Raw genomic sequence first — 111274 nt, forward strand, 5'->3', positions numbered from 1 at the left:
GCGACGTGGTGCTGCACCGCACCGACAGCCGGTTGCGGGTGCTGCGCGCCGACGCCGCCGGCGACCCGCCCGACGGCGAGGAGCCGGGCCCGGCGACCGGCTGGGTCGACCTCGGGCGCGTCAAGGTCCCGTTCGACCCGGCCGCCGAGTGGCGGCAGATGTTCCGCGAGGCGTGGCGGCTGCAACGCGAAGGCTATTGGGACGCGCAGATGTCCGGACTCGACTGGGACGCGGTGTACGACCGGTACGCGCCGCTCGCGGAGCTGGTGTCGTGCCGCGCCGAGCTGTCCGACCTGATCTGGGAACTGCACGGCGAGCTCGGCACCTCGCACGCGTTCGAGCGCGGCGGCGAATACCGCGCCGGGCCGGACGAAGCGCAGGGCTTCCTCGGCGTCGACTGGGACACCCCCGCCGACGGCTCTTCGTGGCGGATCGCCCGGATCCTGCGGGGCGACCCGTGGAACCCGAAGGCCGGTTCGCCGTGCGCCCGGCTCGGTGCCGACATCCGCGCGGGCGACGCCGTGGTCGCGGTCAACGGACGGCGGGTCGGCCCGGCGGGTCCCGGTGAGCTCCTGGTCGGGCAGGCCGACCGCGAGGTGGAGCTGACGGTGCGGCGGGCGGGCGTGGCCGAGCACCGCGTCGTCGTGCGGGCCTGCGCGAGCGAGGCGCGGGCGCGGTACCTGGACTGGACCGAGGGCAACCGCGCCTACGTGCGGGCGTTGTCCGGCGGGCGGCTGGGCTACCTGCACGTGCCCGACATGACGCGCGCCGGGTACGCCGACTTCGTCCGCGGCTTCCTCACCGAACTCGATCGCGACGGCCTGATCGTCGACGTCCGGTTCAACACCGGCGGGCACGTCTCGCCGCTGCTGCTCGACCGGCTGGCCCGGCGCCGCACCGGCACCGAGCACGGCCGCTGGAGCGGGATGGCGCCCTACCCCACGGAATCGCCACGCGGCCCGATGGCGACGTTGCTCAACGAGCACACCGGCTCCGACGGCGAGATCTTCGCCCACGTCTTCCGCGCGCTCGGGCTGGGCCCGCTCATCGGCAGGCGCAGCTGGGGCGGGGTGATCGCGACCTGGCCGCGGCACCGGCTGGTGGACGGCACGGTCACCACGCAGCCCGAGTTCCGCTACCGGTTCGGCGACGCGGGCGGCTCGCTGGAGAACCACGGCGTGGAACCGGATCTCGCGGTGGTGCCCGCCCCGGACCGGCTCCTGCCGGGCGAGGACGACCAGCTCGCCGCGGCCGTCGCGCACCTGCTGGCCGAACTGGGCGAGGACGCGGGCGAGCTGCCCGCGCCCCGGGCGGCGCTGCTGCTGCCGCAGGCGCCGTGACCGGCCACGTCGACGTCTGGCTGGTGCCGGTCCGTCCCCGGCCGGAGTGGCTCGGGCTGCTCGACGACGCCGAACGCGCCCGCGCCGCCCGGCTGGCCGCCACCCCCGCGGGCGACGTGTTCACGGCTTCCCGTGCGCTGCAACGTCTTTGGGGCGCTTCCGCGGTCGGCGTCCCGCCGTCGGAGGTGGTGATCGACCGGTCCTGCGAGCACTGCGGCGACCCCGGCCACGGCCGGCCGCGGCTGGCCGGCGCCCCCGCGTTCTCGGTGTCCCACACCGGGCACTGGCTGCTGCTGGCCGTGGCGGGCGCGGGGATCATCGGCGCGGACATCGAAGACCCGGCCGCGGCGGCCGACCCCGCCGGGCTGGCCGGGGTCGTCCTGTCGGCCGCCGAGCACCGTGAGTTCGCGGCCGCGGACCCGGCGCGGCGGCCGGCCCGGCTGCTGACCGCGTGGACCCGCAAGGAGGCGGCGATGAAGCTGGCCGGACTGGGCCTGGCCGCCGCCCCCGCGCGGGTGGACGTGCGAGGGCCGCAGGCCCGTTCGGACGTCCCGGGCTGGCCGCGCGAGCCCGTCCACCTGCGTTCCCTCGCCGTGCCCGGCGGCCACGTCGCGGCGCTGGCCACGACCGTGCCCGTCCGTGCCGTGCACCGGCGTGACCTGGCCGGACTCGACGCGCTGATGGCGGCGCCGCCGTGATCGCGACGGCAACGCCTCCCCGCGAAGCCGTCGTGGCGGGGCCCGCTCGCCCGTTCGGACGTACCCGGCCGGCCACGACGCGCGCGTGGCCGCAGCGCCGCCGTGATCGCAACGGCGAGGCCTGCCAGCGAGGCCGTCGTGGCCGGGCCCGCTCGCCCGGCCGGCCGCGGCGCCGCTCACGCGTACCGGGCCGGACGGCGAAGCCTCCCCACGAGACCGCCGTGGCGGGGCCCGCTCGCCCGTTCGGACGTACCCGGCCGGCCGCGCACCCGTGCACCCACACCCCCGCACCGTGCCCGGCGGCCATGTCGCGGCACCGGCCACGACCGCGCCCTGCACCGCCGTGACCTGGCCGAACTCAGCGCACGGACCGTCGTAGCCGGAGCGGCTCCAGGGGCACCCCTACCGCCGCGGAGCGGCAGGGGTTGCCAATCTGGGTAGCGAGTACCCATGTACGCGCATCTCCCCGAGTGCGAATCTCTTCGGCGTGAGCCAGACAGTAGAGCGCCCCGAGCAGGCCTCCCCCGAGGCACCGGCCTGGTGGACCGCCGCTCGCCTCCCCGGCGAGGCCGGCGGCGACCGGCCCGCCTGGGCGCTGCTCGCGGACGAGGTGCTGGCCGCCCTGCCCGCCGAAGGCGACTGGCCCGCCCCCGTCGACGCCGACGGCGACCGCGTCTTCCGCCACGCCGTGCTGCCCTTCGCCGCCGCCGCCCGCGAGCTGGTGGTGGCGCGGGTGCCCGCCGCGGAGCGCGTGTGGCCCGGCGTCGAGACCTGGCTCTGCGGGCAGCTCGCGGCGCTCGCGGCCCGCACCTTCGTGCTGGAACTGCACTCGGCGAAGAAGGCCGGCCTGCTGCGCGGCGCGACCGGACGGGACCGCTTCGTCGACTTCCTGCGCCTGCTCGGCAGCCGCGGCCACCTCGCCGGCGTGCTGGCCCGCCACCCCGTGCTGGGCCGGCTGCTCGCCCAGACCTGCCTGCGCACCGCGGACGCCGTCACGGAGCTGCTCACGCGGTTCGCCGCCGACCGCGCCGCCCTGCGCACCGGCCTGCTGGCCGGCAGCGCCGCAGAGCTGAGCGAGCTGACGCCGGGCGCGGGCGACGTGCACTCCGGTGGCCGCGCGGTGGCCGTGCTCGGCTTCGCCGACGGACGCCGGCTCGTCTACAAGCCGCGCCCGCTCGGCCTGCTCGCCCGCTGGGGCGACCTGCTGCGCTGGTTCGCGCAGGCGCGGCCCGGGCTCGCGCCGCGGCCGCCGGGCGTGCTGGCCCGCGACGGCTACGGCTGGGTCGAGTACGTGCCCGCGCGGCCGTGCGCCGACCAGGCCGGCGTCGAGCTGTTCTACCGCCGCCAGGGCGCGCTGCTGGCCCTCCTCTACGCGCTCGACGCCACGGACATGCACTGCGAGAACCTCATCGCGTCCGGCGACCAGCCGATGCTGGTGGACGTCGAAACCCTGTTCCACCCCGCGTTCGCCGCCCTGACCCGCAACGGCCCCGACCCGGCCGCCACCGCGCTGCACCGCTCGGTGGCCCGCACCGCCCTGCTGCCGACCCTGATGCTCGGCGAGCACGGTGCGCTCGACGTGTCGGCGTTCGGCGGCGGCAACGGCGAGCCGAGCCCGGGAGAAGTGCCGCACTGGAGCGGCGCCGGGACCGACGACATGCGCCTGGTCCGCGGGCCGCTGCCCTACGCCGGCGGCGCGAACCGCCCGGTGCTCGACGGGACCGAGGTCGACGCCGGGCTGTACCGGCAGAGCCTGCTGAGCGGCTTCCGCGCCGCCTACGAGTCCCTGGTCGACCGCCGCGCCGAGCTGCTCGCGCCCGGCGGTGCGCTGGCGGCGTTCGCGGGCGAGGAGATCCGTCTGGTGATGCGGCCGACGCAGGTCTACGCGACGCTGCTGACCGACTCGACGCACCCGGCGCACCTGGCCACGGGGGCCGCCCGGCCCGAGGCGTTCGCCTCACTCGCCGGCGAGCACGGGAAGGCCCACCTGCCCGTGCTCGTGCCCCACGAGATCACCGAGCTGTGCGCCGGGGACGTCCCCGTCTTCGCCGCCGACGCGGGCTCGGTCGACGTCACCACCGGCACCGGCGCGGTGCTGCCCGGCCTGCTGGCCGCGAGCGGCCTCGACCAGGCCCGCGCGAAGATCGCGCAGCTGTGCGCGGAGGACCTGCGCGAGCAGGAGTGGTTCGTGGAGGCCACGCTCGCCACCCGCCGCCCGGAGGTCCGCCACGCCGCGGGTGCGCCGCTGCCCGGCGCGGTCGCCGCCGTCGTGCCGGACAGCCAGCACCTGCTCGCGCTGGCCTCCGCGATCGGCGACGACCTCGTCGCCCGCGCCGCCCACGACGACGTGCGGGCCAACTGGGTCGGCTTGGAACTGCTCGACGGACGGCACTGGCTGGTGCTGCCGATGGGCGCCGGGCTCGCCGAGGGCTACTGCGGGACGGCGCTGTTCCTGGCCCAGCTGGGCCGGCTGACCGGCACCGCCCGGTACTCCGAGCTGGCCGCGAAGGCCGTGCGCACGCTGCCGGTGCTCGTCGAGGTCCTCGCTGACCACCCCGAGCTCGCGCGTGAAGTCGGCTCCGGCGGCTTCTTCGGGCTCGGCGGGATCTGCTATGCCTTGGCCCGCTTGGCATCCCTGCTCGGGGACCGTGCCCTCGCCGCCTGCCTGCCCGCCGCGATCTCCGCGACCGCAGCCGCCGACGCGGCCGCGCCCGCCGGCGTCGGCGAAGGCACCGCAGGCGCCCTCGCGGCGATGCACGCCGTGCACGCGGAAAGCGGGCTGCCCGAAGCGGCCGCGCTGGCCGCCACGCTCTCCCAGCGCCTCGCCGGGGCCCCGCGCCCCACCGCACCCGGCTTCCTCTGGGGCGCGGCGGGCGTCGACTGGGCCCTCGGCCGGGGCGGCCGGACCGCGGCGGACCCGGTGACCGACGACCTGGGCTGGTGCTCGGGCCTGGCCGGCCGGGTCCTCGCCGAGGCCGCCGGGCCGCGGCCCGGCGTCACCGCGCCGACGGCGGACGCGTTCTCGGCCGCGGTGGCCGCCCGGCCGCCGTCGGCCGACCAGTCGCTCTGCCACGGCGAGCTCGGCACCCTGGAAGCGCTCGTGGTGCTGGCCGGGCAGGGCCACGAACCGTCGGCCTCCGCGTTGCGGAGGGCGGCTTCGCGCCTAGTGGGCGCGGTGGAAGGACACGGGCTCCAATGCGGTACTCCGCACGGAGTAGCGAGCCCGGGCCTGCTGACCGGAACCGGGGGTATCGGTTTCGGGCTCTTGCGGGTCGGTTTTCCCGAACAAGTTCCGTCGGTTCTCCTGCTGGAGCCGTCGGGGCAATCCCGGTAATTGCCGCGAAACACACCTCATCACGGGAGTGAAGATGCGTAACGACACCAACTCCGGCGAATTCGACGCCACCCCGGCCGACGCCGAGGCCGACAGCCCGCTCGGCGCCGAGACGCCCGCCCAACCCAAGATCGGTGTCCGCGCGGGCATTCTCGCCGGGCTGACCCTCGGCGTCGCGAGCGCCGCGGTGGTCACGATGGACATCAGCACCGTGGTGAGCAACCACACGCACGCGTGACGTGCCCGGAACGGCACAAAGCGTGACAACATGCGAAATCTTGCCGTCCGAACAGTGGAATCTCCACCGGAAGACCACCGAATCCGTGACTCCGGTCTCTAAGGTGGCCGCATGCGCACCCGTGCCCCCGCTCTGGTCGGCCGAGAAACGGAAATCGACGAGATCGAGCGGGTGCTGGCCGACGCTCGCCGCTCGTCCGGATCGGCCGTTTTCGTCACGGGGGAACCCGGAATCGGCAAGACCCGGCTCGCCGCCGAAGCGGTGGGCCACGCCCTGGACGCGGGATTGGTGGTGCTGCGGGGACGCGGCAGCACCACCGGGCCCGCCGTGCCGTTCCGGGCGCTGACCGAGGCCCTGCTGTCCCTGGCCCGCACCGGCGGCCGCGAGCTGGTCGAACAGCTCGGGCCGTACCGGGCGGTGCTGGGCAGGCTGATCCCGGACTGGGCCGCCGGCACCGACACCGCGGGCGAGTCCTCGCTGGTGGTCCTCGCCGAGGCGACGCTGCGGCTCGCCGGGCTGGCCGGCGCGGGCCGCGGCTGCCTCTTCGTCGTCGACGACCTCCAGGACGCCGACGTGGAAACCCTCGCCGTGGTGGAGTACCTGACCGCCAACGTCCGCACGCAGCCGGTGGTCGTGCTGGCCACGCTGCGCGCCGAACCCTCGCCCGCGCTGGAGGCGGCCCACGCCGCCGCCCGGCGCGGCGAGGGCTTCCTCATGCCGCTGGACAGTCTCGGCCGCACCGAGGTGCGGGACGTGGTGGCGTCTTCGCTCGGCGCGGAGCCCGGCCAGGTGTCCGCCGACGTGGCCGAGCGCCTGTTCGCCGACAGCGCCGGCAACCCGCTGGTCGTCGAGGAACTGCTGCACAGCATGGTGGCGGCGGGCGAGCTGGTGAACGGCGCGGCGGGCTGGCGGTTCACCGGGCACGGCCGCAGCGCCGTGCCCTCGACGCTCGTCACGATCATCACCCGCCGCGCCGACCGCCTCGGCGAACGCGGCAAGCAGCTGCTCGCCATCGCCGCGGTGCTCGGCCGCCGGTTCCCGCTGTCGGTGGTGCAGCGGGTGAGCGAGCTGGACGACCACAGCCTGTTCGGCCACCTGCAGTCCGCCGTGGCCGCCCAGCTGCTCACCGCCGACGAGCGCGGCGAAGACTGGTACGCCTTCCGCCACCCGCTCACCGCCGAAGCACTGCTGACCCTGCTCAACCCGCCCGAACGCGTGGCGCTGTCGGCGAAGGCGGCCGACGCGGTGGTGGAGCTGCACCCGGATCTGCCGGGCGAGCTGTGCAGCCTGGCCGCGTCGCTGCGGCTGGGGGCCGGAGACCGCTGGGCCGCGGCCGACCTGTACCGCGAGGCCGCCCAGCGCGCGCTGGCCGAGGGGGCGCCGGGATCGGCGATCGCCGTGCTGGAGCACGCCGTCGACCTGCTCGGCGACGACGTCGATCGCGGCGGCGGACAGTCCGGCCGGTACCGGGACCTGTTGGAGCTGCTGCTGTTCGCGCTGGCGGAGGCGGGGCAGTTCGACCGGGCGGTGAAGGTCGCGCGCTCGCTGCGGCCCGCCGACGGCCGGGATTCCGCGCGCCAGATCCGCGTCCACGTCCGCCTGGCGTGGGCGGCGCAGGTCGCCGGGCGCTGGGCGGAGGGCTTCGAGCAGGTCGCCGCGGCCCGGGCGCTGCTGCCCGAGTCCGGGCTGGACGAGGAGTCCGTGGCGGTGGACGCCGTGGACGCGTACCTGTCGATCTCCGGTCCGGCCCCCGACCGGGTGCGCCGCAGCGAAGAGCTGGGCCGCCGCGCGGTCGCCGGTGCCGAGCGGATCGGCTCCCCGTCGACGGCGTGCCAGGCGCTCTACGCGGTCGGGTTCGTGGTGCGCGAGCGGGACATGGCCGAGTCCGACGAATGCTTCCGGCGCATGCTCGACAGCGCCGCGGAGCACCGGCTGACGAACTGGCGCAACTACGCACTGGTCGGCCTCGGCGGCAACGCCTGGTTGACGGCGGCGGACCCGTCCGGGCTGGAGACCGCGCGCGCCGAGGCGTTGCGCACCGGCGGGATCAGCCTGGCGTACAACGCGGAAGCCGTGCTGGGCCTGCATTCCGTGCTGTGCGGCCGGTTCGCCGAAGCCGAGCGACGGCTCGGCGCGTGCTACGCGGAGGCGTCGCGGATCAAGCTGCTCGCGGTCAGCCGGTACGTCCAGATGGCGCAGGCGGTGCTGGCCGGCCACCGCGGCGACCGCCGGGCGATGGAGAACGCGCTCGGCGACTTCCGGCGCGACGGCGGCGACACCGGACCCGAGGCACCGCTCGCACGCGGCCTGGCCCAGGTCTTCTGCTCGCTGCTGGAGGAGGACCGCGAGACCGCGCGCGCCGAGCTGGCCAAGCTCGCCGCCGACCAGACCCGTCAGCAGAGCACGTTCCACCTGGCGGGCACCCACGGCCTGAAGCTCCTGCTCGACGCCATCGCCGGCGACGCGACCTGGGACGACCACCGGCGCGTCGCCGCCGGAGCGGCCGCCGGGATGCGCTGGAACCGCCAGTTCGTCCTGCTGGCCGAGGCGGTGCTGCACGGCCGCGACAGCGCGCCCGACGCCGCCGCCGCGGCGATGCGCCGCGCGGACCAGGCGGCCACCCCGTTCGGCGTCGCCCGCCCGCTGGGCCTGCGCTTGACGGCGGAGCCCGCCGTCGACCACGGCTGGGGCGAGCCGGCGGAATGGCTCCGTGAAGCCGAAAGCCACTTCCACGGCGCGGACGTGATCCCGGTGGCCAGCGCCTGCCGCGCCCTGCTGCGCCGAGCCGGCGCCTCGGTGCAGCAACGCAGAACGGGAACCGAGCGGGTGCCCGAAAGCCTGCGCGCGATCGGCGTGACCCTGCGCGAGTACGAGGTGTTCGAGCTGCTCGCGTTTCGCCTCAGCAACAAGGCTTTGGCGGCGCGCCTGCACATCTCCCCGCGCACGGTGGAGAAGCACGTGGCGGCCCTGCTGATGAAGACCGCGGTCCGCGACCGCGCCGAACTGGCCCGGTTCGCGGCCGAGCGCTCGTCGGCCTCGGAGGTGTGACTCCGGGAACCGGCCCCCGCAGCAGCCGTTATTCAGGCTTCGTCGGCGGGGTGGTCCCGGTCCGTTCGTCGCCGTAGCTCAGCCAGGTCCCGATCGGGGCGCGCTGCCCGACGCCCGGACGGCTGTAGTCGCACACCCCGCCGGGGAACGCCGCGCGCAGCCGCTTGCGGTCCGCCGCGGTGAAGGTGACCGGGTAGTCGCGGAAGTCCAGCGGCCGGAGCCGGCACTTCAGCACATCGAGGGACAGCTTCTCCCCCGCGACCATCCGGGTGTCGGCCGCCACCGGGTACTGCGTGCCGCACCGGCCGCTCGCCGGGTACGTCAGCTTCTCGGTGATCCGCGACGCCGCGGACAGGTAGCACCCGTCGCCGAGATCGGCCGGCCGGTTCGCCAGCACCTTCTGCTGGAGACTCCGGTGTGACCCGTCGGCGTCGATCGCGGTCAGCCAGCGGTCCATCGCGTCGAGCTCGTAGCCACTGGCGGCGGCCGCTTCGGCCGCGGTGGCGTGGTTCTCGACGATGACCTGGTTGCCCGCGGTGCCGTTGGCGCGCAGAAGCCGTTGCCGCATCACGTAAGACCATTCGGTGGTGTGGATGTCGTTGCCGAACCCGGCGAGGTCGAGATCGGTCCGCTGGTCGATGATCGGCGTTTCCCGCAAGCCTTGCGACGCGGAGTTCACGATGTCGTCAGCGTACACCGCGTCGAGCGCCTTCGGATCGGCCTCCGTCCGCTGTGCCACGGGTGTTCCGGTGTGGTCGAGGCCGCCGATGGTGGCGTTGAGGTCAGCGAACTGCGCCGCGGTGATCGTCCCGGCCTTCAGCGCGGCCAGGCCGTACTGCACGCCGGTGGTGTCCAGCGTGCTGCGGACGAACCCGGTCCTCGGGTCCCGCCCGACCTGGTTGACCAGCTGCTCATTGGAATTGCACTTCACCCCGCGCGGGTTGGTGACCGGATCCCACCGCGCCGAAACCGGGATGGCCGCGTTGCAGCTGCCGGTGGCGGTGGCGCGGCTGGCGAAGGTCTGGTCCCAGGAGACGCAGGTGTCGTAGCTGGGGAAGCCCGCGACGGCCTGTTTCTGCGCCGCGGTGAACGACGCGCCCGGCCCGGCGAAGTACCGGTCCAGCAGGCGGCAGTCCGACACCGGGCCGCCCACGCTCAGCGGGTCCGGGAACGAGACGCCGGGGATGATGCCGTCGACGATGCCGGGGTAGTTCTCGGCGATGTCGTACTGCTGGATCGCGCCGCCCGAGCCACCCCAGCCGATGGTGTGGGCGACCGGGCCGTAGGTCTCGATGAAGTGCTCCTTGACCATCATCGCCGCTTCGGCAGAGATGATCGGGCTGCAGTTGTTGTCGAGCACGTTCAGGCTCGACGACGCAACCGCGTAGCCCTGGGCCAGGAACAGGTCGCTGACCACCCCGCCGGTCGAGGCGCCCTGGTGGTAGCCCGCGTTGCAGCCGCCGCCGAAGGTGTAGACCAGCTTCCCGTTCCAGCTGTGGCCGGGCGCGACGGGCGACGGCGCGCCGTCGTAGAGCGCCGCCATCTCGTAGACGGCGCGGTCGATCGTGCCGCGTTCGACGCGGACCACGTACGGCACCGCGTGCCCGCCGACCGCGGCCGTCGCGAGGTCCGCGGGCCGGGTCGCCGGGTCCGTCAGCGGCGCGAACGTCCCGGCGGTGGTCTTGTACTGGTAGCTCACCTGGGTCGGCGCGCTGCAGAACGGCTGCGACGCCGGGGGCAGGCCGAACGCCTGGGTCTCGCAGTAGAACGGGTGCTGCTGCGCGCCGGAGAAGACGGGCCCGGTGATCGGGTGGTTGGTGACGCGCAGGGTCGCGCCGCGCCCGTTCGCCCTGGCGCTCAGGTCGTTGGCGCCGGTGCGCAGGCCGGTCACCAGGCCGAGCAGGCTGCCGTCCGGCTGGACGTGGAAGCTCGAGGTGACGTCGTGGCCGTCGGCGCTGACGCGGACCCGCCCGGCTTGCGTTCGCTCCGGTGGGACGACCTTGACCAGGACTTGTCCCCCGCTGACGAGCGCGGGCCGCGGGTTCGACACCGTCTCGATCGTCAGCTGCCGCCCGGGCGGCGTGGCCACCGCGGTCGCGGTCCCCATCAGGAGGACGGGCGCGGTCAGGGCCGCCACCACGAGGGATGAGCGCAAAGTACGGGTCGCCACCAGCTACTCCGCTCGGTCGTGGCATCGCGTCCTCGCGACACCGGCCAGCTGCCTGGTATAGCACCTGCGGCCCGGCCGGAACAACGTCCGTGAGCCCGTCCTCGAGGCGGCCGGTGATCAGCGCCAGGTTCCGACACCGTCGACGAGCCGGGCGATCATGTCGTCGGAGGCGGCCTCACGCTGCATCGCCGTGCGGTAGACGATCGGGCCGACCAGCATCGCGGTCAGGTTCGCCGGATCCACCTCGATCGTCAGCTCGCCGCCGGCGACCGCGAACCGGATCGCGGCTTCGAGCCGTTCGCCGATCGCCTTGTTGGACTCGTCGCGCCGGCGGGCGATCTCCGGGTCCCAGATCGCCGACTGCATCAACGTCAGCGACAGGCCGGCCACGGCCGGGGCCATCAGCTCGTCGGCCAGCTGCCGGAGCTGCCGGTGCAGCCATCGCCGGACCGGCGCCTCGGGGTCCTTGAACAACGGCAGGTCGGCGCCGGCCATGACGTCGAGCAGCAGCTGGTCGGACCGCGGCCAATGCCGGTAGACGGTGGCCCGGCCCACGCCGGCCTCTTCGGCCAGGCGCTGGTGAGTGACGGCGACGGGCCCCGCGGAGGACCAGTTCGCCAACTACGCCGCGATGCACGCCTACATGGCCGAACTCGTCGCCGGGTTGCGCGCCGATCCCGGCACGGGCCTCCTCGGCGACGTGATCCGCCGGCACGACGACGAGATCACCGACGAGGAGCTGATCGGCTTCGGCAACCTGCTGCTCATCGCCGGCCACGAAACGACGTCGAACATGATCGCGCTCGGCACGCTGACGCTGCTGCGGCACCCGGACCAGCTGGCCGCCGTCCGCGACGACGAGGACGTGGCGACTCCGGCGATCGAAGAGCTGCTGCGCTCCCTGTCCATCGTCACCTACCTCGACCGGCGCGCGACGACGGGCCTGGAGATCGCCGGCCACCGGATCGCGGAGGGTTCCTGGCTGTCGCTGTCGGTACTGGCCGCGAACCACGACCCCGCCCTCGTCGGACCGGACGCCGGCCTCGACGTGCGCCGCAAACCGGTTCCCCACCTCGCTTTCGGGTTCGGCGCCCAGTGCCTCGGGCAGCAGCTGGCCCGGATCGAGCTGAAAGCGGCGCTGCCGGCTTTGCTGCGCCGCTTCCCGGCCCTGCGCCTGGCCGTGCCGTTCGAGCAGCTCGAATTCCGGACCGTCTCCCCCATCCACGGCGTCGCGTCCCTGCCGGTGACCTGGTGACCGGCGAGGCCTGAAGTCGCCGGCGGTCCGGTGCCCGGCCGAAACTCGATCGAAAGTCTTTGCGGGCCGGCGATGCACCGTGTTCTTCTGCTTGCGGTAAGTGACTACGTCGACTCGTCCAGGTCATCGGCGACCCTGCGGTGGGCAGCTCCTGGGCGCACGCCTGGTAAAGGAGACCCCATGGCACGAAGTTCGCCGGCCCCGCGCAGAGGGTGGCGATCGCCCGGCACCCGGGCACTGGCCGCGGCGGCCACCGTCGCCGCGACGGCCGCGGTCCTGGTGACCGCGCCGGGCGCCGACGCCGCGGCCAGTACCCTGGGGGCCGCGGCCGCGCAGTCCGGCCGGTACTTCGGCACCGCGATCGCCGCGGGCAGACTCGGCGACTCCGCCTACACCACCATCGCCGCACGCGAGTTCACCATGGTCACGCCCGAAAACGAGATGAAGCCCGACGCGACCGAACCCAGCCAGAACCAGTTCTCCTTCTCCGCCGGCGACCAGGTCTACAACTGGGCGATCAGCCACGGCGCCCAGGTCCGCGGCCACACCCTGGCCTGGCACTCCCAGCAGCCGGGCTGGATGCAGAGCATGGGCGGCAGCGCGCTGCGCAGCGCGATGATCAACCACATCCAGAAGGTGATGGCCCACTACCAAGGCAAGCTCGCCTACTGGGACGTGGTCAACGAAGCCTTCAACGAGGACGGCAGCCGCCGCTCGTCGAACCTGCAGAGCACCGGCAACGACTGGATCGAGGTCGCGTTCAAGACCGCCCGCGCGGCCGACCCCTCGACGAAGCTCTGCTACAACGACTACAACATCGACAACTGGAACTACGCCAAGACCCAGGGCGTCTACAACATGGTGCGGGACTTCAAGTCCCGCGGCGTGCCGATCGACTGCGTCGGCCTGCAAGGCCACTTCACCGGCGGCAGCTCGGTCCCGAGCAGCCTCCAGACCACGATCTCCGGCTTCGCCGCGCTCGGCGTCGACGTCGCGCTCACCGAGGTCGACGTCACGAACGCGTCCACGTCACAGTACGCGGCGCTGACGCAGGCGTGCATGAACGTCGCGCGCTGCGTCGGGATCACCGTGTGGGGCGTGCGGGACAGCGACTCGTGGCGGTCCAGCGAGAGCCCGCTGCTGTTCGACGGCAACGGAAACAAGAAGGCCGCCTACAACTCGGTGCTGAACGTCCTCAACTCCGGCAGCGGGACACCCACGACCACGCCGACTAACCCGACGACAACCCCGACGACACCGACGACCCCGACCACGCCGGGCGGTGGGAGCTGCACCGCGGCACTGTCGGCCGGGCAGTCCTGGAGCGACCGGTACAACCTCACCGTCTCGGTCAGCGGGGCCAGTTCGTGGACGGTCACCATGACCGTGCCGAGTCCCGCGCGGATCAGCGCCACCTGGAACATCAACGCGACCTGGCCCAGCAGCCAGGTCCTCCTCGCGACGCCCAACGGAAACGGCAACAACTGGGGCGTCACCATCCAGCACAACGGGAACTGGAACTGGCCCACCGTCCGCTGCAGCACTTCCTGAAGGGGCGCACGGGTGGCTCGTCCGCGGCGGCTGCGCCGACGAATGAGCCACCCGTGCGATCACGCCAAATGTTAGCGCTAACAGTGCTCCTCGACGACGAGGACACCGATCCGGAGAGGTCGTCATGAACAGAGGAAGTACCCGCCACCGCCGCCTGTCGCTGATCGCGCTGCTCATCGCCGCGATGACGATCGCGGTGACGGTGGTGTTGGGGACCGAAGCGGCCCAGGCCGACGTCACCGGTGCGCTGCGCGGTGTCGGATCCGGCCGATGTCTGGATGTGTCGAACGCCAGCCAGAACGACGGTTCGTCCGTGCAGGTCTACGACTGCTCGGGCGGCGCGAACCAGCAGTGGACGTCCACGGACAGCGGCGAATTGAGGGTCTACGGCGGCAAGTGCCTGGACGTACCCGCCGGCGCCACCACCGCCGGCACCCGGCTGCAGATCTGGACCTGCCACGGCGGAGCCAACCAGCAATGGCGGGTCAACGCCGACGGCACGGTGGTCGGCGTGCAGTCCGGGCTCTGCCTGGACGTCACCGGCGCCGGCACCGCCAACGGCACCGCGGTCGAGCTCTGGACCTGCACCGGCGGCAGCAACCAGAAATGGACCGGCCTGTCCACCACACCTCCCACCACCACGACCGGGGGAGGCAGCAGCTGCACGCTGCCCGCGACCTACCGCTGGTCCTCGACGGGCGTTTTGGCGACGCCGAAGAACGGGTGGGTCTCGCTCAAGGACTTCACCAATGTCGTCTACAACGGCAAGCACCTCGTCTACGCGTCGAACGTCTCAGGATCCTCCTACGGCTCCATGGCCTTCACCCCGTTCACGAACTGGTCCGACATGGCCTCGGCCGGCCAGACCGGCATGAACCAGGCCGCGGTGGCGCCCACGCTGTTCTACTTCGCACCGAAGAACATCTGGGTACTGGCCTACCAATGGGGCGCCTCACCCTTCAGCTACCGCACGTCGAGCGACCCCACCAACCCCAACGGCTGGTCCTCGCCGCAGCCGCTGTTCACCGGCAGCATCTCCGGCTCCGGCACCGGCCCGATCGACCAGACCCTGATCGCCGACGGCTCGACCATGTACCTGTTCTTCGCCGGTGACAACGGCAAGATCTACCGGGCGAGCATGCCCATCGGGAACTTCCCGAGCAGCTTCGGCTCGTCCTACACCACCGTCATGAGCGACTCCACCAACAACCTGTTCGAAGCGGTCCAGGTCTACAAGGTCCAGGGCCAGAGCCAGTACCTCATGATCGTCGAGGCGATCGGCGCGAACGGCCGCTACTTCCGTTCGTTCACCGCGAGCAGCCTGAGCGGCTCGTGGACCCCGCAGGCCGCCAGCGAAAGCAACCCCTTCGCGGGCAAGGCCAACAGCGGCGCCGGCTGGACCAACGACATCAGCCACGGTGACCTGGTCCGCACCAACCCGGACCAGACCATGACCGTCGACCCCTGCAACCTGCAACTGCTCTACCAAGGCAAATCCCCCTCCGCCGGCGGCCCCTACGACCAGCTGCCGTGGCGACCGGGCGTCCTGACCCTGCAGCGCTAACCGACACCCTTCTCCGCGAAGGACCCCAGCCGGCCACCGGCTGGGGTCCTTCAGCGGCGCCGATCGACGCTCAGCCCGGGCCCTGCGGTCGAAGGGTGCGACTACGTGCTGCACGTCGCCTCGCCGACCCAGGCCGCCTCGGCGAACGCGCCTCGAAGCAGCCCGATCACCGGGGCGGCCGAGCAGACCGGGCAACCACGGGCGAATTCAGGCGAGACCGCGAGAACCCCTTTCCCGATCCGTCTTCCCCGGCTACAGTCCAGAGCCATTGGGAGCGCTCCCAGCCTTTTCGGTCCGGCGATGTTCCGGGGCGAGAACAGTGCTGTGCCCGGCACCTTCGTGCGCCGGGACGGCCGTTTTCGCGCCGGCGCCACCCCGTCGCTCGAAGGAGAAGGTGCATGCGAAGCAGGACAGTGGCAGCCGGTGTGCTCGCCGCGGTGGCCGCGACCGGTGTCGTCGCCGCGACCACGTGGGCGGGTGCGCAGGCTGCCGGATCGGCGTACTACGTCGATCCGGGCACCAATGCGGCCCAGTGGGTCGCGGCGAACCCCGGCGACTCGCGCGCGGCGGTCATCCGCGACCGCATCGCCGCGGTGCCGCAGGCGAGGTGGTTCACCACCACGAACACCGCCACGGTGCGCGGCGAGGTGGACGCCTACACCGCGGCCGCGGCCGCCGCGGGGAAGATCCCGATCATGGTCGTCTACGACATCCCCAACCGCGACTGCGGCGGCGCGAGCAGCGGTGGCGCGCCGTCCCACGACGCCTACCGGGCGTGGATCGACCAGGTGGCGGCCGGCCTGGCGGGCCGTCCCGCGGCCATCGTGCTCGAGCCCGACGTGCTGGCGCTCATGACCAGCTGCCAGAGCGGTGACCAGCAGAGCCAGACCACCGCGTCGATCGCGTACGCGGGCAAGCGGCTCAAAGCGGGCTCCGCCCAGGCGAAGGTGTATTTCGACATCGGCCATTCCGCGTGGCTTTCGCCCGGCGACGCCGCGACGCGGCTGCGGGCCGCCGACGTCTCCACCAGCGCCGACGGCATCTCCACCAACGTGTCCAACTACCGCGCGACCGGCGACGAAGTCGCCTACGACAAGGCGGTCCTCGACCAGGTCGGCGACTCGCGGCTGAAAGCGGTGATCGACACGAGCCGCAACGGCAACGGGCCGCAGGGCAGCGAATGGTGCGACCCCGCCGGGCGCGCGATCGGCACCCCGAGCACCGACCAGACCGGTGACAGCCGGATCGACGCCTTCCTCTGGATCAAGCCGCCGGGTGAGGCGGACGGTTGCCTCGCCACGGCCGGCCAGTTCGTGCCGCAGCGGGCCTACGACCTCGCCGTCGCGGCCGGTCCGGTCCCGACCACCACGACCCCCACCACTCCCACTCCCCCGACCAGCACGACCCCGCAGCCCTCCGGCGGGTGCAAGGTCACGCAGCGGGTGGTCAGCACCTGGTCGTCCGGGTACACCGGCGAAATCGTCATCGAGAACCGAGGCGCGCCCGTCGACCACTGGACCCTGACCTTCTCCGCCCCCGGGGTGACCGTCAGCCAGGGCTGGAACGGAACCTGGGCCGACACCGGCGACGTCGTCAAGGTCGACAACGCGGCGTGGAACGGCACCCTCGGCACCGGCGCCACCACCACGATCGGCTACAACGCGAGCTACCCCGGCAGCGCACCGCCGTTCCGGTCGGCGACCCTGAACGGGACCTCCTGCGCCTGATCACCGGCGTCCATCCCACGAAGCCTCCGCGGAGGATCCTTCCGCGGAGGCTTCGCCCGCCTCAAGGGCGGCCGGGGAGAGCCGGGTTGTCGAGCACCCGACGCGCAAGGAGGTCCGTGCGGCCGAACAGCTGCTGGGCGAGCACCTTGGCCCGCCACTGCGGACCGAGTCCGGGACCACGCGCCACGCACTGGCCGAGCAGGGTCGCGTCGGTCGCGGACATCGTGGTCTGGGACCACCGGTTCGGGTGGATTCGCGTGCCCCAGCGAGCTCCGGCGGCGCGATCTCGACCAGGAACCCGACGTTGCCGTAGTTCACCCCGAGCACCGGCACCGGCCGGTCCACGGCCAGCCGCAGCGCGCCCAGCATCGTCCCGTCCCCGCCGAGACTGACGATGGCGTCCACCCCGCCCGCGAACGCGGTGTCGGACACCACCGCCACGCCGGTCCCGGCCTGCGCGGCGTCCGTTTCCCGCACCACGAGCTCGATCCCGTGGCGCGCGGCGTGGGAGACGAGCACCTCGACCGACTCGCGCACCGGCTTCCGCGGGTGCGCCACCACTCCGACGCGGGTGATCTCGGAATCCGGCACAGCCACTCCTCGTCGCGGGACTCGACCCGGCTCAGTCTTCCGCCCGGCGCGGGTCGGCACGATCGTGCTCACCCCATCGCGTCGTGGGCCGATGGGCCGGCGATGACGTCGAGGCAGGCGTCGACGCGGCGGCGCAGGGATTCGGCGGTGACCGCGCCGCCGGGCGCTTCGGCCGGCAGCCGGCTCACTTCGATGATCCCGCCCAGGACGAAGTCGGCCAGCGTCGCCGGATCCGGCAGGTGCTCGACGAGCCGGACGCACGCCGGGTGCAGCAGGTCGCGGTAGGCGTTCGCCGTCTGCTGGGACGCCGCGCTCGGGTAGAGGTTGCGGTAGAGATCCGCGTGCCGGGCCGCGAAGTCGCACAACCGGTGGATGACGGCACGAGGATCCTCCGCACCGGCATCCGGAGTCAGCTCCCGGAACGACGCGGCCACCGCCTGGGCGACAGCGTCGTCGCGGTCGCGGAAGTGCTGGTAGAAGACCTGCCGGCTGACCCCGGCGCGCTGGGTGATGTCACTGACCGAGATCCGCTCCACCCGGCGCTCCTCGATCAGCTCGAACGCGGCCCGGCGCAACCGGTCGCGTACCCGCGCGGCCCGGGGATCGGCGCTGTCGATCCGGGCGGGCGCCCGCACAGCCTCGTTCGTTGACACGTGTCGACGATAGCAGTAGCGTCGATTTCGACGACAGGTGTCAATGAAGATGAGGGGGCCGGCATGGCATGTCCCGTCCGGATCGCGAACTTCTCCGGTGCGATGGGTGACCGGTTCTCCGCCTTCGAGGAAGCCGTGCAGGGCGATCCGGTGGACGTGGTGATCGGCGACTCGATGGCCGAGATCACCATGTCGATGGTCGTCGCCGGCTTCCACGGCAACCCCGAGGGCCGCCGCCGGTTCTTCTCGGAGTTCTTCCTCCGCCAGCTGACCCCGCAGCTCGAAGCGATCGCCGAGAAGGGCATCAAGGTCGTCACCAACGCCGGGATCTACCACCCGGCCGGGCTGGCCGAGGCGATCCGCGCCGAAGTGACCGCAAAAGGCCTCGGCCTGAAAGTCGCGTACGTGACCGGCGACGACCTCACCGACACCGCGAAGGACCTGGTCGCCGACGGCCAGCTGAACCACCTCGAAACCCGGGCCCCGCTGGAGATCGACGAAGTGCTGGCCGTCAACGCCTACCTCGGCGGCTGGGGCATCAAGACCGCGCTCGACGAAGGCGCCGACATCGTCATCACCGGCCGCGTCGCCGACGCCTCCCTCGTCACCGGCCCCGCCGCGTGGTGGCACGGCTGGGATCGCGGCGAGCTGGACAAGATCGCCGGGGCGACCGCCGCCGCGCACATCATCGAGTGCGGGCCGCAGGCCACCGGCGGCAACTTCGCCGGCTTCACCGGCATCGCAGACAACACCCTGCCCGGCTTCCCGATCGCCGAAGTGGCCGAGGACGGCAGCTTCGTCATCACCAAGCGCACCGGCGACGGCGGCGCGGTCACCGTCGACACCGTCACCGCGCAGTTGATGTACGAGATCCAGGGCCCGCGCTACCTCAACCCGGACGTCACCTGGCACACCGACTCCATCGCGCTGGCCCAGGACGGCCCCGACCGCGTGCGCGTCACCGGCGCCCGCGGCAGCGCCGCATCGGAAACGACCAAGGTCGGCGTCAACTTCCAGCACGGCTACCGCGGCGCGACCTGGCTCTTCCCCACCGGCCTCGACGTCGAGGCCAAGATCGACGTCCTCAAGGCCCAGGCCGAGTGGGCGCGGCAGGACCACCCGGTCGACGAGCTGCACTTCTTCGTCTGCGGGCAACCGGTCCCCGACCCGGAGGACCAGTGGCAGGCCACCGTCGCCGTCCAGGTCGCCGCGGCCGCGCCGGACCAGAAGACCGTTTCCGGGTTCCTGAACCAGTTCTGCTCCTACGGCCTGGGCAGCATCCCCGGCTTCTACATCGACATGACCCAGATGTACTCGATGGGCGGCCAACCGCGCATCGACTACTGGCCCGGGCTCGTCCGCCAGGCCGACCTGCGCCATCAGGTCCACCTGCACGACGGCCGGGTGCTGGACATCGCTCCCCCACCGGACACGGTGGCTTTCGGCGGCCAGCCCGAAACCCCGTCGAGCGAGCCGGCATCGTCCGGTCCCACCGCGACCGTCCCGTTCGGACAGATCGTCTACGCGCGCACCGGCGACAAGGGCGCCAACGCCAACCTGGGCGTGTGGGCCCGCGACGAAGCCGCGTGGCCGTGGCTCGCCGGGTTCCTCACCGCCGAGCGCCTCCGCGAGCTGCTGAACTGCCCGAAGGACGTGGCCGTCGAACGCTACGAACAGGCGAACCTGCACGGCATTTCGTTCGTGCTGCGCGGCTACTTCCCGCCCAGCGGCTCGGCCAACCTCGCCCTCGACCAGATCGGCAAGTCCCTCGGCGAGTTCCTGCGCGCCCGCCACGTCGACGTCCCGACCGCCCTGCTGCCCTGACCGGAGAGTCCACAGTGGAAACCACCGACCCGCGGGCCCTGCGCGCCGCCATGCTCGAGGCCGTCCGGAACCGCGCCACCGACGACGAGTTCGACCCGCACGCGGAGCTCCGTGACGTCCTCGCCCCGCTCGGCCTGACGCCGGAGGACAGCGGCGGCACCGTCACGTTCCGCAAGCGCGACCCGCTGATGCCCAGCAGCCTGCGCATCGGCGGCGCGGCCGCGGTCGCGCTGGCCCAGCAGTCGGTGATCGCGGCGAAGCTGTGGCGGATGCGCACCGGCCTCGGCCAGGACATCACCGTCGACCTCGGCCAGGCCATCCGCCGGCTCGCCCCGGCGTCGGAAATGAAGTGGGAGACGCTCAACGGCTACCCCGCCGCCATGTCCGACCGCTCGATCGGCGCCTACTTCGGCTTCTACCCCACGCGGGACGGCCGCCGCGTCATCCCGGCCAACATCTACCCCGGGCTGAAGTCGAAGATGCTCGCCGTCCTCGACTGCGCCGACAACCCCGAAGCACTCGGCCGCGCCATCGCCCGCCACAGCGCCGACGAGCTGGAAGCGCTCGGCGAGGAGCACGGAATCGTCTTCGCGAAGGTCCGCAGCGTCGAGGAGTTCGTCGAGGAGCCGGTGTTCGAGCACCTCGCGGCCCGGCCGCTGATCGAGATCGAGAAGGTCGCCGACACCGCACCGGAACCGTTGCCGGAGTGGGGCACCCATCCGCTGTCCGGCATCCGCGCGCTCGGCATGGGCCACGTGATCGCCGGCGCGGGCATCGGCCGCTCGCTGGCCTCCCTCGGCGCGGACGCGCTCAACGTCTGGCGCGTCCTGGAGTTCGAAGAGGACCCGCTGATCGCCACGGCCAACGTCGGCGTCCGCTCGACCCGCCTCGACGTCCGCAACCCCGACGGGCAAGCGACCCTTCGCGCGCTGCTGCGTGACGCGGACATCTTCTACGCCAACCGCCGCCCGGGCCTGCTCACCGAACTCGGCGTCGACGCGGACCAGGCGTTCGCCGTCCGGCCCGGCCTGATCCACGTCACCGCCAGCTGCCACGGCGAAACCGGTCCCTGGGCCCGCCGCGTCGGGTTCGACCAGGTCGCCGGGACGGTGACCGGCATGGTCGCCGCCGAGGGCAGCCTCGAGGAGCCGAAGCTGCCGCCGACGTCGATCATCAACGACTACCTGGTCGCCTGGCTCGGCGCGACCGGCGCCATGGCGGCGCTGGCCCGCCGCGCCACCGAAGGCGGCAGCTACCGCGTGCACGTCTCCCTGACCCGGGCGGCGATGTGGGCGGTGACGCTCGGCTTCTTCGACTGGGACTACGTCCGTAAGGCCGTCGGCAGCGGCGGCGAGCACGAACTGCTCGACCCGCAGCTGTTCACCTCGCTCACGCCGCTCGGGATCTACCAGGGCGTCACGGAGAACGTCACGCTGTCGCGGACCCCGCACCACTACCTGAACGTGCTGTCCCCGCGCGGCGCCGACCAGCCGGTGTGGCTGCCCAAGCCCCGGCAGGTCGACGTGGCCGCACTGGCCAAGGCCCTGCGACGGCCGTGAAGTGGCGGGACGGACGGACGGCCTTGCGTCGAACGCCGTGTCAGCGACGAAGCCCGCCACTCCGTGGTCAATACAGCTAGAGGTCGATGACGACCTTGCCGTGGACGTGCCGGCCGGCCTGGAGCTCGGCTGCGCGCCGGATCTGCTCGATCGGGAAGCTCGCCGCGATCGGTACCCGGAGCCGGCCGGCCGCGACCAGGCGGGCGATCTCTTCCAGGGCGCCGACAGCGGCGTTCGCGCCGTTGGCCGCCGGCACTCCGTCGACTTGCGCGGCGACGGTGCAGATGCGGCCGTCCGGAACGCCGAGTTCCCGTGCGGTGTGCACGGTCTCCGTCCCGTGCAGGTCGATGGCGGCAGTGACGCCGCCGGGAGCGAGGGCGCGGACCCGGTCGGCCAGGCCGGCCCCGTAGGCGACCGGCTCGGCTCCGAGATCGCGCAGGAAGCCGGCCGATCCCGCCGACCCCGTCCCGAGCACGCGGGCTCCCGCGATCCGGGCCAGCTGGACAGCGAACACCCCGACCCCGCCCGCCGCGCCGCCGATCAGCACGGTGTCGTCCGGGCCCGGGTCGACCACGGCGAGGGCGGCGGATGCCGTGCGGCCGGCGATCGCGAGGGTGGCGGCGGTGCGGTCGTCGACGCCGTCGGGGGTGTGCCGGGCCTCGTTCGCCGCGATCCCCCCGGCCGGGTCGACCACCACGAAGTCGGCGACCGCGCGGGACAGGGCGCCCCCGAACACCCGGTCACCCGGTGCGAAGCCGGTCACTTCGGCACCGACCTGGTCGACCACGCCCGCGTAGTCGGTCCCGAACCCGGCCGGGAGGCTCAAGCCGAACCGGGCGGCGGTGCCCGCGTCGGCGGTCATGATCCAGTCCATCGGGTTCAGGCCGGCCGCGGTGACCCGCACCCGGACCTGTCCCGGACCGGCCTGCGGCGCGGGGATCTCGCGGAGGTGCAGGACTTCGGGACCGCCGAACGAATCGAGCTGGACCGCCCTGCTCCTGCCCGCCGACGGGTGCTCGCTCTGGTGCTGCATGGGCGCCTGTCTCCTTGAACCGAGCGAAACGGACTATGCTCCGTTTACCTGGACGACCTTAACACAACCGGAGCGTGATCCGTTTTGACTGAGGCGGAGATCCGTGGACCACGGGCGGACGCCACCCGTAACCGCGACCAGTTGCTCGCCGTGGCGACCCGCATGTTCGTGTCGGCTGACGCCGAGCCGTCGATGCGGGCGATCGCCCGGCAAGCCGGGGTCGGCATCGCCACGCTGTACCGGCACTTCCCGACCCGCGAGTCGCTGGTCGACGCGGTCTACCGGGACCAGGTGGTGCGACTGACGACCGGCGCCCGCGAACTGCTCGGCCGGCTGCCGCCGGCTACGGCGATGCGGCGCTGGATGGACTTGTTCGGAGACTGGATCGCGACCAAGAACGGCATGCTCGACACGCTGCTCGCGATGATCGAGGCGGGCGAGATCGCCCACGCCCGGACCCGGACCGAGCTGCTGGCCGCCATCACCACGATCCTGGACGCCGGCCGCGCAGCGGGCGACCTCCGCTCCGACGTCACCGCCGACGACATCGCCGCCGCCCTCATCGGCATCTTCACCGTGGCCCCGCGGCCCGAGCAGGCAGCCAAGGGCGACCGCCTGCTGAACCTCCTGATGGACGGCCTCCGCCCGCCGCCCGGCTGAGCCGCCTCCCACCGGCGGGCCGCACCCTGCTCGCGTTCGACGAACCGCAGCGGCAAGCGACGGGCATTTCGCGATCGAGCAACTCGACGTGCTCGAACGCGCTCAGGGCCGTCCGTCCACCCCGGGGTCGGTGAACACGTCCTGGTTCCGCCGCCGGCCCAGCATCGTCACCGCGATGAGGGCGGCCGCCGCGGCGGCGATGCCGCACACCAGGTAGCCGATGGCGTAGGCGTGGGAGAGTGCGTGGAACGCGACGTCCTTGAGGGGGTTGAACGGGATCGGCGTGCCGTCGGGCCCCGGTACCTGCGCCGGGACGCCGTTCTGCCCGAGCGGGCCGGACTTCACCGCGTGGACCGCGGCTTCCACCGCCGGGCGTTGCGCCGCGGGGACGTGCTGCGGTGCGGCGTAGAACGCGTCCAGTGCGGACTTGAGGGACGGGGACGAGGCGATTTCGGCGTTGATCGCGTTCGCGGCGTTCGTCAGCGCGATCGCGCCCACGATGGCGGGCCCGAGCGTCAGGCCGCCGTCGCGCAACATGCTCGTCGCCCCGCTGGCCATGCCGGCCTTGGACGTCGGGACGCTGTTCACGGCGACGACGGTGATCGAGGTGACGGCCAGCTTGAATCCGGCGCCGACGACCAGCAGCGGCGCCGCGACCGCCCCGATGGAGAGGTTCGTGGCCGGGATGGCGGCGAGCACGAAGTCGCCGATCCCGATCAGCGCCATCCCGGTCCCGAGCACGACGCCGGGGCTGAAGCGCTCGACCACCCGGGTACTGACCGGGAACAGCACCACGCCCATCACGTTCAGGCAGAAGAAGCCGAGGGACGTCGCGAGCGGGGTGTACTCCTGGATGGCCGACAGCCGGATGCTCGTCGCATACGCGGTGCCCAGGTAGGCGAACATGCCGACCACGGTCACCACCGCGGAGACCGTGAACACCCGGTTGCCGAACAGGTCCAGGCGGATCAACGGCCGGTCCACCCGGCGCTCGATCGCCACGAACAGCACCATGAACACGACGGCCACGACGAACCCGCCGATCACCGGAACGCTGCCCCAGCCGTCGTCGGCGCCCTGGATCACCGCGTACAGCAACGCGAACAGGGACACCGCGATGGTGATCTGGCCGGGCCAGTCCAGGGACCGGCCCAGCGGTGCGGCGGAGTTCTGCGCACCGGACAGGGTGATCACGCAGCTGACCACGGCCAGGACCGCCATGGCGAGGAAGGCGTAGCGCCAGCTCGCGTACTCACCGCCCGAGTGGTGGATGCGGGCCAGCAAGCCGGCCAGCACCGGGGAGATGAACCCGGCGCCGGTGAGGGCGGCGGCCCAGATCGAGATGGAGTGCGCGCGCTGCCGGACGCTCTGCGTACCCGCGGCGAGCATCGCGATCGACGTCGGGAAGATCGCCGCGGCGCCGATGCCGGACACCACCTGACCGGTGAGGAGCACCCCGGTACCGCCGCTGGGCGTGAAGAAGCCGAGCAGTCCGCCGACGGCCATCAGCGCGGCGCCGGCGGCCAGCAGCCGCTTGCGTCCGAAGAGGTCGCCGACCACGCCGAAGGACAGCTCGAGCAGCGTCACTGGCACCAGGAAGGCGTCGGAGATCCAGGTCAGCGTCGTCGACGAGGTGTGCAGGTCCTGGTTGATGAAGCCGTTGATGACGGCCGGGATGGACAGGCCGATCTGGGCGACGGCGACGGCCGCTGCCGCTGCCACCAGGGTGCCCCGTCGGAGCTCCACTGGTGCAGCCGGGCCGGAAGGGGCGACGGTCTCACTCACGGTTGTGAAGCAAACCACACCGAAAACCAGATGTACAGGTTTCCTGACTATTGCGTGGAGGTGGGCTTCTTCCGGGGTTTTTCGTCCGCCGGGCGGGGTGGTGGGTCACTTTCGACCCGGCGCTCGAGCAAGGCGCGACGGCACAGTTCCAGCGAGTGTTGCAGTTCGCCGGCCTGGCCGTCGGAAAGCAGCGAGAGCATGTGGTCCTGCAACGCGGCCACCTGCGGCCGCAGCCGATCGAGCAGCCGGTGGCCGGCGGGCGTCAGGGCGATGACGAGGCGGCGGCGGTCGGCGGGGTCGCGGTGGCGCTCGATCAGCCCGCGGTTCAGCAGCGTCGTGACCATGTCGGCCATGCTCTGGTCGGTGACGAAAGAGTGCCGGGCCAGGCGCGCGGCGGTGAGGTCGGGGTGACGTTCGAGGACGGTCAGGGCGGTGTACTGCAGCGTCGTGATGTCCGCCGGCCGGACGAGGGCGTCGAGTCCGGCGCGCACGGACAGCTCGACCTGCTTCACCAGGTACAGCAAAGTCGACGGCGGCGTCGCCGGATCGCCCGAACCGGCCCGGTGCGCCTGAGTGTCACCAGTCTTCATGGTCAGCCAGGACCTCCCTGGATGACCATCGTAGGCGTCGGCCCCCGCCGAGCCGGACGTCGATGATCAACGCGGGTGGCCCCGTTCACTGACCGAGAGCGGCCTTCTGCCAGTCCCGGCGGTGCTAACGAGGTGGCCTGCCCGCGGGCCACCAGCGCGCGTCGGTGGGCATGGCGTAGCCGCGGACGGATGCGACCGGCTTGCGCCGCGCGGTGCGGGCCAGGGCGGCGAGCCAGAGCACACCGACGAGGGCGACCAGGACGAGGCCCGACCAGGTGAACACGGTGAACAGGTTCACCTGCTCCTCGGTGGGCTGGGGCAGATAGCCCGCCTCCAGGGTGCCCGGCCGGCCGGTGAGCAGAAGGGTGATCAGGACGGCGATGCTGTTCATCGAGTCCCATAGCGCGTGCAGCAGCGAGACGCCGAGGTAGGCGGCCACCAGCCGCGCGGTCAGCAGGAAGTGGTCGCGGGTGCTGCGGGAAAACAGCACGCCGCCCAGGATCGCCGTCCACAGGCCGTGCCCGAACGGTGCGAGCAGGCCGCGCAGCAGCTCGGTGGACACCAGATCCATCAGCGACAGACCGTGCGCGGTGATCATCGCGGTCAGGGCGTACCCGGCGGACTCGAAGGCGGCGAACCCGAACCCGACGCTCGCGCCCAGCACCAGGCCGTCGCGGACCGACTTGTGCACCAGGTGACGGGTCAGCAGCGCCAGCGCCGCCAGCTTGACCGCTTCCTCGATCAGGCCGACGCCGAAGAACAGCCACGGCGAGGGATGCAGCAGGTAGCTCTCCAGCAGCGAGGCGCCCAGCACGCCGAGCACGCCGCCGACCGCGAAGACCCGGAACACCAGCTCCCCGGTGACCTCGCCGGAGTGGCGGTGCTGGAACGCCCACGCGACGAACGTGGCCGGGACGAGGAAGCTGCCCAGCAGGACGACCGTGGGGATCAGGTTGGCGTTCTGAGTGGCGTAGGTGATGACCACCGCGGCCACCCACAGCACCAGCCCGCCGAAGAGCATCCGCAACCACGGCCGGCGGCTGCGGCGCGCGGTCGGTTCGTTCACGACCATGGGAATCACTGCCTCCTTCGGCCAGAACGGCTCAACCGGGCGCAGCACCGGCGATACGCGGGCCCGCCGGCGACTTCCCGTGCCCCGAGTCCGGCTCTACCCCTTCCCCGCCGTCCTAACCGACCGGGTGCCTGGCGGCCGGCATCCCGTTCGGCTGAGCCCCGCGTCGCGGCCGGTGCGTCTACACCCCTGCGGGGGTACAGTCAAGGGCGCGTGAGGTTGAGCCCGAGCCCTGCGTGAGCCCTCCGCTCGCTTTCGGATCCAGGATCGATGCGGTGGCGAGTTCACCTCCGCGTCCACTGCGCGCGCTTGTCGCCCGCTTCCCCCGGGAGGCCATCGCCATGTCGCAACCACCGTCCGTCCACGTTCAGCCGCTCGCACCGCTCCTGCGGGTGCTGCGGACCTGCCGGCGAAACGACCTGCTGGTCATCAGCGCCGACGGTGAAGTCGACCTGTCCAGCGCCGGGCTGCTGCGCCGCGCGCTGTGGCAGGACTTGCCTCAGCACACCGTCCTGGACCTCAGCGGCGTGTCCTTCATGGCCGCGGCCGGGCTGCGGGTGCTCGAAGAAGCGGCCGAGCGAGCGCACCTGGAGCGCCGGCGGATCGCCGTGGTCGCCACGACGCGCCCGGTGACGCGCCTTCTGCGGCTGGCCGGCTTCGACCGGATACCCGTCTACTCACGGCTGGCCGACGCGGTCCGCGAACTGCCGTCCTGGCCGGTCGCGGAACCGCTCCTCTGGCATTCCATCGAGGAACGTGGAAGGTTGGCTCCACGAGGGCTGGATCAAGGTTCCGCGGAGGTGTCGAGGAAGGCGCGACGATGGACCACCGGACGCACGACGTTTCCGCGGCCCTGCTCGAGCTGACGGAGTCGTTGCGAGCCGGCGAGTCCCGCGACGAGACCCTGGCGCGGCTGGCCGCCCGGGTGGTGACGGTGCTGCCCGGTGCCGACGCCGCGAGCGTGACGTTGTTCGACGGCGGCGTGCCCCGCACCATCGCCACCACCGAGGAAAGCGTGCTCGTCCTCGACAAGGCGCAGTACTCCCTCGATGACGGCCCCTGCCTCGAGGCGACGCGCACCGAGACGGTCGTCCGCACCGACACGGCACTGGCCCGCCGGAGATGGCCCGCGTTCGGCGAGGCCGCGGCCGCGGCCGGTGTCGAAACGATGCTGTCCTGTCCCTTGTTCGTCGGCGTCGACGACGCGGTGACCGGGGAAACGGCCCGTCACCACGACCTGTCGGGCGCGCTGAACGTGTGGAGCCGGCAGGAACACGCCTTCGACCCGATGGACGCGGCCCTGGTCGCGTTGTTCACCAGCGCCATGTCCGGGATCATCCTGACCGCGGCCCGGTGGGCCCACGCCCAGCTCCAAGCCCGGCAGCTGGTCACCGCACTGGAGACCCGCGACACGATCGCCACCGCCAAGGGCATCGTGATGGCCCGCCGCGGGCTGACCGCCGACGAGGCCTTCGCCTGGCTCACCGAGCTCTCCCAGCGGACGAACCGCAAGATCCGCGACATCGCCGCGATCATCCTGGCCCAGCCGGCGATCGTCGAACCCGACTAGCGCGGAGACGCAGCGAGCCGGGCCTGATCCGGGGCCGTCCGCCATGCCCGCCGGACCAGATCCGAGCTGGCGTTCGACGTCGCCGTTCCCGCGGGCTGACCGGGGTGCGCTCATCATGGCTCCGGGTCGGCGACCTCGGCCGGGTGGAGCTGCCTGGTCACGATGTCGGCGGCGACGTCGAGCAGTGACCGGCCGCAGGCGAACGCATAGGCCCGGATCCGGGCCCGGGCCGCCGTGGGCGACAGGTGGAGCACGGCCATCACCATGCCAGTGGCCTGGGACACCTGCCGGTACCGCATGCCGGCCCCGGACATCGTGGCACCGGGTCCGTCGAGCCAGCGGCCGGAGTTCGCTGCCAGACCGGACAACGCGAGCGCGTCGATGCCTGCCAGCTGGCGGACGATGACCAGATCACCGGTGCTCAGCGGACCAGGGGTCCCGCGATGGGTGTCGAGGGTCGCGACGGGCATCGCTTCCATCAGTACCGGGAAGGTGAACAACGCTTCCACTGGCTGGGTTGCCGCCTCGACGGCGAAGACCGGCCAGGCCGGTGCGAGGTCGGCGCCGAGGTCGGGCACGAGCACCGGGTCGCCGCCGCGTACGCCTCGAAACTCGGTCCTTCGCCCAGCGCGAACTGCAGGTCCGCCAGGGCGGTGCTCACCGCGTCAGTGGCATACACCAGCTCACGCTGCCCGGTACGGGCCACGACGGTGATCGCGGCACCGTCCACCGGCACCAGCCGCACGCACTCCCGGCACACCCGGCCGAGCAGGTCGATCCCGCCGTCGGCGGCGTCCGCGCGCAACGCGGACAGGACGCTCGCGGGCAGCCTCGGAGCTCAGTCATCGCTCATGGTTCCGGAGTCGGCGTCGGGTGATTGGTCGAGCGACGAGCTGTCCGTCGGATGTGTGGCGATCGGGAGGTCCCTTCGAGAATGATCGGCCGCTGCCTTGGTCGAAGCACAGCGGACGGACCGCCGTCCGGATCCCGGCTCGGTGTTCGGGATCGTGGCGGTGGCGCGCAGGATCCGGACGTTCGCCGCGGCAGTCCGCCGCGTGCGGAAACTTGCCGCCGACGCCGTCGGCATGCCGTGGGCGAGGTGGATCGCGCTGACGCGCTCCGGCGGCGGTGGTCGTGTGCGGGCCCGACGTCATGTCGGTGCTCCCGTCCTCGACCGCTGACACCGGCCGAACTGGGTCGTCCGGGAACGACGGCGTTTGACCACCCACGTACGAGATGCCCACGGACTACACCCGACCATACCCCCCGGCATCGCGGAGCCAGGCCGGCGGACCTTCTCAGCGGCCCGTCCCGCGCATCCAGTGCAGCGTCCGGCATGAAGCGGGTGACCCGCTGTGGCGTTCGGCCACCGTGGAGAGGACCGTGGGGGGCATGACGCGACCGGATCCTGATGCCGACTCGCTCGCCGCGGAGGGCCGTCGCCTGCTGGATTCACTGGCCAGGCGGGCCGCGGTCGACGAAGCGGTCGGCGTCCTGCGGGGCTGGCAGGGCTGCGATGCCGCGCAAGCCCGCGACGACCTGACCGGGGACACCGGTGCGGCCGGGCTCGGCGTCGAGGCGGCCCGGGTCGCGGCGGCCGTCGACGCCCGGGCCGACGGCACGGCCGACCCGGACTACGGGGGCTGGACCTGAGCCTGGTCAGGCGGTCAGGTCGGCCGGGGCGAGGGTGCCGTCGGTGATCGCGCGGGTGACTTCCCGCAGCACGAGGTGGTGCCTGGTGGCGTGGCCGATCACCGGCGCGCGGGCTTCCGCGGGCGTGATGGCGAGGGTGCCGGCGACCAGGCCGACGGCGTGGTCGAGCTGGACCCGGTCGTTGAGGGCGGTGACGGTGGCCTCGAGCAGCCGGTCCGCGCGGCGGTCGCCGCGCTCCTGGACCAGGGCGAGCACCGCCAGGTCCGACACCACCTGCGCCAGGTCGAGCTGCCACCGCGGCAGGGTCGTCGCGGTGTCGTAGAGCAGGTTGAACCCGCCGACAGCGGCTCCGTCCAGCCGCAGCGGGACCGCGACCACCGAGCGGTACCCCGCCTCCAGTGCGGCCGGCACGAAATCGGGCCACCGGTCCCGCTCGGCCGCCAGGTCGGCCGCGGTGATCAGCTCGACCGCCGCGATGCAGTCCACGCACGGCCCCTGGTCGATGGAGGTCTGCAGCAACTCCACGAACCGGGCCGGCTCGTCCGAGGCCGCCACCACCTCCAGAGCCCCACCGGCACCAGTCAGCATCACGCCGGTCGCGGTCGCCCCGAGCAACCCGGTGCCGACCTCGGTGACCAGGCGCAGCACCGTCGCGTTGTCCGGACTGCCCACCAGGCGCGAAGTGATCGAGACCAGCGCACTGGCCAGGTCGGGTGGGGCCGTGCCGGACTCCCAGTCAAGGCGGTTGTTCATGGTGCCTCCTGCTGAGGGGATCATTCGGCCAGCTCGTCCAGAGAGATGCGCCGCTCCAGGATGTCCCGGGCGACGTCCAGCACCGACCGGTCCCGGCCGAAGGCGTGGGCGCGCAGCCGGGCGAACGCGTCGTCGAGGGTGACCTGCAGCTGCGCGGCGAGCATGCCGGTGGCGACGTTGACGTCCTGGAACGAAGCAACGGGACGGGGCGCGAAGTCGTGGCCGGCCCGCTCGGCCTCGCGGGTGTGCCGCAGCAGGGCCGCCGTGGCCAGGTCCGCCGCCAGCGCGGCGTCCCGCCGTTCGGCGCTGGGCAGCCCCCCGGGACGGCGGCGGACCAGCTCCAGGGTGCCGAACCTGATCGCCCCGAACCGGAGCGGGAACGCGAACACCGCCGCCGCGCCCACCGCCAGCGCCGCGTCGGCGAAGCCCGGCCAGCGCACCTGCTCGACGCTCAGGTCGGAGACCAGCACCGGGCTACCGCTGCCGAACGCCTCCACCCCCGGTCCCTCGCCGACGGTGTACTGGAGCTCCGCCAGTTTCGCGGCCCACTGGTCGCTGGCACCGAGCACCTCCTCGGCGCGGGCGCGGCCCCGCAACGCCAGAATGGCCGCGTCGACCTGCTCCAGGGTGTCCACGCAGGCCAGGCACACCGTTTGCGCCCAGCTGTCGCGGCGCCCCGGTACCTCGGCGGCCGCGGCGATCGCGCGCCACAACCGCTCCCGAGGCTGTCCATCCACCGTCGCGCCCTCTCCACGCTGCGGGCCACCGGGCCGACACCCGGAACCGCCAGCCTACGAGAGACCGCCGCAGCGGGCACGCGCGGCGCGGCCGTGGGCCGGGTGACAACGCGCGGCACGGCCCGCCGGGCCGGCACGGTGGGCCGGCCGTGCTGCTCGACCTCCACACCGGCGCGGCCACCGACTCAGGCGGTCAGCACGTCGGCCACGAACCGCTCGGCGACCTCGCGCAGCCGCAGCAAACGCCGCAACGAAGCCGATTGGCGCGAAGGTGGCCACTGCCATCACGCCGGAAGCGACCGCCCGCGGACCGCGAAGACCGCCGTTGCCCGGGGGAACTCGAAACGACCGGGCGACTTGGTGCCGGGCGGTGGCACCGAGGTCTTCGTCACGGGCGCAACAGCACCTTGGTCCAGCCGTCGTCGCGGTGGTCGAACTTCTCGTAGCCCTCCGCGGCCTGCTCCAGCGGCAGCTCGTGCGAGACCAGGAACGACGGGTTCGCCTTCCCGGTGATGATGAGGTCGCGCAGCTGCCGGTTGTAGCGCTTGACCGGGGCCTGGCCGGTGCCCATCTGCTGTCCCTTCATGAAGAAGCTGCCGTAGTCGAAGGCGATCCGGCCGTGCTTGGCCAGTTCGTTCGCCGCGCCCGGGTCGTCCGGCAGGTACACCCCGACCACGCCGATGCCGCCGGTCGAGCGCACCGTCTTGACCAGGTTGTCCAGCACCAGCTCCGGGTGCTCTTCGCCGGTGTGGTCGTGCGCCTGGTAGCCGACCGCCTCGACGCCGCAGTCGGCGCCCGCACCGCCGGTCGCGGCCATGATCTGCTCGACGGGGTCGGCCTCGGCCAGGTCGATCGGGAGCGCCCCGATCTTCTCGGCCATGGCCAGTCGGTCACGTTCCTTGTCCACGACGTAGACCTCGGCCGCGCCGCGGATCACCGCGCTGTGCGCGGCCATCAGCCCGACCGGCCCGGCGCCGAACACCACGACCCGGTCGCCGGGGCGCAGCCCGGCCAGCTCGGTGCCGTGCCAGCCGGTCGGGAAGATGTCCGACAACATGGTGAAGTCGTTCTCGTGCTCGGTACCCCCGGGCAGCTCCAGCAGGTTGAAGTCCGCCCACGGCACCCGCAGGTACTCCGCCTGGCCACCGTCGTACGGCCCCATGTTGGCGTAGCCGTAGGCGGCACCGTCGACTCCCTCGGTCGGGTTGGCGCGCAGGCAGAACGACGTCCAGCCCTCGAGGCAGTTGCGGCAGGTCCCGCAGGCGATGTTGAACGGCACCGACACCCGGTCGCCGACCTTGATCCGGGTGACGCCGGACCCGATTTCGGCGACGAAGCCCATGTTCTCGTGGCCGAGGATCTTGCCTTCTTCGACGTTCGTGCGGCCTTCGTACATGTGCAGGTCCGACCCGCAGATGTTCGTCGTGGTGATCTTGACGATCGCGTCGGCCGGCTGCTCGATCTTCGGTTCGGGGACGTCGCGCACCTCGACGCTGCGCGGTCCCTGGTACACCACTGCCTTCATTTCGGCTCCTCGCTCATCAGTCGGGTCCAAGTCCGCGACTACCCGCCGCCGGGGGCGGTAATCCCCGGGCAACCGCTCGTCAAGCGAAGGCAGCTCGAGACGGCACCCGCGACCCGCGCTAGGCTCGGGTGGCCGGGGTTCCTCGTGCGTGCCGATCCGGTGGTCCGTACCTCCGCAGCACAACCGCTTTGCGCGACCGCCGAAGGATCTCGCCCTCCTCGTCCAGCAGTGGGCCCGTCACGGGGCACCTTTTGCTCCGACGTACTGAGGCAGGAGAGCCACATCATGCGATCGGCCCACGACCGGCGATGGCCCGCGGTGCTCGACGAGGTCACCGGCGCACTCGATGCCCTGACCAGCACCCTGGCGACCGAGGACGACTTCGCGGTGCTGCTGCACCGGATGTGCGAGCAGGTCGTCACCGCCGTGCCCGGGGTCGACGAAGCCACCATCACCCTGCTGACCGACCACCAGCCCGCGACCGGGATCTTTCCCTTCGCCGACGGCAATCCCACCGTGCTGCTGAACTACAAGACCGACGACGTCGACGCCGAATTCACCGGGACACCCGTCGACCGGGTGCGCGCGGCGTTCGGACCGGAACCGACCGGCCGCACGCTGGGCGAAGTGCTCGACGCGATGGAGACGGCCGACAACCTGCTGTTCGACTCGGTGGAGCAGGCGCGGATGGACCGCTGGCACCGCGGCCGGGTCGTGCTCGTCGGAGACTCGGCCTGGTGCGTCACCCTCTACGCGGGAATGGGCGTGTCGATGGGGATGTCCGGTGCGGACCTGCTCGGCACCATGCTGGAACGCCACCCCGGGAACGTGGCGGGTGCCCTGGCCGCATGAGACCGCACATTGCGTCCCCCTGTGGAGGTCTTCCAGCGCAACGGGATCCAGCAACGCCAGTTCTTCGTCCAGAACGGCGCCGTCGAGTTCGCGCTCCGCAGGGTCATGACCCGGGCGTTGCGGCTCCCGGCGGCTTCCTCCGTGCTGCGGCAGCTGCAGCTGCAGAACAAGGCCGGCCGGCTGAAGGACGCCGACATCGCCCTGGCCTGAGGACCGGGTCGCGGCCCCGGTCGGCTGAACCGCGACGGCGGTCAACGTCGGCGTGCCCGTCTGGCCATCCGCAGGCCCGCGCAGGGTCCGCGGTGTCGTCTGCCATGGTAGAGACGACCGACGCGGCATGGCGAGGGCCTTGGTCCCGCGGCCGCGGGACCAAGGGCTTGCGGAAGGAGGCACAGGACGGTGCACCATCGGACGCCAGGCCGTGCGGCCTGGATCGCGGTGCTGCTGATCGCCGGATGTGCCGGGCCTCCCCACCCGGCGACGCCCGCGGAATCGAGCCGGCCCGCGGCCACCACGTCATCGGCCGCGGTGCCGTCGGCGAGCCAGGATCCGGCGCGGTTCGCCGGCCAGGTGCGGACCCGGGCCGCCGAGGCGGGCGTGGCGCCGCAGCTGGTGATGGCGATCTTGTACAACGAGTCGTACAAGCCGCACGACCCCGACCTGGAACGAGAGTGGCAGAAGCTCAAGCCGGACGCGGCGTTCGGGGTGGCGAACATGCACCGGGCCACCTACGACCAGACCAAACGCGGCCGGCCCTTCGCCGGACGGGACTGGACGGAGCTGCCCGACGATCCGGATCTGGCGATCCGGGCCGAGGCCTGGTATCTGCACGACCTCGCAGCCCAGCTCCCCGCGAAGCACTCCGGTGCCTACACCGCCGACGAGTTGCTCGCGCTCGGCTACAACACCGGCCCAGCCACCATGAAAGCCTTCGCCCGCGGCACCCGGCCCGGCTCGCAGGCACAGTCCTATCTGGACACCCTCCGCGGCAACTGGGCCAAAGCGGCAGCCGCCCTCGGCCATCCCTGACAACGACAGCCGCGGAGTGTGCGGTTGCGCACCGCGACCGTGTCGCCGCCGGCCGGTAGTTACCCCTCGGCGTCCGCGGCGAGCTTCCCGGCCAGCCGCTCGAGCAGCCGGGTGAGCGTCTCCCGCTCCGGCTCGGAAAGCTGGTCGAAGAAGTACCGGCGGACGGTGGCCACGTGCTCCGGAGCGGCCGCCTCGATCGCCGTGCGGCCGCTCGGCGTCAGCCGCACCATCCACCCCCGGGCGTCGTCGGCGCAGTCTTCGCGGGTGAGCAGGCCGCGTTTCTCCATCCGCCGGACCTGGTGGGAAACCCGGCTGCGATCCCACCCCACGACGCGGCCCAGCTCCCGCATCCGGACGACGCCATCCGGAGCCTCCGCCAGGGGCACCAGGAGGGCGTAGTCGGCGCCGGAGAGGCCGGCGTCCCGCTCGAGCTGCCGGTCGAACGCGCGCTGCAGGTCCCGGGTGAGGTCGCGATACGCCTGCCACAACCGGGCTTCCCGCTCGTCCAGCCAGCGCGCGTCAGCCATGCCCGCCACGATAGCTCGGGCTTTGTTGACACGTCTACAGACGGCGAGCATAGTTTGTCGACGCGTCACCAAACTCGGACGGCAGTGCGGCGAGCGAGGGCAAGCGGGTGCTCGCCGTGCGTTCGTCCACCGAAGGGAACCCCCGATGAAAGCCCTGCTCGCCCGCACCTACGGCCCGCTGGAGCACCTGGAGATCGGCGACCTGCCGCGACCGGCGCCCGGCCCGGGACAGCTGCTGGTCCGCGTCGAAGCCGCGGCCGTGAACCCGATCGACGTCGCACTGGTGACCGGCCGGCTGCGGGCGGAACTGCCGGTGCGCCATCCGTTCGTGCCCGGCGTCGACGTCAGCGGCGTGGTGGCGGCCGTCGGCGCCGGGACCGGGCCGTTCGCGATCGGTGACGCGGTCATCGCGTGGAAGGGCGTGCCCTCCGGCGCGTTCGCCGAATACACGATCGTCCGGGCCGACGACTCGGCCGCGGTGCGCCCCGCGGGCCTCGATGCGCGACGCGGCGCCGCGCTGCCCACCGGGGCACTGACCGCCGCCGCCCTGCTCGACGAAGCCGGGCTCGGGCCGGGGTCGACGCTGCTGGTCGTCGGCGCCACCGGGGGCCTCGGCAGCTACACCGTCCAGCTCGCCAAACGAGCCGGGGCGACCGTGTTCGCCACCGGACGCACCGGCGACGGCGGCTATCTCCGAAACCTCGGCGCCGACGATGTGATCGACTACAGCACGGAGAACGTCGCCGAGCGCATCCGCGATCGGGCACCCGACGGCGTCGACGCCGTCATCGACGTCGCCCAGGCCGGGCCCGCGCTGGCCTCCTCCGCGGCCGCCGTGAAGCCCGGCGGCCTGGTGGTCTCCCCGCTCGGCGGACCACCGTCCTTCGACCGAAACGTCACCGCCCGCTACACCGGCACCACCACCCCCACGGGGCGGCTCGCCGAGCTGGCCGGGCTGGCCGCGACCGGCGACCTGCGCGTCGAGATCGACCGTGAGTACCCCTTCACCGAAGCCCGACAGGCGTTGACCGACTTCGCCGGCCGCCACGTCCGCGGCAAGCTCGTCATCACCTTTTGAGCCGCAGCAGGGAAGGACCGTTGACGCAACCCTGACGACCGGCCCCGTCGTCTCTACGGTTTCCCTACGCGCACGCCGGAATCTTGACGGTTTCCATATGCCGCTCCCCCGGCCCGTCAGGCACGCTGCGGTACGTGCCGGCATCCACCTCATGGCTCAAACGGCTGGTACTCGGACGGCCGTTCCGCAGCGACACCCTCGGCGAGACGCTCCTTCCCAAGTGGCTCGCCCTGCCGATCTTCGCCAGCGACCCGCTGTCCTCGGTGGCCTACGCGACGCAGGAGATCCTGCTGATCTTGAGCATCGGCGGCCTGGCGTACCTGACGCTGGCGCCGTGGATCGGGCTTGCCGTCGCGGTCCTGTTGACCGTGGTCGTGCTGTCCTACCGGCAAGTCGTGCGGGCCTACCCCAGCGGCGGCGGCTCCTATGAAGTCGCTTCGCGCAACCTCGGCAGTTCGGCGGGACTCGTCGTGGCCGGCGCGCTGATGGTCGACTACATCATGACCGTCGCGGTGTCGGTCGCGTCCGGCGTGGACAACATCATCTCCGCGGTGCCCGAGCTCAACGACTACCGCATCGCCTTGAACCTCGGCTTCGTCCTGCTGCTGATGGCGATGAACCTGCGCGGCATCCGGGAGTCCGGCCGCGCCTTCGCCATCCCGACCTACCTGTTCATCGGCGGGGTCGTGCTGATGATCGCACTCGGCCTCGGCCAGGCCGTCGCCGGCCACGCGCCGGTCGCCGAAAGCGCCGGCTACGACGTCCGCCCCGAACAGGCCGGCTTGACCGGCCTGGCGCTCGTGTTCCTGCTGCTGCGGTCCTTCTCCTCCGGCTGCACCGCGCTCACCGGCGTCGAGGCGATCTCCAACGGCGTGCCCGCGTTCCGCAAGCCCAAGAGCGCCAACGCGGCCAAGACGATGACCGCGATGGGCGCGACCGCGGTCGTCATGTTCGGCGGCATCACCGCGCTCGCCATGATCAGCCACGTCCGGATCGCCGAAGACACGTGCGACCTCACCGGGTTCCGCGGCGACTGCACCACCGACCCGCAGCGCACCGTGATCAGCCAGGTCGCCGCGGCGGTGTTCGGCGGCGACCATTCGGTGCTGTTCTACTTCCTGCAGGCCGCGACGGCACTGATCCTGATCCTCGCCGCGAACACCGCGTTCAACGGGTTCCCGCTGCTGGCCTCGATCCTCGCCCAGGACCGCTACCTGCCACGCCAGCTGCACACCCGCGGCGACCGGCTCGCCTTCTCCAACGGGATCGTCGCGCTCGCCCTCGTCGCCGGGGCCCTGATCTTCGCCTTCGACGGCTCGACGACCCGCCTGATCCAGCTCTACATCCTCGGCGTCTTCACGTCGTTCACCCTGTGCCAGGCCGGCATGGTCCGGCACTGGAACCGCGCGCTCGCCGGCAGCACCGACGCCCGTGAGCGCCGGTCGATCCACCGCTCCCGGCTGATCAACGCCGTCGGCGCGGTCCTGACCGCGATCGTCCTGATCGTCGTGCTGGTCACGAAGTTCACCCACGGCGCCTACCTGGTCGTGATCGCGATCCCAGCCTTGTTCGTCCTGATGCGGACGATCCACCGGCACTACACCCACGTCCGCGAGGAACTCCTGCCGGACGAGGAAAGCGAGCTGCTGCCCAGCCGCGTCCACGCCGTCGTCCTGGTGTCGACGCTGCACAAGCCGAGCCAGCGCGCCGTCGCGTTCGCCCGCGCGACCCGCCCCGACACCCTCACCGCGATCACGGTCAACGTCGACGACACCGACACCCGCGCACTCCAGCGGCAGTGGGAGCAACGCGGGATGAAGATCCCGCTCAAGGTTCTCGAGTCGCCGTACCGGGAAATCAGCCGGCCGGTGGTGCAGTACGTGAAGAACCTGCGGCGCGCCAGCCCCCGCGACGTCGTCAGCGTCTACATCCCCGAGTACGTCGTGGGGCGCTGGTGGGAGAACATCCTGCACAACCAGAGTTCACTGCGGCTGAAGGGGCGGCTGCTGTTCGAGCCGGGCGTCATGGTCACCAGCGTCCCGTGGCAGCTGAGTTCCACCAGCCGCCGCGACCTCCAGCGCGTCCGGCCAGTGCCCGGCGACCTCCGCCGCGGCGTCGCCACGCAGCGGCGTCCGGGCTGACGGACTCCGTTCGACGATTTCGATTTTGCACTGCGACAGCGTCATCTCGTATTCAAGATCTTCAGCTAACGCAAGGTAAACGACTAGGGCGATCAGCTCAGCCCACCTAGCCCAGAAGCCAGAAAAGTGATATTTACCACTCTCTTCGGTCTTGATCGAACCCGTTGTGAGCGACCCGTCACCGCCTCTACAGTGGCCCGCGTGACTCCGGAGAGAGCCACCCAATCCCATTGAGCGGTCCACTGGACCGTTACATTCGTCAACAAGGAGCAGGCCTTGCTTCCACATGCCATGCAGCGGCCGGGTTCGCACTCGCCGTGCCGCGCTCGGGCTCGCCCTCACCGTCGCAGTCGCCACCGCCCTCACCGGCTGCAGCGCGCTCGGCTCGGACAGCTCGAACGCCGCACCGACCGGAGGCGCCCTGGAGAAGCCGAAGATCAAGGTCGCGATCTTGCCCACGGTCGACACCGCACCGCTTTGGCTCGCCCAGGACGCCGGCTACTTCAAGGACGAAGGCCTCGAAGTGGACGCCGTCGTGGCTGCGAGCGGCCAAGCGGCGATGACGAAGGCCATCTCCGGCGAAACCGACATCGCGATTTCGAGCTATATGCCGTTCTTCGTCGCGAAGAGCACCGGAACAGCCGACATGCAACTCGTCGCGGACGCGACCTCGATCAGCCCGAAGTCCGTCGCGATCGTCACCGTGCCCAACTCGCCGGTGAAGACGATCAACGACCTCCAGGGCAAGCGCATCGCGATGACCGCGAAGAACACGGCGAGCGACCTGCTGGCCAAGTCGCTGATGAAGGACCACGGCGTCGACTACAACAGCGTGCACTGGGTCCAGATCCCGTTTCCGAATGTCGCGGCGGCGCTGCAGCAGGGTCAGGTCGACGCGGCCTTGTTGCCCGAGCCGTTCATCTCGCAGGCCGCCAAAACCGCGGGCGCGATCCCGGTGATCGACGTCAACACCGGCGCCAGCCAGGACTTCCCGCTTTCGGGCTACGGCGCGACCAGGAAGTGGGTGCAGGCGAACCCGAAGACCCTCGCCGCCTTCCAGCGCGCGATGCAGCGGGCCACCAGCGAAACGAACAAGGACCGGTCCAAGATCGAACCGCTGCTGGTCAAATACGCCAAGATCGACGAAGACACCGCGAAGCTGCTCAGCTTGCCGAGCTTCGGTACCAAGCTGGACGCCCGGCGTCTGCAGCGGGTACCGGACCTGATGGCCCAGATGGGGGCGATCACGTCCTCTGTGGACGCTGCTTCGATGATCGCGCCGCAAGCAACCAACTGACGCGGCTACCGGCCGGACCTCCGGCCTGAGCGATGCCGAATCGCACGTTCAGGCCGGAGGCCGCTCACCACCACGCTCAAGTCGTCGACAAGTCGGTCAGTACGGCGAGTCGGCCGACCCGGCGACGCAGACGCGGACCAGGGTCGGGCGGTGGTCCGCGAGAGCCGTGTCGAGGCTCCGGACCAGCTCCGACGGCTGCGTGATCGTCACGCCCTGGCAGCCCATGCTCACCGCCAGCGCCGCGAAGTCGATGCCGCCCAGCTCGGTGCCCGGCAGCTTGCCGCCGCCGATCGAGTCACCGAAGAGGCGGACCGCCGCGTACTCGGAGTTGTCGAGAATCAGGATCGTCACCGGCACTTCCTGCCGCGCGGCCGTCCACAGTGCCTGGATGCCGTACATACTCGCCCCATCACCGATCACGCCGACGACCTTGCGGTCCGGCCGGGCGAGCGCCGCCCCGACCGCGGCCGGCACGCCGTAGCCGAGCGAGCCGCTGCCCGTCGTCAGGAAGCCGGTGTCGGTGGCCTTGATCGGCAGGTGGTCGTGCAGGTAGCCACGGTGACTGGGCGCCTCCTCGACGACGATCGCGTTGTCCGGCAACAGGTCCGTGAGCGTCGAGTAGACGAACTCGGCGGTCAGCTTCTCGTCGCCGGGCTTCGCCGGACGCTCCAGCGGGGCCGGCGCGGGCCGGCTGCTCCGGTCGACGACGTTCAGCAGCGCGCGGACGCCCAGCTTCGGCGTCGCCCGGATGCCGGTGCCTTCGAAGGCACGCGCGAGGATCTGCTCGTCGTCGCTGACGATGAACAGCGGCGGCAGCGGAGCTTCCCCGCGCCCGCGGTCGACGTGGTAGGTGAAGGCGGGCGCCCCGAGCACGACGACGAGGTCGTGCGCGGCGAGCTTGTCCGAGATGGCACCGCGTTCGGGATCGAGGAAGCCCTGGAACAGCGGGTGGTCCTCGGGGAACGAGCAGCGGTAGGACATCGGCGCGACGTACACGCCCGCCTGGAGGCGTTCGGCGAGGGCGACGGTCTCGACGACGGCACCGTCGTGGTCGACGGCTCCCCCGACGACGATCGCCGGCCGTTCGGCGGCCTCGAGTGCCGCGGCGAGTTCGTCGATCGACTCGGGATCCGGTGCGAAGCCGCGGATGCGGGGCCGGGCGATGATCGGGCGTTCGGTGGTGGCGGTCCAGTCGTCGGCGGGCACGGACACGAAGACCGGCCCGGACGGCGCCTGCGTCGCGACGTGGTAGGCCCGGGCGAGCGCGGCCGGGACGTCCTCGGCGGTGGCGGGCTCGACGGACCACTTGACGTACGGCTTGGGGAACTCCGGCGCGTCGATGGCGCCGAGGAAAGGATCGTGCGGCACGAGGGACCGGGTCTGCTGCCCGGCGACGATGATGAGGGGCGTGCGGTTGCGGTAGGCGTTGAAGAGGTTGCCGAGCCCGTGCCCGACGCCGCCCGCGGAGTGCAGGTTGACGAGGACGGCCTGGCGCGTGGCCTGGGCGTAGGCGTCGGCCATCGCCACGACGGCGGACTCCTGCAGGCCGAGGACGTAGTCGAAGTCGTCCGGCCAGTCGGTGAGGAACGGGACCTCGGTGGTGCCGGGGTTGCCGAACACCGTGGTGAGGCCGAGTTCGCGGAGGAGTTCGCGGGTGGCATCCAGGACCGTGCGCTTGTTCATGGGCACAGACTAATGCTTAGTCTTGCGAAGGAAAGCCCTCCAAGTGGACGCACTGATGATCAGGCCGGCTCGCCACGGCGTTCGGAAAAGCGCCGGAAATGCGCTTACACCGCCAGGGTCGGAACGGGAGATTCACGCCGGCAGCGAACGCGGCAACCCGAACGCCGGGAGGACGCTGTTCTCGAACCGGGTCATGGCGCAGATCCGGTCCCCGGCCAGCCCGAGGACGTACAAGCCCGTCCCGTGCCGGATGCCCGACGCACCGCGCAGGTAGGCGCCGAACGCCGGCTGGCCGTTGGCGCGCGTCGGGACGAGGTCGAACCGGCGGCCCGCGCCGAACAGGCGCGCGCAGAACCGCGCCGTGACGTCGCGGCCCTCGTATTCGAACGGCAGCGGCGGCATCGCCAAGAAGACGTCGTCGGTCAGCAGGGTCACCAGCGCGTCGATGTCGGCCGTTTCCCACGCCCGCACGAAGTCCGCCACGATCGCGTTCTCCGCGGGTGAGCCGGGCGCGGGCGGCGGCTCGGCCGGCTCCCGGCGCCGCAGGCCGGCGCGGGCCCGCTTCAGGGCGCTCTTGACCGAGTCGACCGTCGTGTCCAGCATCCCGGCTACCTCGCTCGCCGGGAACGCCAGGACGTCACGCAGGACGAGCACGGCCAGCTGACGCGGCGGCAGGGCCTGCAGAGCCGTCACGAAGGCCAGCGAGACGGATTCGCGCTGCTCGTAGCGCGCCTCCGGACCGGCCGGCTCGGGCAGGAGCGCGTCCGGGAAGGGTTCGAGCCAGACGACTTCGCCGAGCCGCGTCGGCTCCGGTGGCTCGACGCCGGGGATGTCCCACGCCTTGGCCGGGCGCCGGGCCGCGGAGCGCAGCGCGCTCAGGCACCGGTTGGTGGCGATCCGGTAGAGCCAGGTGCGGATCGAGGCCCGGCCGTCGAAGCCGTCGAGCCCGCGCCACGCGGACAGCAGCGTGTCCTGCAGCGCGTCCTCGGCGTCCTGGACCGAGCCCAGCATCCGGTAGCAGTGCACCTGCAGCTCACGGCGGTGCGGCTCGGTCAGGGCCCGGAACGCCTCGCCGTCACCGGCCCGCGCCCGCACGATCAGTTCGGTGGCCATCCGCTCCCCTTCTCGCGTTTCCATCCTGTACGGACGCCGGGGAGAACGCGAAGGGGGCGGCGCCCCCTTCGCCGGTGCCACGGCGTCGGAACGGCATGGGAAAAATCATCATCAGCGAGAACGTCACGCTCGACGGAGTCGTCCAGGACCCGACCGGTGACGAGGGCACCGGCCGCGGCAGCTGGTTCACCTGGATCGGCGACCGGGACCGCGAGGCGTGGGCCAAGGTCGAATACGAAGAGGCGCTGGGCGCGGAAGCACTCCTCATGGGACGGCGGACCCACGCGTACTTCCTGAGGCGCGGCTGGGCGTCGCGCACCGGCGAGTGGGCGGACCGGTTGCGGAGCCTGCCCAAGTACGTCGTCTCGTCTTCCGCTCTCGAAGGCGACGGCTGGGGCGAGACGACCGTCCTCGCCGGGATCGAGGAGATCGCGAAGCTGAAGGAGGAGGTGAGCGGGGAGATCGTCGTCTACGGCAGCGCGCAGCTCGTGCACACGCTGATCGAGCGCGACCTCGCCGACGAGCTGCGGCTGATGACCTACCCGTTCGTGGCCGGCGCGGGCGAGCGGCTCTTCCCCGGGACGAGCGAGATCAAGCCCACGCGCCTGACGGGCACCCGGACCGTCGGCGACGGACTCGCGCTGCTGACCTACGAACTCGGCTGAGAAAGGGGCCGCGGACCGTCACTCTCGTCCGCGCGGCCGCGGGACGCCCACGCGCAGATCACCCATCGCCGAGCCCGGGGTGGCAGGCGCCGGGCACCCGCGGCCGGCCAAGGTGCCCGACAGCGTCCCCGACGGTGGGATGGATGGCGAACAGATCGTCGACCCGGGTGATCGCCAGCGGCATCAGCACACTGCGCTGGGTCGCCACCAGCCGCACCTCGATCCCCGCCACTGCCGCCGTCTGGTGCAGCCCGGCCAGCGCGGACAGGCCGACCGAGCCGAAGAACCGCACGTCGGTCAGGTCGACCACCAGCGCCCGGGGCCGCCGGGCGACAGCCGCGGCCATGGTCTCGCGCAGCATCGTGCGCACGACGTGGTCCACGTCCCCGGCCACGCCGACCACCGTGGTATCGCCGATGGACCTCACGGCGATGGCCAGCATCGGCGGAGATGCAGATTCCATGAGGGCGCTCCCGGGGAAACCGGTTCGCTGACCGGGAAGGACGACGGCGCGCTGCGAGGTCACGGCTGGCGGCTGAACCGTGACCGGAGAACGTCCCGGCGTGGCGGACACCGCCACGTCAGTTGTCGTATGACAACAATGACGCTACCGCCCCGCCGCGCGGTTGTCACCATCGACGAGGTCACGATTGGCTGCCGCGTGGAACGCACGTAGTCCGCTCGCGAGGACGTCTCGTTCGTCGGCGGTCAACGCGGCGAGGACGCTGTGCAGGCTTTCCCGGCGGCGGGCACGCAGGTCCTGCAGGTAGGCGCGGCCGCTGTCGCTGAGCCGCAGGACCAGCTCGCGGCGGTTCCGGGCATGCGGGAGCCGTTCGAGGAAGCCGACGGCCTCGAGCCGATCGCACAGCCGGCTCGCCAGCGGCGGAGTGGATCCGAGCAGCGCCGCCAGGCTTCGCAGGTTCAAGCCTTCGTGGCGGTCGAGCGCGACGACCGCGCGCACCTGTGACAGCGACAGCGGCCTCGGGGACGCGTCGCGGGCTCGCTCGAAGAGGATTTCGAGCAACTCGGCGGTGTCGGCCACGGCCGCGGCCACCTGGTCGGCGGCGCGCGTCCTGCGGAACTCGTTCACGGCGTTCACGGAGGCATCCCTAGGTCGAGCCGTCACCGCAGCCTACCGCGCGCCGTCGCCGGAGCAGGCCGACCATCGCCCGGGAACGAGGGATACGACGACTCTTACAGTTGTCATATGGCAACAGTTATCGTACGGTATCCGAGCGGTCAGGAATGCAGCGCTCGTTCGCGGCGGGCCGTGCTTGCTGTGATCGAGCACCACGCGCTCGGTGGGCAGCTCGAGCAGGCGCCCGGCGCGGTCGTGACGCCGGAGTCCAAGCCCAGTCAGCAACTTCGAAGGGACGTGGGCCGATGTCCGCACACGACAGGGACCGGACATCCCCGGCGGACGACAAGCACGTGGTTCGCCGGGTGGACGAGGTCACTGGTGCGCTGGAACAGCTCACCGGCGTCCTCGACCAGGAAGAGGAGCTGCACGTCGTCCTCCAGCGGCTCTGCCATCAGGTCGTCCCCGCCATCCCCGGCGCCGACCTGGCGAGTGTCGCAGTGGTGGAAGAGGGTGGCCCACGGACCGTCGCGGCCACCTCCGACCAGGCCATCGACATCGACCAGGCCCAATACGACGCCGACGCCGGCCCGGCGCTGGACGCCGCCCGGACCGGCCACGTCGTCCGGGTCACGGTGTCGGCCGACGCCGTGGCCCGCTGGCCGCAGTTCGCCGACGCCGCCGGCACCGCCTCCGTTCGCAGCTACCTGTCCGCGCCGCTGTACATCGACAAGGAGTTCTCCGGCTCGCTCAACCTCTACGGCGTCGACGATCACGGCTTCAGCGAACTGGACGCGGCGCTGCTGGAGCTCTACACCACCGCTGCCGAAGCCGCGCTCCGGCAGGCCCAGCGGCACCGCAGCGCCCGGGCGACCACCGAGCAGCTGCGCACCGCCCTGTCCTCGCGTGCCGTCATCGACCAGGCCAAAGGCATCCTCATGGCGGCCCGGCACATCACCGCCGACGAAGCGTTCACCCTGCTCGTCAAGAAATCCCAGCACGACAACGTCAAACTGAGTGCCGTCGCCGAGAAGGTGCTCGAACAGGCCACGCGGCCACGCCAGTGACCACGATCAGTGAACCGAGGCAAGCCGGCTGGGCGGCAGCTCGGCGCGTTCGTGCGGCCGGACCTCGACCGACGCCGTCACGGTTCCCGCGTGAACGAACGTGAAGCATCGCTACACCGTCGAGTGGATGCCGGTGAGCTGTTCGGAAGTCGCCCAGAGGCGGTGGGCGAGGTCGGGATCCTGTGCGGCGGCGGAGCGGTCGATGAGCTGCGGGGCGCCGCGTAGGTGGGCGAAGTGGCTGGGTCCGGTGAAGCTGTTGCCGGGGATGTCGGCCACGGCGGCGTAGAGGACCGGTAGTGCGCCGTGGTCGGCGTCTTGGGCCAGCAGCCGGATTGCCGGCGTCCACAACAGGTCCGCCGGGCGGCGGGGTCCTGCATGGTGGTAGATGTTCGTCGCGACCAGACCGGGGTGTGCCGCGTTCGCCAGGACGGCCGAGCCGGTGGCGGTCAGCCACCAGCGGCATCGGGCTGACCACGGCACACGCCCTGGCCGCGTCCGGTGCCCGCGTCGTCTTCGCCGTGCGCGACGCCGCAAGAGGCGCCGCGGCCGCGGCGGGCACGCCTGGCCACACCGAAGTCCGCGTCCTCGACCTCGACAGCCTGGACTCCGTGCGCGCCTTCGCCGACGGCTGGACCGGCCCGATCGACCTGCTGATCAACAACGCCGGTGTCTCGATGCCGGCGCTGAGCCGCACCGCCGACGGCTTCGAGGCGACGTTCGGCATCAACCACCTGGGCCACTTCGCGCTGACCACGCTGCTGCTGGAGCACATCACCGGCCGGATCGTGACGGTGGCCTCGCAAGCCGAACGCCTGGCCCGCCTCGACTTCGACGACCTCGACTGGCGCCGGCGGCCCTACCGGCAACGCCGTGCCTATAACGACTCGAAGCTCGCCAACCTGCTGTTCACCGCGGAACTCCGCCGACGACATCCGCCGGTGGCTGGTCGGCCTCGCGAAGGCCGTCGGGACCCCGCCGGACGAGGACCGCCTACAGCGCTACCTCGCCCTGTTCCTCGACGCCGTCCGGCCGCGAGCCCGCGGTGCCGAATAGGCTGACCACCACGTCGGAAGGCGAGACACTCAGTTCTTGGGTGTGCGCAGGCCGTCGAGCAGGACGCGGGTCAGGTGGTCGTCGGCGCGGGCGCCGCAGCGGCAGACCGCCACGTTGAGGACCTGAACCACCTCTGCCGGCGGGACGTCGGCACGCAGGTCGCCCTCGCGCTGGGCGGCCGCCGCGATGTCGGCGATCAGCGCGTTGACCTCGGCCTCCAGCTCGGCCAGCTCGCCGTGTTCCGGCTCGCCGGCGATCAACGACTTGGTCAGCGCCAGCGGCCGGGCCACGCAGTGGCCCACGATCCGGACCAGTGCCTCCCACGCCGGGGCCCGGCCGGCTTCCGCGCGTGGCCTCCAGCAGTTCCCGCAGCGTGTCGGCCGCGATGCCGGCCAGCAGGGCGCGCCGGTCCGGGAAGTGCCGGTACAGCGTGCCGACGCCCACCCCGGTGCTCATCGAGCAGCGTGGGGAAGCCGCGCTCGCCGGCACGTCACTCTCGCTCCCCTGAACCACCTGCTCGACGCGGTCGTGGCCGAGCCCGGAGTGACCGTGACCGAGATCGCCGGCCGGCTGGGCAAGAGCCAGCAGGCCATCAGCCAGGTCGCCAACCGGCTGGAGAACCTCGGTTACCTCGAACGGCGGGTCGGCTCGGGCCGCGCGGTCGCACTGCACGCCACCCAGGCCGGTCGCGACGCCTCAGCCGAGGGGGTCGCCCGCGAACTCGCCGCCGAGCAGCGGGTTCGCGAGCTGCTCAGACCCCAGCAGTTCGACACCCTCATGACCCTCCTCGCCGCGACCCGGGACACCCTGCGCAACGAGAGGTCCTGACTTCGAGGCCGATACCGCTGCCGGATGGCGGCTACCGCGACGTCCCGGCCACCGTCACCGATGCGCTGTTTCCCGGTCCCGGCAAGGGGGTCCGCCCGAACCAGTCCAGGCACACCACCATCGCGTCGTCCTCGGCCTGCCCGCCGTGCCGGCGGGTGGTGAGTTGCCGCAGCATCGCGCCGGGCACGTGCGCGGCGGGCAGGTCCGCGGTCACGGCGACGGCCTCGGCGAGCTCACGGTCACCGTAGAGATCGCCGTGCGGACCGGCCGCGTTGTAGACGCCGTCGCTGACGAAGACGAACCGGTCGCCGTCGAGGGCCTGGAACTGGTGGACGGTGTAGGCCGTTTCCTCGAAGGCGCCGAGTGGTAGCTGTTCGTCGAACAGGACCCGTTCGGCTTTGCCGTCGCGCAGCCGCCACAGCCGCGGGGAGCCGGCGTCGACCACGTCGACCAGGCCGGTGGCGAGGTCGAACTGGAGCAGCAGCGCGGCCACGTGCTGGGCCCCGCGGTAGTGGGCGTAGAGGGCTTGGTCGCCGAGTTCGGCTTGGGCGTCGAGTTCGACACCGGCGCGGCGGGCGTTGCGCAGGGCGTTCACCGCGAGGTTGGTCAGCAGGGCGGCTTCGCTGCCGTCGCCCATGCCGTTGATCAGGGTGACGGCGAGGCTGTGGGCGGAGGCGGACCAGTCGAAGCAGTCACCGTAGATGGCGTAGGCGGGTTCGAGCTGGCCACCGAGCGCGAACTCCGGACGCGTGCAGGCGCGTCCGGGCAGCAGCTGCCACTGCATCTCGGCGGCCAGGGTCAGCCGGGAGGAGCGGCGGGCCTGGATGTAGAGGTCGGTGTCGCGGTCGGCGACGAACAGTTCGTGGGCGACCGCTTCGGCGAACCGCTCGAGTTCCGCCCAGACGGGTGGTTCCGGTTCCGCCGGCAGGGTGACGGCCAGGATGCCGAGCCGGTCGCCGCGGACGCTGACCGGCAGGTACCCGGTCACGCTCGCGCCCTCGTACTCGAAGGTCGCCGCCTGGGCGATGAACGCCGCGCCGGGCGTGGTGCCCTCGACCGGGATGGGTTCGTTCGTGTACGGCAGGGTGCTCACCTGGCACAGCTCGGTGAGGGCGTAGTCGGCCATCAGGAGTTCGACGGCGTCGGCGCCGAAGTGCTCGGCCAGCGCCGAGCGCAGCGCGGCGGGCAGGTCGTGGGGTGGAACATCACGCAACCGGCGTTCCACCGCCAGGGATCTGTCCACGCCTTGCCTCCTGCTCACGGGACCGTGGGCGAAGTGGACCACGGTCGGTCTGTCGAGTGTGCGCCGCTCCGGCGTGCCGGGCTACGGCGATTCGCGTGAGCTGTGCTGCCGGTTCAGCATAGGGATGCGACAGTGGAGCCCGTGGATCGATCCCGCGAGCAGCCGGCCCCGGACGGGACGGCCGCCGTGGTGGAGCTGCCCGAGCTGCTCGAATTTCTCCTCGAGCGGCCGCGCGAGGTGTCTTCCCATCCGCTGTCGGCCGCCCAGCTGCGTGCGGTCGTCGCCTTGGCGCACCACGGCGGGATGAACCTGCGGACGTTGGCCGACGTGCTCGGCTCGACTCCACCGCTGGTCAGCCGGTTGTGCGACCGGTTGGAGGCCGTCGGGTTCCTCGAACGCCTGCCCAGCGCGCGCAGCCGCCGCGAGCTGACGTTGCGCCTGTCCGACCGCGGCCGCGCCTACCTGGAGGATCTGCGGCGGCGGCGCCGGGAAAGCGTCCAGCCGGTCCTGGCCAGGATGACCGCCGCCGGGCTGGGCGCACTGGCCGCCGGGCTGCGGGAGTACCACGCGATCGTCGCCGCGGAGCGGGATGCCGACGGGTCGGCGTGAAGTCCCGGCCTTGCACCGGTACGCTCCACTGTTGTTACATGACAACAGTCCACCGGCGTACAGCAGCGCGCGCCCCCGACCGCAGGAGGACCCGGTGCCGGGGACCGACGACGCCGCCGTTCGCGACCTGTTGCGGCAGACCCTCGAGGAAGACCACACCACCGTGGTCGAGGACTGGGTCCGGCAGCAGCTGGAGAACCCGGGCTCAGCCGACGGTGACCGCGAACTACGCCGCGAGGCCACCGAGCTGCTGCGGGCGCTGCGAGCGGCGCTGGGCACCACGGTGCCCGTCGGCCGGATCGTGGAGCAGGACGGGGCCGTGCGAGACGCGCTGACGTCGCTGTCGGAGCGCCGGGCCCGCGCGGGCGCCGAGCCGTCGGCCACCGCGATGGCGATCTTCGCGCTGAAGAGCGCGATGCTGACCGCAATCGAATGCCACAGCGGCGACCCGGCCGTGCGCTACCGGGCGGCGCTGCTGGTCAACGAGCTGCTCGACCGGGCAGGAGTCCTGTCGTTCGCCGTCTACGTCACCGGGCGCGAACAGATCATCCGCCAGCAGCACAGCCAGATGCTCGAGCTGTCCACCCCGGTCGTGCAGTTGTGGCGGCACATCCTGGCGGTGCCACTGATCGGCACCCTGGACAGCGCCCGCACCCAGGTCGTGATGACGAGCCTCCTGGAAGCCATCCAGGCCCACGAGGCACGCGTGGCGATCATCGACATCACCGGCGTTCCCACCGTCGACACCGCCGTGGCGCAGCACCTGCTGCAGACCGTCAGCGCCGTCCGGCTGATGGGTGCCGAATGCGTGATCAGCGGCATCCGGCCCTCCATCGCGCAGACCATCACCCAGCTCGGCATCGACCTCTCGCACATCGTCACCCGCGGCTCGCTCGCCGACGCACTGGCCGCCGCGCTGCAGCTGCTCGGCGATGGCAGCCGTCCCGGTGCGGTGACGGGGTGAGCGCCGGCCTGCCGATCCTGCGGCTCGGCGACATCCTGCTCAGCGGCCTGGTGAGCGATCTGGACGACAAGACCGCGCTCGCCGTCACCGACGAACTCACCACCCGGATCGCCGACGAGGGCATCCGCGGCGTGATCATCGACATCTCCCGGCTGGAGATCATCGACTCCTTCGTCGCCCGCGTGCTCATGCAACTGGCCGACTCGGGCCGCCTCCTGGGCGCGCGGATGATCGTGGCGGGCATGCGCCCGGCCGTCGCGCTGACCCTGACCGAGCTCGGGCTGCAGCTCACCGGCGTCCGGACCGCGCTCAACGCCGAACAGGCGATGGAGCTGCTGGGCTGGCGCCGTCCCGCCGAGGCCGCCGAAGAGGCGCCTCATGCGCCCTGACGAACTCACCGATCCCGAACACGACATCCCGCCCGGAGAACACCTCATCCGGGCCGAAGAAGACCTACTCACCGCCCGCCACGCCGTACGGGCCGCCGCGGTCGCCGCCGGGTTCACGATCGTCGACCAGACGAAGATCGTCACCGCGGCCAGCGAACTGGTCCGCAACGCCTACATCCACGGCGGCGGCGGCACGTTGACGATCTCGGTCCTGCGCGACGACCGCGGCCGGGTCGGGCTGCGGCTGCGAGTCCGCGACAACGGCCCCGGCATCCCCGACGTCGAACAGGCGATGACCGACGGGTTCAGCACCGGCGCCGGGCTGGGCCACGGCCTCGGCGGCACCCGCCGCCTGGTCGACGACTTCCACCTCGACATCGGCCCCGGCCGCGGCACCGCCGTCACGATCGCGCGCTGGAAGCCATGAGCGGCATCGTGGTCCCGACACCATCGCGGCACGTGCGCATCGACCACGCCAGCGCCGTCTACGCCGCCACCCGCGCCGCCCGCGAAACCGGCCGGGCAGCCGGGCTGCCGGACGTGCTCACCGAACGCGCCGCGGTGGTCACCTCGGAGCTGGCCGGCAATCTGGACAAGCACGCGGTCAACGGATCGGTGGTCGTGCAGCGGGCCACGACCGGGCTCGGCATCGACGTCCTGGCCGCCGACGACGGCCCCGGGATGACCGACCTCGAGCACTGGCTGCTCGACGGCAACACGACCACCGCCACCCTCGGCACCGGCCTCGGCGCGGTGAAGCGGATGGCGACCGTGTTCCGGATCCGCTCGGCGCCAGGCAGCGGAACCATCGCCGCCGCCCGCGTCCTGGCTCCGGGGACACCGGCCGGGCGCGCCGCCGCGATGGCGCATTTCTGCCTGCCCCGCGAAGGCGAGAGCGTGTGCGGCGACGCGGTCGCCATCGCGGAGACGTCCGGCAGCCAGACCGCCGTCGTCGCCGACGGGCTCGGCCACGGACCCGACGCCGCGGAAGCCGCCGACGTCGCGCTCAGCGTGTTCGCCCAGAATCCGGACCGGCCACTGGCCCACCAGATCGCGAGCATGCACCGCGCCCTGCGGGCCACCCGCGGCGCCGCGATCGCATTGGCGCGGATCACGCCGCGGCGGCTCGAGTTCTGCGGCATCGGCAACGTCATCGGGACGACGCTGAACGGGAGGAGCCGACCGGGGCTGCTGCTCAGCATCCCGGGAATCGTCGGGTTCACCTCGCCGGTCGCCCAGGTCCGGCAGGCGCCCCTCGCCGACGGCGACGTCGTCGTCCTGCACACCGACGGAATCGACCCCGGCTGGCGGACCGCCGGCGACCACGTTGCGGCGCGGCCCGGCGACGCGCTGCTGCTGGCGGCCGAACTGGCCCACCGCCACCGCAACCCGCGCGACGACGCCGCCGTGATCGCCCTGCACCCCGACCGGATCACCTGATGCATCCCGGACTCGCGCGGATCCGCCGGGACCTCCGCACCGCCTGCGGCGACGCCGGGGTGCCGGCCGGTGACCGCGCCCGCCTGGTCCTCGCCGCGACCGTGCTCGCCGAACCGGCCGTCGAGGCCGGTCAGGAGATCCTCGTCGAGACCACCACGGCGGAGCGCCGGCTGGCCGTCACCTTGCGTCTCGCGGCGCCGGTCGGGCAGGCCCGGCGCAACAGCCTGCCGTTGCTGCCCGACGCCGGGGACGACGCGACCCTCACCTGGCACCTCGCCACGGGTCCTGCCCCGCACCCCGCACCGGCCGACGACGACGCGGCCACCCGCGAGGAGATGCTCGCGCTGATCGCCCGCGCCGACGCCCTCACCCAGGAACAGCGGGAGCTCAAACACGAACTCGCCGAAACCAACAGCGGCGTCCTCGCGATGTACGTCGAGCTCGAAGAACGGGACGAACAGCTCCGCCGCGCGCACGCGATCATCTTCCGCGAGCTGGAAGACGCGCTGCGCCCGCCGCCGCCGGCGGTGCCGGGGTTGGAGCTGGCGGTGCAGTATTCCCCGACCGACCCGGATTCCCCGACCGGCGGCGACCTCTACGACTGGTTCGTCCTGCCCGACGGCCACCTGCACGTGACGCTGGTCGACGCGGTCGGCCACGGCGTCACCTCGACCCGGCACGCCCTCACCGTCACCCACGCCATCCGCACCCTCGCGCTGGAAGGCCACCCGTTCGCCGACCTCGTCGCCCGCGCCGCCGACACCCTCGCCGCGATCGAACCGGGCTTGATGGCCACCGTGCTGCTGGCCCGCATCGACCCCGTGACCGGAAACATGGCCCTGGCCAACGGAAGTCACCCGCCGCCGATGCTGGTCACCACGACCGGGGACACCCGGCTGCTGCATTCGCCGGTCATCGGCCGCGGCGTCGGTTTCCCCGACCCCGGCACTCCCCTGCTCGTCCACCACACGCTGGGCCCCGGCGACACCGTGGTGCTCTACACCGACGGCCTCGTCGAAAGCCGCCGCGACCTCGACGAAGGCCAAGCACGGCTCCTCGCCCACGCCGCCGCGCACGCCCGGCACCCGATCGCCGCGCTGCCGGCCGAGCTGGTGACCCGGATGCACGACGTCGTCCTGCACGCCGACGACACCGTCGTGCTCGCCCTCCGCCGAGCGTCCGCGAAGACCGACGGCACGGACCCGAGCTGACACATCTCGAACCCGAGCGAGAGCGAACACGGCGCGGTTACCGGCACCTGTTCGAGTCAGCTCGAAAAGCTTGTCCCTGTTGATCATGGTCCCTGACGTCGCCCCTGCAAGTGCTCCACGACCATGGAGCGGCGAAAGCACATTTGCGTCAATGGGCAGGAGATGCTTTCGCCGATGAACTCGCGAGAGGACTACCGAGGAAATGCGATTCACTGGAGCCAAGCTCGTTTCCGCAGGGTTCGCCTGCGCCGCGGTGCTGACCACGGTAGCGGCCGGCACCGCCGGGGGTCACATGTTCTTCGCGCCCGCCTTCACCGCCTCGCGGATCCGGGCGTACGTGCCGCAGCGGCAGATGTTGCGGATCTCGTCCAGGTCGGCGTCCGTGATCTCGCGGCCGGCCGCCGTGGCCTGGCGGACCTTGGCCACCGCGGCCATGATCTGGCCCGGCTGGCAGTAGCCGCACTGGGCGACGTCCATCTCCAGCCACGCCTCCTGCATCGGGTGCAGGTCCTTGCCCACCGTCGCGGGCAGGCCCTCGATCGTCGTGATCTCGTCGGACTCCTTGATGTCGGCCACCCGCACCGAGCACGGGTTGAACGCCTTGCCGTTGATGTGGCTGGTGCACGCCTTGCAGACGTCGAGCCCGCAGCCGTACTTCGGGCCGGTGATGCCCAGCAGGTCGCGCAGGACCCACAGCAGCCGGACGTCGTCGTCGGCGTCGACGGTGACCACGCGGCCGTTGACCTTCAGGGTGTGTTGCGGCACGGCGTGCTCCTAGTAGGCGTAGTCGAGGCCGTCGGTCGGCGACGGCGGCGTGGACGGCTGCACCGGCAGGGGCTCGAAGCTGAGCGTGCCGTGGTTGATCGGGAACGTCGTCGGCATCTTGCCGACGGCGCGGGCGTAGGCGCAGGCGACGGCGGCGAACGACGGCGCCACCGCCAGCTCGCCCGCGCCGCTGGGGCTGGCCGAGGTGTTCGGCATGACGACGACCTGCGTCTCGGGCGGGGTGTTCCACTCCCGCGTGTAGAAGTAGTTGTCCCAGCTGCCTTCCAGCGGGAGCCCGTCCTTGATGTGCAGGCTCGAGGTGAGGCACATCGCGATGCCGTCGTTGAGGCCGCCGATCATCTGCGCCTCGAGGCCGCGCGGGTTGATCGCGAAGCCGGGGTCGACGACGACGAGCGCCTTCGTCACCCGCGGGCCGGTGACGCCGTCGCGGACCTTGCGGTTGACCGTCTCCGGCCGGCAGTCGATCTCCACCAGCACCGCGACCGCGCCGCGGTACTCCGAGTGCAGCGCGATCCCCTGCGCCACCCCGGCGGGCAGCGAGCGGCCCCAGTTCCCGACCTGGACGGCCTTGTCGAGCACCGCGCGCAGCCGGTCGTCCTTGAGGAACTCGCGGCGGAACGCGACCGGGTCCTTGCCGAACTTCTTCGCCAGCTGGTCGACGACGAGCTCTTCGGCGGTGACCACGTTGGGCGAGTAGATGTTGCGCATGCTGCCGGTGTTGAACTTCAGCGGGATCTCGTTGAGCAGCTGGGTCGTGACGCCGAAGTTGTACGGCGAGGACTGGCTGAGCAGGAAGATCGACTCGGCGAAGCTGAGGTTGCCGCCGATCGGGAGCTGCGCGGCGTACGAGGTGATCATCTCGCCCAGCCCGTGGCTGAACTCCGTCTGCACGCTCGTGTGGCGCTGTTCGAAGCTGACGACGTTGCCCAGCAGGTAGGTCGCCCGCACCCGCGACACGCACATCGGGTGGGCCCGGCCCTGGCGGAAGTCGTCGGTGCGCGACCACATCAGCTTGACCGGCTTGCCCATCTTCTGCGACGCCTCGGCCGCTTCGGCGGCGGCGTCGTGGAAGAGGTGCCGCCCGAACGAGCCGCCGCCCTGGCTGACGTGCACGGTGACCGCGTCCTGCGGCAGCCCCAGCTGCTTGGCGATGTCCGCCTGGGCGACGATCGGCACCTTCACGCACGACCAGATCTCCGCGCGGTCGGCGCGGACGTCGGCGATCGCGGCGCCGGTCTCCAGGGGGCTGTTGCTGGCGAAGGCGAAGGTGAACTCGGCGTCGATGTACTGGTCGAGCAGGCCGGGGACGGCCATCGGCAGCTGCGCGGCCTTGAGCTTCTTGAGCACGGTCGCGTCGGATTCGCCGTCGACCGTGCCGGGTCCCCACGTCACCTTCAGCGCCCGGATCGCGTCGATGCACTGGCCGAACGTGCGGCCGCGCACCGCGACGCCGTGGGAGATCGCGGCGACGTCGGTGATCCCGGGCATCGCCTCGACCTCGGCGGCGTTGAGGACCGCGCGCGGGGTGCCGTTGATCGTGGGCGGCCGGGCGACCATGGTCGGCAGCGCGCCCGGGACGTCGAGGTCGAGGGTGAACTGCTTGCGGCCGGTGACCGCGGCGTGGGCGTCGAGGCGGTTCTGCGGCGTGCCGAGCACCGTGAACTGCGACTGCGGCTTGAGCGTCGCCGCGACGCTGATCGTCGTGGCGGAGGCGGCGGCCTTCGCCAGGGAGCCGTAGCTCGCCGTGCGGCCGCCGGAGCCGCGCACGACCCCGCCGGACGTCGTCAGCTGCGACGCCGGCACGCCCCACTGCGCGGCGGCCGCGGCGACCAGCCGCTGCCGGGCGATCGCCGAGGCGGTCCGGACCGGCGTGTAGATGCTGCGCATCGAGTTGGAGCCGCCGGTCAGCTGGTTCATCAGCAGCTCGGGCCGGGCGTCGGCGAGCGTGACGTCGATCTTGTCCAGCGGGAGGTCGAGCTCCTCGGCGATCATCATCGCCACGGCGGTGGTCATGCCCTGGCCGACCTCGGTGCGCGGCACGGCGAACGCGGCCCGGCCGTCGGCGCCGACCTGGACGGTGATCAGGCCGGACGTGGGCAGCGCGGCGAGGTTCTGCAGGTCGCCCAGGTCGAAGATGTCTTCGGGCTGCGGGAGCGACGGGATCGCCGCGGCGGCTTCACCTGGCGCCAGCTCCGCGGCGCCGACCTGCGCGGCGACGGCGAGAGTCGGGGCGGCGAGCACGAAGCCGAGGAAGCGGCGGCGGGCCATCGAGCGCGGCTCGGACCCGGGTGGGGGGACGGACGGGTCGTGTTCGGGCATGAGCGGCTGGGACCTCTCGAACGACGGTGTGGGAGAGCGCGGGCGGAGCACCGCCGGCCGGAGTGTTACACACATCACGCCGCCGAATGAAGGAGCTGAGTGCCTACATTTGGCCTAGTGTCGTTGTGCACTGTGCACAGCGGGTACCGGTCATGGCACGCGCGGTGGCGGCAGGAACGGCAGTGCCCGGACGACCAGGGCCAGCTCCAGGGCGACGTCGCCGCCGGTCAGCGACCGGCCGGTCAGCTCTTCGATCCGGTGGATCCGGTTGAGCACCGTGTTGCGGTGGCAGTGCAGCGCCTGCGCCGAGCGCGTCGCCGAGCCGCCGGTCCGCACCCACGTCGCGAGCGTCTCCAGCAGCGGGCCGCGCTCCACCGCCCGCAGGTCCAGCAGGCCACCGAGCCAGTTCAGCTGGAGGGACTCCGTCAGCTCGGGCGAGCTGAGCAGCAGTGCTTCGGGCAGCCGTTCGGCCAGGCACACCACGTCGGCCCGGCCCGGCGGCACGGTCCGCATCGCCAGCACCGCCTGGCGGTAGGCCGTGTGCACGGCCGCCAGCCCGTCGACGACCAGGGACACGCCGGCCGGCACGGTCAGCACGGACCCGATCGCGGCGACGACGTCCGTCACCTCCCGGCCCGGCAGGGAAACGAGCCCGACGAGCACGTCCGCGCGCGACTGCCAGGCCGACGCGGACCCGACGTCCTCCAGCGCGGAGCCGAGCGGCTCGGCGAACACGGCGTCCCCGGGACCCGCGGCCGCGACGACGACGTAGGGCCCCGAGATCGGCAGCCGCAGCGCCCGGGCCGCCTCGTAGGCGAACCCCGCGTCGGCCGCCCGGCCCTGCAGGAGCCCTTCCCAGAGCGATGCCCGCCGCTGCTCGTCCGCGCGGACGAAGCTGCGCTCGGCCACGTGGTAGGCCAGCGCCACCTGCGCCGAGGTGGCGTCGATGACCTCCCACACGCGGGTCGCCAGGTCCAGCATCGCCTCGTTGTTGACGTACCCGGTCGCCCGGGCCTTTTCGGTCAGGGCCTGCCAGACCAGGCGGCCGCCGATGCGGAACGAACGCAGGACGTCGTCGAGCGGCAGCTGCTGTTCGGCCCGGCGCCGCCCGGTCGCCTTCGCCGCGTCGTAGAGGTCCTCGGTGGTTTCGGTGCCGCGGCCGATCAGCTGCAGGACCCGGCGGAGGTTGTCGTGACACGAGCGCCACAGGTCGTCGTCGGGCACGACGTCGACCACCCGGTAGCCGGGGTTCTGCTCGACGATGACGGCGACCAGGGCGCCGGTCAGCTCGTCGAGCTCGTCCAGCACCCTGGCCGCCAGTGACCACGCGGTGTCCCGGGCGTCCGCCCGTGCCTCGCCCATCCGCACCCACCACCGTCGCGCTCTCGCCGGCGGGTCAGCCTACGTCGCCACCCGGGTTCCCGCCCACTTCGCGAGCGCGAAGCCCGAGTGCGGCGCGCGTGCGGTCCCGTGAGGACAGTCGCACGCCGGGCCCGTTGCTCCGGACGCAGCAATACCCGCCGGCCCGGTCGCCGGTTCGTGTGATCCGGGACGGCTTTGGGTATCTGGGCCACATGGTTGTCAGAGCACTGGAGCGCCCCACCGCCACCGCGGTCCTCGACGTGTCCACGCCGCGGCGGCCGAACCAGTTCGCCCACTGCGCTCCGCTGTTCGACGAGCACAGCAGGCTGGCACCCGAAGACCCACGGCGCGGCGACCTGCGTGACCGCATCATCACCGAGCACCTCTCCCTCGCCGAGAACATCGCCAAGCGCTTCGCCGGGCGCGGCGAGTCCTTCGACGACCTCGTGCAGGTCGCGCGGACCGGCCTGATCCACGCCGTCGACCGCTACGACCCGGCGCGCGGCCGCGACTTCCTGTCCTTCGCCGTGCCGACGATCATGGGCGAGGTCCGCCGCCACTTCCGGGACAGCGCCTGGTCGATGCGCGTGCCGCGCGCGCTGAAGGAGCTGCAGCAGAGCCTCGTCAAGGCGACCGGCGAGCTGGCCCACGACCTGGGCCGCTCCCCCACCCCGAGCGAGCTCGCGGCGCACCTCGGCATCGACGTCGAGACGGTCCGCGAAGGCCTGCTCGCCGCCGAGGCGTACAAGCCGGCTTCACTCGACGCCCCCGCCCGCGGCGGCGACGACACGATCACGGTCGCCGACCAGCTCCCCGACCGCGAATCCCCGTACACCAAGGCCGACGACCACCTGACGCTCGAAGCCGCGATGGCCGGTCTGCCGCCCCGCGAGCGCGCGATCATCGAGATGCGCTTCGTCGACGAGCTGACGCAGAGCCAGATCGCCGAGCGCATCGGCGTGTCCCAGATGCAGGTGTCCCGGCTGCTGGCCAAGACGCTGGAGCAGCTGCGCCACCGCATCGTCGCCGAGTAGCGCGTACCCCTTTCGAACGTCGTGGAAAGGCCTCGCCGGAAACGACGCGCGACCGTACGATCGCGCGGTGCCGAATCCCCCGCGCCGGGCGCGCATGCCATGGCCGGTGCAGCTGATCTTCTGGGTCCAGCTCGCCGGCCTCGTCCTCGACCTGGTGCAGCTGCTGGCGTCGACCCCGGGTTTCGCCGACGTGGCCGGCTACGTCGTGCAGGTGGCGGTCGTCGTCTTCCTGATGCTGAAGCTCCGGCAGGGCCGGCACTGGGTGCGCGTGCTCCTCACGGTCATCGCCGCCCTGGCGTTGCTGGTCGCCGTGCTGCGGCTGCTCGCCGGCCAGGTTCCGCCGGTGGGGATCGCCGTCAGCACCGCGGTCACCCTGGTGTTGCTGTACTGGCCCAGTTCCAACGCGTTCTTCGCGGCAGCGCGGCAGGCGAGAGCCACCGCCTGACCTACCCCTGCGGCCGGTCTCCGAGGTAGCGGGCCAGCTCGGCCACCGTGGGCCGGTCGAAGATCACCGTGGCCGGTAGATCGGTTCCCGACAGCTCGGCGAGCCGCGTGCGCAGCTCGATCACCGTGAGCGAATCGAAGCCGAGTTCCGGGAACGGCCGGTCGTCGGCGATCACCGCGGCGTCCGGGTGGCCCAGGACCGCCGCGACCTCCGCGCGCACCAGCTCGCGCAGTTCGGGCTCGGCCTGGTGCTCCGGCCGGCTCGCGGGCCGAGGACGTTTCCGCGACGCCCTGGTGACGCCCGGCTGCGACGCTGTCCGAGGTCCCCCGAGCGGGAGGAGAGCCGTCCCATGCCGCCGCCACCGAGGGCTCGCGCGAAGCTCCCCCGGCGGCTTCCGGCTCGTGGGCGCCGACGGCGGCAGCGACCGCACCGGCGGCCGGTTGCGCGAGGTGGGGTCCTCCGCGATCTCGTACAGGAAGACCGTGAGCGTGGCCCGGCTCGGCCGGTCCTCGAGGTCGCTCAGCACCGCCGTCGGCGGCTCGTTCGGATCCAGTCCGCGCAGCGCCTCGGTCAGCCGGTCCACGATGATCGTCGACACGTCGGCGACGACCCCGAAATCGCCCATCCCCATCCTCCCCTTGAGCACACCCGGAGGTGCGGTGTGCCGGGGCGCAGCATCGCAGGGGTGGCGTGGCCGGTCCGCGTTCCGCGCGTCGCCCCGGCGTCACGGCGGCGTCGCCCGGGCCCGCGTTGACGTGGCCGCGACGCGGCGGTGACACACCGGCGCGCATCCTGCGGGGGTGGAGCCCCCCGAGGTGCGTGCCGGCAGCATGGTTCTGCGTGCGTGGCTGGAAGGCGGCGATCCGGATGCCCTGAGGGTCCGGATTTTCTGCACGATCGGCACCGGCGACGCCAGGACAGTCGCGGTGACCTCGCCGGAAGCGGTGCACGAGGCCGTGCAAAGCTGGCTGGACGAGCTCGGATCAGGCCCGATGACGTTTTCGTGACGCCCTGTCGACGCCACCCGATCGATAATTCCCGTAACGTTTCCCCCGCGGGCCGCGAATTGCCCGACGGTGGGGTCGAATCGATCGGTGCTGGGCGTAGGTTGGGGAGCCGATGCGCGCTGAAGTGACACAGATCGTCACATTGCGGCTGCTGAAGGGTTTCGCGCTGCTCGTGGACGACGACCGGGTGCCCCTGTCGGCAGGCGCGCAGCGGCTGCTCGCGTTCCTCGCGCTGCAGGACCGGCCCCGGACCAGGACCTACGTGGCCAGAACGCTGTGGCCGGAAGCGACCACGCCCCGCGCCAACGCGAACCTGCGCTCGTCGCTGTGGCGCGCGTCGCGCACCGGGCACCAGGTCATCGACGCGTCGGTGCAGGAGATGGCGCTGGCGGGCAACATCACCGTCGACATCCACGACGCGGTCGCCCGCGCACACCGCCTGCTCGACCGGTCCTGCGGCTGCGACGACATCCTGGACCGGCGCACCCGCGACGACCTGTCCGCCGACCTGCTGCCCGAGTGGTCGGACAACGAATGGGTGCTCATCGAGCAGGAGCAGTACCACCAGCTGCGGCTGTATGCGTTGGAGGCCATGGCGAAGCGGCTCACCGCGGCCGGCCGGCACGGTGAGGCGGTGGCCGCTGGGCTGACCGCGGTCCGGGCCGAGCCGCTGCGGGAGAGCGCGCACCGCGTCCTCATCGACGCGCACCTCGCGGCCGGCAACCGGGCGGCGGCGCGGCACCAGTACGAGCAGTGCCGGCACACCCTGCTCGAGGAACTGGGCCTCGAACCGTCCGACACCCTGCGTCACCTCCTGCCGCACCCGAGCGCGCACTAGCCGCCGATTCTTCGTCCATTGTGCTCGCGGCGAAGAATGGCGCCGCGCGGATTTTCCGAGGCCGGGAGCCGCGTCGCGGCGAATTCGACGGGAATCGGCTGCGCGCGCCGACGAGATCCGCGAACGCCCTCCCGGCCGGTGACCGGCCGCGCGGTGGCCGGTCACCGTGGCGGCCCCTCGGAATCGTGACCGCCACCACCACGGGAACCACCTGGGCCCTCCGGCCGTTTATCCTACCTACGGCACCGTAAGTTACGGTCGCGTAGGCACGGAAGGACGTCCCATGCCGGTTTCCGAAAGCACGCGCTTGTTGTACGAGCTGGAGGGGACGGTCGAAGAGAACCTCAACCGGCACCTCGCCGCGGCCCAGGAGTGGATGCCGCACGAGTACGTCCCCTGGAGCCAGGGGCGCGACTTCGCCGAGCTCGGCGGGGAGGCGTGGGACCCCGAGCAGTCGCGGGTCAGCCCGATCGCGCGGACGGCGCTGGAGGTCAACCTCCTCACCGAGGACAACCTGCCGAGCTACCACCGCGAGATCGAGCGCGCGTTCGGCCGCGACGGCGCGTGGGGCACCTGGGTGCACCGGTGGACGGCCGAAGAGGGCCGCCACGGCATCTGCATCCGCGACTACCTGCTGGTCACCCGCGCCGTCGACCCCGTCGAGCTGGAGCGCATGCGGATGGAGACGATGCAGGCGGGCTACGACACCGGCGACAAGCCGCTGCTGCAGGTCTGCGCGTACGTCTCGTTCCAGGAGCTGGCGACCCGGATCTCACACCGCAACACCGGCCGCTACACCCAGGACCCGCTGGCCGAGCGGCTGCTGGCCCGGGTGTCCACCGACGAGAACCTCCACATGGTCTTCTACCGGAACCTGGTCAAGGCCTCGCTGGAGATCTCCCCCGACGCGATGATGCGCGCGATCACCGACGAGGTCGTGTCGTTCGCGATGCCGGGCGCGGTGATCCCGAGCTTCGCCCGCAAGGCGGCCCTGATCGCCAAGGCAGGCATCTACGACCTGCGCATCCACCACGACGACGTCGTCCTGCCGCTGCTGCGCTACTGGAAGGTGTTCGACCTGACCGGCCTCGGCCCGGAGGGCGAGGCGGCCCGCGACGAGCTGGCGGCGTTCCTCAAGACGCTGGAGACCCAGGCGTCCCGCTTCGAAGAACGCCGCGACGCGGCCGCCGCCCGCAAGCTCGCGCGCGGCTGACGTCCGGCCGGGGCACCGCCGCCGCTGCCCCGTCCGGTCACGCCGGGCCCGGCGCCGTCGCCGGGTGGTGCACCGGACTCGATCGGGGGCCGCCGGGTCGGCTCCGCCGTGGGGCCCGGGCTCAGCCGGCCGGGAGGATGCGGCCGCGGACCTCGCCGAAGCCGATGCGCTCGCCGTCCGGGCCCGGGGCCGTCGCCGTGATCACCACCTCGTCGCCGTCCAGCAGGAAGCTGCGCTCCTCGCCCTTGACCGTCAGCGGCTCCTTGCCGCCCCAGCTCAGTTCCAGGAACGCGCCGCGCTGGTGCTTCTCCGGGCCCGAAATCGTGCCCGACCCGTACAGGTCACCCGTGCGCGACGACGCGCCGTTGACCGTCAGGTGGGCCAGCATCTGGGCCGGCGACCAGTACATCTCGCGGTACGGCGGGCGGCTGACCTCCTCGCCGTTCCACTCGACGACCAGCTCGACGTCGAGCCCCCACGGACGGCTTTCCCGCAGGTACGGCAGCGGTTCCGGGTCCTGGCCGGGCAGCGGGACGCGCGCGGCCTCCAGCGCGAGGAGCGGGACGACCCACGCCGAGATCGACGTCGCGAAGCTCTTGCCCAGGTTCGGGCCCAGCGGCACGTACTCCCACGCCTGGATGTCGCGCGCGGACCAGTCGTTGAGCAGCACCGCGCCGAACACGTGCCGCGCGAAGTCGTCCGGGGCGATCGGGGTGTTCCGCGGCGTGCCCGTGCCGACGACGAACCCCAGCTCCGCCTCGATGTCCAGGCGGGTGCTCGGGCCGAACACCGGCGCCGGGTCACCCTTGCGCTGCCCGCTCGGGCGGACGATGTCCGTGCCCGAGACCAGCACCGTCCCGGCCCGGCCGTGGTAGCCGACCGGCAGGTGCTTCCAGTTGGGCAGCAGCGGTTCCGCGTCCGGCCGGAACAGCCGCCCGACGTTGGACGCGTGGTGCTCGGACGCGTAGAAGTCGACGTAGTCCGCGACCTCGATCGGCAGGTGCAGCGTGACGTCGTCGACCGCGTGCACGGCCTCGGCCGGCACCTCGCCGGTGACCAGCGCCGCGACCTGCGACCGGACCGCCACCCAGCGGTCGTGGCCCTGCGCCATGAACGGGTTGAGCGTCGGCGCGGCGAAGACGTCGTCGCCCAGCGCGAGCGCCAGGTCCAGCACGGAATCACCGACGCGGACACCGACGCGCGGGGCGTCGCCGCCGACCGAGAACACGCCGTAGGGCAGGTTCGCGACGCCGAACGGGGAACCGGCGGGGATGTCGATCGTGGTCATGCCTCTCCTCGGGGCAGCAGGCCGAGCGCGGCCAGCTCGGTCAGGGGATCGCTGATGCTGCAGGTGCCGAACGACGTGAACCGCTCGCGGGCGCCGGGATCCAGCGCCCGCACCCGCTCGGCCACCACGGATCCGTCGCGCTCGGCCAGCGCCGCTTCGGCCTGGCCGGGATCGGCCGCGGCCAGCAGCAGGTTGAGGAACCCGTGCTGCTCGAAGCCGGTTTCCGGGTCGGTGTTGCGCACCGCGTGGTGCAGCCCGGCGGTCGCCTTGAACGGCACCCCGGCCTCGACGGCGGCCCGGATCGCGTCGGCCAGCTCCGCATCGTCGGGGTACAGGTCCGCCCGGACGCCGCCGGTGCGGAACTTCGCGCGGTGGCCCGTCCCGGCGAGCGCCCGCAGCAGCGGCCCGCGCCGGTCGTCGCGCGGAATCTCGACGTACACCGGCGCGGTCGCGGCCGCCACGGCGTCGAGCAGCTCGTCCGGTCTCATGCCGTCCGGTACGGCGATCTCCAGCGCCCGCAGGTCCACCGGCAGCGTCTTGACGGCGTCGAGCACGCCGGGCACCTGCGCGGGCCCGCCGGGCAGCGTCACCGCGACCGGCAACGGCGTCTCACGCGGCCGGAGCAGGTCGCCCAGCGCGTCGAGCGCCGGGGCGGCGAGCACCAGCGGGCCGACGAGGTCCGCGTACCAGGCCTTCCCGTAGACGTCGTGCGCGGCGACGGCGTCCGGCAGCGGCGCGAGCCCGGGCGGGAACACCGCGGCGTCGTCGCACAGGCCGGCGAACAGCGCCGGGATCACGCGACCGGCCCTCGTCCGGCCCAGGTCCACGCGTAGCCGGGGTCTTCGCTCGCCAGCCCGCCCTCGCCGAGTTCCAGCGGGCGGAACGTGTCGACCATGACGGCCAGCTCGTCGAAGAACTCCGCGCCGAGCGACCGCTCGACCGCGCCGGGCTGCGGGCCGTGGCTGTGCCCGCCCGGGTGCAGGCTGATCGAGCCCTGGGCGATGCCGGAGCCCTTGCGGGCCTCGTAGTTGCCGCCGCAGTAGAACATCACCTCGTCGGAGTCCACATTGGAGTGGTAGTACGGCACCGGCACGGCCAGCGGGTGGTAGTCGACCTTGCGCGGCACGAAGTTGCAGATGACGAAGTTGTGCCCCTCGAACACCTGGTGCACCGGCGGCGGCTGGTGCACGCGGCCGGTGATCGGCTCGAAATCGGCGATGTTGAACGTGTACGGGTACAGGAACCCGTCCCAGCCGACGACGTCGAAGGGGTGCGTCGGGTACACGTACCGGGTGCCGGTGATACCGCGCGAGCCGCGGTGCTTGACCAGCACCTCGACGTCCTCGCCCGCGGCCAGGAACGGCTCCTCCGGGCCGTGCAGGTCGCGCTCGCAGTACGGCGCGTGCTCCAGCAGCTGCCCGAAGCGGGAGAGGTAGCGCTTCGGCGGCGTGATGTGCGAGTTCGCCTCGACGACGTACGCGCGCAGCGGCTCGTCCCCGGTCGGTACCCAGCGGTGCGTGGTCGCGCGCGGCAGGATCACGTAGTCGCCCGGACGCGCGTCCAGCACGCCGAACACCGTCTCGACCCGCGCCTCGCCGGACTCGACGTACACGCATTCGTCGCCGACGGCGTTGCGGTAGAGCGGCGAGGTCTCCCCCGCCGCGACGTAGGAGATCCGCACGTCGCCGTTGCCCAGCACCAGCCGCCGTCCGGTGACGACGTCGGCGCTCTTGTGGTCGTTGCCGGGGAACAGCTCGTGCAGCTTGAGGTGGCGCGGCACCAGCGGGCGGTTCTCGGTGAGCGTCTGGTCCGGCAGCTCCCACGGCGTGGCGTCGACGATCGCCGACGGCACCCCGCGGTGGTAGAGCAGCGACGAGTCCGACGAGAAGCCCTCTTCGCCCATCAGCTCCTCGGAGTACAGGCCGCCCTCGGGCGTTCGGTGCTGGGTGTGCCGCTTCGGCGGGACGGTCCCCGCTCGGCGGTAGTACGCCATGGTTCGCCTCCTGACCGATCGGCCAATGTAGTTCACGCTTTTACTATCTTCCAGGCAGCGTAGCCCCCGTCCCGCGCCACGGGTAGGGGCTAGCGGCGGCTGCGGGTGTCGGACCCCGCCCGCCCGGTGATCAGCTTGCCCAGCAGCATCACCAGGATCCGCTGCTCTTCCTCGGTGAGGGACTCCGTCCAGCCGAACTCGCGTTCGTTGTGCTCGCGGAACACCGAGACCATCTCGTCGTGCCCCGCCGCGGTCAGCGACAGCTGCACCGAACGGCCGTCGCGCTCGTCCGGGACGCGGTCGAGCAGGCCGTCCGCGACGAGCGGCTTCATCAGGTTCGACACGGCCGCCCGGCTCATCCCGGTGAGCCGGGCGGCGCGCTTCGGTTCCAGGGGGCCGGCCAGCCAGACGACGAACAGCAGCCGGAACGCCGACCACGACCGCCCCCGCGGCCGGTGCACGGCGGCCTCCAGGTCGTAGGTGACCAGGTCGGAGGCCCGGTTGAGGGTCAGCAGCACCTCGGTGGCCAGCTGGTGCCGGAAGCCGTACTCGCGCGCGAGCCGGCGGTTGGCCAGCTCGACGAACGACCAGAAGTCCAGCTCCTCGTCCATTCGAAGCACCCTAACAAATAGTCAAAGTCGAAACTGGTTGCGCTCGCACGAGCTGAGCCACCTGGTGATGGCGGCGGCGCAGAGGTCGAGCAACCTCCTCGGCCGAGCGCGGCCCCGCCGCAGCCCAGACCCCCCGCAACCCCGATCCGAAGCCAGAACACGGCCGGCCGTAGTCACAATCCGGCTTCGGGGTTGCGGAAGACAACCAGGCTCGGCCGAGACTCAGCCGCGCGTTTGCCCCCGCCCCAACGTCTCCGACAGCGCATGCGCCTCCCGCAGCAGCAACGCGCCCAGCTGCGGAAGCCGATCCGCGCCGAACCGATGCGCGACCCCGGTCAGCGTCAGCGCCCACCGGGGCGACCCCGCCTGGTCGAACACCGCCGCCGCCAAGCCCCAGCTGCCCTCCACCACCAGACCCGGGTTCAGCGAATACCCCTGCGTACGAGTCACCGCGATGTGCCGCCGGATCTCGCTCGCGTCGTGCTGAGGTCCGTACGTCGCGGCCAGGTCCACCCGGCCCAGGTAGTCCTCGACCTCCCGGTCCGGCAGGTGCGCGAGGATCACCATCCCCGCCGAAACCACCCCCAGCGGGAAGCGCGCGCCCTCGAACAGGACGTGGCTGCGGATCGGGAACGCGCCGTCCTCGCGGATCAGGCAGATCGTCTCCTCCCCACGCCGTGCCGAGAAGAACGCGCTCTCCCCCGTCGCCAGCGCGAGGCGCCGGACCACCGGCAACGCCGCCTCCGTCACGTCGTACCGCCGGGCCGCCGCCACGCCGAGGAAGTACAGCTCCGGGCCCAGCACCCAGTGGTCGGTCTCCCGCTCCACCAAGCCCACGCCCTGCAGCGACATCAGCAACCGGTGCACGGTCGGCCGGGGCAACCCCGCCTCCCGGGCCACCGCCGTCGTCGTCGCGCCGCCGGGCTCGTGCACCGCGACCGCGCGCAACGCCCGGTGCGTCCGGCCGACGAGATCTCCAGGAGCGTCCACTCAGTGGACACTACCTCACTGGATCCGACCATGAGGCGACCAATCACCTGCTCGAGGCCGTTCACTGGTTGACCACACCCCTCGCCGTCTCGTCTGATGTCGGCCATGGACAAGGTGATCGTGTCGGCCGCGGAGGCCGTCGCCGACATCCCCGACGGCGCCACCCTCGCGGTGGGCGGCTTCGGGATGTGCGGCGTGCCCGCCGTGCTCGTCCAAGCGCTCTTCGAGGCGGGGACCACGGACCTCGAAGTGGTCTCGAACAACGCCGGGGTGGACGGCTGGGGCCTGGGGATCCTGCTCGGCGCCGGGCGCCTGCGCCGGGTCGTCGCCTCCTACGTCGGGGAGAACAAGGAGTTCGCGCGCCAGTACCTCGGCGGCGAGCTGGAGGTCGAGCTGACCCCGCAGGGCACGCTCGCCGAACGGCTGCGCGCCGGCGGGTCCGGGATCCCCGCGTTCTTCACCGCGACCGGCGTCGGCACCCAGGTCGCCGACGGCGGCCTGCCGTGGAAGTACGACATCGCCGGCGCCGTCGAAAAGGCGAGCCCGCCCAAGCAGAAGCAGCGCTTCGACGGCCGGGAGTTCGTGCTCGAACGCGCGATCGTCGCCGACTACGGGCTGGTCCGCGCCTGGCGCGGCGACCGGCACGGGAACCTCGTCTTCAAGGACGCGGCCCGCAACTTCAACCCGCTGGCCGCCATGTCCGGCCGCGTCACCGTCGCCGAGGTCGAGGAGCTGGTCGAGCCCGGCGAGCTCGACCCCAACGACGTCCACCTGCCGGGCGCGTTCGTGCACCGCGTGGTGGCGCTGACGCCGGAGCAGGCCGCCGACAAGCCGATCGAGAAGCGCACCGTGCGCAGCGCCGAGGAGGTCGCCTGAGATGGCCTGGACCCGGAACCGGATGGCCGCCCGCGCCGCCGCCGAGCTGCGCGACGGCGACTACGTCAACCTCGGCATCGGCCTGCCGACCCTGGTGCCCAACCACGTGCCCGACGACGTCGAGCTGGTCCTGCAGTCGGAGAACGGCATCCTGGGCGTGGGGCCGTACCCGGAGGAGGACGCCGTCGACCCGGACCTGATCAACGCGGGCAAGGAAACGGTCACCGTCCGAAAAGGAGCGTCGTTCTTCGACTCGGCGTTGTCGTTCGGCATGATCCGCGGCGGCAAGATCGACGCCGCGATCCTCGGCGCGATGCAGGTCTCCGCGTCGGGCGACATCGCGAACTGGATGATCCCCGGCAAGATGGTCAAGGGCATGGGCGGCGCGATGGACCTGGTCCACGGCGCGAAGAAGGTCATCGTCCTGATGGAGCACGTCGCCCGCGACGGCTCGCCCAAGATCGTCGACGAGTGCACGCTGCCCTACACCGGCCGCGGCGTGGTCCAGCGGATCATCACCGACCTGTGCGTCCTCGACGTCACCCCGGACGGGCTGGAGCTGGTCGAGCTCGCGCCGGACGTCGACTTCGACGAGGTCCAGGCCAAGACCGGGCCGCGGCTCAATCACCGGGGCTCCGCTCGTTGCGGTGCGGTCGTTCGTCGGTCGTGAGTGAGAAGGTGAGCACGATCTTGCCGTGGACGTGGCGCCCCGCCTGGAGGATCACGGCTTCGCGCACCTTCTCGACCGGGAAGGTCGCGGCGATCGGCACGGTGAGCTCGCCGGCGAGGATCGCGCCGGTGATCCGCGCCAGCGCGCCGTGGTCCGCGTCGACGCCGCCGGTCGCGCGCACGCCGCCGGGCGGGTTGGGCCCCGCCGCGACCGTGGAGATCCGCTCGGGCGGGACGCCGAGCGCGAGCGCGGCCTCGGCCGTCTCGGTGCCGAACAGGTCGGCCGCCGCAGTCACGCCGCCGGGGGCCAGCGACCGGACGCGGTCCGCCAGCCCCGGCCCGTACGTCACGGGCTCGGCGCCGAGCCGACGCAGGAAGTCGAACGTCCCCTCCCCGGCGGTGCCGAGCACCCGGGCGCCGGCGAGCTTCGCGAGCTGGACGGCGAACACCCCGACCCCGCCCGCGGCGCCGCCGACCAGCAGGGTGTCCCCGGACCGCAGGCCGATCGCCGAGAGGGCGGCGGCCGCGGTCAGGCCGGCCACCGGCAGCGTCGCCGCCACCTCGTCGCCGATGCCTTCCGGCGTGGGCCAGAGTGTCTCGGCAGGCGTGGCGACGACGGTGAAGTCGGCGGCGGCCTTCGCCATCACGCCGCCGAAGACGCGCTGGCCCACGGAGAACCCGATGGCGCCGTCGCCGACCTCGTCGACCACGCCGGCGAGGTCGTAGCCGAAACCGGCGGGCACCGTGACGCCGAACTGCGCGGCGAGCGCGGGATGCGCGGCCAGGCCCCAGTCCATCGGGTTCAGCCCGGCGGCCGCCACCCGGATCCGGATCTCGCCCGGCCCGGCGTGGGGCTCCGGGACCTCCCGGACGTCCAGGACTTCGGGACCGCCGAACGTTTCGTACACGACAGCGCGGCTCATGGGCACCTCCGAGTGATGGGACTTGGTCTCATCACCGTACACGCAGTGACGGGACCGAGTCCCGTACACTTTCGGCCATGGCCCGCTGGCAGCCCCACGCACCGGAGCGACTCGTCGTCGCCGCGCTCGACCTGTTCGAGGAGCGGGGCTACGAGAACACGACGGTGATCGAAATCGCCGAGCGCGCGGGACTGACGAAGAGCACGTTCTTCCGCCATTTCCCGGACAAGCGCGAAGTGCTCTTCGGCGGCGACACGATGGCCGGACTGCTCGCCGACGGGATCGCCGGCGCACCGGCGGCGGCCGCCCCGCTCGAAGCCGTGGCCCACGCCCTGGACGTGCTCGGCCGCGAAGCCTTCACCGCCGAGCGCCGGGAGTTCACCACGCGGCGGCGGGCGGTGATCGCCGCCAACCCCGAGCTGCGAGAACGTGAGGCCCTGAAGGGACTCGGCCTCACCGCGGCGATGGCCGAGGGGCTCGAACGCCGCGGCGTGCCGGACCCGGCCTCCCGCGTCGCCGCCCAGCTGGGCGCGCTCGTCCTGACGATCGCCTACGAGCGCTGGAACGACCAGGCCACCGAGACCGGCTTCGGCGAGGTCGCCCGGCAGGCACTGCGCGAAGTCCGGAAGGCGATCGGCTCGGCGTCGGGATAGTCCCGAGTGGACGGCCGGCTCAGCGCGCCAGCAGCCCGAGGACCAGCGCGAGCGGCGGCCACACCGCCCGCCCCCGGCGGGTGCACGCGAAGGCGCGCTGCCGCACGTCCGGGCCGGCCAGCGGGAGCAGCGCGACCCCGGGTCGCAGGGCGCGGCCCGCCGGCAGCAGGCCGACGGCGGGCGCCGGGCCGGTCGCGATGAGGTCCTCGACCAGCTCCAGGCTGTCCGCGCGGTGGGTGACGCGCGGGGTGAACCCCGCCATCGACGCCAGCCGGCGGACCACGTCCTCGTCGGCGGTGTTACGGGAGTTGACGATCCAGCCGTGGTCGCGGAACGCCCCGAAGACCGCCGGGGTGCCCTCGCCGCGCACCGGTGCCGCGTCGGCGGCGGGAACGGCGAGGCCCCACGACGCCGTCCACAGTGGACTCACGGTGACCGCGGGATCCGTCACGGCCGGGGCGAGGTCGTAGTCGTAGGTGAGGGCGAGGTCGACGTCGTCGGCCAGCAGCGCGGCGAACGCCTCGTGCGGCTCGTACTCGCTGATCCGCAGCTCCACCCGGGGGTGGTGCGCGGCGAGCGCGGCGGCCGCCGGCAGCACGGAGCGCCGCACGGCCGTGGCGAACCCGGCCACGCGCACCGTGCCCGCCGGTTCGGCGTGGGGGTCGAGGTCGGCACGGGCGGCCTCCACGGCGGCGAGGATCGTCACGGCGTGCTCGGCCAGGCGCCGTCCCGCCGGGGTGAGCCGCACGCGGCGGCCGTCCGGTTCGACCAGCGGTGCGCCGCTTTCCTTCGCCAGCACGGCGATCTGCTGCGAGACCGTCGACGTCGTGGTGTCGAGCACATCCGCGACGGCGCGCATCGAGCCGTGGCGGGACAGCTCGAGGAGGAACTGCAGTCTGCGGGTGTCCATCCCCCGATTGTCCATGATTCACGAACGGTACGTCCACGATTGACACGTGGACACGGACGGTCCGGATCGGTTTTGCTGGACCTGTGCTCTCCTCCACCCGCTCGGGAGCGGCCCTCGCGGTCGCCGCCATGCTCTGCGTCCAGCTCGGCCTCGCCGTGTCCGTCGGCCTGTTCGACCGCGTCGGCCCCGAGGGCGCGGCGTGGCTGCGGCTGGCGTGGGCCGGGGTGCTGCTGCTGGTCGTGGTCCGGCCGCGGCCGTCGTCGTTCCGGCGCAGCACCTTCGCGGCCTGCTGCGGGCTCGGCGTCGTGACCGCGGGGATGACCATGCTGTTCATGGAGGCCGTCGCCCGCCTGCCGCTCGGCTCGGCGAGCGCGCTGGAGTTCCTCGGGCCGCTCACCGTCGCGGTCACGCGCGGCCGCGGCGGGAAGAAGCTGTGGCCGGCCCTCGCCGCGTTCGGCGTGGTGCTGCTGACCGAACCGTGGCGGGGTGGCGCCGACCTGGCGGGCGTCGGCTTCGCGCTCGCGTCCGCGGTGTGCTGGGCGTGCTACATCCTGCTGACCCAACGGGTCGGCGACGAGGTGGCGGGCGTGCGCGGGCTCGCCGTGTCCATGCCGGTGGCCGGAATCGTGGCGACGCTCGCCTACGGGCCGGGCGTGGTCCCGCACCTGACGTGGGAGCTGCTGCTCGTCGGTCTCGGGCTCGCGGTGCTGCTGCCGGTGATCCCGTTCAGCCTGGAGATGCTCGCGCTGCGGCGGCTGAACGCGTCCGCGTTCGGGACGCTGATGAGCCTGGAACCGGCCATCGCCCTGACGATCGGGCTCGTCGTGCTGCACCAGGTCCCGAACCCCGGGGCGGTGGCGGGCGTGCTGTTCGTCGTGGCGGCCGGGATCGGCGCGGAGCGGACCGGAGCGCGGGAACCGGTCAAGCAACTGGTCTAGGGCCGGCGGGTTCGGCCGGCCGGCAGGCCGACGCGATCGCGTTCCAGCACGGCGTACACCTGCGCGGCCCGCGCTGAGCGCGGCTACCGCGCGCGCCCCAGCCGCAGCGCGGACACGAGGAAGAAGATGCCGCCGAGCGTCGCGTAGCCGGCCAACGCCGACAGCGCCGCGCCGTCCATTGTGGACTGGACGATGAAGGACGTGCCGGCCAGGACGGAGATTCCGCCACTGAGGATCATCGGCCACTGACCGCCGAGGCCGCGGCGGACGACGCCGACGACGAGCTGGACGAGCCCGGCCACGATCGCCCAGCTCCCCCACACGCGCAGGACGTCCGGGATCCCGGACGAGGCCGCGACGGCCAGGCCGACCGCCGCGAGCGCGCTGATCGCGATGTTCACGTACAGCGCCGGGACCGGCTTGGCCGAACGCGCGTCGATCACCGCGGCGACCACGTCGAACACCGGGTAGAGCACCAGCAGCGCGACGCTGACCGGGCCGAGGCTGGACGCCGTCGCGAACAGCAGTCCCGCCCAGACGAGGGCGAACGCGAACCGGGTGAAGTAGAGCCGGCGCAGGGACCGGGCGAATCCGGCGGCCGGAACGGTGCTGGTGGTCATGAGTACTCCCGATCGATGTAGATAGAACGGTCTGTCTTGCGACAGCCGACTATGGCAGCGGCGACCCTCTTCCGTCAAGACAGACCGTTCTATCTGCTAGGCTCGGCAGGACGAACCAGGAGGTGGGAGCAGTGTCCGAAGCTCGAGCCAGGCTGCTCGCCTCGGCGACCCGGCTGTTCTACGCGGAGGGCCTCCACTCGGTCGGCATCGACCGGGTGATCGCCGACGCGGGCGTCACCCGCGCCACGCTGTACCGGCACTTCCCGAGCAAGGACGACTTGCTGGTCGCGTACCTGACCGACGCCGACGCGGCCATCCGGGCCCAGGTCGAGCAGGTCCGGACCGACGGCGGCGCCCCGGCCGACGTCGTCCGCGCGGTGGCCGCGTCGATCGCCGACGGCATCCGCTCCCCGGGCTTCCGGGGCTGTGCCTTCCTCAACGCCGCCGCGGAGTACCCCGACCCCGCCCACCCGGTGCACCAGGCCGTCCTCGCGCACCGGCAGTGGTTCCTGAGCACGGTGACCGAACTGCTGGCCCGCACCGGGGAAACCGCACCCGAGCCGGCCGCCCGGCACTTCGTCCTGCTCCGCGACGGCGCGATGGCCGCGGGCTGCCTGTCCGACCCGGCCCCGATCTGCGAAACGTTCCTCCGCGGCGTGGAAGGAATCCTGCGGTACCGGGACGTCCCCGTCACGAACTGAACTCGTCACGGGCGCAGTGGCCGCCGAGCCGGAAAATGCCCGACACCGCCGCTCCCGAGACCACCCGATCCGCCTACGCCGAATTCCGCTCCGGGCGTAACCCCCTTCGCCTCGCGACCGTCTCTGGGGGAGGCCAATCCCCGAGCGAAAAGGCGACGCGCCCATGTCAGGGAATCGGATCACCGGCGGATCCGCGCGAACGAAGCGGCTGCTTTCGTGACCGCGCAGGCGCCGGCGACGGGACAGCACACGAGGCCGGCCACACCACCGGAAGTCGACGACACCACGCGGTACCTCGCCGCCGCGGCCCACCTGGACCGGCACTACGCCGACGACGCCGTGCGGGAGTTCTTGACGGAACCGACCCGGCAGGTGCCCCCGGCGATGGGCCTCGACTCGCCCGCCGTGCTCACCGAAGCCGTCGCGGCGCGCTCACGCCGCAAGTACCGCGACGGCGTCCTCGCCGTGCTGGGCCTCGTCGTCCTGGCCACCGGGTTCCAGAGCCTGATCCTGTACGCCTGGTTCGGCTGGGCCGCGATCCTCAGCGTCCGCCCGATCTGGCGGAAGACGCGCTGGGACCGCCCCGGCGGCGTCGTCATGACCTGCCTGCGGCTGGCCGGCCTCTTCCTGCTCTACGTCGTCGCGTGGCTGATTCCGTTCGTGACGGTGCTGATCATCGTGCTGACCACGCAGGGCGGCTTGGCCGGCTCGGGATCGTCGGCGCACTGCACCGGCTATGACTGCGCCGAGCCGGCGACGCCGACCGACGGCGCGTTCAGCACGCTGTTCGGCGGCATGGCCGGCGCGATCGCCGCGGTCTGCGCCCTGCTCATGCTCGGGATCGTGGTCGCCGACCGCGTCGTCGTCTGGCGCACCGTGGTCCGGCACTTCGGGCGCTGGGCGCGGCAGCGGACCGACGTCGCCGCGCTCACCGACGACCGGCCGGTCCTCCAGGGCGCCCCGGTCCGGTTCCGCGAGGAGCTGCGCCGGCACCGGACGGGCCGCACCACCCGCTCCGGCGGCGGCTTCCCCCTGGTCGTCTACCGCGGCCGAAACCCCTTCGTCGGCGCGGGAACCAGCGTCGGCGCGTGGTCGACCGCCATCCCGCTCGAAAAGTCGCGCGAGGCGCGCGAACCGCGGCCCCTGACCACCGACCGGCTCTACCGCGCCGCCGCGGCCGAGATCACCGCGCTCACCAGGACCGGCGCTCTCAGCCCGGACCGGCGGCTGACGAAGCTGACCACCAGCGGGGTGGTGTTCGCCTCGGCCGAAGCGCTGCTGGACCACTCGGGCGACCCGGCCCGCTCCGAGTACCTGGCCGGCTACGACGTGCCCCCGGCCGAGTTCCTTTCCCCGGCGGAGTCGAACCGCGTCTACGCCGAGCCGCGGGAGTGGGCGCGCTACTTCCTCTGCTTCCAGGTGGAGACCTGGAACCGCGACCTGGTGTTCTCGGCGTTCCTGCACGTCGCGGTCGACGACAGCAACCCTGTACCTCGAGTGGACGCCGTGCGTGCTGCCGCCCATCCGCGACGAGTTCCGGGCGCCGGACCGGATGACGGACACCCTGCTCGTGCCGATCCGGCAGGGTCTGCTGCGGTGGGCCAAGCTCCCGGTGACGCTGCCGGGCCGGCTGTGGCACACCCTCGTCCTGATCCGGCCCCGGCCGCACGACCGCTACACCGTCGACCCCGGCCGCTACGGCATCGCGCGGACCCTCCGCGAACTGGGCGCCGCGGAGTCCGTCCGGGACTACTTCCAGGTCGTCGACGTCGAGCGGTACACCAAGCTCCTGGAAAGCCGCCTGGTCCCGGCGATCAGCGCCGTCCTGCGCGAGTGCGGCTACTCCCCCGCCTCCTTCGAGGAGCGCATGGCGGCGGTGATCACGAACAACACGACCATCACCACCAACAACATGGGGACCACAGTCCACGGCGGCACCATCCACGGCAACGTTTCCGGCGGCACCTTCACCGCACCCGCACCCGCCCGGGAGGGCTCATGACCAGGGACGAAGAGACCACCATCGGCATCCAGGCCGGGACCACGATCTCCGGCGGCACGATCCACGGCGACGTGCGCGGCGGAACGGTCACCGTGGGCTCGATCTCGGCCGGCTCCGGCTCGGTGCGCAAGGATCTACTGGATCTGCTGCTGCACCTGAAGGCCGAAGTCGCGGCGACCGACGTCCCGAAGCAGGAGGTCACCGCGGAACACCTCGACGACCTCATCGCGGAAACCCGGTCGCCGGAACCGGAGCCCGCCGTGAGCCGGTGGTGCTGGCAGAAGATCACGACCGCGCTGGCGGGCCTCAAGCAGTTCGACGACCTGATCGGCCGGATCGGGCAGCACTTCGCCGCGCTGTGGCCCAGCTGAGCACGGCCGTTCTCACGCTCCGGGTGCTTCCCCGGAAGCCTTGAGCAGCAACCGGTGCAGCGTCTCCTGCTCCCGCGCGCTCAACTTCGCCAGCAGCTCGCCGGTGACCTCGGCCGAGACCTCCTCGACCTTCGCGACCGTCGCCCGGCCGTCGGCGGTCAGGGTCAGGACGTGCCGGCGCCGGTCCTCCGTGTCGCGCTCGCGCCGCACCCAGCCCGCCGCCTCGAGGCGGTCGAGCACCTTCACCAGGTCGCTGCGGTCCAGGCCGAGACGGTCGGCGACGCGCTGCTGGGCCAGCGGGCCGAACTCGCCGACGCAGACCAGGACGTAGAAGTCGCGCAGGGCGACCCCGGAGCCGGCCAGCGCCTCGTCGATCCGGGCGACGCCGGCGCGGTGCAGCTGCCCCATCAGGTACGTGGGCCAGCGCAGCAGCGCTCGGGGGCGATCGGTCATGGTGGCGATCCTACGGGAGGAAAAGCGGGTTGGCACAATTGTAGGAAGTCCCTACAGTAGGAGACATGAACGAAAGCAAGGTCGCCCTCGTCACCGGCGCGAGCCGTCCGCAGGGCCTCGGGTTCGCCGTCGCGCGCGAGCTCGCCACCCGCGGCTACCACGCCGTGCTCGCCGGCCGGGACCTCGACCGGACCCGTGCGCTGGCCGAACTGCTCGCCGGCGAAGGACTGTCCGCGGACGCCGTGCGGCTCGACATCACCGACCCGGCGGACGCCGCGGCCTGCGCCGAGCAGATCCGCGCCACCGCCGGCCGGCTCGACGCGCTGGTCAACAACGCCGCCGCCATGCCCGACTTCGCGACGCGGTCCGTCCTGGACGCGGACCTGACCGAGGCGCGCACGGCCTTCACCGTCAACGTCCTCGGCACGTGGGCCGTCGTCCAGGCCTGCCTGCCGCTGCTGCGCGCGGCTCCCGCGGCCCGGATCGTCAACGTCTCCAGCGGCGGCGCCGCGCAGGTCGCGGCGGGCGCCAGTCTGGCCGAAGGCATGCGGTCCCCCGGCTATTCGCTGGCCAAGTACGCCCTCAACGCGCTCACCGCGTCTCTCGCCGCCGAGCTGCGCGGGAGCGGCGTCCTCGTGAACGCCGTCGACCCCGGCTCGGTCGCCACCCACCCCGAACGCGGCGATGACGCCGACGACCGTTCACCGGCGGAGGCCGCGCTCGGCGTCGTCTGGGCCGCGACCCTGCCCGCCGACGGCCCCACCGGCGGCCTCTTCCTCGACGGACGGCCCACCCTGGGGTGATTGCCCCACCGGGACAGGGATCGCCGGATTTACGGCTCGATCGAGAACCCGGCCATCGACACACCGGCGCACAACGCGGAAGGCGACGTCCACATCGCCCTGCCGAACACCCCCGGCAAGTCGAGCGGCTGGCCGCACCAGGGCGACGAGCTGGGCTCACGCCGACCCAACAACGTCTTCGACATGGACGAGTTCCCGTTCCTGCGGCACAACCCGAAGGTCGGCAAGGTCATCGCCCACGACACCACGCGGACGGTCAGCCCAGCCGGTTCCGGACGTTCGCCCGGGTTTCGTCGTCCATCGGGTGGAAGCACTCGATGCGCAGCTCCTGGAGCGTCACGTCCTGGGGCGTGCCCAGCGTCGTCACGGTCGAGAAGAAGCCGAACCGCACGCCGCCGCGGGCGTAGCGGATCGGGACGATCGGCAGGGACGGGGTGGTCGCGTCGAGGGTGCGCAGGGTGGCCGGAACCCCGGGATAGCGCAGCACCTCGTCGAGGATCCGCTGGGCGCGTTCGTCGGTGACGCCGCCGAGCGCTTCCCGGCGCACGCGCCCGGTCAGGGCCTCGGCGACCTCGGGCCAGTTCGTCACGTGCGGCCGCACGCCGTCCGGGTGGAACATCCGGCGAAGCACGTTCGGCGGCCCCGGTGGCTCCGCCATGCGTCCGTTGTGCAGGAAGGCGAAGAAGCGCCGAGCGGCGCCGTTGGTGTGCCGGACGTCCCAGCCGCGGTCCATCACCAGCGCCGGATACGGTTCCTGCTGCTCGAGAATCGCCTCCAGCGCGGCACGCACGGCCGCCAGTGCCGGAGCGTCCAATGCGGACTCCGCGTACTCGGGCGAGAACCCCGCGCTGAGCAACAGGGTGTTGCGGTCGCGCAGCGGCACGTCGAGCACGTCGGCGAGCTTCAGCACCATGGCGCGACTGGGTTTCGCGCGGCCGGTCTCGAGGAAGCTGAGGTGCCGGAGCGAGACGGCCGCCTCGGCGGCCAGCGCCACCTGGCTCAGCCGCCGGGCGCCGCGCCAGTGCTTCAGCAGGGAGCCGACGTCAGCCACCGGCGACTGGTCCGGCCGTCCACGCGTGCGGCTCGACCGCCGGCTCCAGCGGCGGGCGGGCAACGTTCGCGGTGTAGTTCGTCATCGCCGAGATGGCCACCCCGGTGACGACCTCGAACAGCCGGCCGTCACTGAACCCGGCCGCGGTGAACGCCTTGACGTCGGTTTCGTCGAGGTGCCCGCGCTTCTCGACGAAGGCGGTCGTCAGGCCGGACAACGCCGCCAGCCGCGGATCACCGGGCCGCTCCCGGCGCCGGATCGCCTCGACGACGTCGGGAGCGACGCCGTCGGCCAGCGCCTCCAGCGTGTGGAACGCGGTCGCCCACTCACTGGCGTTCGCGACGGCGTTGGACAGCAGCAGCACCTGGCGTTCGGCCGGGCTGAACGTGCCGCCCCCGCGGAAGTGGCCGAACGCCGAGAAGAAGGAGTTGAGCAGAGCGGGCGAATTGGCCATGAGGGCCGCACCGGCGGGGACGAACCCGAACGTGTCCCGCAGGACGGCGAGCGGCGTCTTCGCCTCGGCGGGCGCGGTGTTCACGGTGTGCATCGGGTAACTGGTCATGCCGGAAAGCTTCGCGCAGCCGGTGCGTGGAAACAATTCCCTCGGAGGTAAGTACCGGGATGACCGCGGCCGGCGCGGGGCCGTGGACCGTCACCGCCACCCGATTCTCTGCCGGTTCGGGAAGACAGCGCCGCTGAACCCGCCCGCCGGGCCCGAGTGCAGCACCGCCGCCGTGATCACCGCGTCGGCGACCGACGTCCACATCGCACCGTCCGGACCGGCCACCGCGATCGGATCCGGTTGCAGCGTAACGGGTTCCGCGAAAGTGAGCTCGACCTTGCGGGGCGCGGCCGCCAGGGTGGCGCCGTCCGTGGGCGAGCTCGACTTCAACGCCGCGTGGGCCGACGCCGCGCGAGCCCTACTTTTCGTGGAGTTCGATCGCGTTCCCGGACGGGTCGGCGAGGAACGACTGACGAGCCCCGCCGATCGGAACCGGGTCGCTGACGTCGACCCCGTCGGCGCGCAGCCGCCGGATCTCCGCGTCGAGGTCGTCGACCAGCACCGCGAAGTGCTGTCCTCGCGAGGATGGTGGCGTTCCCTCGATCAGGTGGAGTTGCTGGCCTCCGACGTCGAGCCAGGCGCCGGGCCCGAGGGTGCTCGGACGCTCGGCGGAGAGCCGGAAGCCCAGCGCGCGCGTGTAGAAGCCGACGGACTGCTCGAGGTCGTCGACGACGACCGCCACGTGGTGGATCGCTGCCATGACAGGGTTTCCGTTCTGCCCGCGCCGGTGCCGGAGCGTTCCGGCACCACCGACGTTGCCAGGACGCGGTCCTCAGATCAAGACGAAGTTCGAGGCAGCGACGCGGCGCGACGTCGCGTCAGCGGCAGGCCAGGGCGACCCGGTACGCGGCCAGTCTGATGCGCAGGCCGCGCAGGTGGACCAGCTCGATGGTGAACGTCGAGACCGGCCGGTAGCCCGGCGCGGGCGCACCGGTCCGGCAGGGGCCGGCGATGTAGACGAACTCGTCATCCGAGTCGTAGCGCGGCGGCGACCAGACCGACGCGTCCCCCGCGTCGGCGGCCCGGCACCGGGCCCTGGCCAGCCAGTAGACGGGCAGCTTCATCACCTCCCCCACCGACTTGTCGAACGCGGCGAGGTCGGACTCGGCCATGGCGAGCCCGCGCCCGTTCCACACCCGCGGCGCCCAGTAGTCGCCGGCGAAGGCATGGGTGAAGCATGCGGTGTCTCCGGACGCGGTGATCGTCCAGTCGGCCACGGTGGTGAGAGTCGGCATGACAGCTCCTGCGGTCGTGGCCCCCAGTTCCGGCACACCGTAGTGATTCATGCGCGCACAGTGGTACCCCCGGCGGCACGCGGGGTGTTGCGCCGTCCGGCCGGATGCGCGCCGAAGACCGAGGTCAGAGCCGCGCACCGAAGATCAGCGTAGGACATGTTCATCCGAGATTCACCTGCCGCTCACCGGATCGGGGTGTACGTGACAAGCTGACCTGCGTGCACGACGAACAAGCCGGACAACTGGCACCCGGATCGGTGACCGAGCTCGCCGCCGATCCCGAGTGGACGGTCACCACCACCGCCACCACCGGCCGGTGGCTCACCGCCGAGCGCGCCCTCGACCGCGACGGGCACCGCCTGCTCGTCGGGCTGACCCCGATCCGGCCCGGCACCGTCGCGCTCATCCGCTGGTCCGACGGCGAAGTCGTCGAGCACCTCCGGACCACCGAAGCCGAGGCCTGCGCGACCGCGCACCGGTGGGTCGCGGAGCTCCTCGCCGGGAGCTGAGCGGGCGCCGCCGCGGTCCGCCGGCGGAAGAGCGCGCCGGTAGCATCCCGGAAATGCCGGTGACCGAAGACCTCGTCCAGCGATTCCTCGCGGTGGACACCACAGCGATCTGCGATGCCGACAAGACCACCCGGGTGCTGCAGAGCGCGATCCGCGCCCGCTCCGCCCGCTCGCGGGTGTTCGGGCCCGCGTTCACCGTCCGCTGCCGCGACGACTTCCTCGGCGTGCTCCAAGCGGTCGAAGCCGCGGCACCCGGCGACGTGATCGTCGTCGACGGCGGCGCGCGCGAGATCGCGCTCGGCGGCGAGCTGTTCGCCCGGGGTGCCCTGGCGCGGTCCCTCGGCGGGATCGTCGTGGACGCGGGTTACCGTGACCTGGCCTACGTCGAGCAGTGCGAGCTTCCGGTCTACAGCCGCTTCGTCACGCCGCTCTCGGGCACGTCGGCGAAACTCGGTGAACTCCAGGTCCCGGTGACCTGCGGCGGCGTCACGGTCAACCCCGGCGACCTGGTCCTGGCCGACGGCGAAGGCGTCATCGTGGTCGCGCCGGACCGGATCAACGGCCTCCTCGACGCCGCGGTCGCGATCAAGGAGGCCGAGACCGCGGTCATCGAGCGGCTCGACGCGGGCGGAACCCTCGGCGACGCGTTCACCCTCGCCGAGCACGTCGAGGCCCTGCGGCGGGGCGAGCCGTCGGCGCTGCGGCCCCGCCGGGCCTAGCGTCACCGGTGCGTCAGCCCGCGAGCGTCGCCTGCAGCGTGATCTCCGGGACCCCCGCCAGCGCACGGCTGACCGGGCAGTTCGCCTTCGCCTGCTCGGCGTACTCGCGGAACTGCGCTTCGTCGACGCCGGCGACGCGGCCCTGGGTCGTCAGCTCGATCTTGAGGATGGTCGGCGCGCCGTCGACCGGCCGGAGGGTCACCGCGGCGTCGGTTTCGATCGACTCCGCCGGGAAGCCCGCTCCGGCCAGGGTGCTCGCGAGCGCCATCGAGAAGCAGGACGCGTGCGCCGCGGCGATGAGCTGCTCCGGGTTGGACCCGGGGCCGTCCTCGAAGCGGGACTTGTAGGTGACGCCGCCGCTGATGCTGCCGCCGCCCGCGGTGAACTGCCCCGATCCGGTCGGGATGTCGCCGTTCCAGTTCGCGTGCGCCTTCGAAACCGGCATGAGTCCTCCAGGATCGTGATTGACGGGTTCCCGGCAGAGTCAAGCAGGCTCGGGCCGCGTCCGCCAAAGCTGCCACGCCTGTCTCACGCGGGCGGCCGACCGGACTCCTGCCGTCGTTGGCGGAGCAGCTCGGCACCGATCGAGTACGGCGGTGCCGCCGCCTCGGAGCGGGCCGCGTGCTCGGCGATCGCGTCGGCGACCGAGGTGTCGCCGTCCGGCCGCGGGTACCGGGCGCGGATCGGGCGCAGCCGGGCGGCTTCGAGGACCGTGACGCGACCGACGTCGACGAAGACGCCTTGGTGCGTCAGGTAGGTCAGCAGCCCGCGCCGGTGGGCGATGCCGATCGAGGAATGCAGCGCGATCGCCTCCCAGACGCGATCGACGTCCGTGGCGGCGACGCCGTGGTCGGTCAGCAGCGACGCGGCCAGGTCGGCGCCCTCCACCTCGAACCGGGCCCGGCCGGCCGCGAGCGTGCCCAGCCCCAGGTCGTGCAGGACGCACGCGGCGAACAGCAGGTCTTCGTCGTAGGCGGCGTCGGCCACGCTGCCCTCCTGCTCGGCCAGCACCCGGGCGAACAGGAAGCTGCGGACGCTGTGGTCGGCGATCGGCGCCTTTTCCGTCTGCCGCACCAGGGAAAGACTCGCTTCGGCGAGCGGTCCGGCGGGCAGGGCGAGAACGTCGTTCATCCGTTCATGCTGTGGGAGGCACCCGGACGCGGAAAGTGGCAGCAACGCCGACATGCGCTAAATTCTGGCCATGACAGTCGTGGCCATCCTCGCGCTCGACGGCGTGCTCGGCTTCGAGGCGACCATCCCGGGGCAGGTGTTCGGCACCGCCAACACGGTCACCGGCAGGCCCACCTACGAGATCCGCGTCGTCGCGACGGCGGAGGAGATCGGCACCAGCCCGGAGTTCGGCTCGGTGCGCCTGCGCACGCCGTGGGACCTGGACAGCCTGGCCGGCGCCGACACCGTCCTCATCCCCGCGCGGGCCGGGTTCCGGACCCCGCCGCCCGAGCCGGTCCTGGTGGCACTGCGCGCCGCGGCGGCACGCGGTGCCCGGCTCGCGTCGATGTGCGTCGGTGCCTTCACCCTCGCCGCCACCGGCCTCCTCGACGGGCTGAGCGCCACCACGCACTGGGAGCACGCCGCCGAACTGGCGCGCCGGTACCCGAGCGTCGACGTGCGGCCCGAGGTCCTGTTCGTCGACCACGGTGCCCTGCTCACCTCGGCCGGGGTCGCCGCGGGCCTGGACCTCTGCCTCCACCTCGTCCGGCGCGACCTGGGCGCGGCCGTGGCCGCCGACACCGCCCGCCGGATCGTGATGCCGCCGCAGCGTGACGGCGGCCAGGCGCAGTTCATCGTCCACGCCGACCCCACCGACGCGCGGCAGGCCCCGCTGCAGGACACCCTGGCCTGGCTGGAGGCCAACCTGCACCGGCCGCTCACCCTCGCCGACATCGCCGGGCACGCCGGCACGAGCGTCCGCAGCCTGAACCGGCACTTCCGCGCCCAGGTCGGCACGACGCCTTTGCAGTGGCTGCTGAAGGTGCGGGTCACCCGGGCCCAGCACCTGCTCGAGACCACGGACCTGCCGATCGCCCGGATCGCCCACGAGGCGGGCCTGGGCGCGGAACCGACGTTGCGCCACCACTTCAGCCGGATCGCCGGGGTCTCGCCCCACGCCTACCGGACGGCTTTTCGCGCACCGGCCACGGACGGTGGCGAGCTACCGGAGATCAGGCCGACGTGACGGCCGCCAGGAAGGCACTCCAGCCGGCCTGGCCGACCGAAAGCTGCCCGTCCGACGGCGCTTTCGAGTCGCGCACCCCGACCTCGTCACCCAGGTGAACCTCGACGCAGTCTTGGGTTTCGGTGCTCCAGCTCGACTTGAACCAGCCGGTCGAGTTCGTCATTTCTTCGCTCCCAGCAGTTCGCTCTTGACTCTTGCGATGAGGTCGAGACTTACCTTCTCGTCCATCGCCTTGCTGCGCGCCGCCTCGGCCTTCTGCCGGTGCACCGCGACGTCTTCGTCGGCGTAGAGCATCAGGCCGCCGCGATGCAGTTCGAGGCTGATGATCGACGGCGCCTGATCGGAATCGAACAGGATGAACGGGCCGGCCAGAGCGGGCGTCCAGCCGACCCCGAACGGGATGACCTGCACGTTGACGTTGGGCAGCTCGATCATCTCGGCGAGATAGGCCAGCTGCTCCGCCCACACGTCGCGGCCGCCGATGACATGCCGGATCGCCGCCTCCCCCAGCAGCACATCAAGCTTCGCCGGTGACCTGCGGGTGATGAGGTCGCGTCGCCCGATCCGGATCGCCACGCGCTCGTCGATCTCGTCGGCCGGTACGTCGCCTTCGACCATCATGGCGCGGATGACCGCGCTGGTCTGCAGAACGCCCGGGATCAACAGCGGAGCCAAGTGCGTGACGGTCGTGGCCGTCCGCTCGGCGGCCAGCAACGCGTTCATCTGCTGACGGCGCTCGGCGATCGTCACGGCGTGCCAGCGGCCGCCCTGTCCCGCGTTGGTGGCCAGCGCCATCAGTTCGGCGGCCGCGTCGTCCCCGAGTTCGAGCGCTTCGCTGATCGAGGCGACGTCGTCCGGCTTCGGAGTGCGGTCGCCGCTTTCCCAGCGGGAGATCAATCCGGAGTCGGACTCCTTGCGGCCGATCAGCACCGCCAGCTTGCGCAAGGAGATGCCGCGCGACTCGCGCGCCTCTTTCAGCGCGTCGCCGAAGGTCATCGTGCCTCGCGCGTGCTACCAGCCATGCAGCACATGCTAGTGCAGGTGGAAGCCGCCGCAGACATCACCTGATCAGGTCATTGCGCGACGGCGCTACCAGCGCTGACACTTGCTACCAACATTCGGTAGCACTGTCAGCGCGCAGCTCAGCGCCCTGACAGCGTAGCGGGGAGGCGGCATGCGAGGACACCGCTGGCGTGGTGCGCTGCTGATCGTCCCGGCGCGCACTCCGGCCGGTTCGGCGACCCAGGTGACCTTGGGCCTGATCGACACGGCCGACGGGCCGGTGCGCGCCATTCGGCTGGGCGCCGACGGAACGCCGGCGATCCTGCCCCGGCAGGCGATGGCCGAACTGGTCAGCCACGCCCAGTCGCTGCTGGCGCGCGAACTCCCCGGAGACCGGGGATGACCGGCGCCCACCGGAAGTCCCGCTCCCTGATCAGCCCGGCCGGTGCGCCTGCCCCCGACGCGGCGCACCGGCCGGGTGTCCCACGTTCCTCCGGCCAGACACGACCGTGCAGAGCCTCGACGACCACCGCACCTTCGAAACGCTGGGTCTCCCGTCGCCTGTACTGGGTGGTCGAGGCGTCGGCCGGCACCAACCACCTCGTGACCGAGACGGCGTTCGCCGACGGGATGGCCGCCTGCGGGACGTACCGCGCGATCTGCGGAGCCTGGTTCCCGGCGGCCTCGATGATCGAGGCACCGCGCAGGACGTGTGCGGCATGCCGCGCGATCGGCCCGTCGCGGCACCAGGTCGACGGGACGCCGTCCTGAGCCGGATCACCTTCGAGCGGAGACCAGGGAACCAGCATGACCCGCGACACGCAGAAGCTCGTCGACGTTCTCGAAACCGTGCAGTGGCGCACCGGAGTGCTCGCCCTGCAGCTTCGCGACGGCACCGCGACGACGGGCGAGCAGCGCGACGTCGCCGACGCGATCGACGAGCTACTCGACCTGCTCCGGTCTCACGCGGCCGACGACGAAGCCGGGTTCTTCCCGGCGGTTCGGCGCGCGGCGGCCGGGTAATCGCGACGGCATGACTGAAGCGAAGCACATCGTGGTCACCGGCGCGACGGGCAACATCGGCACCGGCGTGGTGGCCGCCCTCAGCGCCGACCCGGACGTCCGCTCGATCACCGGGCTCGCCCGGCGGCCCGCCGCGGACCGACCCGCGCGCACGCGCCTCGTCGAGGCCGACATCGAACGGGACGACCTGGTGGCGCACTTCCGCGGCGCCGACGCGGTCGTCCACCTGGCGTGGTTGTTCCAGCCCACGCGGAAACCGGAACGCACCTGGCGGACGAACGTGCTCGGCTCCCTGCGCGTCTTCGAGGCGGCCGCCGCGGCCGGCGTGCCGAAGATCGTCTACACGTCGTCCGTCGGGGCCTACTCGCCTCGCGAAACCGAAGCGCCCGTGGCCGAAAGCTGGCCGACGCACGGCTGGCCGGGCGCCGCGTACACGCGGGAAAAGGCCTACGTCGAACGCTGGCTCGACGCCTTCGAGCTCCGGCACCCGGAGGTCGGGGTCGTCCGGATCCGGCCCGGCTTCGTCTTCCAGCGCGCCGCGGCGTCCGAGCAACGCCGCCTCTTCGGCGGCCCGTTCGTCCCCGGCAGCCTGATCCGGCCGGGCCTGCTGCCGGTCGTGCCGGACCTGCCGGGCCTGCGAGTGCAGGTCGTGCACACCGACGACCTGGCCGACGCGGTCCGCCGCGCCGTCCTGCTGCCGGTGACCGGGGCGTTCAACGTCGCCACCGGGCCGGTCGTCGGCACCCGCTTCGTCGCCGGCTTGCTGGGCGCGCGGCCGGTTCCGGTGCCGGCCCGGCTGGTCCGCGCGGCGCTCGACGTCGCGTGGCGCCTGCACGCCGTCCCCGCGACGCCCGGCCTGTTCGACGCCGTGGTGCGCCTTCCGGTGATGGACACGGCCCGGGCGGAACTCGAACTCGGCTGGCGGCCGCGCCACGACGCCGCCGAGACGCTGTCGGAGTTCCTGGCCGGCCTGCGCACCGGGGCCGGAACCGGCACCGCGCCCCTGGCCCCGGACGGGAACCGCGCCGGTGAGATCGCCACTGGCGTCGGACGGCGACCGTGACCACCGAAGGAGTCCGCCACGACCGCACCACCGCCTCCTGGCCGGTATCGCGGTGGGTCGACGGGGAGTAGCTTGAGGCGGTGGAAGCCCGACATCGATCCGGCGCTGTCAGCACGGGACCATGACCCGCAGCAGTGACCGAAGTGTCCTGCTGGAGCCCTCGGACCGGCTCGCCAGCACCCTGGTCACCGTCACCGGGAGGCTCGACCTCTCCGGGTACGGATTCCTGCGCGACGGCCTGCTGAAGGTCGCCGCCGACGGCCCACCCGGGTTGATCGCCGACGTCGACGGGCTGCTCATCGACGAACTGTCCCCGGCCGCCGTGTTCCCCCTGGTCGCCCGCCGGATCGGCGACTGGCCCGGCATTCCGTTCTCCGTGGTCACCCGCCAGCCGGCCCACCTGGACATCTTCCACCGCTACGGCCTCGACCGGTTCGTCGCCGTGCACGCCGACGTCGAGGCAGCCGAACACCAGCAGACGGTCCCGATCCGCCGGTGGGCCGAACGCGTGTTCCCGCGCGCCGACAGCGCGACGAAGCTCGCTCGCGCATTCCTTCGGGAACACGCCACCGACTGGGACGTACCCGACCTGGTCTACGACGGCACCCTGATCGTCGGAGAGCTCGTCGGCAACGCGCTTCAGCACACCGCGTCCGCACCCGGGGTGCGCCTCGACCTCCGCCGAAACCTGCTCACCATCGCGGTCGCCGACGACAGTCCCCGGCCCGCGACGCTCCTCGAGCGCATCGGCCCGCGCGATTCCGGACTCGGCCTGCAGATCATCGCCCAGACCGCACGGACCTGGGGCAGCAGCCGACGCTGGTCGGGCGGCAAGGTCGTCTGGGCGACCCTCGTCTCCGGCCGCCACGCCTGAACCGGCGTGCCGGCGATCGTCCACAATGGACGCTATCGCGCGAGGAATTCCAGGACCTTGCCGACGAACTGCCCGTGGAACTGGAAGATGCCGCCGTGGCCGGCGTCGGGGTAGATCACGAGTTCGCTGTCCGGCAGGCGCCGGGCCAGATCGTGCGTGTTCTCGGTCGGCACCATCCGGTCGTGGTCGCCGTTCGCGACCAGCACGGGCTGGCCGATGACGGAGAGGTCGGCCGCCTTTTCCCGTCCCCAACGGTGGATGGCCGTGAGCTGCGCGCCGTAGGACCTCAGCGAAATCGCCTTGTCCCGGTTGGTCTTGCGTTCCTTCAGCCGGGCGAGGAACTCTTTGCCCGCTCGCTTCCCGTTGGATGTGCGGGTGAAGAAGAGGAACTGCTTGGGGTCCTGCAAGGTGAGCAGCGCCCGGACCGTGTCGAGGTGGGAAATCCTGGTGACGTTCTTGATGCCTTCGCCTCCCGCGGGGCCCGTGCCGGCGATGACCAGCTTCCGGACGAGGTCCGGTTCTCGCTGGGCGATCACCTGCGCGATCATCCCGCCCATGGAGAAGCCGAGCAGGTCGACCTTCGTCAGGCCGAGCGCCCGGATGAAGGTGACGGCGTCGGCCGCCATCGCCTCGATCGTCTTCGGGGTGGTTCCGGTGGACGCGCCGACGCCGCGGTTGTCGAAGGCGATGACCCGGTGGTGGGCGGCGATGCCGTCGACGACGCGGGGGTCCCAGTTGTCCAGGACCGCGGCGAGGTGGGTCAGGAAGACCACCGGGACACCGGTCTGCGGGCCGAGTTCGCGGTAGGCGAAGTCGACGCCGCCGGCGGAGACGGTGCGGGTTGGCGCGTCCTGATAGGAGACGACCAGCTTGGGGTTCATGGCTGTGTCCTTGTCAGTCGTCGAGGAAGAGCGTGATCTGAGCGGTGAACTCGTCGATGTGCTGGAACAGGAAGGCGTGCCCGGCGTCGCTGTAGAGAACCAGCGTGGAATCCGGGACCTGCTCGACCGCCTTGGAGGAAGCGACGGCGGGGATCATCACGTCGTGGAGCCCGTTGGCGTACAGGACCGGCTGGGTGATCGCCTGAAGCTCGGACTTCAACTGCTCCCATTCGACGGCCAGGAGCCGGCCCACCGCGGCGAGCTGACCCTGGGCGGCGTCCTCGGTCACCGCGGGGCCGCCCGCCGCCAGGCGCTTGCCGACCTTCGCCAGATGCTCGAGTCCGGCGGCGCGGGCCCCTTCGGTCTCGGGGTAGAAGAGGTAGAGCAGGTCGTCGGCGTCCGCGTCCGGCTTGGCCATGATCGTGAGCACCCGCTCGCTCATCTCCGGGGTGCCCGGCGCGACACCCGGCCCGCTGCTGCCCGCCACGACGACCTTGCGCACGAGACCGGGCCGGCGGAGCGCGACCAGCTGCGCCACGATGCCCCCGAGCGACCAGCCGAGCAGGTCCACCTGGGACAGGCCCAAGGCTTCGATGAACTCGATCGCGCCGTCGGCGAAGCCCTCGGCGGTGTCACGTGGCTCGCCGCCGGTGTACCCGATGCCGATGTTGTCGAACAGGATGACGTCGCGGTCCGCGGCGAGCCGGTCGACGAACTCCGGGTCCCACCAGTCGATGGTGCCGCGAAACCGCATCAGCAGGACCAGCGGCACGCCACCCCGCGGGCCGGTGCGGCGGTAGGTGAACACCGCGGAGGGACCCGCGGCGGCGTGGTTCTCGAGGGTGTCAGCCAGGTACGTCGTCATGCTTCATATTATGACCATAATTCTATGAGTGATGCAAGCGACAGCCGTGTGACCGGCGGCCCTCAGCCCTCGGCCGCGGCGTCCAGCACGGTCAGCGCGTTGCGGATCCCCTGCTCCAGGATGTCGTCGGACAGCTGCCGGTCGGCCAGGGCTCGAGCGAGCTGGAGGGTCCCGACCATCGAGGCATAAATGCTCAGCGTCCTGGTGCGCGCCGACCGCGGATCCCGCGGCGCCAAGCGAGCGGCGATGTCGTCGATGACGGCCAGCACGCTGCCGGTGTAGGCCCCCTTCGTCGGATCGGCGCAGCGGCTGATCTCGTCCAGCAGCGCGGCGGACGGGCAGCCGTCTTCGGGGTTGTCGCGGTGTTCGGGCGAGAGGTACGTGCGTACCATCTGCTCGACGCCGTCACGGCCGGGCGGGAACGAGGTGAGCCACTCGCGCTGGCCGCGCAGCTGCTCGGAAACCGCGGTGGCGACCAGGTCTTCCTTGGATTCGAAGTGGGCGTAGAAGGCGCCGTTGGTCAAGCCCGCGTCCTTCATGAGCGTGGCGACCCCGGACCCGTCGATCCCGTCGCGCTTGAGCCGGCGCCCGGCCGTCTCGATGATCCGCTGCCGCGTCGCCTGCTTGTGCTCTTTCGCGTACCGCACCACGCGTGCCTCCACTCACCGGACCGATGCCCTCATGTTAGTACGGTCATAATCCAAGTTCGGCCACACCCTTGCACTCGGACTCACCCAGACCATATTGTAGTATGAACATAATCTAAAGGTTGGTGCTGACATGAAGGCGTTCATCGTCGATCGCTACGGAAAGAACGGCAACGAACTCCGGGCCGGCGACGCGCCGGAGCCCACCATCGGCGACCACGACGTGCTGGTCGAGATCCACGCCGCCGGCGTCAACGCCCTCGATGCGAAGATCCGGAACGGGGAGTTCAAGCTGTTCCTCCCCTACCGGCCGCCGTTCGTCCTGGGCAACGACGTCGCCGGCGTCGTGACCCGTGTCGGAGCCCGGGTGCGCGAGTTCAAGCCCGGCGACGAGGTCTACGCGCGCCCGGACAAGGACCGGATCGGCACCTTCGCGGAGTTCATCGCCGTCCACGAAAACGACCTGGCCCTGAAGCCGAAGCGGCTGACGATGGAGGAAGCCGCTTCCGTACCGCTCGTCGGCTTGACCGCCTGGCAGGCGCTGATCGAACTCGCGCACTTGCGAAAGGGGCAGAAGGTCTTCATCCAGGCGGGTTCCGGCGGGGTGGGGACGTTCGCGATCCAGCTGGCGAAGCACCTCGGCGCGACCGTCGCCACGACCACGAGCACCGCGAACGTGGCCCTGGTCGAGCGCCTCGGCGCAGACATCGTGCTCGACTACCGCACGGACGACTTCGAAGACGTCCTGCACGACTACGACGTGGTCCTGCACAGCCTGGACAACGAGGCGCTCAAGAAGTCCCTGCGGGTGCTGAAGCCCGGCGGCAAGCTGATCTCCCTCTCCGGCCCGCCCGACCCGGACTTCGCGCGGGCAATGGGAAAGCCGTGGATCCTGCGCCCGGCGACGCGCGTGCTGAGCCACGGAACACGCACCGCGGCCAAGCGCCGTCAGGTCGGCTATTCGTTCCTCTTCATGCGAGCCAGCGGGCCCCAGCTGCGCGAGATCACCTCCCTCGTCGACGCCGGCGTCATCGAGCCGGTCGTGGACCGCGTTTTCCCCTTCGACTCGACCAACGAAGCCCTGGCCTACGTCGACGAGGGACACGCCAAGGGCAAGGTCGTCGTCACGGTCCGGCCCACCGAGAAGGACATTTCCTGACCACCGGCCACCGAGACACCAAGGCCCCCCATGACCGAACTGAACGCGGACACGGCCCGGCGCGCGATCGTGGACCACACCCGGCGCCTGGCGGAAGCGGCCGCCGCCGGACCTGACGCCACCGTGCCGACCGCCCCGAAGTGGATCATCGCCGACCTCGTCGCGCACGTGGGCCAGACCCAGCACTGGGTCGCGGAGATCATCGAGCGGCGGGTCACCGACCCCACCCGGCTGCCCACGGAGATGGCCGTGCTCCCCACGGATTCCCGCGAGGGCTAAGTGCCGTGCTCTCCGGCGAGCGCCCGATACGCCGGGCGGAGCAACTCGGCGACGTCTTCGCTGCCCGCCGTGATCGCGAACGGCGGGGCCTGGTCCAGGACCGCGTCGAACGTCGTCCGAGGGCCGGGCAACGGCGCCGCGCCGTCCAGGCCCGGGGCCCGACCGCCGTCGAAGAAGGTGTCCATGACGTCGGTCAGGGCCGGAGACCGGTCGTCGGGATCGAGCGGCTCGGCGGAGACGAGCCGGTTCTTCAGCTCCTCGAGCAGCGTTTCGCGGTCCCGGCCGCGCAGGGCGAGGACGGTGAACGGATCGTCGGCGACCCGCGCCACGAGTGCGGAGAACACGGCGTTCAAGTGGCCGCACGGCACCTCGACGGCCGGGCAGGTGCAGTCCAGTGACACCTCCCGCGCCGACGACGGGAACACCGGCAGCCGGACCGCCTTGAAGATCTGCTCGACGTCACGGGGCAGCTCGCCGCTGAGCAGCAGGACCGTGGTCGACGCTTTCGCCGCGAGCGCGTGGGTGATCGCCGCCCAGTCCGATTTCCCGAACGCCGTCAAGCCGATTCGCACCTGGTAAGGGCGGCCGTCCCGCACCTCGGCGTCGACACGTCCGGCGCCGACCTCCAAGGACACGACGCGCCCCTGGCCCTTCGCGGGCAGGAGGACGCCGATCGCCGTCAACGCCCGGATGAACCGGGTTGCCCACCACGGGAGTGGCTCAGTCATCGATCGCCTCCTCCGCCAGGGTGAGCACCCCGCGCAGCGCGTCCGTGGACAGTTCGGTGAGCCAGCTTTCGCCCTCGCCGACGACCATTCCCGCGAGCGCGCGCTTCCTGGTGATCAGGGTGTCGATGCGGTCCTCGATGGTGCCCGGGCAGACGAACTTCCGGACCTGGACGGTGCGTCGCTGCCCGATCCGGAACGCCCGGTCGGTGGCCTGGTTCTCCACGGCCGGGTTCCACCAGCGGTCCAGGTGCAGGACCTGGCCGGCCGCGGTCAGCGTGAGCCCGGAGCCGCCGGCTTTGAGCGAGAGCAAGAGGATTCGCGGCCCGTCGCCGGCTTGGAAGCGTTCCACGATCGCGTCCCGCGCCCCTTTTGCCAAGCCGCCGTGCAAGAACGCGACTTCGGTGCCGAGCCGGTCGGACAGGTGGGGCACGAGCAGGTGGCCGAACTCGGTGTACTGGGTGAAGCACAGCACCCGATCGCCCGACGCCAGGATTTCCGCCAGGATCTCTTCGAGGCGGCTGACCTTGCCGGAGCGGTGCCCGATCGGGGAGCCGTCGTGCAGCAGGTGCGCGGGGTGGTTGCAGACCTGCTTGAGCTTCGTGATCGCGGCCAGGATGTTGCCGCGGCGCTTGATGCCCTGGCTGTTCTCGATCTTCTTCATCATCTCGTCGACGATCGCGCGGTAGAGCGTGCCCTGTTCGCGGGTGAGCCGGTACTCCTGCCGGATTTCGAGCTTTTCCGGCAGCTCGGGGACGATCGCGGGATCCGTCTTCACCCGGCGCAGCAGGTACGGCTGCGTGAGGCGGCGCAGAGCGGCGGCCGTGGCGGTGTCGCCGCTGCGCTCGATCGGGGCCGCGAACCGTTGCCGGAACTCGAACCTGCTGCCGAGCAGCCCAGGGTTGAGCACGTCCAGCACCGACCACAGGTCCGCCAGCCGGTTTTCCACCGGGGTGCCGGTCAGCGCGAGCCGGTGCCCGGCCGGGAACCGCCGCACCGCCTTGGCCGTCGCGGTGTCGGCGTTCTTGATCGCGTGCGCTTCGTCGAGCACCAGGCGTCGCCACGCGAACTTCTCGAGCTCGCCGGCGTCCCGGGCGGCGGTGGCGTAGGTCGTGACGACGAGGTCGGCCGCGGCGACCTGCTCGGCGAGCGCGTCTCCGTGCGCGCGGGCGCTGCCGTGGTGGGCGTGGACACGCAGGCCCGGGGCGAAGTTCGCCGCCTCGCGCTGCCACATGCCGACCAGCGACATCGGGCACAGCACCAACGTCGGCCGACGATCGCCGGCTGCCCGCTCGAGCACCTCGAGCGCCAGCGTCTGGACCGTCTTGCCGAGGCCCATGTCGTCGGCCAGGCACGCCCCGAGTCCCAGCGCCGACATGAACGCCAGCCAGGCGACGCCCCGCTGCTGGTAGGGGCGCAGCGTGGCCCGGAACGACGGCGGCAGCTCGACCGGCCGCAGTGCCTGGTGGACCCGCCCGGCCAGGACGTCCCCGACCCAGCCGTCGGCGCGGACGTCGGTGACCGGAAGCGGCGCCTCCCGCGCGAGGTGGACCAGCTCCAGCAGCTCGGCCGCGGTGGGGCGCTGAGCCTGCCGGTACGGGTCGCGGCGCAGGAACTCGAGACCGGCGCGGAGCCGGTCGGCGTCGACGCTGATCCACCGGCCCCGCAGCCGCACCAGCGGTGTCTTCGCCGCGACGAGCCTGGCCAGCTGCTCCTCGCCGATTTCGTCGTCGCCGACCGCGAGCGACCAGCGGAACCCGGCCAGCTCGTCGCGGCCGACCCGGCTGCGGGCGACGACCTGCTCCGACGGCGTGCTGCGAACGGAGAGCCGCAGCCCGAGCCGGCGCCTGCCGTCCCAGGTGGCCGGAAGCTGCACTTCGAACCCGGCCTCGATCAGCCGATTCGCACCGGAGGTGAGGAAGTGTTCGGCTTCCGCCACGGTCAGGTCGTACTCGGACGGCTGGGTCCTGCGCAACGCCGGCGCCAGCATCGGTTCCACCAGCGCGGCCCGGCCCAGTTCGGCGACGAACAGCCCCTTCGGGTCCCTGACCAGCCCGGTCGCCTCGCCCGACCAGATCTGTCCCGCCGACAGCAGCAAGCTCGGGTCGGCCGTCGCCCGCAGGAGGAACTGCAGCTGCCACTTGGTGCCGTCGCCGGTCTGATCGTCGGGATCGTCCGCGTCCGGCTGGCGGAGGGTGCCGACTTCGGCCAGCCGGAAGCACGCCCGGCCGTCGACGACGTCGGTGTCGGCGACCTCGTCCCACTTCGCGACGGCGTCGGCCAGCACCCCGAGCTCACCCAGCGGCAGCTCGACGCGGGAAACGCCGCCCTGCAACGCGGCCAGCCACACCCCGGCCGCGCCCCGGCCCCCGCGCAGGTCGACGGGCGGCTCCGCCCGCACCAGCCGGTCGCGGACCGCCGCGTCGACCAGGGTGTGGAGGGCATCGGTGACGAGCGCGCGCGGCGACGCCCCGGTGAGCGGCGCGATCTGCTCGGCCCGCCCGACCGGCGGCATGGCCGCCGCCAGTGCGTCGAACGCGACGAAATCCACGCCCTGGAGCACCGGGCGCCACCGGGCCTCCGCCGCGTCGCCGTGGCGGACCAGCGTCGGCAGCACCCGCCCGCGCCGCACGAGATCCGCCGCCAGACGGGCGACCGCCCGCAGGTAGGTGACCGAAGCGCCGTAGGAGGCCGAGTCGTCGAGGTCGTCCAGCTCGCTCGCGTCCACGATCAAGGCGGGTACCGACCAGGGCCGCAACGACGCCACCCGCCGTTTACCGCCTGCCGTCGCCTCGGAGGAGGCGAGCGGCCGGTTCGCCCGCGACGGCAGCAGCACCGTCGCCGACGTGGGCTTGCCGGGATGCAGCGCAGTCAGGTTCGCGCTGGAGACCGCGAACGGATGCGGAAGCGCGATCCGCACCGAACGACTCGACGTGCCGGCCGGGCCGCCGTCGCGCTCCGCCCACAGCAGCAGGCCCCGGCCCGGAGACCACAGAGCGTGCACCAAGGGCAAGGTCCGAGGCTCCTTCGTCCGATCCGGGCTCCCCGCAGATCGTCGCACGGCCGACATCGACGTCGTCGCCCGAGGCACCACGACCGGCTCCGTCAGAACCTCGACCGACTCGACACCCGGACTGCATCGCTGCCGCGCCGCTCGGACCTATTCCGGTTGCGCGAGGGCGGCCGTGGTGCCGAGCACTCGGGTGAGCGCATCGGCGAGCGGTGTTCCGGACGCCGAGTGCCAGCCGACGATGAGGTCGGGGCGCAGGAGCAGCGCACCGTCGGTGCCCAGGCACGCCTCGGTGAGCCAGCCCTGGTGCGAGACCGTGACCAGACGCAGCCCGAGACGATCCGCTTCGGCGATCCAGTATCCGTTGTCCGGCCCGGTGACCAGAGTCAGGCCGGGGCCGGCCAGGTCCACAGTGGACGTCTGCGCGTCGAGCCAGGCGTGGGGCACGCGCGTGCCGGGACGGGCCGCCGGGGCGTAGTGGTCGACGGGCGCGGGGCCGCGGCCGTCGGGTACGAACGCGCCTTCGGCGTACTGCGTGCCGAACATCGTGGCCATCGGGTCGCCGGGCAGGCCGTCGCCCTTGGTGTAGGCGGAGAGCATTTCGCCGACGTGCCCGCGAACGGTGCTGGAGGCTTCGGCGACCGCGTAGCCGGCCGGGTGGCGTTCCGCGTGGTAGGTGTCGAGCAGGGCGGGCGCGGCCTCGCCGGCCAGCACGGCAGCGAGTTTCCAGGCGAGGTTGGCCGCGTCGGCGATGGCGGTGTTGGCTCCGGCCGCGGCCATCGGGGGCATCACGTGCGCGGCGTCACCCGCGAGGAACACGCGGCCGTCGCGGAACCGGTCGGCCACGCGCATCGCCGATTCCCAGGACGACCGGCCGAGCAGTTCGACGTCGAGATCCGGCACGCCGAGCACGATCCGCAAGAGGTCGTGCCAGTCGCCGTCACCGAGCGTGCCCGCCTCGGGGAAGTCGGCGGTCGAGAACAGCCACCGGTCCGTGCCGTTGACCGAGAGGAACGCGCCCGAGGCCACCGGGTTCTCGATCTGGCACAGGTTGAACGGCCGCTCCCGCGCCAACGCCGTGAGATCGGCGCGGAAGTAGAGGTCGAGGTTGTCGGCCAGGTGGCCATGGCCGCTGCAGCCGATGCCCAGTGCGGCGCGGACCGGACTGCGCGCGCCGTCGGCGGCGATCAGGTAGTCCGCGGTCAGTTCGTACGGATCGCCGTCCGCGGGCTTGAGCAGCGCGGTCACACCGCCGTCGTCCTGGGCGAAGGACACCAGCTCGGTCCCGAGCCGCACGGACAAGCCGCGTTCCCCGGCGGCCCGGCGCAGGATCGGCTCCAGCACGGCCTGCGGGCACAGGACGTTCGGTCCCGGGCTCAGCTCGGGCATCCTTGCCTGCTGCCCGCGGCGTTCCCGCATGGTGTCGCTCGGTTCCCGCGCGCGAGCCGCGGCCAGCGTCGGACCGGTCAGGACCTCGGTGAACGACGCCAGCGGCGCACTCGCCTCGGCGACCTCGGCCGCGAGGCCGAGCAGGCGGAACACCTCGGTGCTGCGCGGGCTGAACCGGCGCGCCTTCGGCTGTGGCGACGCACCGGCGTGCTTGTCCACCAGCACCGGCTGGATCCCTTCGCGGTGCAGCAGCAGTGCGGACGTCAGCCCGGCGATCCCGCCGCCGCTGATCAGAACCGGAACACGGGTGGTCATGGGTACCCCTCGGGTTAAGTGACACGGTACAACTTAGTAGACTGTACAACTAGTGGTATCGTCAAGCCATGACTTCCGGGACGGGCAGGCGCGAGCGCAAGAAGGCGGCCACCCACCAAGCGCTGGCCGACGCGGCACTGCGGCTGTTCCTCGAGCGCGGCTACGACGACGTGGGCGTCCGCGAGATCGCCGACGCCGCCGACGTGTCCACCACGACCCTGCAGAAACACTTCCCCAGCAAGGAATCCCTCGTCTTCGACCGGGACACCGACATCGAGGAGACCCTGATCGCCGCCGTGCGCGACCGCGCGCCCGGCACCTCGGTGGTGGACGCGCTGCGGAACTACACGCTGGCCCGCGTCGAGCGCGGTGCCGCCGACCAGGCGTCGGAGTTCATGACCCTCGTGCACAGCACCCCGGCGTTGGCCGACTACTGGCACCGGATGTGGATGCGGCACGAGGACGCGCTCAGCCGCGTCGTCGCCGCCGAAACCGGTGCGCCCGAAACCGATCCCGGATGCGCCGCGCTGGCCCACTTCGCCCTGGAAACCTCGGCGCTCGCGCTCCGCGCCGAAAATCCGGCCCGCACCGTCGAAGCCGCGTTCGCCATCCTCGAACGTGGCTGGCGCGCCGCACCCCGCTGACGCACCGGCGTGCCGGAGGTCCGCTACCGCGCAGCTCCGGCGTTACTTCAGCACGCTGACCGCGCGGGCGATGACCAGCAGCGAGGTCAGCAACGCCGCGACGCTCTGCACCGCCATCAGCGCCTTCGCCCGCGACGACAGCGGCATGGTGTCGGTGGGGCTGAACGCCGTCGAGTTGGTCACCGACACGTACAGGTAGTCCAGCAGGGTCGGCACCCAGTCGGACTTGACGCTGGAGCCGTCGGCGACCTCCTCGACGGTGTCCGCGTTCTCGTCCTGCGAAAACCGGAAGTCGGCCAGCGGCAGGTCGGCGCGGGCGGCCTGCGTGCGCTTCACCGGGCCACCGCGGTCCAGCTCCCAGTAGGCCAGGCCGAACGCGATCACGTTGGTCAGCCACACCTGCAGCGCACCCAGCAGCAGGGCCTGCCCGCTGTCGGCCGCGCCGGCGACCAGGTCGTGGATGAGCAGCGCCAGGGCACCCAGGTTGGTGACGCCGATGACCACGACCAACGCCAGGGACAGCACGCGGGACAGCCGGGTCTGCCGGGTGACGCGCCGCGGGTTGATCGCGATCAGCGGGAGCAGCAGCAGGATCTCCAGCGCGGGCACCACGAACCGCGGCGCGACCAGCAGCTGTTCGGGCAGCGCCAGGTAGAGCGCGATGGCCACGAGCGTCGCGACGGCGGCCGGCAGCCGCGCCTCACCGCGGCGCTGGTGGCGGGGAAGACGAGTACGGGCCTCGGCCCGATCGGCTGACATGGCGGCGCCTCCTCGCGCACGGCCGCGGACCGGCCCCTGGTCGTCGAGGCGCCGAGCCTAGCGCCCGGCCCGCCGCCGTCGGTGACCAGCACGGGGTCGACCGTGCCGGGCAGCGTCGCCAAGAAGGCGCCCACGGCGGCCGGGCCGGTCGCGTCGAAGGCGGCCGTGCGCGCGCCAGCGTCCCATTCGAGCTTCCCCGGGGTCGGGGCCGGTGAGCACGACGTCGGCGCCTTCGTCCGGGACCGACCGTGCGCGGTCTCGAAGCCGATCCCGGCACCGCCGCCGACCAGCACGACCGTCTGCCTCACGCCGGCCTCCCCCGCAGGCGCCAGGGCCACCGGAGCAGCGAAGGGGTAGCGCGGCGGCGCCCCGCTCAGTCCTCGAGCCCGGCGTGCTCGAGGTCAAGCAGGCGCTGGATGCGGCGGCGGGTGCCGTCGGTGATTTCGCCCGCCTCGAACAGGCGGGTCAGCTCGGCCGCCTCGACGGCGATCAGCTCGCGCCGCAGCGTGCGGTAGTCGAGGCCGCGGGCCGGGTCGCCGCGGTCGTCCTCGTCCTGCACGCGGTCCAGGCGTGCCTGCCAGCCGGCGCGCAGCTGGTCGACGGCGAAGGGCGCGACGGACTCCGTCTCGGCCAGCTGGTCGAGGTGGTTCAGCCCGGCCTCCGCGAGCTTGCGCCGCGCGGCCGCGTACTCGGTGCGAAGGGTGGCCGGGTCGAGTGCGATCCCGGTCCGCCGCACCAGCGGGGCCAGCGTGAAGCCCTGGACCACCAGCGTCAGCACGATCACCGCGGTGGTCAGCAGCAGCACCAGGTCGCGCGCGGGCAGCGCCGAACCGTCCAAAGTAGACACCGGCAGCGACAGCGCCGCCGCCAGCGGCACGACCCCGCGGGCTCCCGCCCACGAGATCACCGCCGGCGCCTGCCAGGAGAGCCGGCCGTCCGTGCGCCGCTGCCGCAGCGCCGAGAGCACGAACACGAGCAGGAGCCGCGCGACGACGAGCGTCGCCGCGATGGCCAGCGCCTGCAGCAGCCACCACGCGCCGCCGGCCGCCACCCGCCGCACGAGCGTGGGCAGCTGCAGCCCGATCAGCCCGAACACGACGCTCTCCAGCAGGAACACCACCGTCTGGTAGACCGCGCCGACCTGCAGCCGAATCCGCGCGGTCGTCAGCCGCTCGGCCTGGGTTCCGAGGATCACGCTCGCGACCACGACCGCCGTCACGCCCGACCCGCCGATCGACTCCGCGACGACGTACCCCGCGTACGGCGTGACCAGGGAGATCACCGTCTCCAGCACCGGGTCTTCGGTGCGCCGGCGGATCAGGAACGCGCCGAGCGCCGTCACGACGCCGACCGCGAGGCCACCGCCCGCGAGGATCCCGAACTCCCCCAGCGTCCGGCCCCAGGACGCGGCGCCGCCGGCGACGGCCAGGAACAGCGCCACCCGGAACAGCAGCAGGCTGGTGGCGTCGTTGAACAGGCTTTCCGCCTGGATCAGCGCCTGGATCCGCGGCGGCAGCGCGAGCCGCCGCGCCAGCGCCGTCACCGCGACCGGGTCGGTGCTGGCCAGCACCGCGCCGAGCACGAACGCCATCCCGACCGGCAGCGGCGTCACCGCGACCGCGATCCCGACCACCGCCGCGGCCGAGACCAGGACCAGCCCGACGGACAGGACCGCGACCGGGCGCCCGACCGCGCGCAGATCCCGCCACGGCAGCTCCTCCCCCGCGGCGAACAGCAGCGGCGGCAGCACGACCAGGCTGATCACGTCCGGCGTCACCTGCACCGACGGCACCCCCGGCAGCAGCCCCACGACCACGCCGACGACCACCAGCAACGACGGCGCCGGGATACGCAGCCGCCGGGCGAAGGTAGCCACCACGGTCGCCACGACCACCAGGAACAACACGGTTTCGACCCCGCGCATCAGGCGGTCCTCTCCCTCCCCCGGATGCCGGCCGGGCTACCCGGCACGCGCACCCGGAAACCGTGCCGGGCCGACGTGCCGGCACGTCCCCGAGAGCCTACCCGTGTCCACTTCGGACGAACGGGCCGCGCGCGACCGCGGCCGGTCATCGCCCGCTCAGCCGGCGCAGGAGGAGGGTGCCGGCCTGGAGCGTGAGGACCAGACCGCCACGCCCAGGACGCCGGGGCGCCGGAACGCGCGTCCACGGCCCAGTACGGTGGCAACACGCGCAGTAGCCGGGTGGCGGGGGCGGGCGGCCACCACATCGCCGGGGCGATCGCGGCCGGGGACATCGGCGCGGTGCCCAGGGCTGCCCGCAGCAGGTCCGCCGCCCCGTCGTCGGCACCAGCAGAAAGAGCGGGTGGCCCGGCGATACCGGCCACCCGCGCCTGGGCGAGCTTCACGCATTCGACGACCGTATGCAGGTGCTCGGGCGCCGTGGTCCATCGCCGCCAGGTCGAAGCCCGCGAGCAGGCCCAGCGCTGCAGGAAGACCGGGCCCTGCGACCACGAGGGCGCCTTGTGCGCGGTGTTGCCGCGGTGACCGCGGACTCGATGAGCAGGCCGGCGTTACGGCGGCCGGTGGAGTCGAGCGGCTCGGCCGCGGCGAGGAACTTCGTCGATCGCTTCGTCGATCAGCTACGCGCTCGAGTCGGGGATCCGTGCGTGCGTCGAGCCGGGCGGGCTGAGACGGCCTCCCCGACCCTTGCGGGGGGTGGGGCCGGGGAGGCCGAGCCGGGGGTCAGCCGCGGGTCTGCGGCCCGATCATGGAGTTCGCGTCGATGGGGTGCGGGATGGCACCGAGTTGCAGCAGCAGGTCCGGCACCCGTTGCAGCCGCCGCGAGTCGAGGAGCGAGCCGTAGCCGGGCAACGTGAGCAGCTTGGCCGTGTCCTCGTCGATCTTGGCGAACCGGACCAGCAGCGGCTCGATGCTCGCGCGGTCGTTCGTGGCTTCGTGGGTGGCCTTCTGCATCGCGCGCTGGAACGCGGCCAGCGTCTTCGGGTTGTCCTGCACCCACTTGCGCGTCGCGCCGTAGCCGGTCAGCGGGAAGTCCTGGCTCGCCCCGGTGTTGATGTCGATCACCGGGATCGCGCCCGCGGTCTTGGCGGCCTGCGTGATGTACGGCTCCGGCAGGTACGCGGCGTCGGCCTGGCCCTGCTGCAGCGCCGCCGCGATGTCCGGCAGCGGGATCAGCACCCATTTCACCTTGCTGAAATCCACGCCGTGGTCCTGCATCACCGAGCGGGTGAGCAGATCCGACGCGGTGTTCTTGGCCGTGATGGCGATCTTCTTGCCCGCCAGGTCGAAGATTGTCTTCACCGGCGAATTCGGCACCGTGACGATCGCATTGGTTTTCGGGTTGACCGAGGTCGCGTCGGCGACCAGCTGCATGTCGGCGACGCCGGAGCTCTTCGCGATGAAGAACGGCGGGTAGGTCGAGAACGCGATGTCGGCCTCCCCCGAGATCGACTTCGCCAGCGAGGCCTGGCCGCTCGCGGCGACGACGGTGTCGACGTCGAGGCCCTCGGCCTTGAAGTAGCCGCCGTCCTGGGCCAGCCAGAACGGCCCGAGGTCCGTGGTGGGCAGGATCGAGACCTTCAGCACCGGCTTCTCCAAGCCGCTGCCGGCCGCCGCGGCGGTCAGCTGGTTCGACCCGAGCGCGCCGCACCCGGTGACGGCCATGACCGCCGCGAGGGCGAGCGCGACGCGGCCTTTGCTCCTGGCGAATTTCGACAAGGTCTGCTCCCTGGAGGAGAGGACAATTGATCAACCGAATCCAGCGGGGGTACGTGACTCATTCCCCGGAGTCAGGCAGGCGACTGTAGGCATCCGGACACCGGCTGGCAATGCAGGAAGGCGCCACGAAACCTGGATTTCACCAAAAAGACAGCGAGAATACTTGATCGACAATTTTAATCGGCGACCGATGACCTTCGGATTCCACGATTATGCGCGATCGAAAGCGAGAAAGCCACCGTTTTCCCGGGGAGCCGCCGACGATTCTCCGTATCGTCGCCGGGACCGGCGGACAACCTGCTCGCGATCCCCGCCCGCCGCGCCACGCCACGCTTCGGCACGAGATGAGCGAGCCGTGACCTGCCCGCACGGGAGGGCCGGCTTCCCCGGACGTCGCCACCAGCTGACGGCGACTGTCCACTTCGGACCGCCGAGTCCGGCGTTCACCAGGGCTGACGCGGGTCCGCGAATACCGGACCGGCAGTGCGCACGAACGAAAAGTCCCGGTTGCGGCATTCAGGTGAGGCCTGTAACCGCTCCGCGCGGTTCGGCGAGTCCTCAGTAACCGGTGCGTCGGTGCGCCGGCAGGCACGCCCGGGAGGTGTCATGGTCGTCGTCGGCACGTGGAACCTGGAAAACCTGTTCCGCCCGGGCGGCGACGGACCGCCGGACCAGGCGGCCTACGACGCCAAGCTGGCCGCCCTGCGCGACACCGTCACGGCCATCGCCCCGGACGTGCTGGCCGTGCAGGAGGTCGGCGACCCCGCCGCGCTCGACGACCTGGCCGCCCGGCTCGGCGGGCCGTGGCACACCGCGCTGTCGCAGCACCCCGACGTGCGCGGGATCCGCGTCGGCTTCCTCTCCCGCCTGCCGCTGACCGTGGTCGCCGACGCCACGACCCTGCCGGCGAAGCTCGCGCCGATCCAGGTCGCGGACCCGCCCGCCGCGCTGAGCGACCAGCTCGGCCGCGGCGCGCTGGCCGTCGAGGTCGAGCCCGCCCCCGGAGTCAGGCTCACCTTGATCACCGTCCACCTGAAATCGAAGCTGCTGTCCTACCCGGGCGGCCGGTTCAGCCCCCGCAACGAAAGCGAACGCGCGCGCTACGGCGCCTACGCCCTCTACCGCCGCGCCGCCGAAGCCACCGCCGTCCGGGAACTCGCGACCAGCTGCCTCGAGGCCGGTGCCGACGAGCGAGTCGTCGTCCTCGGCGACCTCAACGACGAAGCCGCCGCGGCCACCACCCAGATCCTGGCGGGGCCGCCGGGTTCCGAACTCGACACCGCGGGCTTCGACCGCAGCGACGCCGGGGACCGCCGGCGCCTGTGGAACCTCGCCGCGCGGATCCCCGCCGGCGAGCGCTATTCCCGCGTCAGCAACGGCCGGCGTGAGCTCATCGACCACATCCTCGTGAGCCACGCCCTGCTCGCGCCGCTGCCCGACGTCCACATCCCGCACGAGCAGGACCTGCCGTCGGTCACCGGCAACCCGGCCACTCACGTCGGCAAGCCCGGCTCCGACCACGCACCGGTCGTCGCGTCCTTCCCCCTCGCGGGATGACGGCGGGACCGCGCTAGTGCACGTGCGACTGCCAGTCGGCCGGCACCCGGCCTTCCGGGCCCGGCACCGGCTGCGCGACCGGCCGGTGCTCGGGGGGCGCCAGAGCCGGGCCGTCGTAGGCCTCGCCCGTCTCGAAGCTGTAGAACCAGTCCTCGCCCGGCTCGAAGCTGCGGATCAGCGGGTGCCCACTCGCCTTGTAGTGCGCCGTCGCGTGCTGGGCCGGCGAGCTGTCACAGCAGCCGATGTGGCCGCACTGGGCGCAGCGGCGCAGGTGCACCCACCAGCCGTCCACGGCCAGGCACTCCGCGCAGCCCGTACCACTGGGCGGCGCGGTGACGTCGATTCCCTCGATTTCGGCCATGCCGACAGTCTGCCCCGAACACCGGGCGCACGCACCAACGCCGGGGGATCGTGCGCGTCACGGGCCGCCGACCGGGTTGACCCGAAAGCGTGACGTTCGCGGAAGAGAGCCGTCAGACCCTGGTCACGCCGAAGCCGACAGCACAGACTGACCCCAAGTCGCCTGACGGCGACCCAGGTTCGCGGCCGGTTCAGACCAGAGCCCACCGTGGACCGCCCTCCCCCGGCCGTCAGTGGAATTCGGGCAGGACGTGCTCCTGCCAGCCGCGGAAGAAACCCTCGTGGTCGGTGCCGATCTGCTGCACGTAGATCTCGTCCACCCCGGCGTCGACGTACTGGCGGACGCGTTCCGCGTGGGCCTTCGGGTCGTCGCCGCAGACGATCGCCTCCCCGACGTCTTCGCGGGGGACGAACGACGTCGCGGCTTCGAAGTCCTCCGGCCGCGGCAGGATCTGGGCCAGCTGCCCGGGCAGGACGTCGTTGGCCCACAGCCGGTGCGCCCGGTCCAGCGCGGCTTCGGCGTCGGCGTCCCAGCAGACCTTCATCCCGGCCTGCACCGGCTTGTCCCCGCCGCCGGCTTCGCGGAAGGCCCGGACCAGGTCGGCGTCCGGCACGACCGTGCAGTACCCGTCGCCGATCCGCCCGGCGAGCTTCGTGGCCTGGGGCCCGAACCCGGACACGTAGATCGGCACCGGCTCGTCCGGCACGGTGTAGATCCGCGCGTCCTGCACTTCGTAGTGCGTCCCGTGGTGGCTCACCGCTTCGCCGCGCGCCCCGGCCGCGTGGAGCTTGCGGATGACGTCGACGGCCTCCTCCAGCATCTCCAGCCGCTGCCCGGCCGAGGGCCACGCGCCGCCGAGGATGTGCTCGTTCAGCGCCTCCCCCGAGCCCACGCCCAGCACGAACCGGCCGTCCAGCTGGACCGCGGCGGTGGCGGCGGCCTGGGCGAGCACGGCCGGGTGGATCCGCACGGTCGGGCAGGTGACCGCGGTCGTGACCGGCAGCGAAACGGCCTCCGACAGGGCGCCGATCACCGACCAGACGAACGGGCTCTGGCCCTGGGCGTCGTTCCAGGGGTGGAAGTGGTCCGAGATCCACAGCCGCCGGAATCCCGCGCGCTCGGCCGCGCGGGCTTGGGCGACGAGCTCACGGGGACCGTACTGCTCGCAGGAAAGGAAGTAGCCGATGGACGTCATGCCGGCCGGATACCCCGCCCACCCGGCCGGCACACCACCGCACCGGTGAAGCGGGCAGCGCACCGGACGAATGCCCCATCGGCGGCGTGATCGCCGTGCTCACCCTGCGCTCGGCGGGTGGCGCCGTTAGCTTCGGTTCCGTGCTCAGATTCGCTGCGGTGGCGGTGCTGTCGCTGCTCTCGCTCGGCGTCGCCGCGCTCGCCCTGTTCGCCGGCCCGTGGTGGTGGCTGCTCGCCGTGCCGCTGCTCCTGCTCGCCGGCGTGGGGTGCTGGGATCTCGCCCAGCGCAAGCACTCGGTCCTGCGGAACTACCCGATCCTCGGGCACCTGCGGTTCCTGCTCGAAGCGCTGCGCCCCGAGCTGCAGCAGTACTTCGTCGAGCGCAACTTCGACGGCCGCCCGTACGACCGGGACGTCCGCAGCATCGTCTACGAACGCGCCAAGGGCACCGACGCCGAAGAGCCGTTCGGGACCGAACGCGACGTCTACGCCGACGGGTACGAGTCCCTCGTGCACTCGATGGCCCCGGTGGCGCCGCCCGACGATCCGCCGAAGGTCCGGATCGGCGGTCCCGACTGCACGAAGCCCTACGACATGGCGGTGCTCAACGTGTCGGCGATGAGTTTCGGCTCCCTGTCCGCGAACGCGATCCTGGCCCTCAACAAGGGCGCCGCGCTCGGCGGGTTCGCCCACGACACCGGCGAAGGCGGGCTGTCGGAGTACCACCTGCGGCACGGCGGCGACCTCGTCTGGGAAATCGGCACCGGCTACTTCGGCTGCCGGACCTCCGACGGCGATTTCGACAAGGCCGAATTCGCCGACAAAGCCGCCCACGACGCCGTGAAGTGCGTGTCGCTGAAGCTGTCCCAGGGCGCGAAACCCGGCATCGGCGGCGTGCTGCCCGGTGGCAAGGTGAACGCGGAGATCGCCCGCGTCCGCGATGTCCCCCAGGGCAAGAGCGTCATCTCCCCGCCCTACCACCGGGTGTTCTCCACACCGCGGGAGCTGGTCCGGTTCATCGCCTCGATGCGCGAACTGGCCGGCGGCAAGCCGACCGGGTTCAAGCTCTGCCTCGGGTCGCGACGCCAGTTCCTCGCCGTCTGCAAGGCCATGCTCGCCGAGGGCGTCACGCCGGACTTCATCATCGTCGACGGCGCCGAAGGCGGGACCGGCGCCGCGCCGCTGGAGTTCGCCGACCACATCGGGACCCCGCTGACCGAAGGTCTCATCACCGTCCACAACGCACTGACCGGCACGGGCCTGCGCGACCGGATCAAGCTCGGCGCCAGCGGCAAGGTCGCCACCGGCGCGGACATCGTCAAGCGCCTCCTGCAGGGCGCCGACTACACCAACGCGGCGCGGGCGATGATGTTCGCCGTCGGCTGCATCCAGGCCCAGCGCTGCCACACCAACCACTGCCCGGTCGGCGTCACCACCCAGGACGCCCGCCGCGCCCGCGCGCTGGACGTCGAAGACAAGTCTCTGCGCGTGGCACGGTTCCAGCGCTCCACGGTGACCGGCGCGCAGCAGATCATGGCGTCGATGGGCGTCCGGTTCCCCGCCGAGCTGCGACCGCACATGCTCCGCCGCCGCATCGATCCCCACCAAGTGCTGTCCTACGCGGAGCTCTACGACTGGGTCGCGCCGGGGCAGCTGCTGTCCGAACCCCCGCAGGACTGGGCGGACGACTGGACCGCGGCCGATCCCGACCGCTTCACCGTCTGATCGGCGGGAGCTGCCGCGACCGTCCGTGCGCAGTCTCGTCAACGGGACGTTCGCGACGCCGTCGCCGTCTATGCTCGCCGGGTGGCGATCGACTCCCCCGTTCTGAAGACCCGCTGGGCCGCGCCCCGGGACTGGATCCCGCGGTGGTCGGCGACCGCCGCCCTGCGCGCCGTCCGCGCCACCCTCGTGGTCCCCGTCCTCTTCGCGTTCAGCATCACGGTGATCGGCGACCTGCAGGTGGCGACGTTCGCGGCCTTCGGCGGGTTCGCCACGTTGGTCATGGCGTCGTTCGGCGGCGATCGGCGGGACAAGCTGCGAGCCCACTTCGGACTCGCTGTCGCGGGCAGCGTCCTGCTGGTCGTCGGCACCGCCGCCAGCGCGTCGCTGCCGCTGGCCGCGGTCGTGACGCTCGTCGTGACCTTCCTGGTGCTCTTCGGCGGAGTCGCGGGACCGAACGCGGCCGCCGGGGGCACCGCCGCGCTGCTCGCCTACGTCCTCCCGGCCGCCTCCCCCGGCACGATGAGCATGGTGCCCGCCCGCCTCGGCGGCTGGTGGCTGGCCTCGGTGGTCGGCACCGCGGCCGTCCTGCTGCTGTCGCCCCGGTCCCCCGCCACGGCCCTGCGGGACGCGGCGTCGCGGGCGGCCGGCGCGCTGGCCGACCACCTCGACGCGGCCCTGCGCGGCGACGCGGACGTGCACACGGCGCACGAGGCGGCGGTCGAAGCCAAGCACCACCTGATCGACGAGTTCACCGCGACGCCCTACCGCCCCACCGGCCTGGCCGCCGAGGACCAGGCCCTCGACACCCTGGTGGGCCTGCTCGAATGGTGTGCTTCGGTCATCGCCGACACCACGCACGAGTACCCGGACCTGAGCGGGGCACCCGAGGTCGAACGGGAGCTGCTCGCCGAGACCGGCGCCGGCCTGCGCGAGGTTTCCCGGCTGATGGCCGGTCAGCCCGGCTCCTTCGAGGCCGACGAGCTGGACCGCCGGATCCAGGCGAGCGTGGAACGGCTGCGCGCGCTGGGATCCGGCGATCCCGGCTACGTCGACGCGGTGCACCTTTCGTTCCACGCCCGCACCGGCGCGTTCGCCGTCCGGGAGGCGGTGACCGAAGCACGCGCCGCGGTGCCCGGCGGCCGGAGAACGCGCTTTCCCGGCCGGCTCTCCATGGCCTCGCTGGCCCGGGTCGCCTCGCCGCACACGAGCCTGCGGTCGGTGTGGTTCGTCAACAGCCTCCGCGGCGCGGTGGCACTGACGGCGGCGGTCGTCGTCGCCGGGGCGAGCGGCGTCGAGCACGGGTTCTGGGTGGTGCTCGGCACGTTGTCCGTCCTGCGCGGCAACGCGGCGGCGACCGGGTCGACCGCGCTGCGGGCGCTGCTCGGCACCGCGCTCGGCGTCGTCGTCGGTGCGGTGCTGCTGCTGGTCATCGGCACCAGCGCGCCCGCGCTGTGGATCGCCCTCCCGATCGCGGTGCTGGTCGCCGGCTACGCGCCGGGCGCGCTGCCCTTCACCGCCGGCCAGGCGGCCTTCACCGTGACGGTCTCGGTGCTGTTCAACCTGCTCGCGCCGGCCGGCTGGCAGATCGGTGTCGTGCGGATCGAGGACGTCGCGATCGGCTGCGCGGTCTGCCTGGTGGTGGGCGCGCTGTTCTGGCCCCGCGGCGCCCGGGCCGTGGTCGCCGACGACCTCGCCGACGCGTTCCGCGCCGGCGGCGCGTACCTGGCCGCCGCCGCGAACTGGGCGCTCGGCCTCCGCCACGACCCACCCGCGTCCGCCGCGGCGACCGCCGCCGGGGCACGCCTCGACGACGCACTCCGCGGGTTCCTCAGCGAGCAGGGCACCAAGCACGTCCCCAAGCCCGACCTGTGGCGGCTGGTCATGGGGACCGTCCGCTCCCGGCTGACCGCGCACTCACTGGCCGGGCTCCCGAACCCCCACGTCGAGCCGGACCCGTTCCGCCGGCTCCTCGGCGACCAAGCGGGCCAGCTCGCCGCCTGGTACGACCACCTGGCATCCCGCCTGGACCGCACCGACCACGGCGACGTCCCCATACTCGCCCCGCCCGCCTTCCCCGATCTCCTGGCGCAGCCGGGCGCCTCGGTCCGCGACCTCGCCTGCGCGCTCTGGGTCCACGAGCACATCAAGCACATCTCGGCCCGGCTCGCCGAACTCGTCGAACCGGCAAGCGTGGTGGCGGCCCAGCGGCACCGCCCTTGGTGGCGGTGAACACGCGCCCGCGCGCCGACACCGCACCCAGCCGTCGCCGCCCAGCCGACTGACCTCGCGGGCGAACCCAACGAACAGCTCGACCGTGCCGATCCGCTGTCGTGCCCCCAGGCGGCCGTTCGCCGCGGTCCGGGCTCGGTGCCAGGCCTGGTCCGGCGGCGTTGCGCATCCTGTCGCTTTGTTCTATAACTCGTATAGCTAGAGCGGAGGTGGCGGCGTGATCCTGAACGTCGACCCCGCCGGTGACGTGCCGATCTACCAGCAGCTGCGGGACCAGATCGTGGAAGCCATCGCCGGCGGCGTGCTGACCGAGAGCAGCCCGCTGCCCGCCACCAGGACGCTCGCCGCCGATTTCGGGATCAACTTCCACACCGTCAACAAGGCCTACGACCTGCTGCGGCGCCAAGGCCTGATCCGGCTCAACCGCAAGACCGGCGCGGTCGTGGTCGCCACGCCCGCGGACTCGGCGTTCCGCGCGGAATGGACCGCGCGGGCTCGGACGCTGCTGGCCGAGGCCGTCGCCCGGGGATGGCCGGCCGACGAGGTGCTCGCGACCTGCCAGTCGGTGCTCGATTCGTTCGGTTCCCCGCAACGGGAGGAGACGCCATGATCGTCGCCGTCGTCGTGAGCGCCGCGTTGGCGGCACTGGTGCTCGTGCTCGCCATGGTGCTGCCCGCGATCACCAGCCCGACCGTGCCGTTCGGGGTCCGGGTCCCGGCCGGGCACGTCCACGACCCAGCGGTGACCAGGCAGACCCGCCTCTACCGGCGGCGCGTGCTCGCCGGCGGGATCACCGCCGCCGGGGTGTGCGTCGCGCTGTTCGGCGTGACCGGCGAAACCGTGCTGCTGTCGGTGCTGCTGCTGCTCGGCATCTGGTACGGCTGTTTCTTCCTGGCCAACCACGAGATCCGGGCCGCCAAGGCCGCCGGCGGCTGGTACGAGGGCCTGCGGCAGCGGATCGCGGTGGACACCGGGCTGCGGACCGACCCGCCGCGGTTCCCCTGGCTCTGGCTGACACCGGCGCTGGTGATCACGGTCGCCACGGTGGTCGTCGGGGTGATCCGGTACCCGTCGATGCCGGCCGTGCTCGCCGTGCACTACGGCGCGAACGGCTCGCCCGACCGGCGGGCCGCCAAGTCGGTCGGCACCGCGTTTTCGCTGGTGTTCGTGCAGATCGGCATGACCGCGCTGCTCGGGGCGATCGCCGCGGCGATCGTCCACCGCAGCCGGCCCGACATCGACCCGGCGCACCCGCACAGCTCCGCGCGCTGGCACCGCCGGTACATGGCCCTGGCGGCCAAGACGCTCCTCGGGCTCGTCGCGATGATCGACCTCGGGATGCTCGGCTCGTCCCTGCTGATGTGGACGGGCACGGTCACCTCGTGGGCCCCGCTGGTGGTCGTGCTCCCGATCCTGGCCGCCGTGGTGGTCGCGATCGTGGTCCTCGCGAGGAACAACCGGGTCCGCGACGAAGAGGAACCGGACACGGGCCTGACCCACCGCGACGACGACAAGCACTGGCGCGGCGGCCTGTTCTACGTCAACCGCGACGACCACGCCCTGATGGTCCCCCGCCGCTTCGGCGTGGGCTGGACCCTCAACTTCGGCAACCCCCGGGCGGCGATGCTGCTGGCCGCCGTCGTCGCCCTGATCGGCTTGGTGATCACTCTCCGCTTCACCGGCTGAGTGGCTGCGAACGGAGTCGGAACGCCGCACCGACGTCTCCGTGCCCGCCCACGCCTGACCGTCATCCGCGCAGGGCGGGTCCGATCCAGCGGCGGACGAGCGCCCGGATCCCGTCGTCGGTCAGCGGCGGTGTCGAGGGGTACTGCAGGTACGACAGGAACAGGCGCATGAGGACTTCGGCCAGCCCCTCGAAGTCCGCATCGGTGGTGACGCCGACGGCCGCCCAGTCGACCGGGACGTTGCGGAGAATCCTTGCGCCGTAAGAGAAAGCCAGCGGCGAGATCACCCCGACCGTGAAGAAGTCGGCTTCGCCCGCCTGCAGGAGCAGACCCAGGTGCGGCTCGCCGGGCAGCGTCCGGACCGCGAACACCACCGATTCCACGGCGACCTCGACCGCGGTGCCGAACGCCGCCAGGTGACGTTCCATGCGCCCGGCGAACTCCTCGACCCCGGCCAGGGCGACCGCGCGCAGGATGTCGTTCAGGCTCGGGAAGTAGCGGTAGACGGTCTGCCGCGTCACCCCGGCTTCGGCGGCGACGTCGGACAGGCTCGTCTTGGCGAGACCGGCCCGGTCGAGGCACGCCGTCGCCGCGTCGACGATCCGGCGGCGTGCCTCGTCTTCCGTGCCGGGCGGGTTGCCCTGCCAGCCGTGGTGCCCCATGCGCCCCATCTTCCCCGACCCGGCGGGCTCAGCCGGGGGCAGGTACCCGGGCCTTCCGGTACAGCGCGACGAGCACCAGACCGGCCGCGGCGAAGCACGCGAGCGCGTAAGGCACGCTCCCGGCCGGGCCACCGTCGTCCGCGGCGAGCCAGAACACCGCCAGCCCACCCAGGTAGACAGCGGGATAGACGCGCACGAAGGCGGACTGCGGCGGGCGCTCCGCGCGGTTCGTGCCGAGGATCCACCCACCG

General features: G+C 72.1%; 115 protein-coding genes (2 of these 115 running past the window's edge). 60 read left to right on the top strand and 55 right to left on the bottom strand.

What is annotated here, in order from left to right:
* From OG738_RS39185 to OG738_RS39205, 5 genes are all read left to right on the top strand, one after another.
* On the top strand, positions 1-1340 hold the 3' end of the coding sequence (locus tag OG738_RS39185) for a S41 family peptidase (RefSeq protein WP_329048660.1). 1828 nt of this gene lie to the left of the window's left edge; only the last 1340 of its 3168 coding nucleotides appear in the window; the start codon falls outside the window, past its left edge; it ends in the stop codon at positions 1338-1340.
* A complete protein-coding gene (locus tag OG738_RS39190) occupies positions 1337-2038 on the top strand; it encodes a 4'-phosphopantetheinyl transferase family protein (RefSeq protein ID WP_329048662.1) in 702 nt (233 codons plus the stop codon). The genes OG738_RS39185 and OG738_RS39190 overlap by 4 nt, the downstream gene beginning before the upstream one ends.
* A 487-nt stretch (positions 2039-2525) precedes the next feature.
* Complete coding sequence (locus tag OG738_RS39195; protein WP_329048664.1) at positions 2526-5372, top strand: type 2 lanthipeptide synthetase LanM family protein; 2847 nt, start codon at positions 2526-2528, stop codon at positions 5370-5372.
* Between the two features lie 34 nt (positions 5373-5406).
* Positions 5407-5610 (top strand): hypothetical protein, encoded by a 204-nt coding sequence (locus OG738_RS39200; protein WP_329048666.1) that lies wholly within the window; start codon positions 5407-5409, stop codon positions 5608-5610.
* Between the two features lie 111 nt (positions 5611-5721).
* Positions 5722-8658, top strand: coding sequence for an AAA family ATPase (locus OG738_RS39205; protein ID WP_329048667.1), 2937 nt, complete (start codon positions 5722-5724; stop codon positions 8656-8658).
* Positions 8659-8686: 28 nt separating this feature from the next.
* Here OG738_RS39205 and OG738_RS39210 read toward each other — a convergent pair whose 3' ends face one another.
* Together OG738_RS39210 and OG738_RS39215 are read right to left on the bottom strand one after the other, a co-directional pair.
* Positions 8687-10828: a DUF6351 family protein gene (locus OG738_RS39210; RefSeq protein ID WP_329048669.1), complete on the bottom strand. Its 2142-nt coding sequence runs from the start codon at positions 10826-10828 to the stop codon at positions 8687-8689.
* Between the two features lie 117 nt (positions 10829-10945).
* Positions 10946-11383 (bottom strand): TetR-like C-terminal domain-containing protein, encoded by a 438-nt coding sequence (locus tag OG738_RS39215; RefSeq protein ID WP_329048670.1) that lies wholly within the window; start codon positions 11381-11383, stop codon positions 10946-10948.
* 28 nt (positions 11384-11411) lie between these two features.
* Between OG738_RS39215 and OG738_RS39220 the strand changes: the two genes are divergently transcribed.
* From OG738_RS39220 to OG738_RS39235, 4 genes are all read left to right on the top strand, one after another.
* The gene (locus OG738_RS39220; RefSeq protein ID WP_329048672.1) at positions 11412-12083 is read left to right on the top strand and encodes a cytochrome P450; all 672 of its coding nucleotides are present in this window, start codon (positions 11412-11414) and stop codon (positions 12081-12083) included.
* Positions 12084-12263: 180 nt separating this feature from the next.
* A complete protein-coding gene (locus OG738_RS39225) occupies positions 12264-13634 on the top strand; it encodes an endo-1,4-beta-xylanase (RefSeq protein WP_329048673.1) in 1371 nt (456 codons plus the stop codon).
* A 124-nt stretch (positions 13635-13758) separates the two neighbouring features.
* Complete coding sequence (locus tag OG738_RS39230) at positions 13759-15198, top strand: non-reducing end alpha-L-arabinofuranosidase family hydrolase (RefSeq protein WP_329048675.1); 1440 nt, start codon at positions 13759-13761, stop codon at positions 15196-15198.
* 413 nt (positions 15199-15611) lie between these two features.
* The gene (locus OG738_RS39235; RefSeq protein ID WP_329056963.1) at positions 15612-16925 is read left to right on the top strand and encodes a glycoside hydrolase family 6 protein; all 1314 of its coding nucleotides are present in this window, start codon (positions 15612-15614) and stop codon (positions 16923-16925) included.
* Here OG738_RS39235 and OG738_RS39240 read toward each other — a convergent pair whose 3' ends face one another.
* Both OG738_RS39240 and OG738_RS39245 read right to left on the bottom strand, forming a co-directional pair.
* Entirely contained in the window at positions 16926-17516 is a 591-nt protein-coding gene (locus OG738_RS39240) for an NAD(+)/NADH kinase (RefSeq protein WP_329048676.1), read from the bottom strand.
* 68 nt (positions 17517-17584) lie between these two features.
* Positions 17585-18169 carry a TetR/AcrR family transcriptional regulator gene (locus tag OG738_RS39245; protein WP_329048678.1) on the bottom strand — a complete coding sequence of 195 codons (585 nt, stop codon included), beginning with the start codon at positions 18167-18169 and terminating at the stop codon, positions 17585-17587.
* Positions 18170-18232: 63 nt separating this feature from the next.
* Between OG738_RS39245 and OG738_RS39250 the strand changes: the two genes are divergently transcribed.
* Together OG738_RS39250 and OG738_RS39255 are read left to right on the top strand one after the other, a co-directional pair.
* Complete coding sequence (locus OG738_RS39250; RefSeq protein WP_329048679.1) at positions 18233-19993, top strand: acyclic terpene utilization AtuA family protein; 1761 nt, start codon at positions 18233-18235, stop codon at positions 19991-19993.
* Between the two features lie 14 nt (positions 19994-20007).
* Positions 20008-21552 (top strand): CoA transferase, encoded by a 1545-nt coding sequence (locus OG738_RS39255; RefSeq protein WP_329048680.1) that lies wholly within the window; start codon positions 20008-20010, stop codon positions 21550-21552.
* Positions 21553-21628: 76 nt separating this feature from the next.
* Here the strand turns inward: OG738_RS39255 and OG738_RS39260 are convergent, their stop codons facing one another.
* Positions 21629-22585, bottom strand: a complete 957-nt coding sequence (locus OG738_RS39260; RefSeq protein ID WP_329048682.1) for an NADP-dependent oxidoreductase — start codon at positions 22583-22585, stop codon at positions 21629-21631.
* Positions 22586-22669: 84 nt separating this feature from the next.
* Here OG738_RS39260 and OG738_RS39265 point away from each other — a divergent pair, with 84 nt between their 5' ends.
* Complete coding sequence (locus OG738_RS39265; RefSeq protein WP_329048684.1) at positions 22670-23245, top strand: TetR/AcrR family transcriptional regulator; 576 nt, start codon at positions 22670-22672, stop codon at positions 23243-23245.
* A 102-nt stretch (positions 23246-23347) separates the two neighbouring features.
* On the opposite strand, the gene OG738_RS39270 is transcribed toward OG738_RS39265, so the two are convergent.
* The 3 genes from OG738_RS39270 to OG738_RS39280 form a co-directional block, all read right to left on the bottom strand.
* Positions 23348-24967, bottom strand: a complete 1620-nt coding sequence (locus OG738_RS39270; RefSeq protein ID WP_329048686.1) for an MFS transporter — start codon at positions 24965-24967, stop codon at positions 23348-23350.
* 110 nt (positions 24968-25077) lie between these two features.
* Positions 25078-25620, bottom strand: a complete 543-nt coding sequence (locus OG738_RS39275; protein WP_329048687.1) for a MarR family winged helix-turn-helix transcriptional regulator — start codon at positions 25618-25620, stop codon at positions 25078-25080.
* Positions 25621-25744: 124 nt separating this feature from the next.
* A complete protein-coding gene (locus tag OG738_RS39280) occupies positions 25745-26692 on the bottom strand; it encodes a PrsW family intramembrane metalloprotease (RefSeq protein ID WP_329048688.1) in 948 nt (315 codons plus the stop codon).
* A gap of 341 nt (positions 26693-27033) precedes the next feature.
* Here OG738_RS39280 and OG738_RS39285 point away from each other — a divergent pair, with 341 nt between their 5' ends.
* Positions 27034-27558, top strand: a complete 525-nt coding sequence (locus OG738_RS39285; protein ID WP_329048691.1) for an STAS domain-containing protein — start codon at positions 27034-27036, stop codon at positions 27556-27558.
* Positions 27513-28262 (top strand): GAF and ANTAR domain-containing protein, encoded by a 750-nt coding sequence (locus OG738_RS39290; protein ID WP_329048692.1) that lies wholly within the window; start codon positions 27513-27515, stop codon positions 28260-28262. The genes OG738_RS39285 and OG738_RS39290 overlap by 46 nt, the downstream gene beginning before the upstream one ends.
* Before the next feature lie 113 nt (positions 28263-28375).
* Here OG738_RS39290 and OG738_RS39295 read toward each other — a convergent pair whose 3' ends face one another.
* The gene (locus OG738_RS39295; RefSeq protein WP_329048694.1) at positions 28376-28846 is read right to left on the bottom strand and encodes an ANTAR domain-containing protein; all 471 of its coding nucleotides are present in this window, start codon (positions 28844-28846) and stop codon (positions 28376-28378) included.
* An 808-nt stretch (positions 28847-29654) separates the two neighbouring features.
* Here OG738_RS39295 and OG738_RS39300 point away from each other — a divergent pair.
* Positions 29655-29915 carry a hypothetical protein gene (locus OG738_RS39300; protein ID WP_329048695.1) on the top strand — a complete coding sequence of 87 codons (261 nt, stop codon included), beginning with the start codon at positions 29655-29657 and terminating at the stop codon, positions 29913-29915.
* A 6-nt stretch (positions 29916-29921) separates the two neighbouring features.
* Here the strand turns inward: OG738_RS39300 and OG738_RS39305 are convergent, their stop codons facing one another.
* From OG738_RS39305 to OG738_RS39315, 3 genes are all read right to left on the bottom strand, one after another.
* Positions 29922-30668 (bottom strand): GAF domain-containing protein, encoded by a 747-nt coding sequence (locus OG738_RS39305; protein WP_329048697.1) that lies wholly within the window; start codon positions 30666-30668, stop codon positions 29922-29924.
* Between the two features lie 20 nt (positions 30669-30688).
* The gene (locus OG738_RS39310) at positions 30689-31405 is read right to left on the bottom strand and encodes an ANTAR domain-containing protein (protein WP_329048698.1); all 717 of its coding nucleotides are present in this window, start codon (positions 31403-31405) and stop codon (positions 30689-30691) included.
* Positions 31406-31793: 388 nt separating this feature from the next.
* On the bottom strand, positions 31794-32930 hold the full coding sequence (locus tag OG738_RS39315) for a glutathione-independent formaldehyde dehydrogenase (protein ID WP_329048700.1): 1137 nt from the start codon (positions 32928-32930) through the stop codon (positions 31794-31796).
* 285 nt (positions 32931-33215) lie between these two features.
* On the opposite strand from OG738_RS39315, the gene OG738_RS39320 reads away from it, so the two are divergent.
* The 3 genes from OG738_RS39320 (at position 33216) to OG738_RS39330 (ending at position 34811) form a co-directional block, all read left to right on the top strand.
* Positions 33216-33782 (top strand): FAD-dependent monooxygenase, encoded by a 567-nt coding sequence (locus tag OG738_RS39320; RefSeq protein WP_329048701.1) that lies wholly within the window; start codon positions 33216-33218, stop codon positions 33780-33782.
* 21 nt (positions 33783-33803) lie between these two features.
* Entirely contained in the window at positions 33804-33992 is a 189-nt protein-coding gene (locus tag OG738_RS39325; protein ID WP_329048703.1) for a hypothetical protein, read from the top strand.
* 189 nt (positions 33993-34181) lie between these two features.
* Positions 34182-34811, top strand: a complete 630-nt coding sequence (locus OG738_RS39330) for a transglycosylase SLT domain-containing protein (protein ID WP_329048705.1) — start codon at positions 34182-34184, stop codon at positions 34809-34811.
* Between the two features lie 59 nt (positions 34812-34870).
* Here the strand turns inward: OG738_RS39330 and OG738_RS39335 are convergent, their stop codons facing one another.
* Positions 34871-35338, bottom strand: coding sequence for a MarR family winged helix-turn-helix transcriptional regulator (locus tag OG738_RS39335; protein WP_329048707.1), 468 nt, complete (start codon positions 35336-35338; stop codon positions 34871-34873).
* A 145-nt stretch (positions 35339-35483) separates the two neighbouring features.
* Here OG738_RS39335 and OG738_RS39340 point away from each other — a divergent pair, with 145 nt between their 5' ends.
* The 3 genes from OG738_RS39340 to OG738_RS39350 all read left to right on the top strand — a co-directional run bounded on the left by OG738_RS39340 (position 35484) and on the right by OG738_RS39350 (position 39854).
* Positions 35484-36416, top strand: coding sequence for an NADP-dependent oxidoreductase (locus tag OG738_RS39340; RefSeq protein ID WP_329048708.1), 933 nt, complete (start codon positions 35484-35486; stop codon positions 36414-36416).
* A gap of 134 nt (positions 36417-36550) precedes the next feature.
* Positions 36551-38557 (top strand): APC family permease, encoded by a 2007-nt coding sequence (locus OG738_RS39345; RefSeq protein ID WP_329048709.1) that lies wholly within the window; start codon positions 36551-36553, stop codon positions 38555-38557.
* Between the two features lie 286 nt (positions 38558-38843).
* Positions 38844-39854, top strand: coding sequence for an ABC transporter substrate-binding protein (locus tag OG738_RS39350; RefSeq protein ID WP_329048712.1), 1011 nt, complete (start codon positions 38844-38846; stop codon positions 39852-39854).
* A gap of 96 nt (positions 39855-39950) precedes the next feature.
* Here OG738_RS39350 and mdlC read toward each other — a convergent pair whose 3' ends face one another.
* Together mdlC and OG738_RS39360 are read right to left on the bottom strand one after the other, a co-directional pair.
* Complete coding sequence (mdlC, locus tag OG738_RS39355; protein ID WP_329048714.1) at positions 39951-41537, bottom strand: benzoylformate decarboxylase; 1587 nt, start codon at positions 41535-41537, stop codon at positions 39951-39953.
* A 132-nt stretch (positions 41538-41669) separates the two neighbouring features.
* Positions 41670-42650, bottom strand: coding sequence for a sigma-70 family RNA polymerase sigma factor (locus OG738_RS39360; RefSeq protein ID WP_329048715.1), 981 nt, complete (start codon positions 42648-42650; stop codon positions 41670-41672).
* Between the two features lie 95 nt (positions 42651-42745).
* On the opposite strand from OG738_RS39360, the gene OG738_RS39365 reads away from it, so the two are divergent.
* The gene (locus OG738_RS39365) at positions 42746-43315 is read left to right on the top strand and encodes a dihydrofolate reductase family protein (RefSeq protein WP_329048716.1); all 570 of its coding nucleotides are present in this window, start codon (positions 42746-42748) and stop codon (positions 43313-43315) included.
* Between the two features lie 58 nt (positions 43316-43373).
* Here OG738_RS39365 and OG738_RS39370 read toward each other — a convergent pair whose 3' ends face one another.
* Positions 43374-43778, bottom strand: coding sequence for an STAS domain-containing protein (locus tag OG738_RS39370; protein WP_329048718.1), 405 nt, complete (start codon positions 43776-43778; stop codon positions 43374-43376).
* Positions 43779-43922: 144 nt separating this feature from the next.
* Positions 43923-44414: a MarR family transcriptional regulator gene (locus OG738_RS39375; protein WP_329048719.1), complete on the bottom strand. Its 492-nt coding sequence runs from the start codon at positions 44412-44414 to the stop codon at positions 43923-43925.
* Positions 44415-44698: 284 nt separating this feature from the next.
* On the opposite strand from OG738_RS39375, the gene OG738_RS39380 reads away from it, so the two are divergent.
* Positions 44699-45460 carry an ANTAR domain-containing response regulator gene (locus OG738_RS39380; protein ID WP_329048721.1) on the top strand — a complete coding sequence of 254 codons (762 nt, stop codon included), beginning with the start codon at positions 44699-44701 and terminating at the stop codon, positions 45458-45460.
* Positions 45461-45571: 111 nt separating this feature from the next.
* Here OG738_RS39380 and OG738_RS39385 read toward each other — a convergent pair whose 3' ends face one another.
* The gene (locus OG738_RS39385; protein WP_329057085.1) at positions 45572-45940 is read right to left on the bottom strand and encodes a hypothetical protein; all 369 of its coding nucleotides are present in this window, start codon (positions 45938-45940) and stop codon (positions 45572-45574) included.
* On the opposite strand from OG738_RS39385, the gene OG738_RS39390 reads away from it, so the two are divergent.
* Positions 45871-46518, top strand: coding sequence for an SDR family NAD(P)-dependent oxidoreductase (locus tag OG738_RS39390; protein ID WP_329048722.1), 648 nt, complete (start codon positions 45871-45873; stop codon positions 46516-46518). The two genes, OG738_RS39385 and OG738_RS39390, sit on opposite strands and share 70 nt — an antisense overlap.
* A gap of 24 nt (positions 46519-46542) precedes the next feature.
* Here the strand turns inward: OG738_RS39390 and OG738_RS39395 are convergent, their stop codons facing one another.
* Positions 46543-46815, bottom strand: coding sequence for an SbtR family transcriptional regulator (locus tag OG738_RS39395; RefSeq protein ID WP_442875839.1), 273 nt, complete (start codon positions 46813-46815; stop codon positions 46543-46545).
* A gap of 83 nt (positions 46816-46898) precedes the next feature.
* Here OG738_RS39395 and OG738_RS39400 point away from each other — a divergent pair, with 83 nt between their 5' ends.
* Together OG738_RS39400 and OG738_RS39405 are read left to right on the top strand one after the other, a co-directional pair.
* Positions 46899-47021 (top strand): hypothetical protein, encoded by a 123-nt coding sequence (locus OG738_RS39400; protein ID WP_329057087.1) that lies wholly within the window; start codon positions 46899-46901, stop codon positions 47019-47021.
* Positions 47022-47026: 5 nt separating this feature from the next.
* Positions 47027-47341, top strand: coding sequence for a MarR family winged helix-turn-helix transcriptional regulator (locus OG738_RS39405; RefSeq protein ID WP_329056965.1), 315 nt, complete (start codon positions 47027-47029; stop codon positions 47339-47341).
* A gap of 31 nt (positions 47342-47372) precedes the next feature.
* Here the strand turns inward: OG738_RS39405 and OG738_RS39410 are convergent, their stop codons facing one another.
* Positions 47373-48584, bottom strand: a complete 1212-nt coding sequence (locus OG738_RS39410; protein WP_329048726.1) for a PP2C family protein-serine/threonine phosphatase — start codon at positions 48582-48584, stop codon at positions 47373-47375.
* 141 nt (positions 48585-48725) lie between these two features.
* Between OG738_RS39410 and OG738_RS39415 the strand changes: the two genes are divergently transcribed.
* The 6 genes from OG738_RS39415 to OG738_RS39440 all read left to right on the top strand — a co-directional run bounded on the left by OG738_RS39415 (position 48726) and on the right by OG738_RS39440 (position 53197).
* Positions 48726-49193 carry a MarR family transcriptional regulator gene (locus OG738_RS39415; protein WP_329048727.1) on the top strand — a complete coding sequence of 156 codons (468 nt, stop codon included), beginning with the start codon at positions 48726-48728 and terminating at the stop codon, positions 49191-49193.
* A gap of 94 nt (positions 49194-49287) precedes the next feature.
* Entirely contained in the window at positions 49288-50157 is an 870-nt protein-coding gene (locus OG738_RS39420) for an STAS domain-containing protein (RefSeq protein ID WP_329048729.1), read from the top strand.
* Entirely contained in the window at positions 50154-50546 is a 393-nt protein-coding gene (locus OG738_RS39425) for an STAS domain-containing protein (protein ID WP_329048731.1), read from the top strand. Before OG738_RS39420 ends, OG738_RS39425 begins: the two co-directional genes overlap by 4 nt.
* On the top strand, positions 50536-50973 hold the full coding sequence (locus OG738_RS39430) for an ATP-binding protein (protein WP_329048732.1): 438 nt from the start codon (positions 50536-50538) through the stop codon (positions 50971-50973). Before OG738_RS39425 ends, OG738_RS39430 begins: the two co-directional genes overlap by 11 nt.
* Positions 50970-51986 carry a SpoIIE family protein phosphatase gene (locus tag OG738_RS39435; RefSeq protein ID WP_329048733.1) on the top strand — a complete coding sequence of 339 codons (1017 nt, stop codon included), beginning with the start codon at positions 50970-50972 and terminating at the stop codon, positions 51984-51986. Before OG738_RS39430 ends, OG738_RS39435 begins: the two co-directional genes overlap by 4 nt.
* On the top strand, positions 51986-53197 hold the full coding sequence (locus OG738_RS39440) for a PP2C family protein-serine/threonine phosphatase (protein WP_329048735.1): 1212 nt from the start codon (positions 51986-51988) through the stop codon (positions 53195-53197). Before OG738_RS39435 ends, OG738_RS39440 begins: the two co-directional genes overlap by 1 nt.
* Positions 53198-53485: 288 nt before the next feature.
* Here the strand turns inward: OG738_RS39440 and OG738_RS39445 are convergent, their stop codons facing one another.
* The 3 genes from OG738_RS39445 to OG738_RS39455 all read right to left on the bottom strand — a co-directional run bounded on the left by OG738_RS39445 (position 53486) and on the right by OG738_RS39455 (position 57664).
* The gene (locus tag OG738_RS39445) at positions 53486-53962 is read right to left on the bottom strand and encodes a (2Fe-2S)-binding protein (RefSeq protein ID WP_329048737.1); all 477 of its coding nucleotides are present in this window, start codon (positions 53960-53962) and stop codon (positions 53486-53488) included.
* Between the two features lie 9 nt (positions 53963-53971).
* Entirely contained in the window at positions 53972-56302 is a 2331-nt protein-coding gene (locus OG738_RS39450) for a molybdopterin cofactor-binding domain-containing protein (protein ID WP_329048738.1), read from the bottom strand.
* Between the two features lie 150 nt (positions 56303-56452).
* Entirely contained in the window at positions 56453-57664 is a 1212-nt protein-coding gene (locus tag OG738_RS39455; protein WP_329048740.1) for a PucR family transcriptional regulator, read from the bottom strand.
* Between the two features lie 212 nt (positions 57665-57876).
* Here OG738_RS39455 and OG738_RS39460 point away from each other — a divergent pair, with 212 nt between their 5' ends.
* Both OG738_RS39460 and OG738_RS39465 read left to right on the top strand, forming a co-directional pair.
* On the top strand, positions 57877-58698 hold the full coding sequence (locus tag OG738_RS39460) for a SigB/SigF/SigG family RNA polymerase sigma factor (RefSeq protein WP_329048741.1): 822 nt from the start codon (positions 57877-57879) through the stop codon (positions 58696-58698).
* Between the two features lie 67 nt (positions 58699-58765).
* Positions 58766-59143 carry a hypothetical protein gene (locus OG738_RS39465; protein WP_329048743.1) on the top strand — a complete coding sequence of 126 codons (378 nt, stop codon included), beginning with the start codon at positions 58766-58768 and terminating at the stop codon, positions 59141-59143.
* Position 59144: 1 nt separating this feature from the next.
* Here the strand turns inward: OG738_RS39465 and OG738_RS39470 are convergent, their stop codons facing one another.
* A complete protein-coding gene (locus OG738_RS39470) occupies positions 59145-59768 on the bottom strand; it encodes a phosphopantetheine-binding protein (protein WP_329048745.1) in 624 nt (207 codons plus the stop codon).
* Positions 59769-59943: 175 nt separating this feature from the next.
* On the opposite strand from OG738_RS39470, the gene OG738_RS39475 reads away from it, so the two are divergent.
* The 3 genes from OG738_RS39475 (at position 59944) to OG738_RS39485 (ending at position 62201) form a co-directional block, all read left to right on the top strand.
* Positions 59944-60150, top strand: coding sequence for a hypothetical protein (locus OG738_RS39475; protein ID WP_329048747.1), 207 nt, complete (start codon positions 59944-59946; stop codon positions 60148-60150).
* Positions 60151-60262: 112 nt separating this feature from the next.
* Complete coding sequence (locus OG738_RS39480) at positions 60263-60988, top strand: AfsR/SARP family transcriptional regulator (RefSeq protein WP_329048748.1); 726 nt, start codon at positions 60263-60265, stop codon at positions 60986-60988.
* Positions 60989-61271: 283 nt separating this feature from the next.
* Complete coding sequence (locus OG738_RS39485; protein WP_329048750.1) at positions 61272-62201, top strand: acyl-ACP desaturase; 930 nt, start codon at positions 61272-61274, stop codon at positions 62199-62201.
* A gap of 121 nt (positions 62202-62322) precedes the next feature.
* On the opposite strand, the gene fahA is transcribed toward OG738_RS39485, so the two are convergent.
* The 5 genes from fahA to OG738_RS39510 form a co-directional block, all read right to left on the bottom strand.
* Positions 62323-63489 carry a fumarylacetoacetase gene (gene fahA, locus OG738_RS39490; RefSeq protein ID WP_329048751.1) on the bottom strand — a complete coding sequence of 389 codons (1167 nt, stop codon included), beginning with the start codon at positions 63487-63489 and terminating at the stop codon, positions 62323-62325.
* Positions 63486-64286, bottom strand: a complete 801-nt coding sequence (locus OG738_RS39495; protein WP_442875840.1) for a hypothetical protein — start codon at positions 64284-64286, stop codon at positions 63486-63488. Before OG738_RS39495 ends, fahA begins: the two co-directional genes overlap by 4 nt.
* Positions 64283-65482 (bottom strand): homogentisate 1,2-dioxygenase, encoded by a 1200-nt coding sequence (locus tag OG738_RS39500; protein ID WP_329048754.1) that lies wholly within the window; start codon positions 65480-65482, stop codon positions 64283-64285. The genes OG738_RS39495 and OG738_RS39500 overlap by 4 nt, the downstream gene beginning before the upstream one ends.
* An 89-nt stretch (positions 65483-65571) precedes the next feature.
* Positions 65572-66093, bottom strand: a complete 522-nt coding sequence (locus tag OG738_RS39505; RefSeq protein WP_329048756.1) for a MarR family winged helix-turn-helix transcriptional regulator — start codon at positions 66091-66093, stop codon at positions 65572-65574.
* Positions 66094-66315: 222 nt separating this feature from the next.
* Positions 66316-67083 (bottom strand): IclR family transcriptional regulator, encoded by a 768-nt coding sequence (locus OG738_RS39510; RefSeq protein ID WP_329048758.1) that lies wholly within the window; start codon positions 67081-67083, stop codon positions 66316-66318.
* Positions 67084-67188: 105 nt separating this feature from the next.
* Between OG738_RS39510 and OG738_RS39515 the strand changes: the two genes are divergently transcribed.
* Complete coding sequence (locus OG738_RS39515) at positions 67189-67959, top strand: CoA transferase subunit A (RefSeq protein ID WP_329048759.1); 771 nt, start codon at positions 67189-67191, stop codon at positions 67957-67959.
* A 1-nt stretch (position 67960) separates the two neighbouring features.
* The gene (locus OG738_RS39520) at positions 67961-68629 is read left to right on the top strand and encodes a 3-oxoacid CoA-transferase subunit B (protein WP_329048761.1); all 669 of its coding nucleotides are present in this window, start codon (positions 67961-67963) and stop codon (positions 68627-68629) included.
* Here the strand turns inward: OG738_RS39520 and OG738_RS39525 are convergent.
* Positions 68580-69551: an NADP-dependent oxidoreductase gene (locus tag OG738_RS39525; protein WP_329048763.1), complete on the bottom strand. Its 972-nt coding sequence runs from the start codon at positions 69549-69551 to the stop codon at positions 68580-68582. The genes OG738_RS39520 and OG738_RS39525 overlap by 50 nt on opposite strands.
* Before the next feature lie 77 nt (positions 69552-69628).
* Here OG738_RS39525 and OG738_RS39530 point away from each other — a divergent pair, with 77 nt between their 5' ends.
* Positions 69629-70204, top strand: coding sequence for a TetR/AcrR family transcriptional regulator (locus OG738_RS39530; RefSeq protein ID WP_329048764.1), 576 nt, complete (start codon positions 69629-69631; stop codon positions 70202-70204).
* Positions 70205-70223: 19 nt separating this feature from the next.
* Here the strand turns inward: OG738_RS39530 and OG738_RS39535 are convergent, their stop codons facing one another.
* Positions 70224-71114 carry a LysR family transcriptional regulator gene (locus OG738_RS39535; RefSeq protein ID WP_329048766.1) on the bottom strand — a complete coding sequence of 297 codons (891 nt, stop codon included), beginning with the start codon at positions 71112-71114 and terminating at the stop codon, positions 70224-70226.
* A gap of 83 nt (positions 71115-71197) precedes the next feature.
* Between OG738_RS39535 and OG738_RS39540 the strand changes: the two genes are divergently transcribed.
* Positions 71198-72052 (top strand): EamA family transporter, encoded by an 855-nt coding sequence (locus tag OG738_RS39540; protein WP_329048768.1) that lies wholly within the window; start codon positions 71198-71200, stop codon positions 72050-72052.
* Between the two features lie 83 nt (positions 72053-72135).
* Here OG738_RS39540 and OG738_RS39545 read toward each other — a convergent pair whose 3' ends face one another.
* Entirely contained in the window at positions 72136-72672 is a 537-nt protein-coding gene (locus OG738_RS39545; protein ID WP_329048769.1) for a hypothetical protein, read from the bottom strand.
* A 131-nt stretch (positions 72673-72803) separates the two neighbouring features.
* Here OG738_RS39545 and OG738_RS39550 point away from each other — a divergent pair, with 131 nt between their 5' ends.
* Together OG738_RS39550 and OG738_RS39555 are read left to right on the top strand one after the other, a co-directional pair.
* Positions 72804-73373: a TetR/AcrR family transcriptional regulator gene (locus OG738_RS39550; RefSeq protein ID WP_329048770.1), complete on the top strand. Its 570-nt coding sequence runs from the start codon at positions 72804-72806 to the stop codon at positions 73371-73373.
* 216 nt (positions 73374-73589) lie between these two features.
* The gene (locus OG738_RS39555; RefSeq protein ID WP_329048772.1) at positions 73590-75746 is read left to right on the top strand and encodes a hypothetical protein; all 2157 of its coding nucleotides are present in this window, start codon (positions 73590-73592) and stop codon (positions 75744-75746) included.
* A gap of 12 nt (positions 75747-75758) precedes the next feature.
* Here OG738_RS39555 and OG738_RS39560 read toward each other — a convergent pair whose 3' ends face one another.
* Positions 75759-76199, bottom strand: coding sequence for a MarR family winged helix-turn-helix transcriptional regulator (locus OG738_RS39560; protein WP_329048774.1), 441 nt, complete (start codon positions 76197-76199; stop codon positions 75759-75761).
* Between the two features lie 65 nt (positions 76200-76264).
* Between OG738_RS39560 and OG738_RS39565 the strand changes: the two genes are divergently transcribed.
* Positions 76265-77002, top strand: a complete 738-nt coding sequence (locus OG738_RS39565; RefSeq protein ID WP_329048776.1) for an SDR family NAD(P)-dependent oxidoreductase — start codon at positions 76265-76267, stop codon at positions 77000-77002.
* A 256-nt stretch (positions 77003-77258) separates the two neighbouring features.
* On the opposite strand, the gene OG738_RS39570 is transcribed toward OG738_RS39565, so the two are convergent.
* The 5 genes from OG738_RS39570 to OG738_RS39590 form a co-directional block, all read right to left on the bottom strand.
* A complete protein-coding gene (locus OG738_RS39570; RefSeq protein ID WP_329048777.1) occupies positions 77259-78053 on the bottom strand; it encodes a helix-turn-helix domain-containing protein in 795 nt (264 codons plus the stop codon).
* Positions 78046-78615 carry a carboxymuconolactone decarboxylase family protein gene (locus tag OG738_RS39575; RefSeq protein WP_329048779.1) on the bottom strand — a complete coding sequence of 190 codons (570 nt, stop codon included), beginning with the start codon at positions 78613-78615 and terminating at the stop codon, positions 78046-78048. The genes OG738_RS39570 and OG738_RS39575 overlap by 8 nt, the downstream gene beginning before the upstream one ends.
* A gap of 90 nt (positions 78616-78705) precedes the next feature.
* Positions 78706-78945 (bottom strand): copper resistance protein CopC, encoded by a 240-nt coding sequence (locus OG738_RS39580; protein ID WP_329048780.1) that lies wholly within the window; start codon positions 78943-78945, stop codon positions 78706-78708.
* A 28-nt stretch (positions 78946-78973) separates the two neighbouring features.
* Complete coding sequence (locus tag OG738_RS39585; protein ID WP_329048782.1) at positions 78974-79315, bottom strand: VOC family protein; 342 nt, start codon at positions 79313-79315, stop codon at positions 78974-78976.
* Positions 79316-79433: 118 nt separating this feature from the next.
* The gene (locus tag OG738_RS39590; protein WP_329048784.1) at positions 79434-79850 is read right to left on the bottom strand and encodes a hypothetical protein; all 417 of its coding nucleotides are present in this window, start codon (positions 79848-79850) and stop codon (positions 79434-79436) included.
* 218 nt (positions 79851-80068) lie between these two features.
* On the opposite strand from OG738_RS39590, the gene OG738_RS39595 reads away from it, so the two are divergent.
* Both OG738_RS39595 and OG738_RS39600 read left to right on the top strand, forming a co-directional pair.
* Positions 80069-80359 (top strand): hypothetical protein, encoded by a 291-nt coding sequence (locus tag OG738_RS39595; protein WP_329048785.1) that lies wholly within the window; start codon positions 80069-80071, stop codon positions 80357-80359.
* Between the two features lie 53 nt (positions 80360-80412).
* A complete protein-coding gene (locus OG738_RS39600) occupies positions 80413-81078 on the top strand; it encodes an RraA family protein (RefSeq protein WP_329048786.1) in 666 nt (221 codons plus the stop codon).
* 13 nt (positions 81079-81091) lie between these two features.
* On the opposite strand, the gene OG738_RS39605 is transcribed toward OG738_RS39600, so the two are convergent.
* Positions 81092-81523, bottom strand: a complete 432-nt coding sequence (locus OG738_RS39605) for an OsmC family peroxiredoxin (protein WP_329048788.1) — start codon at positions 81521-81523, stop codon at positions 81092-81094.
* An 83-nt stretch (positions 81524-81606) separates the two neighbouring features.
* Positions 81607-82209, bottom strand: a complete 603-nt coding sequence (locus tag OG738_RS39610) for an HD domain-containing protein (RefSeq protein ID WP_329048789.1) — start codon at positions 82207-82209, stop codon at positions 81607-81609.
* Positions 82210-82279: 70 nt separating this feature from the next.
* On the opposite strand from OG738_RS39610, the gene OG738_RS39615 reads away from it, so the two are divergent.
* Complete coding sequence (locus OG738_RS39615) at positions 82280-83275, top strand: GlxA family transcriptional regulator (protein ID WP_329048791.1); 996 nt, start codon at positions 82280-82282, stop codon at positions 83273-83275.
* Here OG738_RS39615 and OG738_RS39620 read toward each other — a convergent pair.
* Positions 83262-83438 carry a DUF397 domain-containing protein gene (locus OG738_RS39620; protein ID WP_329048792.1) on the bottom strand — a complete coding sequence of 59 codons (177 nt, stop codon included), beginning with the start codon at positions 83436-83438 and terminating at the stop codon, positions 83262-83264. The genes OG738_RS39615 and OG738_RS39620 overlap by 14 nt on opposite strands.
* The gene (locus OG738_RS39625; RefSeq protein WP_329048794.1) at positions 83435-84271 is read right to left on the bottom strand and encodes a helix-turn-helix domain-containing protein; all 837 of its coding nucleotides are present in this window, start codon (positions 84269-84271) and stop codon (positions 83435-83437) included. The genes OG738_RS39620 and OG738_RS39625 overlap by 4 nt, the downstream gene beginning before the upstream one ends.
* Before the next feature lie 178 nt (positions 84272-84449).
* Between OG738_RS39625 and OG738_RS39630 the strand changes: the two genes are divergently transcribed.
* From OG738_RS39630 to OG738_RS39650, 5 genes are all read left to right on the top strand, one after another.
* Complete coding sequence (locus tag OG738_RS39630; RefSeq protein ID WP_329048795.1) at positions 84450-84680, top strand: hypothetical protein; 231 nt, start codon at positions 84450-84452, stop codon at positions 84678-84680.
* 167 nt (positions 84681-84847) lie between these two features.
* Positions 84848-85048 carry a hypothetical protein gene (locus OG738_RS39635; RefSeq protein ID WP_329048796.1) on the top strand — a complete coding sequence of 67 codons (201 nt, stop codon included), beginning with the start codon at positions 84848-84850 and terminating at the stop codon, positions 85046-85048.
* Positions 85049-85084: 36 nt separating this feature from the next.
* On the top strand, positions 85085-85300 hold the full coding sequence (locus OG738_RS39640; RefSeq protein WP_329048798.1) for a hypothetical protein: 216 nt from the start codon (positions 85085-85087) through the stop codon (positions 85298-85300).
* Positions 85301-85310: 10 nt separating this feature from the next.
* Positions 85311-86363, top strand: coding sequence for an NAD-dependent epimerase/dehydratase family protein (locus OG738_RS39645; RefSeq protein WP_329048800.1), 1053 nt, complete (start codon positions 85311-85313; stop codon positions 86361-86363).
* A 121-nt stretch (positions 86364-86484) separates the two neighbouring features.
* Positions 86485-87237 carry an ATP-binding protein gene (locus OG738_RS39650; protein WP_329048801.1) on the top strand — a complete coding sequence of 251 codons (753 nt, stop codon included), beginning with the start codon at positions 86485-86487 and terminating at the stop codon, positions 87235-87237.
* Positions 87238-87269: 32 nt separating this feature from the next.
* On the opposite strand, the gene OG738_RS39655 is transcribed toward OG738_RS39650, so the two are convergent.
* The 3 genes from OG738_RS39655 to OG738_RS39665 all read right to left on the bottom strand — a co-directional run bounded on the left by OG738_RS39655 (position 87270) and on the right by OG738_RS39665 (position 89633).
* A complete protein-coding gene (locus OG738_RS39655) occupies positions 87270-88118 on the bottom strand; it encodes an alpha/beta fold hydrolase (RefSeq protein ID WP_329048803.1) in 849 nt (282 codons plus the stop codon).
* A gap of 13 nt (positions 88119-88131) precedes the next feature.
* A complete protein-coding gene (locus tag OG738_RS39660) occupies positions 88132-88983 on the bottom strand; it encodes an alpha/beta fold hydrolase (protein WP_329048805.1) in 852 nt (283 codons plus the stop codon).
* A 62-nt stretch (positions 88984-89045) separates the two neighbouring features.
* Positions 89046-89633 carry a TetR/AcrR family transcriptional regulator gene (locus OG738_RS39665; protein WP_329048806.1) on the bottom strand — a complete coding sequence of 196 codons (588 nt, stop codon included), beginning with the start codon at positions 89631-89633 and terminating at the stop codon, positions 89046-89048.
* Between the two features lie 130 nt (positions 89634-89763).
* Here OG738_RS39665 and OG738_RS39670 point away from each other — a divergent pair, with 130 nt between their 5' ends.
* Positions 89764-90789, top strand: coding sequence for an NADP-dependent oxidoreductase (locus OG738_RS39670; RefSeq protein ID WP_329048808.1), 1026 nt, complete (start codon positions 89764-89766; stop codon positions 90787-90789).
* Between the two features lie 30 nt (positions 90790-90819).
* The gene (locus tag OG738_RS39675) at positions 90820-91068 is read left to right on the top strand and encodes a maleylpyruvate isomerase N-terminal domain-containing protein (protein WP_329048810.1); all 249 of its coding nucleotides are present in this window, start codon (positions 90820-90822) and stop codon (positions 91066-91068) included.
* Here OG738_RS39675 and OG738_RS39680 read toward each other — a convergent pair.
* The 3 genes from OG738_RS39680 to OG738_RS39690 form a co-directional block, all read right to left on the bottom strand.
* The gene (locus tag OG738_RS39680) at positions 91065-91796 is read right to left on the bottom strand and encodes an SWIM zinc finger family protein (protein ID WP_329048811.1); all 732 of its coding nucleotides are present in this window, start codon (positions 91794-91796) and stop codon (positions 91065-91067) included. The two genes, OG738_RS39675 and OG738_RS39680, sit on opposite strands and share 4 nt — an antisense overlap.
* The gene (locus tag OG738_RS39685) at positions 91789-94806 is read right to left on the bottom strand and encodes a DEAD/DEAH box helicase (RefSeq protein WP_329048813.1); all 3018 of its coding nucleotides are present in this window, start codon (positions 94804-94806) and stop codon (positions 91789-91791) included. The genes OG738_RS39680 and OG738_RS39685 overlap by 8 nt, the downstream gene beginning before the upstream one ends.
* 147 nt (positions 94807-94953) lie before the next feature.
* Positions 94954-96507, bottom strand: a complete 1554-nt coding sequence (locus OG738_RS39690) for an FAD-dependent monooxygenase (RefSeq protein WP_329048815.1) — start codon at positions 96505-96507, stop codon at positions 94954-94956.
* A 68-nt stretch (positions 96508-96575) separates the two neighbouring features.
* On the opposite strand from OG738_RS39690, the gene OG738_RS39695 reads away from it, so the two are divergent.
* The gene (locus OG738_RS39695) at positions 96576-97151 is read left to right on the top strand and encodes a TetR/AcrR family transcriptional regulator (RefSeq protein WP_329048817.1); all 576 of its coding nucleotides are present in this window, start codon (positions 96576-96578) and stop codon (positions 97149-97151) included.
* A gap of 42 nt (positions 97152-97193) precedes the next feature.
* On the opposite strand, the gene OG738_RS39700 is transcribed toward OG738_RS39695, so the two are convergent.
* The 3 genes from OG738_RS39700 to OG738_RS39710 all read right to left on the bottom strand — a co-directional run bounded on the left by OG738_RS39700 (position 97194) and on the right by OG738_RS39710 (position 101556).
* Positions 97194-97910, bottom strand: coding sequence for a hypothetical protein (locus tag OG738_RS39700; protein ID WP_329048818.1), 717 nt, complete (start codon positions 97908-97910; stop codon positions 97194-97196).
* 373 nt (positions 97911-98283) lie between these two features.
* Positions 98284-99834, bottom strand: a complete 1551-nt coding sequence (locus OG738_RS39705) for a Na+/H+ antiporter (RefSeq protein ID WP_329048820.1) — start codon at positions 99832-99834, stop codon at positions 98284-98286.
* 780 nt (positions 99835-100614) lie between these two features.
* Complete coding sequence (locus tag OG738_RS39710; protein WP_329056968.1) at positions 100615-101556, bottom strand: ABC transporter substrate-binding protein; 942 nt, start codon at positions 101554-101556, stop codon at positions 100615-100617.
* Positions 101557-102216: 660 nt separating this feature from the next.
* On the opposite strand from OG738_RS39710, the gene OG738_RS39715 reads away from it, so the two are divergent.
* The gene (locus OG738_RS39715) at positions 102217-103167 is read left to right on the top strand and encodes an endonuclease/exonuclease/phosphatase family protein (protein ID WP_329048821.1); all 951 of its coding nucleotides are present in this window, start codon (positions 102217-102219) and stop codon (positions 103165-103167) included.
* A gap of 13 nt (positions 103168-103180) precedes the next feature.
* On the opposite strand, the gene OG738_RS39720 is transcribed toward OG738_RS39715, so the two are convergent.
* Both OG738_RS39720 and OG738_RS39725 read right to left on the bottom strand, forming a co-directional pair.
* Complete coding sequence (locus OG738_RS39720; RefSeq protein ID WP_442875841.1) at positions 103181-103528, bottom strand: UBP-type zinc finger domain-containing protein; 348 nt, start codon at positions 103526-103528, stop codon at positions 103181-103183.
* A 229-nt stretch (positions 103529-103757) separates the two neighbouring features.
* Positions 103758-104723, bottom strand: coding sequence for a TIGR03557 family F420-dependent LLM class oxidoreductase (locus OG738_RS39725; RefSeq protein WP_329048823.1), 966 nt, complete (start codon positions 104721-104723; stop codon positions 103758-103760).
* 86 nt (positions 104724-104809) lie between these two features.
* Between OG738_RS39725 and OG738_RS39730 the strand changes: the two genes are divergently transcribed.
* The 4 genes from OG738_RS39730 to OG738_RS39745 all read left to right on the top strand — a co-directional run bounded on the left by OG738_RS39730 (position 104810) and on the right by OG738_RS39745 (position 110362).
* The gene (locus tag OG738_RS39730) at positions 104810-106447 is read left to right on the top strand and encodes an FMN-binding glutamate synthase family protein (protein WP_329048825.1); all 1638 of its coding nucleotides are present in this window, start codon (positions 104810-104812) and stop codon (positions 106445-106447) included.
* A gap of 81 nt (positions 106448-106528) precedes the next feature.
* Entirely contained in the window at positions 106529-108676 is a 2148-nt protein-coding gene (locus tag OG738_RS39735) for an FUSC family protein (protein WP_329048827.1), read from the top strand.
* A 217-nt stretch (positions 108677-108893) separates the two neighbouring features.
* On the top strand, positions 108894-109286 hold the full coding sequence (locus tag OG738_RS39740) for a GntR family transcriptional regulator (protein ID WP_329048829.1): 393 nt from the start codon (positions 108894-108896) through the stop codon (positions 109284-109286).
* The gene (locus tag OG738_RS39745) at positions 109283-110362 is read left to right on the top strand and encodes a DUF1648 domain-containing protein (RefSeq protein ID WP_329048831.1); all 1080 of its coding nucleotides are present in this window, start codon (positions 109283-109285) and stop codon (positions 110360-110362) included. Before OG738_RS39740 ends, OG738_RS39745 begins: the two co-directional genes overlap by 4 nt.
* 61 nt (positions 110363-110423) lie before the next feature.
* Here OG738_RS39745 and OG738_RS39750 read toward each other — a convergent pair whose 3' ends face one another.
* Together OG738_RS39750 and OG738_RS39755 are read right to left on the bottom strand one after the other, a co-directional pair.
* Complete coding sequence (locus OG738_RS39750; protein ID WP_329048833.1) at positions 110424-111023, bottom strand: TetR/AcrR family transcriptional regulator; 600 nt, start codon at positions 111021-111023, stop codon at positions 110424-110426.
* A gap of 28 nt (positions 111024-111051) precedes the next feature.
* Positions 111052-111274, bottom strand: partial view of a hypothetical protein gene (locus OG738_RS39755; protein ID WP_329048834.1) — the 3' portion only. 812 nt of this gene lie beyond the right edge of the window; only the last 223 of its 1035 coding nucleotides appear in the window; the start codon falls outside the window, past its right edge; it ends in the stop codon at positions 111052-111054.

Source organism: Amycolatopsis sp. NBC_01488 (genome assembly GCF_036227105.1).
Taxonomy (GTDB): Bacteria; Actinomycetota; Actinomycetes; order Mycobacteriales; family Pseudonocardiaceae; genus Amycolatopsis.

Bases quoted from the DNA above. Each gene is read 5' to 3' on its own strand.
- OG738_RS39200 (WP_329048666.1), top strand. From the start codon at position 5,407: ATGCGTAACGACACCAACTCCGGCGAATTCGACGCCACCCCGGCCGAC.
- OG738_RS39205 (WP_329048667.1), top strand. From the start codon at position 5,722: ATGCGCACCCGTGCCCCCGCTCTGGTCGGCCGAGAAACGGAAATCGAC.
- OG738_RS39225 (WP_329048673.1), top strand. From the start codon at position 12,264: ATGGCACGAAGTTCGCCGGCCCCGCGCAGAGGGTGGCGATCGCCCGGC.
- OG738_RS39230 (WP_329048675.1), top strand. From the start codon at position 13,759: ATGAACAGAGGAAGTACCCGCCACCGCCGCCTGTCGCTGATCGCGCTG.
- OG738_RS39250 (WP_329048679.1), top strand. From the start codon at position 18,233: ATGGCATGTCCCGTCCGGATCGCGAACTTCTCCGGTGCGATGGGTGAC.
- OG738_RS39260 (WP_329048682.1), bottom strand. From the start codon at position 22,585: ATGCAGCACCAGAGCGAGCACCCGTCGGCGGGCAGGAGCAGGGCGGTC.
- OG738_RS39275 (WP_329048687.1), bottom strand. From the start codon at position 25,620: ATGAAGACTGGTGACACTCAGGCGCACCGGGCCGGTTCGGGCGATCCG.
- OG738_RS39280 (WP_329048688.1), bottom strand. From the start codon at position 26,692: ATGGTCGTGAACGAACCGACCGCGCGCCGCAGCCGCCGGCCGTGGTTG.
- OG738_RS39285 (WP_329048691.1), top strand. From the start codon at position 27,034: ATGTCGCAACCACCGTCCGTCCACGTTCAGCCGCTCGCACCGCTCCTG.
- OG738_RS39290 (WP_329048692.1), top strand. From the start codon at position 27,513: ATGGACCACCGGACGCACGACGTTTCCGCGGCCCTGCTCGAGCTGACG.
- OG738_RS39300 (WP_329048695.1), top strand. From the start codon at position 29,655: ATGACGCGACCGGATCCTGATGCCGACTCGCTCGCCGCGGAGGGCCGT.
- OG738_RS39305 (WP_329048697.1), bottom strand. From the start codon at position 30,668: ATGAACAACCGCCTTGACTGGGAGTCCGGCACGGCCCCACCCGACCTG.
- OG738_RS39315 (WP_329048700.1), bottom strand. From the start codon at position 32,930: ATGAAGGCAGTGGTGTACCAGGGACCGCGCAGCGTCGAGGTGCGCGAC.
- OG738_RS39320 (WP_329048701.1), top strand. From the start codon at position 33,216: ATGCGATCGGCCCACGACCGGCGATGGCCCGCGGTGCTCGACGAGGTC.
- OG738_RS39335 (WP_329048707.1), bottom strand. From the start codon at position 35,338: ATGGCTGACGCGCGCTGGCTGGACGAGCGGGAAGCCCGGTTGTGGCAG.
- OG738_RS39340 (WP_329048708.1), top strand. From the start codon at position 35,484: ATGAAAGCCCTGCTCGCCCGCACCTACGGCCCGCTGGAGCACCTGGAG.
- OG738_RS39350 (WP_329048712.1), top strand. From the start codon at position 38,844: ATGCCATGCAGCGGCCGGGTTCGCACTCGCCGTGCCGCGCTCGGGCTC.
- mdlC (WP_329048714.1), bottom strand. From the start codon at position 41,537: ATGAACAAGCGCACGGTCCTGGATGCCACCCGCGAACTCCTCCGCGAA.
- OG738_RS39360 (WP_329048715.1), bottom strand. From the start codon at position 42,650: ATGGCCACCGAACTGATCGTGCGGGCGCGGGCCGGTGACGGCGAGGCG.
- OG738_RS39365 (WP_329048716.1), top strand. From the start codon at position 42,746: ATGGGAAAAATCATCATCAGCGAGAACGTCACGCTCGACGGAGTCGTC.
- OG738_RS39370 (WP_329048718.1), bottom strand. From the start codon at position 43,778: ATGGAATCTGCATCTCCGCCGATGCTGGCCATCGCCGTGAGGTCCATC.
- OG738_RS39380 (WP_329048721.1), top strand. From the start codon at position 44,699: ATGTCCGCACACGACAGGGACCGGACATCCCCGGCGGACGACAAGCAC.
- OG738_RS39400 (WP_329057087.1), top strand. From the start codon at position 46,899: ATGCCGGCCAGCAGGGCGCGCCGGTCCGGGAAGTGCCGGTACAGCGTG.
- OG738_RS39430 (WP_329048732.1), top strand. From the start codon at position 50,536: ATGCGCCCTGACGAACTCACCGATCCCGAACACGACATCCCGCCCGGA.
- OG738_RS39435 (WP_329048733.1), top strand. From the start codon at position 50,970: ATGAGCGGCATCGTGGTCCCGACACCATCGCGGCACGTGCGCATCGAC.
- OG738_RS39440 (WP_329048735.1), top strand. From the start codon at position 51,986: ATGCATCCCGGACTCGCGCGGATCCGCCGGGACCTCCGCACCGCCTGC.
- OG738_RS39450 (WP_329048738.1), bottom strand. From the start codon at position 56,302: ATGCCCGAACACGACCCGTCCGTCCCCCCACCCGGGTCCGAGCCGCGC.
- OG738_RS39455 (WP_329048740.1), bottom strand. From the start codon at position 57,664: ATGGGCGAGGCACGGGCGGACGCCCGGGACACCGCGTGGTCACTGGCG.
- OG738_RS39460 (WP_329048741.1), top strand. From the start codon at position 57,877: ATGGTTGTCAGAGCACTGGAGCGCCCCACCGCCACCGCGGTCCTCGAC.
- OG738_RS39470 (WP_329048745.1), bottom strand. From the start codon at position 59,768: ATGGGCGATTTCGGGGTCGTCGCCGACGTGTCGACGATCATCGTGGAC.
- OG738_RS39480 (WP_329048748.1), top strand. From the start codon at position 60,263: ATGCGCGCTGAAGTGACACAGATCGTCACATTGCGGCTGCTGAAGGGT.
- OG738_RS39485 (WP_329048750.1), top strand. From the start codon at position 61,272: ATGCCGGTTTCCGAAAGCACGCGCTTGTTGTACGAGCTGGAGGGGACG.
- fahA (WP_329048751.1), bottom strand. From the start codon at position 63,489: ATGACCACGATCGACATCCCCGCCGGTTCCCCGTTCGGCGTCGCGAAC.
- OG738_RS39500 (WP_329048754.1), bottom strand. From the start codon at position 65,482: ATGGCGTACTACCGCCGAGCGGGGACCGTCCCGCCGAAGCGGCACACC.
- OG738_RS39505 (WP_329048756.1), bottom strand. From the start codon at position 66,093: ATGGACGAGGAGCTGGACTTCTGGTCGTTCGTCGAGCTGGCCAACCGC.
- OG738_RS39515 (WP_329048759.1), top strand. From the start codon at position 67,189: ATGGACAAGGTGATCGTGTCGGCCGCGGAGGCCGTCGCCGACATCCCC.
- OG738_RS39520 (WP_329048761.1), top strand. From the start codon at position 67,961: ATGGCCTGGACCCGGAACCGGATGGCCGCCCGCGCCGCCGCCGAGCTG.
- OG738_RS39525 (WP_329048763.1), bottom strand. From the start codon at position 69,551: ATGAGCCGCGCTGTCGTGTACGAAACGTTCGGCGGTCCCGAAGTCCTG.
- OG738_RS39530 (WP_329048764.1), top strand. From the start codon at position 69,629: ATGGCCCGCTGGCAGCCCCACGCACCGGAGCGACTCGTCGTCGCCGCG.
- OG738_RS39535 (WP_329048766.1), bottom strand. From the start codon at position 71,114: ATGGACACCCGCAGACTGCAGTTCCTCCTCGAGCTGTCCCGCCACGGC.
- OG738_RS39545 (WP_329048769.1), bottom strand. From the start codon at position 72,672: ATGACCACCAGCACCGTTCCGGCCGCCGGATTCGCCCGGTCCCTGCGC.
- OG738_RS39560 (WP_329048774.1), bottom strand. From the start codon at position 76,199: ATGACCGATCGCCCCCGAGCGCTGCTGCGCTGGCCCACGTACCTGATG.
- OG738_RS39565 (WP_329048776.1), top strand. From the start codon at position 76,265: ATGAACGAAAGCAAGGTCGCCCTCGTCACCGGCGCGAGCCGTCCGCAG.
- OG738_RS39575 (WP_329048779.1), bottom strand. From the start codon at position 78,615: ATGACCAGTTACCCGATGCACACCGTGAACACCGCGCCCGCCGAGGCG.
- OG738_RS39585 (WP_329048782.1), bottom strand. From the start codon at position 79,315: ATGGCAGCGATCCACCACGTGGCGGTCGTCGTCGACGACCTCGAGCAG.
- OG738_RS39590 (WP_329048784.1), bottom strand. From the start codon at position 79,850: ATGCCGACTCTCACCACCGTGGCCGACTGGACGATCACCGCGTCCGGA.
- OG738_RS39600 (WP_329048786.1), top strand. From the start codon at position 80,413: ATGCCGGTGACCGAAGACCTCGTCCAGCGATTCCTCGCGGTGGACACC.
- OG738_RS39605 (WP_329048788.1), bottom strand. From the start codon at position 81,523: ATGCCGGTTTCGAAGGCGCACGCGAACTGGAACGGCGACATCCCGACC.
- OG738_RS39610 (WP_329048789.1), bottom strand. From the start codon at position 82,209: ATGAACGACGTTCTCGCCCTGCCCGCCGGACCGCTCGCCGAAGCGAGT.
- OG738_RS39615 (WP_329048791.1), top strand. From the start codon at position 82,280: ATGACAGTCGTGGCCATCCTCGCGCTCGACGGCGTGCTCGGCTTCGAG.
- OG738_RS39620 (WP_329048792.1), bottom strand. From the start codon at position 83,438: ATGACGAACTCGACCGGCTGGTTCAAGTCGAGCTGGAGCACCGAAACC.
- OG738_RS39625 (WP_329048794.1), bottom strand. From the start codon at position 84,271: ATGACCTTCGGCGACGCGCTGAAAGAGGCGCGCGAGTCGCGCGGCATC.
- OG738_RS39630 (WP_329048795.1), top strand. From the start codon at position 84,450: ATGCGAGGACACCGCTGGCGTGGTGCGCTGCTGATCGTCCCGGCGCGC.
- OG738_RS39640 (WP_329048798.1), top strand. From the start codon at position 85,085: ATGACCCGCGACACGCAGAAGCTCGTCGACGTTCTCGAAACCGTGCAG.
- OG738_RS39645 (WP_329048800.1), top strand. From the start codon at position 85,311: ATGACTGAAGCGAAGCACATCGTGGTCACCGGCGCGACGGGCAACATC.
- OG738_RS39650 (WP_329048801.1), top strand. From the start codon at position 86,485: ATGACCCGCAGCAGTGACCGAAGTGTCCTGCTGGAGCCCTCGGACCGG.
- OG738_RS39655 (WP_329048803.1), bottom strand. From the start codon at position 88,118: ATGAACCCCAAGCTGGTCGTCTCCTATCAGGACGCGCCAACCCGCACC.
- OG738_RS39660 (WP_329048805.1), bottom strand. From the start codon at position 88,983: ATGACGACGTACCTGGCTGACACCCTCGAGAACCACGCCGCCGCGGGT.
- OG738_RS39670 (WP_329048808.1), top strand. From the start codon at position 89,764: ATGAAGGCGTTCATCGTCGATCGCTACGGAAAGAACGGCAACGAACTC.
- OG738_RS39675 (WP_329048810.1), top strand. From the start codon at position 90,820: ATGACCGAACTGAACGCGGACACGGCCCGGCGCGCGATCGTGGACCAC.
- OG738_RS39680 (WP_329048811.1), bottom strand. From the start codon at position 91,796: ATGACTGAGCCACTCCCGTGGTGGGCAACCCGGTTCATCCGGGCGTTG.
- OG738_RS39690 (WP_329048815.1), bottom strand. From the start codon at position 96,507: ATGACCACCCGTGTTCCGGTTCTGATCAGCGGCGGCGGGATCGCCGGG.
- OG738_RS39695 (WP_329048817.1), top strand. From the start codon at position 96,576: ATGACTTCCGGGACGGGCAGGCGCGAGCGCAAGAAGGCGGCCACCCAC.
- OG738_RS39700 (WP_329048818.1), bottom strand. From the start codon at position 97,910: ATGTCAGCCGATCGGGCCGAGGCCCGTACTCGTCTTCCCCGCCACCAG.
- OG738_RS39705 (WP_329048820.1), bottom strand. From the start codon at position 99,834: ATGCGCGGGGTCGAAACCGTGTTGTTCCTGGTGGTCGTGGCGACCGTG.
- OG738_RS39710 (WP_329056968.1), bottom strand. From the start codon at position 101,556: ATGGCCGTCACCGGGTGCGGCGCGCTCGGGTCGAACCAGCTGACCGCC.
- OG738_RS39715 (WP_329048821.1), top strand. From the start codon at position 102,217: ATGGTCGTCGTCGGCACGTGGAACCTGGAAAACCTGTTCCGCCCGGGC.
- OG738_RS39720 (WP_442875841.1), bottom strand. From the start codon at position 103,528: ATGGCCGAAATCGAGGGAATCGACGTCACCGCGCCGCCCAGTGGTACG.
- OG738_RS39725 (WP_329048823.1), bottom strand. From the start codon at position 104,723: ATGACGTCCATCGGCTACTTCCTTTCCTGCGAGCAGTACGGTCCCCGT.
- OG738_RS39745 (WP_329048831.1), top strand. From the start codon at position 109,283: ATGATCGTCGCCGTCGTCGTGAGCGCCGCGTTGGCGGCACTGGTGCTC.
- OG738_RS39750 (WP_329048833.1), bottom strand. From the start codon at position 111,023: ATGGGGCACCACGGCTGGCAGGGCAACCCGCCCGGCACGGAAGACGAG.